Genomic DNA, 113,278 nt, shown 5'->3' with positions numbered 1-113,278 from the left:
GGTGGCCCATCGCCGACGCGCGCGGCGAGAACACCGTGAGGTCCACGCCGCGGTCGGCCATCAGCCCGAGCTGGCCCTGCACCGATTCGCGCAGCTCGTCGTCGCCGATCTCCGGGTACGCCGGGGCGGCGGTGCCCGCGTCGAACGCGGCGCGCTGCGCGTCCCGCCAGCTCGTGTGGGCCGCGGGCACGGTCGTGTAGTGGCCGTGACAGTCGATGATCACTCGGTGTCGCCTTTCGGGTCTTCTTCGGACATTCGCGTGCGGACCGCGTCGAGCAGCGGCAGCAGTCGAGACTCCAGCTCGCCGAGGTCCGCGGGCCGGTGGGCCGCCGCCCAGTCCTGGCGGCGCGCGATCGCCTTCGCCATCACGGGCTCGACGCCCGTCTCGGCCACGGTCACCGCGGCTTCCCGCAGCTCCTCTGCCCGGCGGACGCCGTGCTCCAGCGAGCGGGAGATCATGTACGCGGCGAGGCTTTCCCAGTCGTCGCTGGGCAGCAGGTTCGACAGCGACCCGAGGACGCGTCCCTCCACGCCCCACTCGCGCGCGGCGAGCAGCGACTCGGTGAGCAGGGCTTCGACGCCCTTGATCACCACGGAGCGGCAGAGCTTGGTGGCCGCGGCCCGGCCGACCACGTCGGCGTAGACCTCCAGCCCGGTGAAGCCGAGCGGGCGCGCGAACTCCGCGAACTCCGCCGCGTGCGGGCCGCCGAGCAGCGTCGGGGCCGCGAGCCGCTTGGGGTTGATCGGCGACATCACGGCGGCCTCGACGTAGCGGCCGCCGGCCTTCTCGATCACCTCGGCCGAGGCCTGCTTCTGGCCGGGTGCCGCGGAGTTGAGGTCGAGGAACCAGCAGCCGGCGGGCAGCCCGCCGGCGATCGACTGGGCCGCGGTGAGGTCGTTGGCCGCGGTCACGGCGCTGATCACCAGATCGGCTTCGCGCACGGCGTCGTGCGCGTCCACAGCGGACACCAGCCCGAACCGTTCGGCGTTGCGCGCTGCGGCGCTCGCCGGATCCGCCAGCGCCACGTCCCACGCCGCGAGCTCCACCCCGGTGAGGTCTTCCGCCAGCACGGAACCCACCTCACCGAGGCCCAGCAACGCGATCGTCGTCACGCTGTCACCGCCTTCGGCTGCGGCTGGCCCGCGGCCGCGACACCGAGGTCGACGTCCTTGGTCTCCGGGCCGATCAGCGAGCCGACGAACACGAGCGCGCCACCGAGCACCAGCAGCGCCGCGGCCGTGAAGCCCGACGGCATGATGTGCTCCAGCCAGCCCTGGTAGTAGGCGTAGAACGAGGTCAGGATCAGCGGCATGCTGTAGCCGAGACCGAACCCGCTGCCGCGCACGGCCGGAGGGAACCGCTCACACAGGTACGACGGCGTGACGGCGAACGTGCTGCCGCCCGAGAGCCGGATCACGAGCGTGAGCAGCAGCACCGCGCCGAACCCGGAGTACCAGCCGAGGCTGATCGTCGCGAACGCGCCGGCGCAGACCACGCCGATGCCGATGCCGGACCACGCGAGGAACTTGCGTCGGCCGATCTTCTCCGACAGCAGCCCGAGGAACGGGAACAGCACGGAGTGGATCGCCTGCACGATCACCAGCGCCGCCGTCACCTGCGTCGCGGACACGTGTGCCTGGTACTGCAGAGCGCTCGGCAGCAGGCCGGAGGCGAGGTTGGACGCGAACCAGATGCCGCTCATGATCACGAAGACCTGGAGGAACTGCTTGCGCGAGGATCCCACGAGCACGTCGCGGATCGGCGTGCGCGACTTCTTCGCCGACTTCCACGTCTCGGACTCCTCGACCGTGCGCGAGAAGTACACGCAGAACACCACGCACAGCAAGGCTCCCACGAGGAACGGCACCCGCCAGCCCCACTGCGAGTAGGCCGAGTTCGTGCCGCCCGAGGGCGCGATGCGCAGCATGATGAACGTCACCAGCGAGATCGCGCAGTACGAGATCGGGAAGCCCATGCCCACGAGCCCGCCGTACCAGCCGCGCTTGCCGGTGGGCGCCGCCTCCATGGCGAGCGGCGTGGCGCCGGTGTACTCGCCGCCGAGGAACACGCCGTCGATCAGCCGCAGCACCACCATCAGCACGACACCGAGCAGGCCCACGGCGTGGTAGCCGGGCAGCAGCGCGATGAGCAGCGTGCAGATGCCGCAGCCGGTGATCGACCACAGCGTCACGCGGCGGCGCCCGACCTTGTCGGCCAGGCGGCCGAAGATGAGCGAACCGAGCGGCCGGCCGATGAGGGTGGCCACGAAGATCAGCGACGTGATCACGGCCCGGCTCCCCGGGGAGACCGCGGGCGGGAGGAAGTAGTTCATCGCCGGAGTGAGCGCGACCACCGGCAGGTAGACGTCGAACATGTCGACGAAAAAACCGAAGGAAGCGCCGATCACGGCGTTGCGGGTCGAAGTCTTGGCCCCTCTGGCGGCGGGCGGTGACGTGGCCGGTCCGGTCATCGTCGAGATCATCTCCTGTCGTCCCGGACGCATCCTCGCGGCCGGCTGGGTCTGCCGGGGAACCTAACCCGGGGACCCGGATCGTCACAAGAGTCGTCTACGAACTTGTTGACAATCTCGTATGGGATGCTTAGCGTCACCATCGAGGAGAGGAGCCGGGATGACCACCACGCCGAAGGAAGGGGAGGCCGGCAAGCACGCCGCGCTCGACGCGCTGCGGGCCGCCCTGCTGGCAGGCGACGTCGTCCCGGGGCAGCGGCTGGTGGAGGCCGAGCTGGCCGAGACCTTCGGCGTCACGCGCGCGAGCATGCGCGCGGCCTTGATCGACCTGACCGCGGAAGGCCTGGTGGAGCGCATCCCGCACCGTGGGGCCCGGGTGCGGGTGGTGTCGGTCGAGGAGGCCGTGGCCATCACCGAGTGCCGCATGGTGCTCGAGGGCCTGTGCGCGGCCAAGGCGGCGGAGAAGGCGACCGACGACGAGATCGACTCGCTGCGTGAGCTGGCGGTGCGGCTCCAGTCGGCCGTCGACGACGGCGAGTCGATGAAGTACTCGGAGCTCAACCGCGAGCTGCACCGCACGGTGCGGGAGATCGCGGGCCAGTCCGTGGCGGCGGAGCTGCTGGAGCGGCTCCACGGCCAGATCGTCCGCCACCAGTTCCGGCTCGCCATGCGCGCGGGCCGGCCGCACGTGTCGCTGCCCGAGCACCTGGCGATCATCGACGCGATCGCCCGCCGCGACCCGGACGCCGCCGAGCAAGCGGCCCGAGCGCACCTGCGCAGCGTGATCACCGCGCTGCGCGAGACCGACAACTGAGCGATGGAGCAGGCTGAATGAACACAGTGGTGGTGACCGACGTCCCCCGGGCGCCCGGCGAGAAGATCGACGAGCTGGCCGGCTTCGGCGTCGCCACGGTGCACGAAGCACTGGGGCGCACGGGTTACCTCGGCGTGGAGCACCGGCCGCTGCACCGCGGTTCGCGCATCGGCGGCTCGGCCGTGACAGCGCTGTGCTGGCCGGGTGACAACATGATGATCCACGCGGCCGTGGAGCAGTGCCGGCCGGGTGACATCCTCGTCGTCACCACCACTTCCCCGTCCACCGACGGCATGTTCGGCGAGCTGCTGGCCACCTCGCTCGTGTCCCGCGGCGTGCGCGGGCTCGTGATCGACGCGGGGGTGCGCGACGTCGCGGAGCTCAAGGAAATGGGCTTCCCGGTGTGGTCGCGGGCGATCAGCGCGCAGGGCACTGTGAAGGCGACGGCCGGTTCGGTGAACGTGCCGGTGACCGTCGGCGGGCAGACGATCCGCCCGGGCGACGTGATCCTGGCCGACGACGACGGTGTGATGTGCGTGCCGCAGCGCGACGTCGACCGGGGCATCGCCGCGTCGAAGGCCCGGCTCGCCAAGGAAGAAGCGACGCGGACCGCGCTGGCCGGCGGTGAGCTGGGGCTCGACCGCTACAACCTGCGCGAGAAGCTCGAGTCGCTCGGCGTGCGCTACCTGACCGCCGAGGAGTATGAGAAGGAGCAGGCGTGACGGGCGTCCCCTGCCTGCTGATGCGCGGCGGCACGTCGAAGGGCGCATACTTCCGCGCCGAGGACCTGCCCGCCGACGCAGCGGAGCGCGACGACCTGCTGCTGCGCATCATGGGCAGCCCCGACCCGCGCCAGATCGACGGCATCGGCGGCGCCCACCCGCTCACCAGCAAGGTGGCCGTGGTGTCGCCGAGCACGACGCCCGGCGCGGACGTCGACTACCTGTTCCTGCAGCTCGGCGTGGCCGAGGCGACGGTGACCGACCGGCAGAACTGCGGCAACCTGCTCGCGGGCGTCGGCCCGTTCGCGGTGGAACGCGGCCTCGTGCCGGCCGGCGACAGCGAGACGACCGTGCGGATCCGCATGGTCAACTCGGACAGCACCGCCGTCGCCCGCTTCCCCACTCCCGGCGGGGTCGTCGAGTACGCGGGTGACACGGCGATCTCCGGCGTGCCCGGTACCGCGGCGCCGGTGGTGCTCGACTTCGCCGATACCGCCGGGTCGACGGGCCACGGCCTGCTCCCGACCGGGCACCTCGTGGACACTGTGGACGGTGTGCCGGTGACCTGTGTGGACAACGGCATGCCCGTGGTCGTCGCACGGGCCGCCGACTTCGGGCTCACCGGCTACGAAACGCCTGAGCAGCTCAAGGCCGACACCGCGCTTCGGGCGCGGATCCAGTCGCTGCGGTTGCGGGCGGCCGAGCTGATGGGCCTCGGCGACGTGCGCGACAGCTCGGTCCCGAAGACCACGCTCGTCGCGCCGCCCGTCGACGGCGGCACGATCTGCACCCGCACGTTCATCCCGCTCGAACCGCACACGTCGATCGGGGTGCTCGGGGCCGTCAGCGTGGCCACGGCGCTCCTGCTGGACGGTGCCGTCGGGCACGAACTGGCGAAGCTGCCCGGCACCTCGCGCATCGACGTCGAGCACCCGACCGGCCACCTGCAGGTCGAGGTGGAGGTGGACCCGGGCGAGACCCCGCCGCGGGTGCGCCGCAGCGGGGTCGTGCGCACGGCCCGGAAGCTGTTCGACGGCACGGTTTTCCCGCGCTGACGCCTTCCCCGGGGGTGCCGCTCAGGCGCCCCTGGGGAACGCGTGCTTGCGGCCGCCGATCACCGCGACCGCCGCGAAGACCAGCAGCACCAATGAAGCCCACGTGATCGACGCCGTGCCCAGGCTCGCGATCAGCAGCCCGCCGACGAGTCCACCGAGGGCGATCGAGCCGGAGAAGAACGAGATCACGATCGACTGCGCGACGTCGGCGGCTTCGGCCGTCGCGGTGATCGCGCCGCCGATGAACAGGCTGGGCGAGCTGCCGAACGCCAGGCCCCACGCCGCGGCGGCGAGGTAGACGAGCGCGGGCACACCCGCGAGCACCGCCAGGACCAGCACGCTCACCGCGAACAGCAGTGTGCTCGCGACGATCAGCTTGCGCGGGTGGTGGTCGATATGCGCGCCGACCACGACCACGCTCAGCACCGACGTGACACCGAAGGCGAACAACACCCACCCGGCCTGGCTCTCCATGCCCGCGAACCGCAGGAAGTCGGTCACGTAGGTGTAGAGGATGTTGTGCGCCACCATGTACGTGGTGAGCGCGAACAGGATCGTGCGCAGCCCGGGCATCGCGAGGACCTGGCGGAGCGTGAAGCGTTCGTGGCCCGCTTGGCCGGGGAAGTTCGCCAGGTTCACCACGAACCAGAGCATGTTCAGCAGGCTCAGCACCGCCGAGACCCAGAACGCCGTCTGCCAGCCGCCGAAGGTGCTCAGCCACGTGCCCACCGGCACACCGAGGGCCAGCGAGATCGGCGTGCCCGCCAGCGCGATGGCGATGGCACGGCCCTGCACGCTCGGCGGCGACAGGCGCGCGGCGTACCCGGCGAGCTGCGTCCAGACCAGCGCGGTGCCGAGGCCGGCGACGAACCGGATCACCATCGTGAGGGTGTAGTCGGTGGACAACGCGGTGAGCGCGTTGGTGATCGCGACGGTGCCCAGCGCGACCTGCAACACGGTCTTGCGCGACCACTTCGCGGTCAGGCGCGAGAGCGGGATCGCGGCGAGCGCGGTGGCGGCGGCGTAGATCGTGACGATCTGGCCGGTGGCCGCGACGCTCGTGTGCAGGGTCCGGCTGATTTCCGGCAGCAGGCCGGCGGGCAGGCACTCGGTGAGGATGCCGATGAACCCGGCGAGGAAGAGGCCGAAGAGGGCCTTGCCCGGAAGCCGGTCCCGGCCGCGCGCGGTGGCGGGCGAAGCTGTGGTGGTTTCGGTCATCTCACTGATCCCTCTCCCTGGTGCCGGGCCGCTCGGCGGGCACGGTTCACTGTGCGCCGGGCGTGAAGGGTTACCCAGGTGCCCGTTTCGCGTACGTCCCGCGTGCCTACTACTGGCAGGGACAGGCTCAGGAGCAGCGATTTCGTGGTTCGGGCGCGATACTGAGGGACATGGCCACGCACCCCCGCACCGAGCAGGCGCTGGATCCGCGCGCGGAGTTGAGCGAGTTCCTGCGCTCGCGGCGAGCCCGCCTGAAGCCGGCTGATGTGGGCCTGCCCGGGTACGGCCGGCGCCGGCGCGTGCCGGGGTTGCGGCGTGAGGAGCTGGCGCAGCTGGCCGGGGTTTCCGTCGCGTACTACACACGGCTGGAGCAGGGCAACGGCCGCAACGTCTCGCTCGAAGTGCTGAATGCGATCTCCACCGCGCTGAACCTGTCAGAGACCGAACACGCGCACCTGCTGCACTTGGCCAAGCCGCAGCAGCGCAAACGGCCGGTGCCGCGGCAACGGCAGCAGGTGCGGCCCGCGCTGCAGACGATGCTCGACGCGATCGAGAGCGTGCCCGCGTACGTGTGGGGCCGCCGCACCGACGTGCTCGCCTGGAACAGAACGGCGTCGGCGCTGTTCGGCGACTGGGCCGCGCGGGCGCCGGAAGACCGCAACTGGGCTCGCATCGTCTTCCTCGATCCGGCCGCGCACAGCCTGTACGCGGACTGGCGCACCAAGGCGGCCGACGTCGTCGGTCAGCTGCGGCTCGACGCCGGGCAGCACCCGAACGACCCGCTGCTCACCGAGCTGGTCGGGGAACTGTCGGTGAAGAGCGAGGAATTCCGCACGATGTGGGCCGCGCACGACGTGAAGCGCAAGACGCACGCGACGATGCGGTTGACGCACCCGCTCGCGGGTGAGCTGACGTTGCACTACGAGACGTTCACCCTGCCCGGGGAGCCGGATCAGGCGTTGTCGGTGTACCATACCGAGCCCGGTTCGAAGTCGCAGGAAGCGTTGCGGCTGCTGGTGAGCTGGGGCCCGGACGCGGCCGCCGCGGTCGATCACGCTCGCGCGTCGGAGGCTTCGAAGCACTAGCGTGGACCGCGTGACCTCCGCCTACACGTCCACAGTGGACATCGCCCGGCCCGCCGGCGACGAGCGCACCGCCGAGCAGTGGGCGCGAGCCGTCTGGGAAGACGCACCGGCGCCACTGCGGGCCTTCCTGCGCGTGGGCTGGCGGTGCCTCGGCCTGCGGACCCGGCCCGGGCCGGGCCGCGTGCTCGGCTGGACGGTCGTGAGCTCCGAGCCCGGCAGCGTGGTGCTCGAAGCACCGTCGAGCCTGCTGACCACGCGCAACACCGTCGACGTCGGCTCTCGGGTGCGCTGGACCACCACCGTGCGGTTCGACCGTGCGCCGGCCCGCGCGTTGTGGGCCCTCGCGGCGCCGATCCACGCGGTGGTCATCCCGTGGCGGCTGCGCGAAGCCGCCCAGCGCGGCAGCGGGTGGCACCGGCTGGTGACGACGTTCCAGCGCCGCGTCGGCAACCCAGTGCTGTCGCGGCTGCCCGGCCAGGTCCTGCTGGAGACCACGGGCCGCGCGTCGGGTCTCCAGCGCCGCACACCCGTCGGCGGCCGGCGCACCGGCGACGAGTTCTGGCTCGTGTCGGAGTTCGGCACCCGCTCGCAGTACGTCCGCAACCTGCAGGCCGACCCGCGCGTCCGCGTCCGGCTGCGCGGGCGCTGGCACCTCGGGACCGCCCATGTCCTGCCTGAGGACGACGCCGTGGCGCGGCTGAAGTCGTTGCCGCGCTTGAACAGCGTCGGGGTGCGGGCCTTGGGCAACAACCTGCTGACGGTGCGCGTCGACCTGGAGTGAGCGCTAGCGGGCCAGCCGTTCGGCGAGCCATTCGAGGGCCGGCGGGTAGCGGTAGTCGATGCCGCCGTGGCCGGCGTCGAAGAGCTCGAAGTGCAGGCGGTCCTCGGGCAGGCCGGCCTTGAGGAGCTCGTCGCGGAACGCGGCGGCGCCGAGGTCGAGGAACCACTCGTCGCGGGTGCCGGCGTCGATCCAGACCGAGTCCAGGGAGCGCAGCGTCTCGGCGTGGACGGGCGCCATGCGGACCGGGTCCCACGCGAGCCAGCGGTCCCAGACGTCCGGTTTGAGCACACCGGTCACCGCGTCGAAGGGCAGCTCGGGCGTGCCGTCCTCCCGCGCGGAGAAGCACGCGGCGACGCCGAGGGCCACGAGCAGCGACTCGTCACCCGGTTTGGTGAACGCCGGACGTGATTGGAAGTCGTCCCACCAGCGGAAGATGTCGTGGTCGTACTCGCGCAGCACGCGCACGGCCTTGCCGAACTCGGGCACGTAACTGAGCTCGTAGAGCGTGTCTCCGGCGTGCGTGGCGAGCGCGCCGAACAGGTCGGGGCGCAGCATCGGCGTGATCATCGCGCCGAAGCCGCCGGAGGACTTGCCGGTGATCGCGCGTGACTCGCGCGCGGGGATGGTGCGGTAGTGCGCGTCGACCCACGGCACGATCTCGTCGCACAGGTACGAGTGGTAGCGCCCGGTGCCGGGTGAATCGACGAACTGCGAGCCGCCGTAGGAGGTCCAGGCGTCGACGTAGACCACGACGCAGGGCGGCGCGCCGTCGGCGAACACCGCGTCGGCCGTTTCGAGGTACGGCTGACGGAACGCGGTGCGGTTGGCCCACATCGTGACCTGGCCGGTGTAGCCCTGGATCACGTAGATCACCGGGTAGCGCGCCGCGGAGCCTTCGTAGCCCGGCGGGACGTACACCCACAGAGGCCGCTCGTGCGGGTCGCCGAGCGGGTTGTCCCGCAGCAGCTCCGAGGTGATCGTGTGGCGGTCGAGCCGGCCGGCGAGCGGGGCATCCCAGGGCAGCATGGGGACAGTCAACCAGGTCCGCGCGGTGAGTGGCGGCGTTCCACAGTGGATTCGGGCCCGTTCCGGGTTCTTGACACACGCGGTTTTGCCCGACCATGCTCGCGTCCGGGCGTGGTGCCCCCTCGACGGTGGGAGGCACGGCGGGCCATGACGGTTCTCGGGTGGCTGCGAAGCCGGGACAACAACCTCTCGGCGCTGCGCCGCACTGGCCGCGCCGCGATCATCCTGCCGTCGCTGTTCGCGGTCGGGAACCTGGTGCTGGGCAGCGCGCTGATAGGCCTGTTCGCGTCCGTCGGCTCGGTGGCGCTGCTGCTGTTCGTGGACTTCGGCGGGCCGATCCGCGACCGGGTGTTCGCGCAGGGCGCGCTCGTGCTCGCCGGCGGTGTGCTCATCTCGCTGGGCACGCTCGTATCGCGGATCGTCTGGCTCGCGGCGGTGACCACCGTGGTGGTGGCGTTCGTGGTGCTGTTCGCCGCCGTGGTGAGTTCCGTGATCGCGAGTGCGACGACGTCCCTGCTCGTGTCCTTCATCCTGCCCGCGACGCTGCCCGGCTCGCTCGCCACGCTGCCCGACCGGCTGCTCGGGTGGGGCATGGCGGGGGTCGTGTCGATGGCCGCCATCGCCGTGCTGTGGCCCTCGCCGGTACGCAACCCGCTGCGGATCGCGACGGCCCGTGCGTGCGCGTTGCTGGCGCAGCGGCTGCGGACCGAGGTCGAGTGCGTGCGCTGCGGGTTCCTGCCGAACCTGGTGGCGCAGGTCGACGACGTCGTCGCGGAGTCGAGTGCCGCCGTCGCCGCGCTGCGGGACTCGTTCTTCGGGACGCCGTATCGGCCGACGGGGCTGACGACCTCGACGCGCACGCTCGTGCGGCTGATCGACGAGGTCGTGTGGCTCGAGGAGATCCTGGCGCGGATGCCCGTCGCCGAAGGTCACGGCGCCACGACGGCTGCGGTGTCGGAGGTCAAGCTGGCCGCCGCCGTGCTGCTCGACCACGGCGCGGGGCTGCTGAAGGCGGTGGCTTCGGCGCCCGACGACCTGGCGGTCGAGCTCGCGCGGCTGCGGGAGGCCCGCGGGAAGATGGAAGCGACCGCGACGTCGGCGCTGCCGGATCCGGACACGGCGGAGTTCGTGACGTCGCTCGAACCGAGCTTCCGCGCGCAGGAGATGAGCTTCGCGATCTCCGAGATCGCCCGGAACATCGAGCTGACCGTGGCGGCACGGCGGCGGACCTGGTGGGAGCACCTGATCGGGCGGCGGCCGGACGGCGCCGGTTCGGCGCTGTCGTCGGTGCAGGAACGGACGGGCGCGCACGTCGCGTGGACCTCGGTGACGCTGCACAACAGCGTGCGCGGCGGCATCGCGCTCGGGGCCGCCGTGCTGATCGCGGATCTGACCGGGGTGGAGCACTCGTTCTGGGTCGCGTTCGGCACGATGGCGGTGCTGCGGTCCAACGCGCTGAGCACCGGGCAGAGCGCGGTGCGGGCGCTGCTCGGCACGGTCGCGGGGATCGTGGTCGGCAGCGTGCTGATCCTGCTGCTCGGCCACGACACGACGGTTTTTTGGGCGCTGCTGCCGATCGCGGTGGTGTTCACCGGGCTCGCGCCCGCCGTGATCTCGTTCGCCGCCGGGCAAGCCGGGTTCACCGTCGTGCTGTTGCTGCTGTTCTCGCTCATCCAGCCCGCCGGGCTGCAGATCGGGCTGGTGCGGGTGGAGGACGTGGCGATCGGGTGCGCCGTGAGCCTCGTGGTGGGGATCGTGTTCTGGCCGCGCGGCGCCGCCGCCGAGCTGCGGCGCGCCGTGGCGGACGGGCTCGCTGAAAGCGCCCGCTACCTGCGCGGCGCCGTCGAGTACGGCGTGAGCCGCTGCGATGAGCTCGTCCCCGCCACCATCGAGCCCGGCGACGAGAACCGCCGAGCCGCCGCCGCGGCCCGCCGCCTGGACGACACGTTCCGTGTCTTCCTCACCGAGCGCGGCCCCAAACACGTGCCCCTGGCCGACGTCGCGGCGATGATCACGGCCGTCGCGGTGCTCCGCCTGACCGCGGAGGCCGTGCTGGACCTGTGGCGCCGCGAGACCGGCGGCGCCGTCGGCGACCGCACCGCCGCGCGGGCGGAGGTCCTCGCGGCGAGCGACGAACTGGCCCGCTGGTACGAAGCCACCGCCGACGCCCTCACCGGGTCCGGCATCGTCCCGCCGCTGAAGTCCCGCGACCCGGCCGCCGACGCGCGCCTCCTGACGGCCGTCCACCGCGACCTCTCCGGCGACGACCACCAGGGCACCGCGGCCGCCGTGAAGATGATCTGGACCGCCGACCACCTCGACGCGGCCCGCCGCCTGCAGCCCACGCTGGTCGGCCCGGTGACGGCGGCAGCGCGGCATTCGTCGTTGACGAGCTGAGGAGCAGCTTCTGGACGCGAAGTCGCCTTCGCGTCCAGAAGCGTGAAGCCGGTACCGAGAGCGCCGCTGCCCCGATTGGCAGGGCAGCGCACTGCGCCAGTGGCAAGCGCGTCGGGCGCCGTGAAGCCACCTTCACAGCGACAGGTGCCAAGGCAGTGCCGAGAAGCGCCGCTGCCTCGATGGCGGGCATTGCACTGCGCCACTGACAAGTGCCATGCCGCGCCGCCCAAGAGCCTTCGCGCCGAGCGTGCGCGCGTCGGGCCGCTCTCGTCATCGCCGAGTTGAGGAGCGCCGCCGACGCGAAGGCGGGCAGAGCGATGCCTGTGGCAAGTGCCCTGCCCGCCTGCCAAGTGCCTTCGCACCAGGCCCCCCTGAGCTCGTCGCGACTGAGCTGAGGAGCGCTACTCCGTCGCCTTCCCCACCAGCGTCGCGAGCCCCTTGCCCAGCGCCCCCACCGCGGCGGCGCTGGCCTCGCCCAGGTAGTGGCGCTCGGCGAGCCACGTGGCGTCGTTGTAGGTGACGTGGACGGCGCCCTGGTCGTCTTCCCAGGCGAGCGCCTTCAGCGGCAGGTCGAGGCCGCTCGTGGGGCCGTCGGCGAGTAGCGGGGTGCCGCCGCGGCCGTGCCCGAACACGAGCAGCTGCATGGGCCGCAGCTCGAGGCCCGCGGCGACCGCGTTGGCGGCGTGGTCGATGCGCGCGAACACGATCAGCCCCGCGTTCTCGGCCAGCTCCACGAGCCGATCCACGGTCTCCCCCACCGGCCGGCTGCTCGCGACCGTCACCAGGCCTTCTCCCGCCATCACCACTCCTCGTCCACGCCGGGTTCCCGCGTGGACGCTACTCCCCCGCGTTATTCCCGATCGGGCGGGAAAAGCGCGGCTTTCCCAATGGCTGGTTCCGGCTGCCGCACCCGCGGGTCCCGGCGCACACTGCGAAGGCAGGCCGAGCGGAAAGGACGCGCACATGGCAGGTGGACCCTTGCTCGCCGTCGCCCTGGAGGGGGCCGGCTGGCACCCGGCGGCGTGGCGGGAGCCGGCGGCACGGCCGGCCGAGCTGCTCACGGCCGGGTACTGGACCGGTCTGGTGCAGGAGGCCGAAGCGGCGAAGCTGGATTTCGTCACCTTCGAGGACTTCCTGTCCCTGCGCACCGACGCCCAGGGCCCGTTCGAGGACCGCACCGACGTCGTCCAGGGACGGCTCGACGCGGTGCTGATCGCCTCGCGCGTCGCGCCGGTGACCTCGCGCATCGGCCTGGTGCCGACGGCCGTGGTCACCCACACGGAGCCGTTCCACCTGTCGAAGGCCATCGCGACGCTCGACTACGTCAGCGGCGGCCGCGCGGGCGTACGCGTGCAGGTGTCACGCCACGAGGAGGAGTACCGCAACTTCGGCCGCCGCGAACCGGCCGACGCCGCGGACCTGTTCGACGAGGCCGCGGACTACGTCGAGGTGCTGCGCCGGCTCTGGGACAGCTGGGAGGACGATGCGGAGATCCGCGACATCGCCACCGGCCGGTTCGTCGACCGCGAGAAACTGCACTACATCGACTTCGAGGGCCGCTGGTTCTCGGTGAAGGGCCCGTCGATCACGCCGCGGCCGCCGCAGGGCCAGCCGCCCGTCGCCGCCTTGGCGCACAACGACCGTGCCTATCGGCTGGCCGACAACGCCGCTGACCTCGTGTACGTGACACCGCAAGACCGGGCGGACGTCGCGAAAATCCGCGCCGCCGTGGACGAGCGCCTGCGCGTGTTCGCCGACCTCGTGGTGTTCCTCGACGACAAGCCGGGCGCCGCCGCCGACCGCAAAGCGCGCCTCGACGACCTCGCCGGCGCCGAGTACACCTCCGACGCGCACGTCTTCACCGGCACGCCCGCCGAGCTCGCCGACCTGCTGCTCGACTGGCACGCCGCCGGCCTGACCGGGTTCCGGCTGCGGCCGGGCGCGCTGCCCGACGACCTCACTGCGATCACGCGCGGACTCGTGCCCGAGCTGCGCGGGCGCGGCGCCTTCCGCCACGACTACGAAGCCGCCACGCTGCGGGGGCTGCTCGGCCTGCCCCGCCCCGCGAACCGCTACGCCGCCTGAGGAGGGACCCGATGACCGAGCCGAAGCAGATCCACCTCGCGGCGCACTTCCCGGGCGTCAACAACACCACCGTGTGGAGCGACCCGGAGGCGGGCAGCCACATCGAGTTCAGCTCGTTCGTGAAGCTCGCGCAGACGGCCGAGCGCGCCAAATTCGACTTCTTCTTCCTCGCCGAAGGCCTGCGGCTGCGCGAGCAGAACGGCCTGATCTACGACCTCGACGTCGTCGGGCGCCCCGACACGTTCACGGTCCTCTCGGCGCTGGCCGCCGTCACCGAGCGGCTGGGGCTCGCGGGCACGATCAACTCGACGTTCAACGAGCCGTTCGAGGTGGCGCGCCAGTTCGCGTCGCTGGATCACCTCTCGGCCGGGCGCGCGGCCTGGAACGTCGTGACGTCGTGGGACGCCTTCACCGGCGAGAACTTCCGCCGCGGCGGCTTCCTGCCGCAGGACCAGCGGTACTCGCGCGCCGAGACGTTCCTGCGCACGGCCTGGGAGCTGTTCGACTCCTGGCGCGGCGACGAGGTCCTCGCGGACAAGGCGAGCGGCCGCTTCCTGTCCGACGCCCACGCCGGCGCGTTCTCCCACCACGACCAGCACTTCACCATCGACGGCCGCTTCCCCGTGCCGCGTGGCCCGCAAGGCCGGCCCGTCACCATCCAGGCCGGCGACTCCGACGAGGGCCGCGAGTTCGCCGCCGCCACGGCCGATGCCATCTTCAGCCGCTACGGCGCGCTCGAGACCGGCCGGCCGTTCTACCACGACGTGAAGGGCCGCCTCGCGAAGTACGGCCGCACGCCCGACCAGCTCGTGATCATGCCCGCCGCGACCTTCGTGCTCGGCGACACCGACGCCGACGCCCACGAGAAGGCCCACGTGGTGCGGCTGCAGCAGGTCAGCGAGCAGACGGCGATCAAGTTCCTCGAACAGCTCTGGAACACCGACCTGTCCGAGCACGACCCGAACGGCCCGCTGCCCGACTTCGACCCGGTCGTCGGCGAGGACCTGATCTCGAAGGGCCGCGCCAGCGTGCGGATGTACCGGGACCCGCTGGCCACGGCGAAGCAGTGGCGCCAGCTCGCGGAGGCCAAGAACCTGACCGCGCGGGAGGTCGTCATCGAGGTCACGGGGCGCCAGACGTTCATCGGCTCCCCGACGACCGTCGCGACCGCCATCAACGACCTCGTGCAGAACGACGCCGCCGACGGGTTCATCCTCGTGCCCCACGTGACGCCGGGCGGGCTCGACGAGTTCGCGGACACGGTGGTGCCGCTGCTGCAGGACCGCGGGGTGTTCCGGACGGAGTACTCCGGGACGACGCTGCGAGACCACCTGGGGCTCTCGCAGCCCTGATGCCGCAGGTGCCGCCCCTGCGGGCCGCGACCTCGCGCGCCCGGACGCGGCCGGTGTCAGGAGCGCAGCCGCGACACGATCCCCAGCCACGCCTTCGCGTCGGACAAGTCGTGGTGAACCTGCAGCACGCGGTCGAGCCCGAGCATCCGCAGGGGACGCAGCACCGCGAGCCGGCCGGTGACGATCGCGTAGGGCACCGCGGCGGCGCGGGCGGCCTCGTGGGCCCGGACGAGGGTGCTGATGCCGTCGGACGAGCAGAACGTGACCTCACGCAGGTCGATGAGCAGCACTTGGGGCCGCAGCTCGAGCTCCACGGCAAGCTGCTCGGCGAGCCGGCCGGCGATCGTCGCGTCGACGTCGCCTCGGACCACCACGGTCGTGTCCTCGGCGGTGGTGAACACGACGACGACCGGCGGGTTCGCGGGGACGTCCGGGAGGGGTTCCGCCACGGCAGGCCTCCCTCCACACATCGGCGGAGACGCCAGGTGCGCGGGCCCGGCCGGTCTCCGGAGTCCTCGGCACAGGCCGGGACGACGGCAGACGGCTTCTTGTTGAACCGCGGTCACCGGAGCCTACGCCGGTCACGACCGGGCCAGGGCGGCGGCCGAGGTTGAGCCTCGCTCGCGCCGGGGTACCCGGCCGGCATGAAAAAGACGCTGTACAAACCGTTGAACTTCGCCGTCAGCGCGCTTGGCGGTCTGGTCGCCGGCCAGGTCTTCAAGCTGCTGTGGCAGCGGATCGCCGGCGAGGACGACGCCCCGATCGCGACGGACAAGCACCGCGGCTGGCAGGAGATCCTCATCGCCGCGGCGGTGCAGGGCGCGATCTTCGGCGCGGTGAAGGCCGCCGCCGAACGCGCCGGCGCCGTCGGCTACGAGAAGGCCAGCGGCGAGTGGCCCGGCGACGACTGACCCCGGGAGCGACCGTGGACGACGAACGACCCACCCCAGAACCCGACCACTTGGCCGCGGACGAGGACTCGAGCGGCAACCGTCCGCCACCTTCGCGGCGGGCCGAAGGCGAAACGCCGCTGGAGGACGAGCATGGCCGGTCCCGCCGCGGGAGGGAGAACCTCCGCGGCGGCGACTGACCGGCCCGACCCCCAGCGCTGTCCGACGCCGGCGCCCCCGCGCTTCGCCGGTCACCGGTTCGAGGTCGGCGCGGCGCTCGGCGTGAACGCGGTTCACCGACACGCCGCACGATCCGTTCCCGAATGTCCACATCGGACTCCCGTCGGCCCGGAATCGCCGGAACCAGCTGGACTTCCGGGGTGCCGGGGGGCGTTGGGCGCCTCCGGATGATTGCGGGGCGGCGGCCACTCGGGCGCCACCGTCGGCCTGCCGCGCCGGGGGCTGACGGGTCGCCGGCCGAATGCGCAACCCCTCACCTTCCGGGTGAAGCGGAGTCGCGTTTGCTTGCCGCGGGGGCGGGTATCCGGAATCGTTGTGGGGCAAAGAGAACGGAGGCAACCATGACCATGGCCGAACAGGAGACCCGACAACAGCCGGACGCGGACGCCGGACCCACGCCGCGTGCCGCCGAACTACCCGGGCAGAATCGCCGGGAAACCGGCAACGAGATCCGGATCGCCGCGCAGCGCGCCGGACGCGAATGGCAGCAGCCGGAAACCGACTGACCTGCCGTTTCGACCCACTCCCCGTCCCCAAGCATCATTCTTCGGCGTGGCGGTGCACCGTCGGCGGACCGCCATCGACCCGTGCGCGACACGGGCGCAACGGGCCGGGGGACCGCGGCGGCCGCGCGGTGCGGGCCGTCCGGGCTCGGCACCGCTTGCCAGGACCGCCGCGGCCGACGGTGGCGGCCGCCCACGACGCGGCCGCGCCGGCTCGCCGACGTCGAGTCGATCTCGTTGCGCGAACGGCTGCCCGGCGCGGCTGGCCGCGCTGATCCCCAGCACCTGGTGGTGAAAAAGTCCTGGGGGTCGCCGGCGGCTACCTCGACGCCGGGCCGCTCTGGCAGCGCCTCGCCCGCCACGGCGTGCACCACCGTCGCGCCGCGCCCCGCCGGGCCAGCGCGGCCGACGATCTCGACGGCGCGATCGGTCCCGAGGCTCCTGATCGCCACACCCGACCAGCGGCTCGTCGACCGTCCGCTCGCCGGGCCCGGCCCTCGCCACCGCGACTCGACGGTCCTCAATGGACTGACGGGCAAATCCGCACTTCGGAGTCGAGATTTGCCTGCCCATGCCCCGCTCCGCCTGACCATGGTCGCCGGCCGGGTCACCGCCGGAGGCCGAGCGTCAGAAGGCGAACTGCTGCCCACCGTCGATGTCGTACGTGGCACCCGTCAGCGCCGTGTTGGTCATGAGGTGCACGGCGAGCGCACCGACGTCCACCGGGGTGACGATGCGGCCGATGGGCAGCGTGGCGCGCAGTTCGGCGCGGCGGTCGTCCAGGCTCTCGCCCAGCAGGGACGCCGACAACGGCGTGTCGACGAACCCCGCGGCGATCAGGTTCACTCGCACCGGCGCGATCTCGAGGGCCAGCGTCGCCGCGAACGGGGGCAGCGCGGCGGTGGCCGAGGACACGATGCCGAGCGCACGGTTCACCCGCCGGCCACCGGTGCCGCCCATCAGGACGAGCGAGCCACCCGGGGGCATCTTCGGGGCGGCGTTGCGGGCGGCTTCGAGGCCGACCACGAGGTGGTCGCTCAACGCGTCGCGGATCTCCGCCGCGGACATCGCCAGCAGCGGCCCGTAGCGCGGTGCCCCCGCGGTGATCATGACGTGGTCGACGGCGGCCAGGCCCTGGAAGAACGCGGCCATCGCCGCGGGGTCGGTCGCGTCGAAGGCCGCGGTGTCCTGCGCGCCGACGTCGGCCGCGGCCTTGTCGAGCTTCTCCGGATCGCGCCCGGTCAGCACGACCTGCGCGCCCTCGGCCCGCGCGAGCCGCGCGGTCTCCAGGCCGATCCCCGCACTGCCCCCGATGACGACGACGGTCTGGCCCGCCAGACCCCGCCCCCGCTCGACGTCCGTCATCCGTCCTCCGTGCTCGTGAACAGCCCCCTCGTGAAAGCCCTCCGCGTGAAAGCCTCAGAGCGGCAGTTCCGTGCCCGCCTGCTCCGCCACCATGTACCGGCTGTACCACTCCGGCCAGTTCGCGTCGGCCTGGCCGGTGCGTTTCTCGTGCTCGCCGTGCGCCACCTCGGCGCGGCGCATCGCGTCGGCCAGGTCGCTCACCGACGCGAACGACGTCTCCGCCGCGTCGACCCGCCCGGGCAGCCGCGTGGTGATCTCCTGCAGTTGCCACCGGTTCCCGTCGGGATCGGCGAACGTGGCCTGCGACCGGTAGCTGGTGCGGTCGGGGTCCAGCCCGGGTTCCGGCCCGTCCGGGCCGAAGTGGACGAGCTCGCTCACGGCCACACCGGCGGCGACCAGCGCGGCGCGCGTCGCCGCGATGTCGGAGACGACCACGTACCCCTTCGCCGAACCGGGTTTCGCGTCCGTGAGGTTTTCCCCGAACTGCACCGAGCACGGCGACCCGTGCGGGGTCAGCTGCACGATCCACGGCGGCGTCTCGTCCAGCCGCCAGCCGAGTCCGGTGTAGAACGCCTTGGCCCGCTCGACGTCCGCGACGGGGATCACGAGCACCTCGACCTTCATGTCGACGTTCTCGAGCCCGCTCTCCGACGTGGTCATCCCGGCCTCCCGTGGCAGCGCAGGCGCCCCAGCGTAGCCGTTGTGCCCGGAAGCGGGACCGGTGTTGAAAATCTCTCCGCCGATCGGGTCCGGGTGTGGCTCACCGGCGTCTGAGCAAGCGTGGCACGACACCCCAGAACACGACGAAGAGCAACAGCGCGAAGCCGGCCACGCCGAACATCGCCGCCGCGCCGTAGACGACCCTCGCGATGAGCGCGACCGTCACGGTGATGGCCAGCGCCAGGCAGACCAGCCCGGCGACCACCACGCGGTTGCCCACGGTGAGGATGAGCTCGCGGCTGCCCGTCCGGAACAGCAGCCGGTGCCAGGCCGCGGGTGCGGTGAGCAACGTCGTCGCCGCCACCGCGAGCACGACGGCCGCCATGTGCAGGCCCTTCTCGAATCCGCTGGCCTCGCGGAACAGAGAGGTGAAGACCACCGAAAGCAGGAACCCGAACAGGATCTGCACCCCGGCCTGGGCCACCCGCAGCTCCTGCAGGAGCTCGTTCACGTTCCGCACGAGCTTTTCATCGCGGGTCTCGCCGGAGGTCTCCATCACCCATCCGAGTGTAAGCACGACCAGCGAAGACGGCAGCGCTTCGCCCGCTGCGCCAAGGTTTCATCCCCGTGAGACGGGGTACCCGGATTTCAGGCGCGGCACGCGGTCCCAGCCAGGTCGCGCCGACCGGGCGTCGCCGGTCCACGAGGTCGGCGACGCCCTTCGGCCTGCCCGGAAACGGGGAAACCGACTGTCCTCATCGGACTGCTTCGAGATCGTCACCTCCGCGGCGGAGATTCACCCCCGGAGTGCCGGGAGCGAGCCTCCGCCACGGAAGTCACCACGCGCTGGGGAACATAGTGCTCACGCCGAGGATCAGGCGTTCCGCGTCGCGGTCAGTGCCTCCAGGTCCACTGTCACGCCGTACACGTCGAGCGCCTCCTCCACGGAGAGCAGCTCGTCACGCACGTCGCGCAGCACCGCCTCGACCGGACGGTCCACAGGGGACCCGTGCCCACCGCCGCCGGCCGTGCGGAGGGTGACCGTCGGAGCACCGGCGTCGAACGGCAGCGCCGCCAACCGGGCCGAGGTCTCGGACACCGGCACCGCGACGCCGTCGATCCGCGCCTCGGTCGGCCGCGCCGCGCGACCACCCGCCAGCCCGAACGGCGGATGACTTTGCTGGTGACAACCCGCCGCCAAGGTGAGCCCGCTCCCGGCCCGCGGCGGCCGCAGCGTCACCACCTGGCCGTGCCCACCCCGGAACCGGCCCGCGCCGGCCGTCCCCGGCGCGAGCTCCTTGCGGTCGATCCGCGCAGCGGTGGTGGTTTCGTAGATCTCGACCGGGATGCTCGACGAGCTCGTCGGGTAGCAGATCGCGTCGACCCCGTCGCCGCGGTGGCCGGCCCCGAGCCCGCCTCCGGTGAAGGCGAGCGAGCTGACGGCGACGTCGTGCGCACCGGTGCCGATGAGCCGCAGGCTGCTCTTGAACCCGCCCGCCGCCGGGATCCGCTCGGGCAGCACCCCGGCGAGGGCGCCCTGCACGAGCGGGATGACGTGCCAGCCGACCTTCGTCCGGTCGTTCACCGACGCCGGGTGCACCGGGTTGAGCACGGAGCCGGAGGGCGCCTGCACCCGCACCGGCCGGAACAGGCCCTGGTTGCTCGGGATCTGCGGGGTCAGCAGGCAGTTCAGCGCGTACGTGGTGCGCGCGGTGGTGAACGTCAGCGTCGAGTTGATCCCGCCGTGCGGGTGCTGCGGCGGCACGCGCACGTAGTCGACCAGCAGGTCGCTCCCGGACACGACCAGCTCGACACCCAGCGTCAGCTCGCCGTCCAGCTCGTCGAACGTCAGCTCGAACGGGTAGGTGCCGTCCGGAATGGACTCGACGGTCGCGCGCATCGCCTTCTCCGCGCGGGACTGCACGGCGTCGGACAGCTGCTGCAGGTCGTCGAGGCGGTACTCGTCGAGCAGGTCGACGGTGTGCAGGGCGGCCACGGAGTTCGCGGTCACGATCGCGTTGATGTCGCCGATGACCAGCTCCGGCGTGCGGACACTCCCCCGCAGCGTGGAAAACACCGCTTCGTTGCGCACGCCCGCGTCGTACAGCTTCAGGGGCGGGAAGTACACGCCCTCCTCGTACACGCTGCGGGCCTCGGACTGGTTGAGCAGGCCGCCGATGTCGCTCACGTGCGCGATGGACCCCGCGAACCCGACCACGCGTCCGTGCTTGAAGAACGGCGTCACCACGGCCACGTCCGGCAGGTGCCCGGCGCCGATCCACGGGTCGTTGGTGAACAGCACATCGCCCTCGCGCAGCGTTTCGGCGGGGAACGTGTCCAGCAGCGCCGCGGTGAGGTGCGGCAGGGTGAGGTTGAACGTCGGGTTGCTGGTCACGGCGTGGGCGACGGACCAGGCGCAGGCGTCCATGATCTCGCAGCCGAGGTCGTTGCCGGTCGACACGACGGTGCTGAACGCGGTGCGGCGCAGCACGGTCTGCATCTCGTCGGCCAGCGTCACCAGCCGCCCCCACACCACTTCCAGGGTGATCGGGTCGTCGAAGACGGATCGGTTCACAGCTGTGCCTCCGTTCGGGTGACCACCAGGTTGCGGTACTCGTCGACGACGGCCGTGCTGCCCGGCGCGACGAGCACGGTGGACTCGCGTTCCTCGACCAGCGCCGGCCCCGCGACGTTCATCCCCGGCTCCAGCTGGTAACGGTCGTACACCGGGGTGTCCACGTAGGACTCCAGCTCGATCCAGTACGCCGGCGGCGTGTGCTGCGGCACCGGGTCCCCGAAAGCACGAGCGCTCCGCCGCTCCACCGCAACCTCGGCGAGCCTTCCGCTCGCCACCACGCGCCACGTCATCACCTCTACCGGGATGTCGTCGTGCGCGTGGCCGTAGAGATCGGTGTAGGCCTTGAGGAACCGGGTGCGGACCTCGTCGCGGCACGTCGCGTCGAGCTCGCCGCCCGGCAGCGGCACGGAGATCTCGTTGATCTGCCCGGCGAAGCGCGCCGACACCTGGCGTTCGAGCGTCACGTCCGCGCGTGCCACCCCGGCCTCGGCGACCACGTCGCGGCCCTGCTCCTCCAGCTCGGTCACGAGCCGGCCGACGGCGTCCCAGTCGGTGGTGTCCAGCAGCTGCGGCTGCGAGCGCGAGAACTCGAACGACACCGGCGCGACGAGGAACCCGATCGCCGAGAGCACCCCGGCGGCCAGCGGGTAGAGGATCCGTTCGTTGCCCAGCAGCCGGGCCACCGACGCGGCGTGGATCGGGCCCGCGCCCCCGGACGCGAGCAGCGCGTAGGACCGCGGGTCACCCCCGCGTTCGACGATGTGCAGCTTCGCCGCGGCGGCCATGTTCTCCACCACGAGCTGGTGGATGCCCCACGCCGCCTCCGTGCGGGACACGCCGAGCGGCCCGGCGACGTGCTCGTCGATCGCGCGTTCGGCGGCCGCCCGGTCCAGCGTCATCTCGCCGCCGAGGAAGCTCGCGGGGTCGAGGTAGCCGAGCACGAGGGCCGCGTCGGTGACCGTCGGCAGAGTGCCGCCGAACCCGTAACACGCGGGGCCGGGCGCGGCACCCGCCGATTGGGGACCGACCTTGAGGAGGCCGAGCTCGTCGATCCACGCGACGCTGCCGCCACCGGCGCCGATCTCCAGCATCTCCACGGACGGGAACTGGATCGGCAGGCCGGAGCCCTTCTTGAACCGGTGCACCCGTGCGACTTCCAGCTGGTGCGAGATCGCGGGCCGGCCGTCCTCGATGAGGCAGATCTTCGCCGTAGTGCCGCCCATGTCGAACGCGATCAGGTCGCGCTCACCGCACAGGCCGCCGTAGTGCGCCGCGCCGATCGCGCCGCCCGCGGGGCCGGACTCGATGAGCCGCACGGGCAGCTCGGACACGGTCTCCACCGTCGCGATCCCGCCCGAGGACAGCATCAGGTACAGCCGGCCGCGGTAGCCGGTTTCGGCGAACGCGGTGGCGAGCGTGCGCAGGTACTCGCGGGTCAGCGGGCGCACGTAGGCGTTGGCCACGGTGGTGCTGGTGCGTTCGTACTCGCGGATCTCGGGCGCGACCTCGCTGGAGACGGAGATGTCGGCCGCGGGCCAGAGTTTGCGCACCAGGTCCGCCGCCGCGCGCTCGTTCTCGGGGCTGCGGTAGGAGTGGAGGAACGAGATGGCGACGCTGGAGAGCTCCGGTGCTCCCGGATCGGCACGGCGGTCCTTCGCATCCTCCTCGCGGATCCGCGCGAGGGCCGCGGCCACGTCGGCTTCGCGGACTTCGGCCACGATCTCGCCGGTGTGCTCGGTCCGTTCGCCGATCTCGCGGCGCAGGTACCGCGGCACGAGCGGCTCGGGGAAGCACAGGGCCAGGTCGTAGATGTCGTAGCGCTGCTCGGTGCGCAGCGCCAGTGTGTCGCGGAAGCCCTCGGTGGTCAGCAGTGCGACCTTGGCGCCCTTGCGTTCGATCAGCGCGTTGGTCACCAGGGTGGTCCCGTGGATCACGTTGGTCAGCGCCTCGGCGCCGACGCCCGCGCGCTCCAGCAGCGTCCGCGAGCCGTGCAGGGAAGCGCGTGACGGGTCGTCGGGTGTGGTGAGGCACTTGAAGATCTCGAGCGCGCCCGTTTCGGTGTCGAGCAGGGCGAAGTCGGTGAACGTGCCGCCGATGTCGAAGGCCAGCCGGTAGGTGGGTGCCACGGGTCAGGATTCCTTTCGCTGGCCGGCGAGGGGCCGGGCGCCGGTTTCGATGGCGAAGCCGCGGCTTTCGGGGATGCCCTTGACGAGGAACGGGAGCGCGATCACCGCGATCAGCACGCCGTAGAGGGCGGGCAGGAGCTTGCCGCCCGCGTCGAGCAGCACGGCGTCGAGCAGCGGCGCGGTGCCGGCGAACACGGCGTAGGAGAAGGTGTAGGCGATCGAGCCGGCGGAGTAGCGGACCTCGGGCGGGAAGACCTCGGCGTTGGTCACGTTGCCCGCGGCCTGGACGCCGGCGACCGGAATGACCAGCAGCGCCTGGGCCACGCAGACCAGCGGCAGGTTCCCGCCCGCGATCAGCAGGTAGGCCGGCACGGTGAGGACGGGGATCGCGACGGCCGCCGTGATCATCACCGGCTTGCGGCCCACCCGGTCGGTGAGGGCGCCGCACCCGACGCACGACACGGCGAACGTGACGAACGCGAAGAGGCTGATCCACAGGGCCGTGGTCGAGGACAGGCCCGCGACCTTGGTCATGTACGTGGGCATGTACCCGAGCAGCGTGTGGAATCCGACGCCGACGAGCGCGTAGAAGACGATCAGCACGCCGATCGTGCGGCCGTGGCGGCGCAGCGTTTGCCGGAACGAGGTGGCCGCCTTTTCCCGCGTCCGCAGGTGCACACCGGTTTCGGCCAGACGCAGCCGCAGGTAGATGCCGCCGCACGCGAGCAGCCCGCCCGCGACGAACGGCCAGCGCCAGCCGCCGGAAGCGTAGAAGTCCGCGTTGAGGCGGAACAACAGCACCACCAGCGTCGCGACCGCCGTGCCGACGCTGCCGAAGCACAGCACGATGTTCACGTACAGGCCGCGCTTTCCGGCCGGTGCGGATTCGGCGGCGTAGGTCGCGGCGCCGGTCAGCTCGCTCGCCGCCGCGAACCCCTGCACCAGACGGCAGAGCGTGAGCAGCAGCGGTGCGGCGAAGCCGATCGTCGCGTACGGCGGGATCACGCCGATGAGCGCCGTGGACAGTCCCATGAGGACCAGCGACACGGCCAGCGCGGTGCGGCGGCCGTGACGGTCGCCGACGCGGCCCATCACCACGCCGCCGATCGGGCGGGCGAAGAAGGACACGCCGTAGATCGCCAGCGTGCCGAGCAGCGCCGCCGTGGGGTTGGTGCCCGGGAAGAACTGGGTGGCGATGATCGCGGTCGAGAACCCGTAGAGCGCGAAATCGAACCACTCCACGAAGGTGCCGACCGACAACGCGAAGGTGGTCTTCGCGCTCATTCTCGCCACTCCGGCCGGCTCGGTGGCGCCGGATTCGGTGCGTGCCATCGGTTTCATGAGGACTCTCCTGCGGAGGCGGAGGTGGCCGCGCCGACGGCGGTGCGATAGCCCGCCGTGGTCGCGAGGGTCACGTACTCGTCGAGTGCGCCGGCGGCGTTGCGCGCCACGGCTTCCTCGTCCCACTGCAACCGGGCCACGCACTTCTCGCGGAAGATCGTGGCCGCGGCGGTGAGGTCTTCGAACGCGCCGACGAGCGCGTCGAGGACCACCGGTTCCATCACGTTCAGCTCGAGCTCGCCGGCGTCGGCGGCCGCGTCGACGGTCGCGGCGGCCCCGCGGACGCGGAAACCGAGCTGCAGCACCAGTTCCGGCACCACGGGGTTGACCTTGCCGGGCATGATCGACGAGCCCGCCTGCAGCTCCGGCAGCCGAACCTCGCCGAGGCCGCCGACCGGGCCGGACGACAGCAGGCGCAGGTCGCGGGCGATCTTGCCGAGCGCGCCGGACGCGCGGACGAGCGCGGCGGCGACGGCGGCGTAGGCGTCGAGGTGGGCCAGGGCGTCGAAGTAGTCCTCGGCCGGTTTCAGCGGACGTCCGGACAGCTCGGCGAGGTGGCGCACGGCCAGCTCCGCGTAGCCGGCGGGACTGCCGATGCCCGTGCCGACCGCGGTGGCGCCGAGGGGGACCTCCGCCAGGGCCGCCACGGCTTGGTTCACGACATCGCGCGTGCGGCGGATCGCGTGGGCGTGGCCGTGGTGGGTCTGGGCGACGGTGAGCACGACCGCGTCCTGCAGGCAGGTGCGGCCCAGGCGCACGAGCGCGCCCTGGTCGGCCGCGAGCGCGTCGAAGGCGTCGGCCAGGCGGCTCAGCGCTGTCGTGACGGGTTCGGCCAGCTCCGTCAGCGCGAGCGCCATCGCGGTCGGATAGGTGTCGTTGGTGGACTGCGACCGGTTGACGTGATCGTTGGGGTGCACGGAAAGCGGCTCGCCCGAGTCCCGCAGCAGCTGCTCGGCTCGGGCGGCGAGGACCTCGTTCACGTTCATGTTGGTCGAGGTCCCGCCGCCGCCCTGCACGAGCGTGAGCGGGAACTGGTCGCGGTGGTGCCCCACGCCGATTTCGTCCGCGGCGTGGGTGATGGCATCGGCGCGGACGGGGTCGAGCGCACCGAGCTCCGCGTTGGCGCGCGCGGCGGCGGCCTTGACCTGGGCGTACGCGGTGAGGAAGGCCGGCACGTCGGCCAGGCGCCGGCCGTGTGCCGGGAGGTGGGCGAGCGCCTTGCGGGTCTGCTCGCCGAACAGTGCGGCCCCGGAAGGGGCGGTGATGGACATGGCCGGGGAGTCTGCGATCCGATGCCCGGCCGAAGCCACCGGTGTTGCCACGAGAGCACTCTGAATCGTCTCAGTGTGCTCTGGTGACCACTTGTGTAGCTTCCACAGCACCACTACGGTCGAGACATGACGGAAAACTCCGACACCTCGACCGTCGGCCGCGTCGCCGCCGTACTCCGCACCCTCGGCGAGGACGAGCGCCACCCCGAGCTGTCCGGGGCCGAGATCGCCCGCCGCGTGGGCCGTGAGCGCAGCCAGATCTCGCGGATGCTCAAGGCTTTGTCCGCCCACGGGCTCGTCGAGCAGAACCCCGAGACGCGCGGGTACCGGCTCGGCTGGCAGCTGCACGTGCTCGCGGCGCGCGCCGGTGACCAGCGCCTGCTCGGCAGCGGCACGGCGGTGCTGCGCGCCGTGGTCGCCGAGACGGGCGAAAGTGCGCTGCTGTCGATCCTGCAGGGCGACCAGTCGTTCACGATCCTGCGTGAGCGCTCGCCGCACACCGTGCAGGCCGGCGGCTGGGTCGGGCGAACCTCGCCCCTGCACGTGACCGCGTCGGGCCGCGCGCTGATCCTCGACCACGAGGACGACGACATCCGGGCGCTGCTGGCCCGCACGCCGCCGGGCGAGTTCGGCCCGCGCGCGCTGCGCAGCGTGTCCGAGGTGCTCGAACGGCTGCACCACGAGCGGCAGGAGAGCTGCACCGTGGCGATCGACGAACTGGAGGGCGGGCTGCTGTCGGTCGGCGCTCCCGTGCGGGACGCGACCGGGCGGATCATCGCGTCGCTCAACGTGTCCGCGCCGACGAGCCGGGCACTGGACCGCCTGACCGAGCTCAGCGCGACGACCAAGGTCGCCGCGCGCCGGCTGAGCGCCATCATGAGCCGAGCGTCCTGATGGCGTGCTCTCAGAGCATCATCACGTGACGGCACAGCCACCACACACCTAGACTCGCCGGCGATTCCACTGTGGACCGTCGAGGAGTGCCTTGTCATGACCGAAGCAGTCGCCCTGCACCACGACGCCCTGCATCACAACGCCCTGGTCGCGGACGCGCACAACGACCTGCTCATGCTCTGCTCGCGCTACCCCGCCGCCCGGCAGGCCGGGTACTTCCGCCGCGTCTGGCTGCCGCAGCTGCGCGCCGGCGGTGTCGACCTCCAGGTGCTGCCGGTGTTCCTCGAACCCGAGTTCCGCCCCGAAGGCGCGCTGCGCCAGACGCTGCGGATGATCGAGACCGCCTAGCGCGTCGAGGCCGGCAATCGCGATGCCGTGCGGCTGTGCCTCACCGGCGACGACATCCGCGAAACCCTCGCCGACGGCCGGATCGCCCTCGTGCTGGCGCTGGAGGGCTGCGAAGCCGTGGGCCTCGACGTCGGCCTGTTCGAGACGCTGCACCGGCTCGGCGTGCGGATGGCGTCGTTCACGCACTTCGGGCGCACGATGCTCGCCGACGGCTCGGTCGAGGACGAAACGGGCGGCCGCCTCACGAGCGCGGGCGTGGACGCCGTGGCGGTGTGCGAGGAGCTCGGCATCATGCTCGACGTCTCCCACCTCGGCGCCACGTCGACCGACCACCTGCTGGAGCTCGCCACCCGGCCGCTGGTCGCGTCACACTCCTCGGCCTTCGCCGTGCGCGCCCACCACCGCAACCTCACCGACGCGCGCCTGCGCGCGATCGCCGACGCCGGCGGGGTCGTGGGGATCAACGTCCTGGCCCAGTCCGTCGACGAGCACGAGCACACCGTCGCCCGCGTCGCCGACCACATCGAGCACGCCGCGGACGTCGTCGGCGTCGCCCACGTCGGCCTCGGCCCGGACTTCATCAAGGAGGTCTCCGACAGCCTCCGCCGTGCTGACGAACGCTCGTGGGACGACCGCACCGCGCGCGAGTTCGTGCCCGGCCTCGAAGGACCCGCCGGCCTCCCCCGCATCACCGCCGAGCTTCACCGCCGCGGCTGGGCCGAGCCCGACGTGCGCCAGGTGCTCGGGCTCAGCTTCCACGACCTGTTCCTGAAAGAGCTCGGAGTTCCGGGAGCCGCCCGCTAGCCGGTCCCGGACCGTCCACTGTGGTCAGCGGCCTCAGCCGAGCAGCTTCCGCGTCTCGTCCCACAGCCGCGCCGCGAGTGCGGGGTCGATCGCGTACGGCGCGACGCCCTTGCCGTCCGGGGTCGGATTCGGCTGGACGGGCGCGAGGGCCGTGTCCTCGAAGTAGCGGCCCGTGATCCCCTCGACCAGGGGCGAACCCGCGAGCAGCACCGACGTCGACGCGCCCTGGCCCGGAGTCTTCCAGCCGGGCGGGACGGCGAGGACGTTGCCGTGGTCGTCGACGGCGCCGACGAAGCCGAGCTGCGTTTTGTCGAGGTGGCGCTGCAGGTTGGTCATGATGCCGCCCGGGTGCAGGGCGTTGACGGTGATGCCGTCGGGCGCCCAGCGTTCGGCGAGGGCGACGGTGAAGAGGATCATCGCGGTCTCCGAGCGGGCGTAGGCGGTCCACGCTTCGTAGGGCGTGCGCTCGAAGTGCGGGTCGTCGAAGTCGACGGCGGCCATGAGGTGGGCCGAGGACGCGACGTTGACCACGCGGGCGCCGCCGGCCCGAGCGAGGGCGTCGCGCAGGCCGAGGGTGAGCGCGGCCGGGCCGAGGTGGTTCACGGCGAACTGCCGCTCCCACCCGTCGGCGGTGCGCGTGAGCTCGGGCAGCGCCATGATCCCGGCGTTGTTGACCAGGATGTGCAACGGCCCGTCCCACGCGGCGGTGAAAGCCGCGACGCTCGCGCGGTCCGCCAGGTCGAGCTGCACGGCGGGCAGATCCTCGACGGCCTTCGGGTCGCGGACGGCCACGGTCACGTCGGCGCCGGCCGCCGCCAGAGTCCGGGCGGTGACGAGGCCGATGCCGGACGCGCCTCCGGTGACGATGGCACGGCGGCCGGTGAGGTCGACGCCGTCGAGCACCTCGGCGGCAGTGGACGACGCGGTGAACGGCAGTGCGGTGTCAGTCATTTTTCCAGCTCTCTTCGATCTTCTCGGCACCCGGGTACCGAAGGTTCAGCGGGGGAAATCGGTGCTGCGGGCCACGTCCTCGCCCGCGTCCAGCTCGGCGAGGCGCCCGGTCAGTGCGGCTCGGATTGCCTCGAAGGCATCACTGCCGAGGGCGAGGCGGCGCGGGGCCGGGGTGACGCCGGCGGAGTCGATCACGGCCTTCGCGACGCGGGCCGGGTCGCCGGGGGCGTCGCCGGTGAGGTTGCCGGCCCCTTCGAGGTACTGGCGCATCTGGCCGACGGGCGTGTCCGCGTAGACGTCTCGCGGTTCGGCGACGGTCATCGCCGCGCCGAAGCCGGTGCGGACGGCGCCGGGCTCCACCATCGTGATGCCGACGCCGAACGGCGCGACCTCGCCGATCACCGCCTCGAGGAAGCCCTCCACACCCCACTTCGACGCGTGGTACATGCTGCCGCCGGGGCTGGAGATGTGGGCGCCCATCGTGGACGTCTGCACGAACCGCCCGCCGCCCTGCGCGCGCATGTGCGGGAGCACGGCGCGGAAGAGCTGGATCGGCGCGGTGGTGTTGAGCGCGATCTGCCCCTCGATCGCCTCGTCCGACAGCTCTTCGGCCGCCCCGAACGTCGCGGCGCCGGCGTTGGAGAACACCACGTCGATGCGGCCGAGCTCCGCGAACGCCTTGTCGACCACGGACCGCAGCTGCGCCGTGTCGGTCACGTCCAGCTGCGCGGTCCACAGCAGGTCCGCGTGTCCCAGGTCGGCCAGCGTCTCCGGCCGGCGCGCCGTGGCGGCCACGCGGTGTCCCCGCGCCAGCAGCTGGTCGGTGACCGCCCGGCCGATGCCGGTCGACGCACCGGTGACGAACCAGGTACCCATGTCGCGCTCCCTCGATAGTTCCAACTAGTTGGTTTAATCTGTGCCGATACGAAACCAACTGGATGGTTTAAAACCTAGCCACGGCCCCCGTGGATTGTCAACCAGCCAGTTGGTTTATTAGTCTGGGGCCATGACGTACGACTCGGACGCGACCCGCGCCCGCCTGCTGGAGGCGGCCCACGACGAGTTCGTCGAGCGCGGCCTCGCCGGTGCCCGGGTCGACCGCATCGCGGCCGCGGCCTCGGCGAACAAGCAGGCCATCTACGCGTACTACGGCTCGAAGAACGCCCTGTTCGACGCCGTCCTCGACGCGCGGCTCGGCGTACTCGCCGACCTGGTCCCCTTCACGCCCGACGACCTGCCCGGCTACATCGGCGCGCTGTTCGACTACCTCGTCGCCGAGCCGACCGTGATGCGCCTCATGCAGTGGAAGGCGCTCGAGCGCCCAGAAGCGTCGGCCGCGGAGGTGCGCGCCCACCTCGACAAGGCCGCGGAGATCTCCACCGGGCACAACGTCGACGACGAGCAGGGCATCGACGTCCTCATGCTCACCCTCGCGCTGGCGCAGTCGTGGAACCTCACTCCACACGGGATCCGCTCCCCCGCCGGCCACGACCCGGCCGCCCGCCTCAAGCGCCACCGCGAGGCCGTGCGGCGCGCGACCACGGCCGTCGTGGCCGAACTCCTGGGCTCCGACGGTGCAGACTGAGCTCTGATCACCCACGAGCGGAGGGAGCCGCATGAGCCGGTACGCGCGTTTCGAGCACTTGAGGGTCGACGGGCCGGACGAGGACGGCGTGGTCGAGCTGGTGCTGGACGGGCCGAACCTCAACGCCGTGAGCGAGGCCGCGCACGGCGACCTGGCCGAGATCTGGCGCGAGTTCGACCGCGACCCCGAGGTGAACGCGGTGCTGCTGCGCGGCGAGGGCAAGGCGTTCTCCGCAGGCGGGTCGTTCGACCTGGTCGAGAAGCTGACCACCGATTTCGAGGCCCGCTCGCGCACCATGCGGGAGGCGCGGGACCTCGTCTACAACATCATCGACTGCGCCAAGCCGATCGTGTCCGCGATTCACGGCCCCGCTGTCGGCGCGGGGCTGGTGGCGGGGGTGCTCGCGGACGTGTCGGTGGTGGCGAAGACCGCGAAGATCGTCGACGGCCACACGCGGCTCGGCGTCGCGGCCGGGGACCACGCGGCGATCTGCTGGCCGCTGCTGTGCGGGATGGCGAAAGCCAAGTACTACCTGATGACCTGCCGGCCGATGACCGGCGAGGAGGCCGAGCGGATCGGCCTCGTTTCGCTGTGCGTGGACGAAGAAGCGCAGCTGCTGCCCACCGCGCGCGGCCTCGCCCGGGAGCTGGCGCTCGGCGCGCCGAACGCGATCCGGTGGACGAAGCAGAGCCTGAACGCGTGGTACCGGCAGATCGCCGGCGCGATCTTCGACTCCTCGCTGGCGCTGGAGTTCTACGGGTTCGCCGGGCCGGAAGTGCGCGAAGGCCTGGCGTCGCACCGGGAACGCCGCAAGCCCGACTTCACCGGCCGGGGCGGCGCCGATGCCTGAGGCGCTGCTCGACGGGCTGCGGGTGGTCGAGATCTCCAGCTACGTCGCCACTCCCCTGTGCGGCTTGACCCTGGCCCAGCTGGGCGCCGACGTCGTGCGCGTCGAGCCGCTGGGCGGCGCGCCCGACCGCACGCGCTGGCCATTGGCCGGCTCGGGCACGAGCCTGTACTGGACCGGGCTCAACAAAGGGAAACGCGCGATCGCGGTGGACCTCGCGTCCGAAGCGGACCGGCAACGGGTGGCGGACCTGATCGTCCACGGTGGACCTTGTGTCGTCGTCACCAACACCGATCGGCATCCCGAGCTCACGCACTCCGCACTGTCCGCGCGGCGTCCTGACGTGATCCACGTGCTACTGGAAGGCCGCTCCGACGGAGGCGCCGCAGTGGACTACACCATCCAGGCGGCCACGGGGTTCCCGCTCATCACGGGCCCGGCCGACGTGCCCGGGCCGGTCAATCACGTCCTGCCCGCGTGGGACCTCGCCGCCGGTCTGTACCTTGCCACGGGCCTGCTCGCCGCCGAGCGCCGCCGTCTGCGGACCGGCCGGGGTGCGTCGCTGCGCGTCGCGCTGGAGGACGTCGCCCTCGCCACCGCGGGCAACCTCGGTTACCTCACCGAGGCCCAGGTCACCGACCACGAACGCGCCAAGTCCGGCAACGACATCCACGGCACCTACGGCCGCGACTTCACCACGGCCGACGGCGTGCCCGTCGTGCTTGTCGTGCTGACCGAACGCCACTGGACGAAGCTGCTGGCCGCCACGGGCCTCACCGCCGCGTTCGCCGCTCTCGCCGACTCCCTCGCGATCGACTTTTCCGGCGAAGCCGCCCGCTTCGAGCACCGCGACCTCATCTCGGCGCTGCTGGCCCGCTGGTTCGCCACCACGCCGTACGCCGACGCCGCCAAGGCCCTCGACGCCCACCGCATCCTGTGGCAGCGCTACCGCACCTTCGCCGAGGTCGGCCGCGACCCCGAGCTGGCGGACCAGGACCTCTTCGCCTCCCTCGACCAGCCCTGCGTCGGCCCGCACCTGGCGCCGAAGTCGCCGCTCGTGGTCGACGGCGCGCGCCTCGACCCGAGCCCTGCGCCGTCCGTCGGAGAGCACAACGCGGAGGTCTTCGGCCCGTAGCTTTTGGGTGGTACTCGCCGTCCTACGGAGGTTCGCTCCCTGCCGCACCGTCCGCAGTGCCTGCCACCGTAATGGCAGGGAACGCGGCACCTTCCTGGACACGGCGGTCAACTACACCGATGGCTCGTCGGAAACGAGCCTCGGCGAACTGCTCGACGGGCGGCGTGACGAGTTTGTGCTGGCCACGAAGTACTCCGTCCAGCGGCGCCCCCGCGGCGCAAGGCGAAGAACTTCCGCTACGGCCCCGCCACGCTCATGCTCCACCTCGCTCTCGACGGCCCGCTCCCCTGGGCCGCCGGCGAGGACCTCGCCGAGTTCGGTTACGTCCACGCCGCGCCCTACGTCGACGACCTCGCCAAGACCTACGCCGACGCGCCGGGTGCGTAGCGCTCGAGCTTCGCGAGTACGCGTTCGGCCATCGGCTCGGCCGCTTCGGGCCGCCCGGATCGCGAAGTACGCGGTGCACACACCCCCGGACCTCGAAGCCGCCAACCCGAACCTGGTCGGCGGCGGCAGCGTCGGCGGCAGCCACCACCTGCCGCAGAACTTCGTGTTCCACCCGCTCGGCTGGGGCCACCACGGCTACCGCACAGCGGTCGACGGGCTCTACCTCACGGGCGCGGCGACCTGGCCGGGCGCCGGCACCAACGCGACGTCCGGCCGGCTCGCGGCCCAGCGCGTGCTCCGGGACGCGAAGCGCCGCCGCTGACGGCTCACGCGCGGTCCTTGTTCACCACGCGCAGCACCAGCCACTGGTCGAACCACGCACCCACGGTCGTCACCACGAGCATCACCAGGCCGAGGGTCAGGTGGGTGTAGCTGTGCAGCGGCGCGACGCTGTCGGTCAGCCGCGTGAGGCCGAGCTGCACGAGCAGCCGCGCCACGAACAGCGTCGCCACCAGGCCCAGCGCCTGCTTGCGGCGCCACACCGCGCGCAGCAGCCGGCGTCGGCGCGCCAGCATCGTGGACCACAACACCAGGTGGACCGCGAGCACGACGAGCGGGAGCAACGCCACCCACGGGTACCGGTCCTGGAACTGCACGGTGAGGTCCCCGCTCGCCGCGAGCAGCCCCACGAGCACGAAATACCACGCGGGCAGCCCGGTGATCCTGCCCTCCGGAAGCAGCTGCGCCTCGGGGATGAAGTCCGTCTTCAGCATCGGGATCTCCTTCGTGTGCCGATGCGTCGAGACTCCCGGAACCGGCGCCGGCGAAGATCGACCGCGCGGACGAACCTCGGCCGCCGTCTCATACCTCCGGACGAGACGCGCGCAGCACCTCCCCGAGGTCCCGCGCGCCGAAACCCGCCTCGCGCGCGCTGTCGAGCCGCCTCGCCGCGACCTCACCCAGCTCCGGCGCCACACCGAGATCCCGGCCCACGGACAGGGCCGGCGCCACGTCCTTGCGCATCAGGTCCGCCGGGAACGCCACCGGCTCCCCGTCCGGGTCGAGGAAGGCCGCTCGTTTGTAGTGCACGGGGGGAGCGGCCAGCGCGCCGTTCTCCTCGTGGTGCACGACGCGGACTCCGGTCGCTGGGCAGCATCGCCGCCGCGGTCCGCCAGCAACTGGCCCGATTGCCGCGCACGAGCACTGCCGGCGCTGCTGTCGCTGACGTGCGCGGGCGCGGTGAAGAACGCGGACGGGGCCGAGTTCCTGGCCACCGTCCGCGAACTCCTCCACCACCCCCGCCGGCTCATGCGGTGAGCCGGCGCTACCGGCTCCGGTTCACCGCAGGAGCCGGTAGCCCGCCGCCACGCGGTCCCACGTCCCGTCGCTCACCCCCCGGGCGCGCAGGACGGCCTTGCGCACCTTGCCGTTCTCCGTCAGCGGCAGCGAGTCCACGAGGTCGACGTACCGCGGGATCGCGAAGTACGACAGCCGCGGCTCGCACCACCGGACGAGCTCCAGCGGCGTCACCTCCGCCCGGGTGACGACCGCGGCCATCACCTCGTCCTCGGCGAGCTCCGACGGCACGGCGAACACGGCGACCGCCGCGACGGCCGGGTGCTCGCCCAGGACCTGCTCCACCTCCATCGACGAAATGTTCTCGCCCCGGCGGCGGATGCTGTCCTTCACGCGGTCGACGAACCGCAGCCACCCGGCCCCGTCGCGCACCACGCGATCACCGGTGTGGAACCACAGGTCGTGCCAGGACGCGGCCGTCGCGGCGGGGTTGCCGAAGTAGCCGGTCGCGAACGCGTACGGCAGGCGCGAGCGGCACAGCAGCTCCCCCGCTTCCCCGTCCGGGACGTCGAGCCCGGCCGCGTCGACCACGCGTGCCTCGTAGTCGGGCAGCACCACGCCCATCAAGCCCGGCCGTTGGGTCGATGCGTGAGCCCCGACCATCATGTTGGTCTCGGTCGAGGCGTACCCCTCGATCAGCCGCACGCCGAACCGCGCGTGGAACTGCTCGTGGGACATGGGCGGGGTCGCCGGCGCCAGGGCGATCCGAACCTGGTGCCGGCTGTCCACTTCGGACTCGGGCGCGGCCAGGAGCATCTGCACCATGGCGCCGAGGACGTAGGTCACCGTCGCCCCGCACGCGGCCGCCTCGGCCCAATAGCGTGACACGGAGAACTTCGCGCCGAACACGATCCGGGCGCCGGTCAGCAGAGCCTGGAAGAACGCGGTGAGCGCGTTGATGTGGAACAGCGGCAGGCAGGTGTAGAGCACGTCGTCCGCGCCGATCTCCAGGCATTCGCCGACCCCGACGCCGAACCAGAAGAACTGGGCGTGCGGGCAGCACACGCCCTTTGGCAGCCCCGTGGTGCCCGACGTGTACAGGATGGCCAGCGTGTCACCGGGTGCGGCGTCGACCGGTGGCACGGCGTCGGCGAGCACGGGGTGGTCCGGGCCGTCGAGCACCCAGACCTGCGCCAGCGTCTCCGGGACGTCAACGTGCTCCAGCGCGGTGACCAGGTGCGGCTCGGCGACGAGCACACGCGCACCGGAGTCGGCCAGCGTGTGCCGCAGTCCCGCGCCCCGCAACGCGGTGTTCAGCGGCACGGCGATCGCCCCGAGCCACGCGCAGCCGAGCATGATTTCCAGCAGTTCCAACCGGTTCCCGCACAGCAGCGCGACCCGGTCCCCGGCCACGACCCCGCGCCGTTGGAGCATCCCCGCCGCTCGCGCGGCGCGGTCCGCGGTGTCCCGGTACGTCCACGTCATCTCGCCGCAGACGACCAGCGGCCGGTCCCCGTGCCGCTCGGCCTGCCCGGTCAGCAGCTTCGGCACGGTGCACGCGTCGGGCCACAGCGCCCGCAGCGACTCCGACCGGTCCGGCAGCCGAGGGGCCGTCGGCACCCACGCCGTGCCGGGGCCCTCCGGTGCCGCGGTCACGCGGACGTCGGCCCCGGGTTCCTCGTCGCCCTCGAGCCGGCCGACGACCACGGCCCCGCTCGTGGTGCGCAGCGTCGCCACGCGGACGCCTTTCGCCTCGGTCACCTGCTCGACGCGCGCGGTCGGCGAGTCCGTCATCGTTTTCCCTCCAGAATCGCGGCGTTGGCGCAGGCGCCGTAGCGGTGCAGGACCATCCCGTAGCCGGTCACGAGCGCGTGGCGGGCGGCCACCTGCCGCTCGCCCGCGCGCCCCAGCAGCTGCCGCACGGCCTCGACGAGACCGTGCAGCCCGGCGGCGGCTCCCGCCTGGCCGGCGGAGAGCTGGCCGCCCGACGGGTTCAGCGGCCAGTGGCCGACGGCGAGCCGCTCGTGCAGCAGCCGGCCGGGGTCCGGCGCGAGGCCGAGGTCCTGCAGCTGGGCCAGGGCCATCACCGGGTAGTCGTCGTAGACGCAGGCGAGACCGACGTCGGCCGGCCCGAGCGCCGCGTCCGCCCACAGCCGGTCGGCGATCAGGTGGTGCCCGGTGTGGAGTCCGTCGCCCTGCTGCCCGTCGTGGTTGTGGCTCGCCCCGAACGCGCGAACCTCGGCCCGGGCGCCCCGCGCGGCGGCGGTGACGACCACGGCGTCCGCGCCGGTCACCACCGGCACGCAGTCGTAGCGGCGCAGCGGGACCGCGACGACGGGAGCGGCCAGATACTCGTCGAGCCCCAGCGGCGCGCGATACACGGCGCCGGGATTGCGGCCGGCCCACCACCGCTGCGCGATCGGTACCTGCGCGTAGTCCTTTTCCGTCAGCCCCGTGGCCCGCATATGCCGCTGAGTGAGCATGGCGAACAGCGCGTTCGGGCCGGAAATGCCCAGTGGCGTCAGGGTTTCCGCCGTCGCCCGGTTGTAGTTCGCGACGAGCTCGCAGAACGCCGGGCGGTCGAGGTGGTCTCCGGCGAGTAGGACCACGGTCCGGGCGTCACCGGCCTCGACCGCGCGCACCGCGTGCTGCAGGAGGTTGAGCCCGCTCGCGCCGCCGTGCGGGTCTTGCATGAGCCAGCGCAGCCGCAGCCCGAGCCGCCAGGCCAGGTCGATCGCGTGGTCGGGCGCGAGGGTGAAGCTGGCGACGCCGAGCCCGTCCACGTCGTCCGGCTGCAGGCCGGATTCGCGCAGGACCCCGTGGAACGCGGCGGTGAGCACGTGCTCTGTGGTCGTCCCGGGACCCGCGTGCCGGGTGTAGGGGTGCTCGTACGCGGCGACGAGAGCCGCGGTCATCGGGCGAGCTCGCTCGCCGGCTGCGCGGGCTCGGGTTGCCCGACGGCGTCGAGGTCGCGGGCCCGCGTTTCCGGTGCCCACGCGAGCGCGGCGACCGTGAGGAGACCCAGCAATCCGAGGTAGGCGGCGACCGGCCACCACGATCCGCTCCACGCCAGCAGCACCGTCGCGATGAGCGGGGACAGCCCACCGGCGAGGACCGACGCGAGCTCGTGGCCGAGCGCGACCCCGCTGTAGCGTACGCCGCTGCCGAACAGCTCACTGAAGAAGCTCGCCTGCACGCCGATCATCGCGCTGTGGCACGCGGCGTTGGCGACCACGACGGCCAGCCACACCAGCCAGGTCTCGCGGGTGTGCAGCAGCGCGAAGAACGGCACCGCCCACACGATCATCGCGATCGCGCCGCCGAGGTACACCGGGCGCCGGCCCACGCGGTCGGACAGCGCGCCCCACAACGGCATCGTGAAGGCTTCGAGGAGCTCGCCGAGGATCACCCCGACCAACGTCACCCACTGCGGGATGCCGATGTGGCTCGCGTAGGTGAGCACGAAGACCAGGAAGATGTAGCTGCCGCCGTTCTCGGCGAGGCGGGCGCCGAAGGACACCACCACCGCACGCGGGTGCTTGCGGATCGCGGCGAGCACGGGGAACCGCTCGGTCTCGTGACGCCGCTGCACCTGGGCGAACGACCGCGTCTCCAGCACGTTCATCCGGATCACCAGCCCGACGACCATGAGCACGACCCCCACGAGGAACGGGATCCGCCAGCCCCACGACTGGAACGCCTCCGTGCTCGTGGTCCCGCTGAGCAGCGCGAACACCGCCGCACTGAGCACGAACCCGATGCTGACGCCGCTCTGGCCCAGCGCCGTCTGCATGCCGCGCCGCTTAGGGTCGGCGTTCTCGCTGATCAGCAGCACGCCGCCGCCCCACTCGCCGCCGACCGCGATGCCCTGCACGATCCGCAGCACGGTCAGCAGAATCGGTGCCCACAGCCCGATCTGCTGGTACGTCGGCAGCACGCCGACCAGCGCCGTCGCGAGCCCCATCAGCGTCAGGGTGGTCACGAGCATCGCGCGCCGGCCGATGCGGTCACCGAAGTGGCCGAAGATGATGCCGCCGATGGGCCGAGCAGCGAAGCCGAGCGCGTAGGTGCCGAACGCGGCGATGGTGCCCGCGATCGGATCGACCGCCGGGAAGAACAGCTTGTTGAACACGATCGCGGCGGCGGTGCCGTAGAGGAAGAAGTCGTACCACTCCAGGGCATTGCCGATAAGGCTCGCCAGCACGACGCGGCGCATCGACTGCCGCGGTGGGTGAAGAGAGTCCGCCATTGGTCCTCCTCGGGTGCCGGGACGGCGCGCGTCCCGATGGGGAGCGGCCATGGTGCGACGGCGCCGCGGCACGCAGAAGGCCAACGGTCCAGTCAGCGGAACGCTTGTGCGCGAGAGCCGCGGAGGCGGCGAGTCAACGCAGTGCAGGCCAGCTGCAGCGCGGCCGAGAACCGGCCGATGTCGAGCCGGTCACCCGGCGCCACGATGCTCAGGGCCGCGACCACGGTCGCGTCGGACCAGACCGGGGCCGCGATGGCGCCGTAGCCCGGGGCCGGCTCGATGTGCGACACGGCGTAGCCGCGGCGGCGGATCTCGGCGAGCTCGGCGCGCAACCGCCGCTCGTCCAGCGGCGGCTGCGTTTCGGAACCGGTCGTGGCGCACAGCTCGTCGACACGCTCGGGCGGGCCGAACGCGAGGATCGCCTTGCCGGAAGCCGCGGAATGCGGGGGGACGCGGCCGTCGAGCTGCGTGACGACGCGGCCGCGGCCCCGGCTGCCGACGTACTTCTCGGTGAACAGCATCCCGCCCTGACCGGGCACGACCAGCAGCACGGTCTCCTGCGTGACGTGCGCCAGATCGTCGAGGAACGGCGCGGCGACCACGCGCAGCGAGCGGTGTGCGGGCGCGCGCTGGCCGAGCTCGTAGAGCCAGGTGCCGAGACGGTAGCGGTGCCCGTCGCGCTCCAGCAGCTCGCATTCGACGAGCTCCTGCACGAGCCGGTGGACCGTCGCCTTCGGCAGGCCGCTGCGGCGGGCGAGCTCGCTGATCCCGAGCACGGACGAGCTCGCGTCGAACGACCGCAGGATCGCCCGTGCGCGGCGCAGGACCGCCTTCGCGGGCGGGGTGCCGAGGGGTTCGCTGCCGGCCGCCATGCCGTCTCCCGCCTGCCGCCGTGACCGCTGATGCTAGGTCGGTTTCCCGGCCGCCGCACCCGCCGTCGCCGACCCGCGCTCAGGTGCGCGAGCCCCTCAACCACGACGTCAGCATGGCCTTCGCCGTCTCCACGCGCGAAGGCGTGGTGAGGCTCTGGGCGACGAGGTGGCCCGAGCCGCCGCCGAGCCCGGCTCCCGGGTGCGTCGACGCGCCGATGTGCCACAGCCCCGGCACCGGCGTGCGGTGGTGGGCCGCGCTGGGCAACGGGCGCCAGAGGAAGCTCTGATCGACTTCGGCGGCGCCGCCGTACGGGTCGCCGGCGACGGCGTTGACGTTCGCCGCTTCGAGGTCCGGCGGGGTGATCACGTCGACGGCCAGCACCTTGTCCCGCAGCCCGGGCGCGTGCCGCGCGATCCGGTCCAGCACGCGGTCGGCGTAGGCGGAAGCGAGCCGCGACGTCCAGCCGCCGGTGACGTCGAGCTCCCCCGCCGCGTCACCGACCGGGGCGAACGGCGTTTCCTGCAGCTGCAACCACAACGCGGCCGCACCCTCTGGGACGCGTGACGGGTCGAGCAGGTACTGCTGGCCGACGACGATCGTCGGGCGGTCCGGCAGCAGGCCGGCTTCCGCCTGGGCGCAGGCGATGCCGGTGCTCGCCGAACCGTCGGAGACATGGACGAGCGGGATTTCGCGCAGCCGCTCGTCGCGCCAGTCCAGCGGCGCGGACAGGGCGACGTGGATCTGCAGCTCCGCGCGGCCGTAACGGAAGCGCCGGGCCTCGTCGGTGACCTGCTCGGGCACGGACCCGGCCGGCAGCAGCTCGCCGTACAGGGCCGTCGGCGTCACTGAGGCGACGACGGCCCATGTGGCCCGCAAGGTTTTCCCGCCAGCCACGACACCGACTGCGCGGCCGCCCTCGACGAGGATGCGTTCGACCGGCGCGCCCGTGTGGATCTCCACGCCCCGGGCTTCGAGCAGCGACCGGAACGCCTCGACGAACCGTCCGGCCCCGCCCTCGACCACGGGCAGGCCGAACCCGTGCATGGTCGCCGCCAGCACCGGCACGAGGAACCCGCCCGAGGCCTGGTCGGGTGCCAAGCCCGCGTGCAGCAGCCACGGGATCCACAGGTGGTCGACCTCGGAGCCGGTGAACTCCCGCGCGCACCACGAACGGCCGCTGCTCACGAAGTCACGCAGCCAGCGTTCGGTCCCCGTGCGGCCGAGGCCGCGCGCGAGCCCGCCGGCGTGCTTCAGCAACAGAGGCGAGCGCAGCTCCGAACCCATCAGCCCGCCGACCGGGCCGGCGTGGTCCAGGAAGTCCTGCAACGCCTTCAGGTACCGGGTGCGGTCCTCGGCGTGCGCGAACTCCGCCGCGGTCTGCTCCGGCTCGCGGTGCGCGACCACGGCGTGCCCGTCGTCGGCGATGCTCGCGACGAGCGGCCCGTCGGCGTTGCGGTAGACGAGCCCGTGCCGGTGCAGTTCCTCCCCCAGCGCCGCGTACGCGCCGCCCGAGACGAACAGCGGATGCCAGGAGGAGAACGTGTCGTGCACGTAGCCCGGGAGCGTGCGTTCCTCGCTCGCGATGAACCCGCCGAGCCGGTCGTTGCGCTCCACGAGCGTCACCGACCAGCCCGCACCGGCCAGTTCGGCCGCCGCCACCAGGCCGTTGACGCCACTGCCGATCACGATCGCGTCCGGCATCCGCTTCCCCTTCACGCCGTCCCCATCACGACAGGTGGGCCCGCACCGCGTCCCGTTGCGGATCGGTCCAGCCCTTGCTTTCAGCGTAAACGATCATCTTCCCGAACGCTTCCGTCCACTGTGGATCGTGACCGGGTCCTTCACCCCGCAGCCACGCCACCGACAGCCACGCGTGCCCGCCGGCCGCGGTGCCGGCGCCGGCGCCGCGCAACGCCGCGTCGACGTCGGCTTCGGTCACTCCCTCGGCTCGTTCGACCGACAGTGACGTCAGCTCCTCGGCTTCGACCAGCGCCGGCCGAAGCTCCGCACCGATGACGACCTTCACGCCTTCTCCTCTCGTCCGACCTGCTGCGGCAGGTGCGTTCCGAACGCCCGGTTGTGGTAGGTCAGCGGCTCGGCCAGCCGCGGCACCGCCGACGTGGCCTGCGCGAACGCGACGACGTGGTCGCCACCGCGCACGAGATCGGCCACGGTGCAGGCCAGCCAGCCCGCACCGGGCAGCCGCGGCAGCCGGTCTTCCAGAGACCACTCGAGCTGGCGAACTTGTCGATCGCCCTTGCCCGCGAAGGCCAGGGCGAGGCCGGCGTGCTCGCGCGTCAGCACGTTGATCCCGAGCCGGCCCGAAAGCCGCACGCGGGCCGGCAGCCGCGAACCGGTGTCCAGCGCGACGCTGACCAGCGGCGGATCGGCCGACAGCGACGCGAACGCGCTGACCGTGGTGCCGTGGGCCACCCCGTCGTGCAGCGTCGTCACGATGGACACCGGCGCGCACACCCCCGCCATGGCTTCGCGGAACAGCCCGCCGTCGACGCCGGTGCTTCCCGTGGTCACGCTCATGACACTCCTCTCCGAGCGGCGTCGGCGAGTCTGCCTCACCCGCCCGCGGTGAGCCCGACGATCGTGTTGAACGCCTCTTGCCGAAGCACGCGATGGATTCGTCTTTCCTGCACGACGTCCGGCTCGGTCAGGCAGATCGCCGCGGGGGCGAGCCGTTCCCACGCCGACGGCGCTGCTGCGCGACATCCGGCTCGGCCGCGCGCACCGCGCCCTGCTCGGCGCCGACCGGACGGTGGCCGAGATCGCGTCCTCCTGCGGCTTCACGCACCTGAGCCGGTTCGCGCAGGAGTACCGCGCGCGGTTCGGCGAGCTGCCCTCCGAGACGGCCCGGCGGCGACGGCCGCTCTGACCACAGTGGACCGTCGACCTAGTCGCTGTGCGCGGGCAGCAGCCGGTTCACGACGTCGGCGACGAGCTCGTACGAATGCCGCCGGTCCGCGTGGTCGTACACGGGAGTGGTGATCATCAGCTCGTGCGGAGCCGTCCGGTCTCGCAGGCCCTGCAGCCGCTCCTGCACGGTCGAAGGCGAACCCACCACGAGGTGGCCGCACCGCGCCTCGAGCTCCGCGCGGCCGGCCTCGGTGTACGGGTGCGCGGCGGCCGTTTCCGGGTCGGGTAACAGAATCCGGCGGGCGTGGTGCCGGCTCAGGATCTTCAGTCGCTCGGGTCCCGCGAGCCACTCCGCGTGTTCGTCGGTGTCCGCCGCGATCACGGCAACGCTCAGCAGCGTCGGGCGCACGGTGATCTCCCGGTCGGACAGCAGCGCTTCGAACGCGTCGCGAGCGTTGAGGTGGTGGGCGAACGCGTAGGGCAGCCCGAGCCCGGCAGCCACCCGCGCGCCGGGCCGGGCTCGACCCCAGCACCCATACCTCCGGCGTGTTGCCGACCGCGGGCACCGGGCGGACGGACCCGTCGCGGCGAAGTAGCCCAGCAGCTCTTTCACTTGTTCCGCAAAGGTTTTCGCCGAGCGCTCCCGCTCGCCGCGCACGGCGTCCGCGGCGGCGCGAGGACCGCCGAGCGCCCGCCCGAGCCCGAGGTCGATGCGGCCCGGGTGGAACGCCGCCAGCGTGCCGAGCTGCTCGGCCACCACGATCGGCGCGTGGTTCGGCAGCAGCACCCCGCCGGCACCCACCCGGGTCCGGCTCGTCGCCGCCGCGAGCCGCCCCACGACCACCGCCGGCGCCGAGCCGGCGATCCCGCGCATTCCGTGGTGCTCGGGCACCCAGTAGCGGTGGTACCCGAGCTCGTCGGCCAGCACCGCGAGGTCCACAGTGCGGTGCAGGGCCTCGGCAGCCGTGGCCCCTCGCACGATCGGGGAGGTGTCGAGCACCGAGACGCGCACCCGTCCTGCCTACCCCGGACGCGCTCGCACCGCCGCCGCTGCTCAGCTCCCGCCGTGGATCGTCCGGCCGCCGAGGACCTTGTGCATCGGCACGAGTGCCCGCAGTTCCCCGACGGCGCGGGTCAGCGGATCTCCCGGCCACACCGTCAAATCGGCGAGCCGGCCGCCTTGAGGCTCCCGCGCAGCGCCGACTCCCCCGGCGGCGCGACCGAAGCGCGGCTGCCGGATCAGGTCGAGCAGCTCAGGGATGGTCCTCGCGAAATGCACGGGCACGTCGCGGGCGCTGAGCGCGGCGAAGACCAGGTGCGTGTCGTCGAAGTCCGACAGGACCGTGCCGGCCGGAACGTCGAGTCCCCGTGTACCGACGCCGACCAAGCCGTCGAGTCCGCCCGTCGGGCGAAGTCGCGATGATCCGGTTCACTCGCGCCACCGGCTGGTCCCGACCACAGCACGACCATCCCGCGTTCGTTCCGATCGTCACAGACACGCCACCTTCGATCGAGAGGGTGCGGCAGACGACAACGGCGGCGCACCCGCCCAGGGGTCCACCGCCGTCGTCGTGTTCGAGCGCCTCAGCCGACCTTCATCTCGCCCAGCTCCGACCAGGTGTCCTGGTCGAGAGTGGTGTTGATGATGTCCGGGGTCTTCTGCAGATACTGCGGGAAGTCGGCCTGCGCCTTCTTGAAGTGGTCCGCGTTGACATGCGCCGCGGCCGCGTCGTCGGCGAAGGCCTCCACGAGGACGTACTCGTTCGGGTTGTCGAGGCTGCGGGACCAGTCGAACCACTTGTTGCCCGGTTCGGCTCGCGTGGCCTCGGTGAACTCCCGCGAGAGCTCCGGCCACCGGTCCGCGTACTCCGGCTTGATCTGCCACTTCACGGTGATGAAGATCATCTGTTCCTCCTTCGTGCCCTCAGCAGCGTAGCGCCGCCGCGGGCGCGTCCGCTGTGGACGGCCGCGCTCACGGGACCAGGATCGCCCGCCCGCGGATGCGGCCGCCATCGAGGTCGTCGAGGGCCTGCTGGAAGTTGTCGAGCGAGTACTTCGTGGTGTGCAGCTTCACCTTGTCCTGCGCGGCCAGCACCATCAGCTCGCACAGGTCGGTGTAGGAGCCGACGAGGTTCCCGATGAAGTTGATCTCGGTGGAGATCACGTCGATCGTCGGGATGTTGATGTTCTCGCCGTAGCCCACCACGTGGTAGTCGCCCGCGCGGCGCAGCATCGCCACGCCGTCGCGCGTCGCGCCGCCCTCGCCGACGAAGTCGACCACGACCTCCGCGCCGTGGCCGCCCGTCAGCTCCTGCACGGCCGCCACGTGGCCGCCGTCGGCGACCACACCATGGTCCGCGCCGATCGACTCGGCCAGCTTCACCGCGTCGGCGTTGCGGTCGACCACGATCAGCTCCGCCGCGGTCATCGCCTTGAGCACCTGGATACCGATGTGCCCGAGCCCGCCCGCGCCGATCACCACGCACTTGTCGCCCGGGTGAAGGCGACGCGAGGCCTTGGCCGCCGCGTGGTACGCGGTGAGGCCGGCGTCGGCCAGGGCCGCGACGTCCGAAGGCTCCAGCGAGTCGTCGAGCTTGACCACGCTGCGTGCCGACGTCTTGAGCACCTGCGCGTAGCCGCCGGCGGTGTCGATGCCGGGAAACTGGCTGTTCTCGCAGTGCACGTCGTCGCCGCGCCGGCACGCGGGGCACAGCCCGCACGTGATCAGCGGGTGCACGATCACCTTGTCGCCCTCGGCCACGTTCGTGACGGCGGAGCCCACGGCCTGCACCCAGCCCGCGTTCTCGTGCCCGATCGTGTAAGGCAGCGTGACGCCGGACTTCTCCGCCCACTGCCCCTCGAGGATGTGGAGGTCGGTACGGCACACGCCCGCCCCGCCGATGCGCACGAGCACGTCGTGCGGCCCGGTCACCTCGGGTTCGGGAACGTCGGTCATGCGCAGCTTCTCGTCGTACCCGACGACCTGGACAGCCTTCACGAAGCTCGTGCCTCCTCACCGGCGACAGCCGAAACGGACGGGTCGTGCGGCCGGGTCGTCTGGTCGGTCTCCGACCCGGGGTAACGCGTGCGAAGCAGACCGCGGCAGAAGTGCGCGTTGCCGTCGATCGAGATCCGGATCGACCGGGCGAACCGCAGCCGCAGCGGCACTTCCTCACGCGGGTAGGGCTCGCCGTGCTCGTCGACGAGCACCGGTTCACCCGGTTCGACGCTCAGGCCGAGCGCCGTCCGCCGCCGCAACAGCGCGTCGGTCGTGCGGCCCGCGGGCAGGCCGCCGAGCGTGACGTCGTGCAGATCTTCTTCCTTCAGGTCCTTGTCCGCGCGCAGCAAGCCCGTCAGCGCCCGCTCCATGGCGGCCGTGTGGGCCTTGCGCCGGAAGGTGAGCCGCAGCTCGTCGAGGTCCTTCTCGGCCTCGGAGCCGAACGTGCCGAGGTACCCGGCGTCGGCGGCGAGGCCGCGGTTGATCAGGTCGGAGTCGTGGTGGTCGTCGAGCTGCACGACCACGCGCCGCTCGCCCGGCAGGGCGGTGAGCACGTCCTTCGCGTCCGAAGCCATGAGGTACGCGAAGTTGGGCGAGCAGAACGAGGTCGGCAGCCGCAGGTGCACGGTGAGCTCGTCCTCGGTCGCGGCCACGGAACGCACGAACCCCAGATCGGTGATGGGTTCGTCGAGCTCCGGGTCGTAGACCGAGTCGAGCGCACTGCGCGCCAGCTCTTCGAGATCGGGCATCAGGCAACCGCCGCCGCTTCGGCCTTCGCCTCCGCGGGCGGGTTCTTCACCTGCAGCTCCTCGGGCACCGGGATGTCGTACATAGCCGCGGCGTTGAGGCCCAGGATCTTCTTCTTGATCTCCGTGGTGAGCGGCGCGTACTCCGTCATGTCCTCGGGGATCTGGAAGTCCACGAACTTCTCGACGAGCCACTTCGGCGTCCAGATCGCGTAGTCGCTGGAGAACTGGATGCGGTTCTCGTCGAGCCAGTAGAGCAGCTCGCCGATGATCTGCGCGAAGTACCGCGGCCGTGTGTGGATGAACGGCATCGCGACCGCGAGGCCGGCGTGCACGTTCGGCTCCTGCGTGGCGATCCAGCAGAAGTCCTCGAGCCGGGGCAGGCCGCAGTGCTCGATCACGAAGTTGAGCTCGGTGAAGTCGGTGGCGACCTTGTCCACGTCGGCGACGTCGAACGCGTCGCGGTCCAGGGGCCGGATCGTCGGGCCCTTGTGGATGTGGATGTTCTTGATCCCCAGCTCCTGCGCGGCCTCCAGGTACTTGTAGCTCCACTTGTCGTCGAGCTTCCAGCCGCGCGAGTCGCCGAACCACTCGGCCGTGTACAGCTTCGCGCCCTTGAGATTGAAGCGCTTCGCGTCCTCACGCAGCTGCTTGAGGCCGTCCTCGCCGTAGCGCGGGTCCCAGCAGTGGTTGTAGGTGAGCTTGTCGGGGTGCTTCTGCGCCAGCGCGAACGCCTCGTCGGTCTGCCCGAAGTTGTTGTTGTAGAAGGCGGGCAGGGCCGCGGGCTGGAAGATGGCGTGGTCCACGTACCCGTCGGTGAACAGGTCCTTCATCAGCCGCTCGCCACCGTAGTAGAGGTAGTCCTCGTACGACCACACCTCGGACTCGGGGCTGAGGTTGCGGTGGTAGTCGTAGAAGCAGTCGATGAACTGTTTGCCGTGGATGTTGCGCTGGTTCTCCGGCCGGGCGTCCCAGAGCGCGACGTGCGCATCGAGGATGAAGTACTTCTCGCCGTCCTTGGTGTACATGGGCTTTCCTCCGCATTCGTGACCACATCGGCACGTCAAGACCGGAACTTAGGGCGATCATTGCCGGATGAGGTGGCCCTTGCTGTCTCGATTTGAGACACGAGAGTGCGGCGGCGGCTACCCTGGGTCTTCTAGCCTTGCCCAAGCCGGACGCACAGACGGCCGAGACGCAGTGTGGCGTCTTCCGGGAGGTGGCATGACACGCGGTGACGGGCTCGAGCCCCGCGGCGACACCACGCCGAGGCTTCGGGCGTCCTGGCGGCGCAGCGCGCGCTACGGGGTGCCCGACGACGAGGTGAAACCCGTGTTCACGGCCACGGTCGACACGGGCTCGCTGCTGTTCGAATGCGGCAACGAGGTGCTGCGCGGCCTGCACGCGACGCTGGCCGACGAACCCATCAGCCTGATGCTCACCGACAGCGAAGGCCTGGTGCTCAGCCGGCTGTGCGGCGACCCGGGGATGACCCGGTCGCTCGATCGGGTGCACCTCGCCCCGGGGTTCTCCTACGCGGAGAGCAACGCCGGCACCAACGGCCTCGCCCTGGCGCTCGCCGATCGCGCGCCGTCACTGGTCCGCGCGGGTGAGCACTACTGCACGAGCCTGCGCGGCTATACGTGCGCCGCCGTGCCCGTGCCCGACCCGATCACGGGCGCGCTGGCGGGCAGCGTGAACCTCACGACGTGGTCCGAGCAGTCCTCGGGCCTGCTGCTCGCGCTGGCCCAGACGGCCGCCGGCCACACCTCCTCGCTGATGCTCGCGCGCGCCTCGGGCCGCCGCCCGCGCCCCGCCCCGCGCGGCGAGGTCTTCCGCGTGTACGCCGACCGCATCGACCCGCCGGAGCTCTCGGCCGCGTGGCAGCACGCGCTGCTGGAGGCGATGGACACGATGGGCCGCGGCCGCACCGTCGCGGTGGTCGGCGAGCCGGGCGCCGGCAAGACGGCGCTGGCCGCGCTGGCCCGTCGTGAGCTGCGCCCGCGCGAGCGCGTGCTCAACGCACGACCGCCCGCGCCCGACGACGTGGACGCGTGGCTCGCGATGTGGGCCCCGGAGGTCGGCAAGGCCGACACGTGCGTGATCGTCTCCGGCGTCGACGCCCTGCCCGCCTGGGCCGCCGGCGAGCTGGCCGCCCGCTTCACCGGCCACCCGACCGGTTTCGTCCTGACCGCAACGGATTCCGCCGCCATCCCGCAGCCGCTGCTGTCCTTCGTGGACACCGTCGTCGAGCTCCCGCCCCTGCGGCTGCGACCCGACGACATCCTCCCCCTGGCCCACCACTTCGCCCACCGCGCCCGCGGCCGCGCCGTCTCCTTCACCCCCGCCGCCGCCCGCGCCCTGGCGACCCACGACTGGCCCGACAACGCCAAGCAGCTCCGGCGCGTCGTCGCCGAGGCCGCCGCCCGCGCGGACACCGTCGACACGCACCACCTGCCGCCGGAGGTGTTCACCACCACGGGCCACCGCCTCAGCCGCCTGCAGGCGATGGAACGCGACGAGATCGTCCGCTGCCTCGCCCAGCCCGGGGCCACCGTCGTCCGCGCGGCCGCCGAGCTCGGCATGGGCCGCGCGACGATCTACCGGAAGATGGCGCAGTACGGGATCAAGAACCGCCGACTGCGGTCCTGAATTGCGCTTCCGTAACATCAGGCCGTGATGGTTGACCTCGCCCCCGACGATCCCGGCCCGAACCGGTGACCGGCTCGTTCTGGTGGGACCTGCTGCTAGGGATCGCCGCCGGGGTGCTGGTGCTGTGGCTCGCCCTCGTGGCCGTGCTCGTCGTGGCCCGCCCGCGCGGCGACCTGTTGCGCGAGGCGCTGCGCCTGCTTCCCGACGTCCTGCGGCTGATCCGCCGCCTGGCCGCCGACCGGGACCTCCCCCGCGGCGTGCGGGTGCGGCTCGGTCTGCTGCTGCTCTACCTCGCGCTGCCGATCGACCTGATCCCGGACTTCATCCCGGTGCTCGGCTACGCGGACGACGCCATCGTCGTCACCCTCGTGCTGCGCAGCGTCGTGCGCCACGCCGGGATCGACGCCGTCCGGGCCCACTGGCCCGGCACCGAAGACGGGTTCGCCGGTCTGACGCGGTTGACCGGCCTCTGACCCGGACGAGGATCACCGCCGCGCCGTGTAGGGCGTTATACACCGGGTGAAGTCAACCCTTCGGGACTGTCGCCGCGGCGCTCGACACGGCAGGGTGGGGTCCGGGTGTCCGCTCGGGAGAAGGAGCGTGGGTCGAGATGCCGTGGTTCCCGGACTTCGTCAACGCGGCCGAGCTGGCGCGCAAGCAGACGCGCGTCGAAGGGCACGCGGATCCCGTCGGGCAGTTCTTCGCGGCGCTGACCGACGGCGACGCGCACACGCTCGAGACGGTCTGGCCCGGCGAGGTTGCGGTGTTCGACCCTCGGGCCGGGGAGATCCGCAGCCGCAAGGAGCTGCGGCACTTCGTCCACGTGAACCAGGTCTGGCTGGGCGAGCAGCACGCCCGCGCGGAGACGATCGCGACCACGCGCGTCGGCGGGCGGGCCGTGGTCGAGCTGCTGGCGTGGCTCGGCGGCGACGGGCAGGAGGTGGCCTGGCCGGTGGCGGTGGTCGCCGAGTCGGCCACCGAGCGGTCCGTGGTCTTCCGCACCTACTGCAGCCAGTGGCCGGTCGACGGGCGTCGGCACCTGCGGCCGCCGATCCTCGCCTCCGCCGACACCCCGCTCGGCGACGTCGTCGGGCACTACCTCGCGGCGCTGGCGGCCGGTGACACCGACGCGATCGTCGGCACCTTCGCCCCCATCGGCTACCTGCGCGAGCCCATCGGCACGCACACGCAGCACACCGGCCCCGGCGAGCTGCGCGAGTTCTTTACGAAGACGTTCACCGCCGGCGGTGTCCACCTGGAACCGTGCGTGGTCACCGACGACGGCGTGCGCTGCGTCCTCGAGTACAACTGCGTCGGCTGGGGCCGGCACGACGTGCCGCCGCAGGCCGGGGTGTGCGTCTTCGACCGCGGCCCCGACGGGCTGCTGAGCGCGGTCCGCGTGTACGACGACATCGAGGCGCCGGCCGCGTAGCCGCACCAGAACGTTCTACACAGGACCGAGCCGGCGCGAGCATCACCCGCGTACGCACGCAGTAGTACGCCGAAGTACCGCAGCTCGACGGACGACGCCCGCCCGCCTCCCCCCGACGATGGACGCACAGCACGGGCCATCGACGGAGGAGGCGGCATGGCGACCGGACAGGGGTGGCGGCTCGGCGCGCGCACCCGGAAGTGGTACCTGGTCGGGCACATCGTGTCCGGGGCGGCGTGGTTCGGCCTCGACCTCGCGCTGGGGATCCTCGCGTGCACGGCCCTGCTGACCGACGACCCGGCCGTGATCGTGACCTCGTTGCAGGCGCTGGAGTTCTTCGCCGTGTGGCCCATGTTCACCGCGAGCCTGCTCACGCTCGCCACCGGCGTCGTGCTCGGCCTGGGCAGCAAGTACGGCCTGGTCCGGTACTGGTGGGTGGCCGCGAAACTGGCGGTCAACGTGCTGATGGCGGTGCTCATCCTGGTTGCACTGCGGCCGGGGGTCGACGCGGCCGCCGGCTACGCCCGGGCGCTGATGGCCGGTGAAGCCGCCGCGCGCCCGGTGGATCTGCTGTACCCGGTGTTCGTGGCGCCGAGCCTGCTGCTGTTCTCCTATTTGATCGCGGTATTCAAACCGTGGGGTCTCCTCCGGCGTCCGGTTGGGAAAGCACTCGTCCACGACGGAGCGTGAGCGGAAAGGGCGGCAGGGGCACGAAAGCGTGCAAGATCGTTTTCAGGCGAGGCGTGGCCCGCGTTTCCTGTTAGCGTCGATCACGAAGGGCCGGACGGCCGACCGGGATCGACAGGGAGGAAATGACCATGTTTCGCCTTCGCAGGATTCTCGGTCATGTTGTGAGCGGATTCGCCACCGCCGGCTTGTGCGTGAGCGGTCTCGCTGTCGCCGAAGCCTGACCCACGCCATTCGCCACGATTCTTTGCGCGAAAAAGAATCGCATTTTTCGCCACTGCCGCGGTGACCGCGAACGCCGCCGTCGGTCGCCTGCAGTACCGTGACGGTCCGTGAGCCCCGAGAAGCCGCCGACCGCGCGCCAGGCCGCTGCCGAGCAAACCCGGCAGAAGCTGCTCGAAGCCGCGTTGGCGGAGTTCTCGCGGCGGCCCTACGCCGAGGTGACCGTGGGCGACATCGCGCGCGCCGCCGGCGTGGCGCACGGGCTGGTGTCGCACCACTTCCAAGGCAAGCAAGGCGCGTACGTCGCCGCCGTGGCCGAGGTCTACGAGCAGCTGCGCGAAGCGGAGGAAGCCGAGCAGCCGGCGGCGGTGCCCGACCGGATCCGGGCGCGGTTCCGCGGGTTCGTCACCTTCCTCGCCGCGCACCCCGACCTGGCGTTGAACCTGGTCCTCGCCGCCGGCCGGGACGAGGCGTTCGCCGGCCTGCGCGACCGGAACCTGCGGGTGCTCGCCGGACTGCTCGGTCTCGACCCGGACCGCCCCGCAGTGGCCGCGACGCTGCGTTCGTTCGCCGACGGCGCCGTACGCCTCACGGCCGACTGGCTGCGTGCCGACCGGCCGTTCGGGCTCGACGCGCTGGTGGAGGCGTTCTGCGCGCTGCTCGCCGGCGCACTGCGCGGTGCGCACGAACTGGACCCCGCCCTCGACGTGACGAAGGCACTCGCCCACCTGTAGCCCGCACGTGGTTTCGCCCTCCACCAGTCTCGGCGTACGCTGACCATTGATTGACAGTCAATGATTTGCGTTCAGCGAGGAGACTTGGATGAAGCTCGGCGTAACGCTGCCCCAGAACTGGAAGTTCGACCCCCGCACCGACCTGGTCCGCGGCGCCCGCGAGGCGGAGGAGATCGGCTACGACAGCGGTGGGTGGCCGAACGGGTGCTCTACCCGCAGGACCAGACAGGGATCCACCGGCTCAACGAGTACGGCGACGGCGCCTGGCCCGACGTCTACCGCAAGGTGCTCGACCCGCTGGTGGCGATGACGATGGCCGCGACCGTCACCTCACGAGTCCGGATCGGCGCTTCGGTGCTCCTGCCGCCGCTGCACATGCCTTACCGGCTGGCGAACTCACTGGCCGCGATCGGTGCGATCAGCGGCGGGCGGGTGATCGCGGGCCTCGGCACCGGCTGGTCCGTGGACGAGTTCGCCGCCACCGCGCCCCGGCCCATGAAAGAGCGCGGCGCCGCCCTGGACGAGTTCCTCGACGTGGCCGACGCGGTCTGGGGCCCGGACCCGGCCTCGTTCGAGAACGAGCGCTACACGTTGTGGCCGGCCGAAACCGGCCCCAAGCCGGCCGAGCGGATCCCCGTGTTCCTCGGCGGCTGGTCGGGCAAGCCGCTCGAGCGCATCGCCCGCCGCGCCGACGGCTGGCTCCCGGTCATGGTGCCGCCCGCCCAGGTCGCCTCGACGCTGACCGACCTGCGCAAGCGGGCCGAGGAGCACGGCCGGGACCCGCGGGTGATCCGCTGCATCGCGATCATCGCGCTGGGCGGCGAGTTCGTGCGCGTGGAGACGGCAGATCGCCCGCCGTACCAGGGCAGCATCGAGCAGATCCTCGGCGACCTCGCCGAACTGGGTGCCGCGGGCGCGGAGGAGTCGGTGCTGACGCTGCCGAACGTCTCGCGCGACATCGAGGAGTACAGCGACCTGCTCGCCGAGTTCCACGCGGCGTTCGGCGCGGCCGGGATCTGACCACCGGGCCTTTCGGCGTCGCCCCGGACGCCCCGGTGACCGGGGGCGTCCGGGCAAGGCGACTGCTCTTTCGTGCCGTTCCGTGGTCGAGGGTTCGCTCACGGCACAACTTCGGGACTCGGGTCCGGATCGATCTTGCGTCGGGGTGGAGGTGGGGCTCGGGGACGGTCAACAGGCGGGGATTCCTGACTGGCGTGGCGGGCGCAATCGGGTCCGTGGGCCTCGGCACAGCACAGGTCTCCCCCGAGGGCCGCCAGGTCGCCCTCGACCTCCTCGGCGTCCTGTGGCTCGTGCCGGCGCGGGGCGGGCAGGCCAAGCGCCTGACCGGCGACCTGTTCGACATCGCGATGCCGACGTGGTCGCCGGACTGTTCCGCGCTCGAAGCGCTGACCACCACGAGCATCGCCGGCGAAGCCCTGGCCGAACCGCCGGGCCGCATCGCCCGCGGCTGCTACGCCGACCTCGTCGTCCTCGGCGCCGATCCGCTGACCCGCTGACCCGCTGACCCGCCGACCGACATCACCGCCGCGGCCGACGTCCGCCGGACCCGGGTGGCCGGTCGCGTGCACACGGTGGACGCCCCGCTGGCGCCCTTCGCCTCGGCGGCACCCTCGACCACGCCCGCGGTCAACACCCGGCTCGCCCCGATCCCCGACCAACCCCGCCGACGCCGCCTTCCGGTGGCACGACCCGCATTACGTCGCCGCGGCCCGCACGTCGTGCTGCAGTGGGCACCAGGTCGCCGCCCGGCGAGCGCCGCGATCCCGAGCTCGACGAGCCCCGCCACCTTGACGACCTCGAGTCCGATGTAGACGAAGTGCGCGCGGTTGCGCCGACCCTGTTCGCCGGCCGGCGCGCGGTCCGAGCGGCGGTTCAGCACCGGCCGCACGCCGGCCGCGAGCACGCGTCACTGATCGCGACCCGACGAGGGCTGACGTCGCTGTAGCAAAAGGATCTTCGGTTGGGAAGATCTATTACTCGACCCCGATGTGTTGATACGGTCACCGCCGCCACAAGCACGCGATGTACCACGGGTCTTTCGTCCGAAGGGTCGAAGTATGTGCCAGTTGTGCGGTTCCGAAGCGCGGGAAAGCTCCGCGGTCTCGAGGCGGACGTTGTTCGCCGCGGCGGCCGGGCTGGCCGTGACGCCGATGATGCTCGGGACGCCGGCGAACGCCGCGGCCCACCCGGACGCCGGGGTCGACCTGATCCTCCACAATGGACACGTCGTCACCGCGGCGTTGCACGGGCGCACCGCGCAGGCGATCGCGATCCGCGGCGGACGCGTCGAAGCAGCGGGGACGTCGAACCAGATCCTGCGCCTGCGCGGGCGGCACACGCGCACCGTGGACCTCAAGGGCCGCGCGGTCGTGCCGGGGCTCATCGACAGCCACCTGCACCAATTCACCTCGGCGCTCGACCGGCCGAACGTGTCGCTGCTGGAAGCGCGCAGCATCGCCGACGTCGTCGCGGCGATCGGCACCAGGGTCGCCGCGAGCGCGTCCGGCGCGTGGGTGCAGGCGCGGTCGGGCTGGCACGAAAGCCTCCTGGCCGAAGGCCGGCTGCCCGCACGGGCCGAGCTCGACCCGGTGTCGCCCGAGAACCCGGTGTTCATCCCGCGTGGAGGCCACGTCGCCACGGTGAACAGCCGCGCTCTGGAACTCGCCGGCATCACGCGCAACACCCCCGATCCGACGGGCGGCGTCATCGTCCGCGACGCGAGCGGCGAGCCCACCGGCGTGCTCCTGGAACGCGCGCGCTCGCTCGTGACGCCGTTCCTGCCGGCCCCGCCGTCGGCCGACCAGCAGCGGCAGCAGCTGCGCGACCAGATGGCCGAGCACAACGCGCTGGGCATCACCGGCGTCACCGAGCCGGGGCTGGACCCGTCGCAGATCGAGATCTACACGCGCCTGTGGCACGACGGCGAGATGACCACGCGAGCACACCTGCTGTGGCGGATCGCGGCGCTCGCGGACGTCGACGCGGCCGTGGCGGCGTTCAAGCCGCGCACCGGCGACGACATGCTCCGCTTCGACGGCCTCAAGTACCTTTCCGACGGCGGCGTCGAAGGCGGCTTCCTGCGCGACCCCTACCAGCTCGTGCCCGGCGAGCAGACCAGCCCGGACTACCACGGCGTCCAGCTTCTGCCGCCCGGCGGCAAGGACGAGCTGACCGAGATGTACCGCCGCGCCGCGCGGCACGGGTTCCAGGTGCAGACCCACGTGGTCGGCGACGCGGCGATGGACTTCATCGTCGACGTCCTCGCCACCGTGCACCGCGACACGTCGCTCACGCACCTGCGCTGGGTGCTGATGCACCTGTTCCTGCCCAGCGGGCCGAACCTCGCGCACATGCGGAAGATGGGCCTGCTCGCGAGCGTGCAGGACCACCCCGTGCTGCTCGGCGCCAACCAGGTCAAGTGGTGGGGCGCCGAACGCGGCTCCCGCGCCGTGCCGATCCGCGACATCCTCGACGCCGGCCTCCTCGCCGGCGGCGGCACCGACGCCCCCGTGGTCCCGCCCAGCCCCCTGTGGTCGCTCGGCTGGATGGTCACGCGCGAAACCCTCAAGGGCGACGTCCTAGGCCCCGAACAGGCCATCACCGCCCGCGAGGCCCTGCACCTCTACACCCTCGGCAGCGCGCAGACGCAGTTCGCCGAACACACCCTCGGCACCCTCGACCCCGGCAAACTCGCCGACCTCGTCGTCCTCGACGCCAACCCCCTCACGGCCGACCCGGGCTCGATCAAGGACCTCGCCGTCGAGATGACCGTCGTCGGCGGGCGCGTGGTGCACGAGGCCTGACCGCAACGACCGAGGCCCGGCCGACCGGCCGGGCCTCGGTGGAGAACTTCAGCGCCAGCCAAGTTCCGGCGCCACGTGCGTCAGGATGCTCTCCAGCACATGGGCGTTGTACTCCACCCCGAGCTGGTTCGGGATCGTCAGCAGCAGGGTGTCCGCGGTCTCGACGGCCTCGTCCTCCTTGAGCTGGCGCACGAGCTCGTCGGGTTCCGCGGCGTAGGAACGGCCGAAGATCGCCCGGGTGTTCTCGTCGATCATGCCGACCTGGTCGCGCGAGTCGCGGTCGCGGCCGAAGTAGGCGCGGTCGAGGTCGTTGGTGAGCGCGAAGATGCTGCGGCTGACCGACACGCGCGGTTCGCGCTCGTGGCCGGCCTCCTTCCACGCCTCGCGGTAGGCCTCGATCTGCTTGCGCTGCTGGACGTGGAGGGGTTCGCCCGTTTCGTCGTCCTTGAGCGTGGAGCTCTGCAGGTTCATGCCGAGCTTCGCGGCCCATACGCCGGTCGCGTTGGAGCCGGAGCCCCACCAGATGCGCTCGCGCAGGCCGGGCGAGTGCGGTTCGACGCGCAGCAGGCCGGGCGGGTTGGCGAACATCGGCCTCGGGTTCGGCTGCGCGAAACCGTCGCCCTCGATGACCTTGAGGAACACCTCGGCGTGCTGGCGGGCCATGTCCGCGTCGGTTTCGCCGTCGGCGGGCGCGAAGCCGAAGTAACGCCAGCCGTCGATCACCTGCTCGGGGGATCCCCGGCTGATGCCGAGCTGGAGCCTGCCGCTGGAAATGAGGTCGGCCGCGCCGGCGTCCTCCGCCATGTAGAGCGGGTTCTCGTAGCGCATGTCGATCACGCCGGTGCCGATCTCGATCTTCGAGGTACGGGCACCGATGGCCGAGAGCAGCGGAAACGGGCTACCGGCCTGCCGCGCGAAGTGGTGCACGCGGAAGTAGGCGCCGTCCACGCCGAGCTCCTCGGCCGCCACCGCCAGGTCGATGGACTGGTGCAGGAAGTCCTTCGCCGACCGGGTCTCTGAGTGCGCGGTGTCCGACCAGTGGCCGAACGAGAGGAAACCAATGTTCTTCACGCCCGTGGAAGCGTACGCGGGCCTCGATTGATTCCCGACGCGGTGCGGCTCACGTCCTCGCCGCGGGTCGCCCCGGCCGGTAAACTGACGACAGAACGCACACTGGGGGTGTCGTCGTAGATCCGCTCTCCTCCGCACTGGTGGCCACGCCGGGTGCCACCTTCTCCGCGCTGTACCAGTGGGCGGTCGAGCGCGGGGCCGACAAGCTCACCGCTCAACGCCGGGCGCGAGCCCTGGGCGACCCCCACCGGCAGCTGGTCGCGGCCGAGGAGGATCTGGCCGAGCTGCGGCGGGTCGAGTTCCCGGCCGTGCCCGACGGCGACTGGCAGGCCGCGCTCGACGCGGTGGCGGTCGCTCTCGACGCCGCCGACGTGGGCCGTCTCGTCCGCACGAACCCGGCCGTGCTCGTCGACGAAGACCGCCTGCGGGCCCGCGTCCGCGCCGCCGGCGGCCACGCGCTCGACGCCGCCGCCCTGGGCTCCGACGGCACCGCGGCGTTCCACCGCCTGCTCGACGAGTGCTGCCGGCGCATCGCCCGGCGCGCCCGGGCCGTCGACGAGGTCATGCGCGCCGTGCAGGCCGGGATGGCCGGCGACGTGCTGAAGATCCGCCGCGCCGTCGTCGACCTGCAGGGCCAGGAGGACCGGCGCACGCGCGACCGCGCCGAAGCCTTCGAGCAGCACTACCTGTCCTACCTCGCCACGGACTACGCCACCTTCGAGCTGTTCCAGGTCGGCCACGGCCGCGCCCCCGTGCGCCACTCGTTCTCGCAGTACTACGCGGCGCCGTCGGTCACCCGCCAGGGCGGGACGGCCGAGGGCTCGGCGCTGACCGGCGCGGGCACCAACACCGCCCACGCGCTGGCCGCCGAGCGGCGCGTGCTGCTCGTCGGCGGCGCGGGCGCCGGGAAGACGACACTGCTGCAGTGGCTGGCCTACACGGCGGCCACCGCCGGGTTCACCGGCGACGGCGAAAGCGAAGACCCCTGGCGCGGCGTCGTGCCGTTTTTCGTGCCGCTGCGCGAGTTCGCCGACCGCGGCCTGCCTCAACCCGAAGACCTCGCGCGCGTGACAGCACCCGCGCTGGCCGGCGAGAAACCCGCGCGGTGGGTCAGCGAGCTGCTGCGCTCCGGGCGCGCGATGGTGCTCGTCGACGGCGTGGACGAGGTCCTGCAGCCGCGGCGAGAGGAAGTGCGCCGCTGGCTCGAAGGCCTGCTGCGCGGGTACCCCGGAGCGCGCTACGTCGTGAGTACCCGCCCCGCCGTCGTCGACCCCGAGTGGCCGATCGCCGGCGAGCCCTTCCCCGCGTACGAGCTCCTGCCGCTCAGCGGGCGGGGCATGCGGGAGCTCATCGGCAACTGGTTCAGCGCCGCCCGCGCGATGGAGACCGACGAGCTGCAGCGCTCCTGGCTCGCCGACTGCGAACAACGGCTCGGCGACTCGCTCGCGACGCGCCCGGACGTGCGCGGGCTGGTCTCGAGCCCGCTGCTGTGCTCCCTGCTGTGCGCGCTCTACCGGCGGGAGAACATGTACCTCCCGCAGAGCCGCAAAGACCTGCTCGACAAGGCGCTGAAGCTGCTGCTCGGCGAGTGGGACACGCGGCGCGGGGTGCAGGTCGAGGACGAGCTGAAGATGTCGGACAACGAGAAGATCATCCTCCTGGAGCGGTTCGCCGCGCCGATGGTCCGCAACGCCGAACTGCTCGTGCACCCCGAAGACGCGCGCAAGCGCTTCGGCCGTGCGATGTCCGGGCTGCGCTCGCAGGGCATCGAGCCCGACCTGGTGCTGCGGCACCTGCTCGAGCGCAGTGGCGTCCTGCGGCAGAACACCGTGGACGGGCGGATCGCGTTCGTGCACCGCACGTTCCGCGATTTCCTCGCGGCCGGCGAGTTCGTGAAGTCCGGCGAGCTCGGCTACCTCGTCGAGCACGCCCACGACGACGCGCTCAACGAGGTCGTGTTCATGGTCGCCGCCCAGGCCCGCGCACGGGAGGCCGGCGACTTGCTGGCCCGGCTACTGGAGCGGGCGCGCAAGCGCGGCAACCGCGAGGTCGCCGACCGGCTGTCGCTGCTGGCCGCGGCGGCGATGAGCTACGTCGACGTGATCGAGCCCGAGCAGGTGCGCACCGACGTGCTGGCCGCGGTCCGCGGGCTCATCCCGCCCGCCGGGTTCGACCAGGCGGAGCTGCTCGCCAAGGCCGGCTCGTTCGTGATCGACCTGCTCCCCGGGCCGGCCGAGATCACCCGGCACGCGAGCGGCGACGTGGATCTGGTGGCGGCGCGCGTGATCCGCACGCTCGCGCTGATCGGCGGCGAGGAGTCGTGGGAGAAGATCCAGGCGTTCAGCCGCACGCACCGGGGTTCGGTGATCGACGAGCTGCTGCGGGCCTGGCGCCACAACGAGTACTCCGAGGAGTACGCCGCCACCCTGCTGTCCAGTGTGGACTTCGGCGACTTCGTGCTGGAGGTGCACCGCTGGGACGTGCTGCGCCGGCTGCGCCACCTTCGCACGCTCACGGCGATCCAGCTGGTCGGCGACGTGACGCTCGACGACCCGGCCCTCGGGCTGCACCCGCTCACCCGGCTGCCCGCTTTGCGCCACCTCGAGATCAAGTCCAACGACGTCGTGCACGACCTCGAAGGGCTCGTCGCCTGCCGCGCGCTGCGTTCCCTGTGGATCACCGGCTTCGGCAGTGCGCTGACCGACCTCTCGGCACTGTCACGCATGCACCTCACCGACCTGCGGCTGCACGCCGGCACGCTCGACGCGATCCAAGCCCTGGCGTCGGTCGAGGGCATCTACCTGCCGCGGTTGTCGGTGCGCCACCGCAAGCTCGTCGACGGCCTGGACGTGCTGCCCGAGGGCCTGCGCGTGGGCGAGCTCGTGGTCGACATGGGCGCGGACCAGCGTGACCTGCGGGGCATCACCCGCCTCGCCGACGTGCACACGGTCGCCGCGGCCGGCGTTCCCTCCGTCGCGGAGGTCGACGAGCTGGCCGCGCTGCCGGCGTTGCGCGCCCTCGTCCTCACCGCCGCGGCCCCGGCGCGTGACCTCGTGCGCCTTCGTCGGCTCGGCGCGCTGCGCATCGAGCTGTCGGGCCTCACCCCGGCCGACGACCGGGCGGCGCGCGAGGCGCTGCCGGAAGCCGACCTCGTGCTGCACCTCGACGTGGCGGCGAGCATCACCGAACGCTGACCCTGCTCAAGCAGTTCCTCCGTCGAGGTCGGCTTCTGAATTCGAGCCCGCGGGCCGGCGAAGATCTGGTTCGTCGTCGAAGGTCTCCGCGGTCAGCCGCGTGCGATGGGATGCTCGATCTGCTCGCGGAGGATGTCGCCGTGGCCTGCGTGACGCGCGAAGTCCTCGATCGCGAGCAGGTAGACGAACCGCAGGCTGACGCCGCCGACCCGGGGGTGTGTCCTGATGTCGTCGAGTTCGAACCCGGCGGCGATCTCGCGGGAGCGCCGGGCGGCGCGCTGGAATTCGGAGATCACGTCGGCCAGGCTCTGGTTGTCGTCGACGAGGAAACTGGCGTCGCCCGGCGTCGTGCCGCCGTCGCATTCGCTCTCGGGCAGGCCCGCCAGGACGTGCTGGAACCAGATCCGTTCGGCGACCGCGGCGTGCTTGACCAATCCGATCGGGGTGGTGAGCGACGCAACGAAGCGGCGGCGAGCCGCTGCCTCGGACAGGCCGCGCACCGTGTTGACCAGCTCGGCCCGGTTGCGGTCGAGCATGCTCTCGAGCAAGCGGCGTTCGGTGCCGGTGGTGATCGGTGGCATGGACCAGGTCATGGTCGGCTCGATTCTGGTGGGAGTGGATCTGCCCGGTGTAGCGGTGGTTTCGGTTCTCGGCGCGCCGGTCGCCACGGACGAGGACCACGTCGCATCGTGGCGGGCGCGTGATCGAGGTTCCGGCGTCGCCGGACGAGTGGTCTGGGCGAGTCGCTCGCCGAGCGCGGTTGCCGGCTCTGAGTCGCAAGATCTGCGCGGCGGGAGAACCCGGGTCTTCACCGATCAGTGGCGTCACGCGCAGGCGTAACCCGAACTCTAGCCCCAGGCGGGTGCGAGGTCGACCTGTGTCACCATCGCGAGGTGGAAGAGCCCTCGTCCTGGTCCACAGAGGACGTCGCCGCGCCCGACGCGTTCGGGTACTGGTCCGAGGTCATCTGCGACGCCCTCGTGCAGGTCTCGGCCCGTGCGACCGGCGAGGCACCGTTCACGGGCCGGTTCGAGCACGCCGCACTCGACGGCGTCGGGCTGTCGACGGTCGCGTCCGGCCCGCAGGAAGTGGCGCGCACGACGCGGCTGATCGCGCGCGACCCGGAGGAATACCTCCTGGTCAACGTGCAAACGGGCGGGCGTTCCCTGGCGCAGCAGGACGGGCGGACGGCCACGCTGGAGCCGGGGACGATGACGGTGCTGGACAGCACGCGGCCCTATCGGCTGGAGTTCGCGGGAGCGTTCTCCCAGATCATCCTGCGGGTGCCGCGGACGCTGCTGCCCGCCCGGGCCGCGGCCGGTGTCACGGCCGTCGAGCTGGACGGGCGCGGCCCCGGCCGGCTCGTCGCCGAATTCCTCGCCGGGCTGGCCCGGCAGCAGCGCGAAGACCCGGCGGTGGCCGCCGCGCTGCTGCCGCATGCCGTCGGCCTGCTGGAAACGGCCCTCGACTGGGCCGCCCGCGGCACCACCCCGACGTCGGCCTCGCTGTCGCGGGAACGGATCCACCGGTTCGTCCGGCAGCACCTGGCCGATCCGGCGCTGGACGCCGGCGCGGTGGCCGCGGGGTGCGGGCTGTCGCGGCGGTCGATGTTCCGGGCGCTGGCCGACGACGGGGAGTCGCTCACCGCGCTGATCCGGCGCCTGCGCGTGGCCCGCGCCCGGCGGCTGCTGCGTGACCGGCCGGACCTGCCGCTGGCCGTGATCGCCGCGCAGTCCGGGTTCGGCGGCGCGGCCCAGCTGCACCGGGCGTTCCGCGCCGTCGAAGGCACGACACCGGGGACCTTCCGGGCCAACCGGCCCTGAGAGGCTCAGCCCATCAGCTCGCGCACGATCTCCAGGAACCGGGGCGGCGGCGGGGGCTGCGGGCTCTCGACGAACGCGCCGGTCGCCACGTCGTAGCGCGGGCCGGACGCCGGGTCGTACACGTGGTAGCCGTCTTCCCGCAGCTGGGTCACGTTGCGCTGCACCGCCGCCTTGGCCCACATCTCCCCCGTCATCACCGGGAAGAACGCGACGGGGTGCGTTGCGGCGAGCACGGTCGTGGCCAGCATGTTCGGCGCGGCGCCCGCCGCGACCGTGGACAGCGTGTGGGCGCTGGCCGGGAGGATCACCGTGAGGTCGTGTCCGGCGGCCAGTGTGGCGTGGTTGTCGGCCGGCCACGTCGCCGCGTCCGCGCCCGTCACCACGCGGTCGGCGAACAGGCCGACGGTGTGCGCGGGCAGGAAAGTCGCCGCGGTGTGCGTCATGAGCACGGTGATCGGGCCACGCAAGACCGTCCGCAGCGCGCCGAGGTGCATCGGCAGTGTCGCGACCGCGGCCGAGCCGGTCGCCCCGATGAGCAGGCGACCTTCGAAGGTGTTGTCCATGCGACCACGATGGCCGGTCGCGCCCGCTCAGGCGTGACCAGCTGTGCCCGGACGGGTGACGCCTTGCGCCGGCTAACCCTCTCGCGCGACGGATCCCGGCAGCGGTCTGCGCGCCGTCTCCCGCATGAAGAGGACGCAAATCCCGCCGATCACCCCGGCGATCATCAGGTAGTACGCGGGCCAGTTGAGGTCCCCCGTGCCCGAGACGAGCGCGCTCATCACCGTCGCCGTGGTCCCGCCGAACAGGGACACCGAAAGGTTGAACGCGATCGACAGCCCGCCGGCGCGGACGTTCGTGGGGAACAGCGCCGGCAGCGTCGACGGGAGGATCGCCGAGAACAGCACCAGCACGAGCCCCATCACCAGCAGGCCGAAGAACGTCGAGGTGGTGCCGCCGGCGCGGACCAGCAGAACGGCGGGCAGCGACAGCACCACGAGCCCGAGGCAGCCGGCCAGGATCACCGGCCGCCGGCCGACCTTGTCCGACAGCCGGCCGACGAACGTGATCACCACCATCAGCAGCACGAGCACCACGATCTGCAGGATCTCCGACGCCGTCTTGCCGACGCCGGTGTGCTGCTCGGGCAGCGTTTCCGTCAGGTAGGTCGGCATGTAGCTGGTGAGCATGTAGTTCGCGACGTTCCACGTCAGCACGAGCCCGGCGCACAGCAGCATCGCGGGCCAGTACTTCGTGAACACCGCGCGCACCTCGCCGCCCAGTGACCGGACGCGTTCGTCCGGCTTCTCCGTCTCCTGGAGCTGCGCGAACGCGGGCGACTCCTCCAGCCGCCGGCGCAGGTAGAGCCCGACGGCCCCGAGCGGGAGTGCGAGCAGGAACGGGATGCGCCAGCCCCACGTCAGCAGCGCCTGGTCGGACAGGACCGCGCTGAGCACGGTGGCGATCGTCGCGCCGAACGCGTAGCCGGTCAGCGTGCCGAACTCGAGCCAGCTGCCGAAGAACCCGCGCCGGCGGTCCGGCGCGTACTCGGCGATGAACGTCATGGCGTTGCCGTACTCACCGCCGGTGGAGATGCCCTGCGCCAGCCGGGCGAGCAGCACGAGCAGGGGCGCGGCGAGGCCGATGGCGCCGTAGCTCGGAATCACCCCGAGGGCGAACGTGCCCAGCGCCATGAGGATCACCGTGAGCGACAGGACCTTTTTCCGCCCGATCCGGTCACCCAGCGGCCCGAAGATCAGCCCGCCGAACGGGCGGATCAGGAACGAGACGGCGAACACCCCGAACGTCGCGATCTGCCCGGCCGAAGCCGGCAGGTCCGTGAAGAACACCTTCTGGATCGTCGTCGCCAAGTACCCGTAGACGCCGAAGTCGTACCACTCGGTGATGTTGCCGATCGCGGCCGCGCCGACCGCCCGGTTGATCACCACGGGCTCGACGACCTGGATGTCGCCGGCCTTCCCCTCCACCATGGATCCACCTTCCGGCCGCCCGCCGTTCAGCGGCCGCGTACGAGTGTCTCCCGGATCATCGGAGTCTGCCGGTTCACCGCTGCTTGCCCAGGCCCGGTGCGGGTTTCACACGATCCGGGTGGGATTCAGCGCAGCCGGTTCGCGACCGTTTTCTTCCGTTCGGGCGAAGGGCGATGCGCCTGAGCGATTCGGACGAGAGGACCGGCTTTTCGCGCGGCGCGGGCACACCGTAGCCCCGCGTGTTGCCGCGGGAGTCGTCCACGGTGAGGTGGCCGGAGCCGCCTTGTCCCCCGCCGTCGGCGACGCGGAGTCCGCGCGGCAGCAGGGTGGTGAGGGTGTCGACGATGGCGCGCGCCTCGGGATCGTCGGTGACCGCGACGAGCTTCAGGATTTCACGATTCTCCGTCCACCCCGTCGGTTGCGGTCTCCGGGCAGCTTGGGCAGAATCGAGGAAATGGAGTTGTCGTACGCCGGATTGACAAGCCGCCGCACCGGGAGCATGAACGTGGAACCGGCGGCCACCGTCCCCGAGAAATGCGCGCCGCTGACATTGGCGTCGAGACAGAAGCAAATGGATTCCTGGCTGCTGGTCCGACCACCTTGATCGACGACGCGCGGTCGTCGAACGACCCGAGCGACGCGGCCAACGTGCCGGGCCGACGGAATCGCCCGCGTAGAAGGTCTTGTCGTCGAGCGTGGCCCGGCCGTCGCCACGGAAGCCGTGCCGGCCCCCGAAACGAGCGTGTTCCCCACCGCAGCTACCGCACCCCGGCCGCCGGCGACAAACGCGCAGTCTTCTTCAGGGGACTCCTCGTGCGGATTTCATCTTTCCCCGGAAGCTGACCAGGGCCTGCGCAGTTCCACCAGGGGCCGGATGATCCCGCGATAGATCGGTCACCGGATCAAGGAACGAAAAGGTGCCGGACGGAATCAGTTTCAATCTCGTACGCTATTCCGCGGTGAAACCGCGGTATTCGTCCGCGCTCATCAGCTTCACCTCGCCGGACGCGGGTTCGGCCGAGTCCACGACGACGCTGAGCACGATCAGCCAGCCCTCCCCGTACGGTTCGTCGTTGACGAGCTCCGGGCTGTCGACGAGAAGCGGGTTCACCGCGGTGACCACCCCGGGCACCGGGGCGTAGACCTCGGACACGCTCTTGGTCGACTCGATCTCGCCGAAGGCCTCGCCGGCCACCAACTCGTCGCCCACCGCGGGCAAGGTGACGGTGATCAGGTCCCCCAGCGACTCCTGCGCGAAGTCCGTGATCCCCACGCGCGCCGAGCCACGCGGCGACAACCGCACCCACACGTGCTGCTCAGTGTATTCGACGTCGGGGTCCACTTCAGCCATCGCGGGGCACACCTCTCCGGGAACGGGTTCGACGATGCGGTGCCGGCGACTGTGCTCCGCGAACGCCCGGATCGCATCGGGGTGAACCCCAGTGCGGCACCGAGTCGGGTGACCGAATTCGGCCAAGTCTCTCGCGGCATCGCGGCAAGGGCCCCGCTCGTGCCCACCTGCACCAGGTGATCACCAAGTTGTGCATCACGTCCCGGGCCGAGCGCTACTGCTCGTTGTCCGGGAGGTAGCCGCTCGCGCGCACCGGGCGCAGCCACTCCACGTGCAGGATCCAGTGCTTTTCGGATTGGCGCAGCCAGCCGGACGCGGTCACCGGGCGCAGGATGCTGGCCCGGGTCAGCGCGGTGGGGTCCGTGGGGAACTCGAGCGCGACGCAGTCCCCCGAGCCGTCCAGGACGACGGCCAGGTCGAGCTGCCCGTCTTGCGCGGCGCGGACCTCGAGCACCCCCGTGACCACCACCCGCAGGCCGGCCCAGGAGCCGATCGTGCCGGTCACCCCTTCACTCCTCCCCGACTACTCCCCTTGCCCGCCAGAGTGCCTGGCACCGCCGCCCGTCGCATCGGGGGGAGCCCGGGCGTGGGACCCCGGTCCCGGCCGCCCCGGTGGGTCCACCCGGGGGTTCCCCGACGCGAGGCGCGGGGCCGGGGAGAAACGCTGGGCCGCATGGAACTCGGAGCAGCCGGGCACGGGAGGTGCGCCTGATGGCCTTCACCCGCAACTTCCACAGCAAGCGACGAGCCGAGGTCGACCCGGCGCGGGTGCCGCCCGGGCAGTACGTGACGCCGGGGTTCCCGGTGCTCTCCGCGGGGCCGGCGCCGAAGGTGGTCGCCGACGACTGGACGTTCACCGTCCGCGAAGTCGCGAAGCGGCCCGTCACCTGGACCTGGGACGCGCTGCGCTCGCTGCCCTCCGAGTCGATCACCGTGGACATCCACTGCGTCACCAAGTGGTCGAAGCTCGACACGACGTGGACCGGCGTCTCGCTCGACACGCTGCTCGACAGTGTGGAGACCCGGGCCGGTTACGCGCACGTGGTGCTCACGGTCGAGCGGCTCGACGACGGCGAGGTCTCGCCCTACCTCGTCGACGAGCTGCGCGTCGGCGACGAGGTGGAGCTGCGCGGCCCCGTCGGCGGGCACTTCGTGTGGGAGTCCGGGTCCGACAGTCCGGTGCTGCTCGTCGCGGGCGGCTCCGGCGTGGTGCCGTTCCGTTCCATGCTGCGCCACCACGCCGCGGCGGGCAGCACGGTGCCGATGCGGCTGCTGTATTCGGCGCGGTCGCGGGAAACCCTGATCTACGCCGACGAGTTCACCCGGATCGGGGGACGCGGCGGGATCGACATCCGCGTCACACTCACTCGCGAAAACTCGGGCACCGGGCCGGGTGAGCACGGGCGGATCGACCGGGACTTCCTCACTCGGGCCGGCCTGCCGCCCACCGAGGAGCCCCTGGTCTACGTGTGCGGGCCGACCGGATTCGTCGAGACGGTGGCGAACACACTCGTCGACCTCGGCCACCGGCCCGAGCGGATCCGGACCGAACGCTTCAGCGGAACGGGGACACCATGACGACGTTCGACGGCAACGCCATCGCCGGCACCCTCAACGCGGTGTTCGGCGGCGAGATGACCACGGTGAGCGGAACCTGCGCGTCGTGCGGCGCCACCGAACTCCTGGCGCAGCTGCGGGTCTACCGCGACGCGCCGGGTGTGGTGGCCCGCTGCAGGCACTGCGACGCGATCCTGATGGTCATCGTGGAGAAGCGCGGTATCAACTGCGTGGACGTGTCGGGCTTCGCGGCGCTGGAGGAGCCCGTTCAGCTCTGAAGCTGGCGCCGGGACGTGACGTTGAGCTTGTCGAAGATCCGCCCCAGGTGCCATTCCACCGTGCGCGGGCTAAGGAACAGCCGCGCGCCGATCTCCGCGTTGGACAGTCCCTCGCGCACCATCCGCACGATCTGGGCCTCCTGCGCGGTGAGCTCCGTGCCGGTCTCGACGGAACGCTTGCGCGCGGTGCCGCCGGTCGCCCGCAGCTCGCGGCCCGCGCGTTCGGCGAAGGCCTCCATGCCCATCTCGGTGAACATGTCGTGGGCGGCGCGCAGTTGTTCCCGCGCGTCCGCGCGACGGCGCCGGCGGCGCAGCCACTCCCCGTACAGGAGTCGTGCCCGCGCGCACTCGCCCCGGATGCGGGTGCGCGACAGGCGGTCCACGGCCTCGCGGTAAGCGCTCTCGGCGTCTTCGCCGGTGGCCAGCAACGCGCGTGAACGGGCTTCGACGCCCAGCGCCCAGTCGGTGCCGCTGGCGCGGGTGGTCTCCACGAGCCGGGCGAACGCGTCCTCGGCCGCCTCGATCCTGCCGAGCCGGGTGGCGGCTTCGATCAGCTCCACCAGCGCGAGCCACGGCTCCACGCCCATCACCGGCGGCCGCCGGCGCGCGTCTTCGCTCGACGCCAGCGCTTCCGCGTAGTGGCCGAGGCTGTTGCACAGCACCGCCCGGGCCGACCCGACGATCAGCAGCCCGAACCCTTCCCCTCGCCGCACTGCCTCCGCTTCGGTGCGCGCGATCACGTCACGTGCCTCGTCCTCGCGCCCGCGCCACGCGGCCAGCAGCAGCGTCCCGTACGTCGCCGCCGGAATCCCGGTCGCCCGCGACACCTCGGCGAGCTCGTCGCGCAGGTGCGCCGCGGTGACCAGGTCACCCGCGTAGACGTGGGCGCCGATGTGCGACGCGAGCGCGAGCGGCAGGGTGTTGAGCGCGCCCTTGTCGCGCGCGAGCTGCAGGTGCCGCGCGGTGTCGAGCGTCTGCTCGTCCCACATGTTCCCGGCCATGATGTGGGCGAGCCACAGCCAGTGCAGTTCCTTCAGCGACAAGTCGGGGGTGCGGAACGCACTCAGCGCCCGCCGCAGCATCGGCAGCGAGGGCGCGAACCCGTCGGTGAACCGGATCGCCAGGCCGTCGAGCAGCAGGTCGGCTGGGCCGGGCGGCTGCGGCGACCGCGGTGCGGCGCGCGCGGCTCGGGCAACCTCACGCAGGTCGGCGCCGGTCACGCCCGCGAACATCCCGGCCAGCAGCGCGTCGAGGTAGGTCTCGCGGGCCAGCCGCACGTCCAGCTCCTCGAGCTGACGGGCCGCGGCGAACAGCAGCGGGAGTGCCGCGGGGCCGCGGTTGACGGTCATCGAGATCCGGCCGCGCAGCAGGTCGGCCTCGGCCTTCTCGAGCCGGTCGAGCGGGCCGGCCTCGGCGATCGACAACAGCCGCAGCGCTTCCTCCGGCGCGCCCGCGACGTGCGTGACGTGGGCCGCCTCGAGGGTGCGCTTCGCCCGGGTCTTGGGGTCCGCCGTCAGCTCCGCCGCGCGCTCCAGCATCGCCGCGGCGGCCGCCATGCCGCCCCGGGACTGCGCCCGGCAGGCCGCCCGGCCGAGCTCTTCGGCGGCCTCTTCCGCGGGTGCTTCGGCGGCCTGCGCCACGTGCCAGGCGCGGCGGTCCTGGTCGGTCGCGGGGTCGGTGACCTGCGCGAGCGCCCAGTGCGCCCGGCGCCGCTCGCTCGGTGCCGCGGCCTGGTAGATCGCCGAGCGCACCAGCGGGTGGTGGAAGCGCACGTGGGTGCCGATCTCGATCAACCCGGCCGCCAGCGCCGGTTCCGCCGCTTCGGCGCCGATGTCGAGCAGGCCGGCCGCACGCCACAGCATCACCGGGTCGCCCTGCGGTTCCAGTGCGGCGATCAGCAGCAAACGCGTGGTGTCGGAGTCGAGCTGGGCCAGCCGCGCCTGGTAGCGCTGCTCGATGCGGCGCGGGATCGTGGTCGCACCGGCCAGGGAGAACCCCTCGGCCAGCTCCTTCGGGCTCAGCCCGCGCGAGAGCTCCACCAGCGCCAGCGGGTTTCCGCGGGTCTCGGCGACGATCCGGTCGCGCACGCGGTCGTCGGCGGGCAAGCGCAGCACGGAGTCGAGCAGGTCGCGGGCCGCCGCGTCGGGCAAGCCCTCGACCACGAGCTGCGCGACGCCCGTCAGCTCCGTGGCCGCGGCCGGCTCGCGCACCGCGAACACCAGCGCGACCGACTCGGCGACCAGCCGGCGGGCGACGAAGGCGAGGGCTTGCGCGGAAGCGCTGTCCAGCCACTGAGCGTCGTCGATCACGCACAGCAACGGCCGGTTTCGCGCCTCCTCGGCCAGCAGACCCAGCACGGCCAGGCCGACGAGGAACCGGTCGGGCGCGGGGCCTGGGCTCAGGCCGAACGCGGTCCGCAGCGCCACTCGCTGCGGGTCCGGCAGGGTTTCGGCGCCATCGAGCATCGGCGCGCACAGCTGGTGCAGGCCGGCGAACGCGAGCTCCATTTCGGACTGGACGCCCCCGGCGCGGGCGACGCGGAGCCCTGCGGCCTGGCGGGCCAGATGGTCGAGCAGCACGGTCTTGCCGACACCCGCCTCGCCGCGCAGCACGAGCACCTGGCTCTTGCCGGCGCGGACGGAGTCCAGCAGCCGGTCGAGGGTCTCGCGCTCCGCGCGCCGGTCCAGCACTCACCCACCTGCCCGTGTGCTCGCTCTTCCCTTCCGGTCACGGCGACCAGCGGGCGCCCGCAGGATATCCCGATCATCGGGCGGCGCCGGGTACACAGCGTTCACCGGTGTCGCCCCGTTCGCCCGGGTTCGCCCGGGTCCCGGGGTCGCGCCCGGGGCGGCCCGGGTTCGAAGCGGCCGGGGACCCGCGAGCGTCGACGCCGTGCCCGACCCGAACCCGGCCAGTGTAGTAACCGACGTCACTCTGCACGGCCGTGCCGCCGAAGTCCACCTGCTCGATCAGCACGTGCGGGACGGCCACGGCGCGCTCGTGCTGCGGGGTGCTCCTGGCGTGGGGAAAACGGCGTTGCTGCGACACGTCGTCGCGCGAACGCGCGGGTACCGGGTGGTCCATGTGCGCTCGTCCGGGACGCGGCCGTACGCGGGGCTGCGGCAGCTGTCGGCCGCGCTCGAACGGGTGTTCGGGCAGCTGATGCCGCACCATGCGCTGGCACTGCGTGCGATCACGGAGGACTCCGATCCGTTCGCGGTCGGGGTGGCAGCGACGTTCCTCCTCTCGGCCGCGGCCCCGTTGCTGTGCGTGGTCGACGACGCACACCGGCTGGACGAGCCTTCGGCGCGCGCTCTGGCTTTCGTGGCACGGCGATTGCCAGGGCGGCGGGTGGTGCTGCTCTTCGCGGAGCGCACCGGGTTCGGTGGGCTGCAGGACTTGCCGGAGCTGGTGGTGCCCGGGTTGTGCCGGGCCGGTGCTCGTGCGCTGGTCGATTCGCTGGTGCCGGGTCCGGTGGACGAGGACGTGGTCGAGCGGTTCGTCGCGGAGATCCGGGGGAATCCGCGAGCGATCCTTTCGGCCGTAACGGCCTTCGCGCCGGCCGGTGGATTCGGCCTGCCCGACGGGAACCCGGACGCCGATACCCAGGAGCGGGTGCTGCGCCTCGACCCGGGCGGCCGCACCCTGGTGCTGGCCGCCGCCGCGGATCCGACGGGCCAGGTGACTCTGCTGTGGCAAGCCGCCGCGCGGCTGGGGATCCCGGCGGTCGCGCCGGACGGGTTGCTCGCGTTCGGCGAGCGGGTCACGTTTTCCGACCCGGCCGCGCGTGGCTGGGTTTATCATCGGGCCACCCCTTCGGAGCGACGTACGGTCCATCGAGCGCTGGCCGACGCGGCAACGTCAGAAGACCGGAGGTCCTGGCACCGCGCACACTCGGTGCCAGGCCCGGATCCGGCGGCAGCCGACGGCCTGCTCGCACAGGTGCCCTCGGCACGCAAGCGTGGCGGGCAAAGCGCGGCGGCCGCGTTCGTGCGTGTCGCCGCCACACTCACCTCCGACCCCGCCCTGCGGACCGAGCGCACTCTGGCCGCGATCGCAGCGGAACTCGACGCCGGGCAGCCCGGAAACGCGCTTCAGCTGCTGGATGCGATGGTCGGCCCCCTCGAACCGGCACAGCGGGCCGAAGCCACTCGGCTGCGAGCCTGGCTCACGTTCATCTCGACCCGCACCCCCTCCGCAACGGAAGCACTGCTGCGCGCGACCCGCGACAGTTTCCCCTTCGGCCCGGCAAGCCAAGCGTGTCTCGACGCGCTCGGCGCCGCCGTCCTCACCGGCGTCGATTTCGCCCCCATGCCGCCCAGCCACGACGACGGACTCGGGGCCGGGCTGATTCTGCGCGGCACCGAAGGTTTCGACGCTGCCGTCGGGCCGCTGACCACAGCTCTCGAAACCGCTCGGCCATCGTGGCCGGCCGGGCTCGTCGCCGCTGAACTGTGGGACGACCAGGCGTGGCACCGATTGGTGAGCGAAGCGGCCGATCCCGGCGCCCTGCCGGATGTCTTGGCCGGAAAAGCACTGTTTTCGGTCCATACCGGCAATCTCACCGAGGCGGCCGCGCTGGACGACGAGGCTCGCACGATGAGCATGAAGCTGGGCCAGGCACCGCTGGAGCACGCGACTGTGCTCGTCGCGGCCTGGCGTGGTCAGGAGTTCGGCGGCCCGACCGGCCACGGACTCGCCCGCACGTGCGGCGAGCTGGCCGCCGCGGTGGCGGGCAACGCCGTCGGCGACTACTCGCGCGCGCTCGCCGCGGCACGGCGTGTCGTGGAGCGCGACGAACTGGCGACGGCCGGCTGGGCGCTGGTCGAGCTGGTCGAAGCCGCCGTGGGCGCGGGCCGGCTCGACATCGCGACGACGGCGCTCGAGGCGCTCGTCTCCCGCACCGACCGGTGCGGGACGGACTGGGCGCTCGGCGCCCAGGCCCGGTCCCGTGCGCTGTCGGCCGAAGGTCCCGAGGCCGGACGCCTGTACCTCGAAGCGATCGAACGGCTTGCCCGGACGAGGATCCGACCGCTCCTGGCCCGCACTCGGCTCGGCTACGGGGAATGGCTGCGACGGCACGGACGCGACGAGGAAGCCGGTGAGCCGTTGCGCGCCGCGTACGACGAGTTCCTCCGCATGGGGGCCACGGCCTTCGCGGACCGCGCGTTGCTCGCGATCGGCGAACCCGAGACCCCCGCAATCACCACCTCGGCGCTGACCCGGCACGAACACCGGATCGCCGCGCTCGCCCGCGGCGGCCTCACCAACTCGGAGATCGGCGCCACGCTGTCGATCAGCCCCCGCACGGTCGAGTACCACCTGCGCAAGGTTTTCGCGAAGCTGCGCATCACGTCGCGAACCGAGCTGCACCTGGCCTTCACCGAGCACCAGCACGGAATCGAGGCCGCCGCACGATGAACGCGACACTCCCCCTCGTCGGACGCGACCTCGAACGCGCCCGGCTCCGGGACCTGCTGACCCGCGGCGGCGCGGTCGTGGTCCGCGGCGCGGCGGGCCTCGGGAAAACGGCCTTGCTCACGCAGATCGCGAACGCGGCCGGCGAGCACCGGGTGCTGAACGTCCGCGGGATCGCCGCCGAAGCGGATCTGCCGTACGCCGCGCTGCACCTGCTGTGCTCGGCCCTGCCCGCCGAGCTCTCCCGGCTGCACGCGCACCGGCGCGAGGTGCTGGAACGGGCCGTCGGACTCCGCGCGGGTGCCGCGCCCGAACGGCTCCCCGTCTGCGTCGCCGTGGTGGAGCTGCTGGCGCTGGCGGCAGAAAAGCAGCCGGTGCTGTGCCTGATCGACGACGCGCAGTGGCTGGACGAGGCTTCGGCCTCCGTCCTCGCGGCCGCCACCCGGCGGCTCGGGCCGGTGCCCGTCGCGCTGGTGTTCGCCGAACGCGGAGAGCGGTTCGCCGACCTGCCGAGTCTCAGCCTCGAACCCTTGGGCCACGCCGAGTCGCGCGAGCTCCTCAGGTCCGCGCCGGCCGCGCCGCTGGACCACGCCGTGCTCGACCGCGTCGTGGCGGAGGCCCGGGGAAATCCGCGGCTGCTGCTCGACGCCGTGCGCCCGGCGGCCGGCCTCGCCGGCGGTTACGGCGTGGTTCCCTTGTCCTGTCCCGAAATCGCCGGCCCGTCGAAAACGTTGACACCGGAGAGCAGGCTCCTGCTCATCCTCGCCTCCGCCGAACCGCTCGGCGAGCCCGTCCGGCTGTGGCATGCGGCCACCGGGCTCGCGATCGGACCGGACGCGGCCGAGCCGCTCGAAACGGCGGGCCTCGTGTCCTTCGGCGCGTGGGTCACCTTCCGCGAACCCCGCCTGCGCCAGTGCGTCTACGGCCTCGCGTCCGGTGCGGAACGCCGTCTGGTCCACGGCGCCCTCGCCCTCGCGACCGATCCGCAGCGCGAACCCGACCGGCGCGCGTGGCACCTCGCCCACGCGACGGTCGAACCGGCCGAAGCCGTCGCCGATTCCCTGGCCCGCCTCGCCGACGATGCCGGACGCCGGGGCGGGCTGCCGGCCGCGGCCGCCTTCCTGGAACACGCCGCGCTGCGCACCCCCGACCCGCGGCTGCGCGCCGAGCGGGCCATCGCGGCGGCGGACGCGCACCACGCGGCCGGAGCCGTGGACGCGGCGGTCCGCCTGCTGGCTGTCGCGGAGCTGGGCTCTCCCGGCGTCGCAGCCCGGGCGCGGTCGAACCGGGTGCGCGCCCGCATGGCGTTCGACTCCGGCCGCGGCGGGCCCGCGGTCGGACGGCTGCTCACCTCGGCCCAGGACCTGGAAGTGTGCGAACCCCGCCTCGCGAGGCCCGCGTACCTCGAAGCCCTGGGCGCCGCGATCTTCACCGGCCACGTCGACATCGTCCACGCGGTGCTCGCACGCCTGGCCACCCATCGGCCGACGGGCTCGGACCGGCTACTCGAAGGCGTCGCGCAACGCTGCACCGCCGGCTACGCGGCCGCGGTCGAGCCACTCAAGCTCGCGTTGAAAACCCTCGACAACGACCACGAAGACGACGCCCGCTCCCGGCTGCTGGCCTGCCTCGTCGCACCGGACCTGTGGGACGACGACACCTGGCACGACCTCACCCGGCAGGAACTCGCCGGCGCGCGCGAGACCGGCGCCCGCACGATCCTGCCGTACGTCCTCACCCACCGCGCACTGGCCGAAGTCCACTTCGGACAATTCGCCGTCGCGGAGTCCTTGGTGGCCGAAGCGGAATCCCTCACCCGGCTCTCTGGCACCCCGTCGTTCCCGCACGCCGCCTGCGTGCTGGCCGCGTGGCGCGGGCACGAGCTGCCGACGTTCGCCGAGTCCTCTTTCGAAAACGGCGGTATGGCCCGCACCACCGCCCGCTACGCCACCGCCGTGCTCCGCAACGGCCTCACCGCGTACGCCAAAGCTGCCGAGGCGACCCGCGACGTCCTCGACCGCGACGGTATCGAGCTCCAAGGCTGGTCCCTCGTCGAGCTCGTCGAAGGCGCCGTCCGCTCCGGCGACCTGACCACCGCCGCGGCGGCGGCCGACCGCCTCTCCGAACGCGCCTGCCTCAGCGGCACCGAATGGGCCCTCGGCGTCGACGCGCGATCCCGCGCGCTGCTTCACGACGGCCAAGCAGCGGAAGACCTGTACACGGAAGCGATCGACCGCCTGGGTCGCTCCCGCATCACCCCGCACCTCGCGCGCGCCCGCCTGCTCTACGGCGAGTGGCTCCGCCGCCGCGGCCGGCGCATCGACGCACGAGGCCCCCTGCGCGCCGCCCACGAGGCGTTCCTCGCCATGCGCGCCGAAGCCTTCGCCGCCCGCGCGATGCGCGAACTCCTCGCCACCGGCGAACGTGCGCGCCGCCGGGTGCCGGAAACCAGCTCCCAGCTGACGCCGCAGGAGCGCCGCATCGCCTCGCTCGCCCGCGACGGCCGCTCCAACCCCGAGATCGCCGCCGCCCTGTCCATCAGCCCGCGCACGGTCGAGTACCACCTGCACAAGGTGTTCACCAAGCTGTCCATCACCACGCGCACCGAGCTGCACCTGGTCCTGGCCGCTTGCGCGGACGACTGAGAGCCCTATGTCAAGCGGCCTTCTCGCGGAGGGTGGTGAGGTGGCCGTGGAGGCCGGGGTTGTCGGGGATGTGGTCGTGCCGGCAGCGCCGAAGGATTCTGGTCCAGGTGTGTTGCAGCCGCGGCAGTAGGTGACGGTGTGGTGTTTGCCGGATTGGCGGGTCGAGCGCGCGACTCCGGCCGCGGCGACCAGTGCTTGGGCGTCGGGGAAGCGGGCGCGGGCAGTTGCCGATCTCGGGTCGGTCGCTCACTGAGGCGCTCCGGGGCCGCGAGGCCCGTGGCGCGCAGCCTTGTGGCCGATCTGCACGTCCCGGGCCACCAGGCCCCGCAACTCTCAGCCAGGTCATCCCCCGCAGGGTGACTCGCCCAACCCGGCAGACCCGGGGTGCAGACAAGACGCATACGCCTGCCTGCCCCCAACGTCCACCCGTGAGCTCAGCCTTTGCGCAGGTCGGGTGCCGGCGCGCCCAGCAGGCCGAGGCGCGCGCGGTCCCACGCGGCGTGCATCGCGGCCTGGACCGACTGGGAGGTGTGTCCCAGCAGCCGCGCGCCCACGCCGCACGCGGCCGGCAGCTCGGAGACGCCGGCGAGGACGTCCGGCACCCGGGCCAGGGCCTCGCGCAGCGCGATCACGAGCTCGGCCGGCGGCATCCGGTCCGACACCACGTATAGGCTCGCCACGACCTGGTACCCGCCCAGCGTCGCGGGTGAGGCGGGATCGCCGGCACCGCCCGGGCGCAGGCGCAAGGTGTCGGTCAACAGCAGCGCGCCGTCGGGGGTGCGGGCTTCCAGCTCCGCCCAGTAGAGGTCGTAGACGTGGGCCTCGCCACGCGCCACGCGGCCCGGGAGCAGAATCTCGCCGAGGATCACCGTCGCGTCGGCCGCGATGCTCACGGCCGTGCGCTGGAAGAGGCGCGAGCCGCGGAACGGGACGACCGGGTCGGGCAGGTACTCCAGCACCGCGCCGGCGCCGACGGTCAGGTTCACCAGCTGCGTCGCGTAGTTGTCACGCGCACCGAAGACCTTGGTGGACGCCTGAGTCGTGAGGTGGACGGCCGAGCCGGGGGCGCAGTCGACGTCGATGCGGTAGCGGTCCCCCTGCACGAACCCGTCGCCCTGCTGCTGCAGGAACACGAAGGCCATGTCCGGCCGCAGCGGGTCGAGGTGGATCGGGCGGTAGATGTGCAGCGGCGCGCGCTGGTACTGCCGGACGACCCGGGTGGTGCCGCCGCGCGGGGCGAGCGCGAGGTCGAGCACGCCGAGCTTGCCGGGCGCCCCGACGCCGAGGCCGTCGCGGATGGGCCCGTCGAAGCCGAGCAGCTCCTCGGGCAACCGGGCCGGCGTGCACCACGCCGGGTCGTCGCGACGGGTCATCCCACTTCGGCTGCGGGCGCGAACCGGCCGATCACGTCGCGGACACGGCGGGTGACCTCGTCGAGCCCCTCACCGGTGAAGCAGTTGGTGAACACGAACGGGCGGCCTTCGCGCACGGCGCCGGCGTCGCGATCCATCACCGCCAGGTCGGACCGGACGAGGTCCGCCAGGTCGACCTTGTTGATCACCAGCAGGTCGGAGTGGGTCACGCCCGGGCCGCGCTTGCGCGGGATCTTGTCTCCCTGCGCCACGTCGATCACGAAGACGAAGTAGTCGGCCAGCGCCGCGCTGAACGTCAGCGTCAGGTTGTCACCTCCCGACTCGACGAGGACCACGTCCGCGTCGGGGTAGCGGTCGGTGAGCTCGGTGACGGCGTCGAGGTTCATGGTCGGGTCGTCGCGCACCGCGGTGTGCGGGCACGAACCGGTCTCCACGCCGACGACCCGCTCCGGCGCGAGCACGCCGGCCAGGGTGCGCCGCACGTGCAGGGCGTCTTCGCTGGTGAAGATGTCGTTGGTGACGACCAGCGGGCGGTGGCCGGCCGCGATGAGCATCGGCACCAAAGCCTCGATGAGCGCCGTCTTGCCCGACCCGACCGGGCCGCCGATGCCGATGCGGGCGACGCCGGGCGAGCGCACGGCGGAGAACTCCGCGTGGGAGTGCGAGTGGTCGTGCGAATGCGGGTGGGGTTCCATGGTTTCCTTCCCTCAGCTGGCGAACAGCCGCAGTTGCGTTTGCTCGTGCCGCATCGCCGCCACGTCCGGCAGCGGCGTGCAGCTCGTGATGGCGTCGGGGTCCTTGTCCACGGCGCACATCGCCGCTTCGGCCGTGGCGGCCCGCACGTCGTGGAGCACGGCTTGCGCGGTGCTGTGGTCGGTGACGGCCAGCCGCACGCCCGCCGCGACCCAGGCCGCGGAGAACGCGAACAGCTCCCCCGCCACGGCCTCCAGCCGCGGCACGCCCACCGACGCGCTCAGGATTCCCAGCACCACAGCGTGGTTGCCGGGCGACCGTCCTTTCGCGACACAGTCGGCGTAGTGCCGCAACGCCTCGGTCGGGAACACCGACCGGGCGATCCGTAGCAGCGCCCGGCCCGTGCGGGTGGACGTCTCCCGCGCCTCCCGCGCCAGCTTCACCGCGGTCAGCCGTTCGTCGGCTCGGGTCACGCACTCGAGGTCGAGGGAGTCCCCCGACGCCGTGGCGCGGTGGGCGCACGCCAGCGCCACCCCGTCCGACGGGGCCACCCCGAGCAGCAGCTGGTCCCGCAGCAGCGCCGAGAGCACCCGCGGATCGGTCGGCGTCGCCAGGAAACCCGACTGCACCAGGGTTTCCAGGCCGTAGGACAGCGTGTAGCGGCCGCTCGGGAACGCCGAATCGCTCAGCTGCAGCGCGGACAGGAAGCCCGTGAGCCAGTCGGCGCCCCCGAGATACGGCGGCATCAGCGGATCCCGGTCATCGGACAGGCGCGCACATCAGACGACCTCGCACATCAGACGATCCCCGCACTTCAGACGATGTAGTACAGCTGCGACATGGACACCTCGTCGACCGCGGGCACCACGGCCGGCTCACCGTCCACAGTGACCTGGTACGTCTCGGGGTCCACCGCGATGTCGGGCGTGAGCTCGTTGCGCACCATCTGCGCCTTGCCCACCGTCCGGCACCCGCGCACGGCCTCTGTCCACCGGTCGATCCCGAGCCGCTCGAACAGCTTGCTCTCCTGCGCCGCCTGGGAGAGGAACGTGATCGACGTCCGCCCCACCGCCTTGCCGAGGCCGGCGAACATCGGCTGCAGCAGCACCGGTTCCGGCGTCGGGATGGACGCGTTGGCGTCACCCATCACCGACCACGCGACGAACCCGCCCTTGAGCACGTACTTGGGCTTGACACCGAATGTGTTCGTCGGCCACAGCACGATGTCGGCGAGCTTGCCCGGCTCCAGCGAGCCCACGACGTGGCCGATGCCGTGCGTCAGCGCCGGGTTGATCGTGAGCTTCGCCAGGTACCGCAGGATCCGCTGGTTGTCGTCGCCCGCAGCCTCCCCGGGCAGGCTGCCGGTGAGCTTCTTCATCTTGTCCGCGGTGCGCCAGCACGTCGTGACGGTGTCCCCGATGCGCCCCATGGCCTGCGCGTCCGAGGAGTACATGCTCAGCACACCCCGGTCGTGCAGCACGTCCTCGGCCGCCTCGGTCTCGGCGCGGATCCGCGACTGCGCGAACGCGACGTCCTCGGGGTTGTCGGGGTTGAGGTGGTGCGTCACGATCGTCATGTAGAACAGGTTGTCCGTCGTGTCGGTGGTGTACGGACGCGTCGGGTTGGTCGAGGACGGCAGCACGTTGGGCAGCGACGCGATCGCCATCATGTCGGGCGCGTGACCGCCGCCGGCGCCCTCGGTGTGGTAGCTGTGGATCGTCCGGCCGTCGATCGCGTCGAGCGTGTCGGCCAGGTAGCCACTTTCGTTGAGGGTGTCGGCGTGCAGCGCCACCTGCACGTCGTACTCGTCGGCGACCGACAGCGCGCAGTCCAGCGCCGCCGGGGTGGCGCCCCAGTCCTCGTGCACCTTCAGGCCGCAGGCGCCGGCCTCCACCTGCTCGCGCAGGCCTTCCGGGCGGCTGCTGTTGCCCTTGCCCATCAGGCCGATGTTGACCGGCAGCGCGGCCGTCGCCTCGAACATCCGGGCCAGGTTCCACGGACCGGGGGTGCAGGTCGTGCCCTTGGACCCGTCGGCCGGCCCGGTCCCGCCGCCCAGCAGCGTGGTGACGCCACCGGCGAGCGCGTGCGGGATCTGGGCCGGCGTCAGGAAGTGCACGTGGGTGTCGATCGCCCCGGCGGTGGCGACGAGGCCCTCGCCGGAGATCACCTCCGTGCCCGGCCCGATCACCAGCCCGGGCGATACCCCGTCCTGCACGTACGGGTTGCCGGCCTGGCCGATGCCGGCGATCAGCCCGTCCTTGACGCCGATGTCCGCCTTGAGGATGCCGAGCACGGCGTCCATCACGATCACCGAGGTGATCACGAGATCCAGGGCGCCGTCCGCGTTGCGGACGCCGGGCGCCTGCGCCATCCCGTCCCGAATGGACTTCCCACCGCCGTAGATCGCTTCCTCACCCGGGAGGATGAGACTGCGTTCCACCCGGGCGAGCAGTTCGGTGTCGGCCAGGCGGAAGCGGTCGCCCGCCGTCGGGCCGTAGAGCGACGCGTAATGCCGCCGCGAAACCGTCGTCACGCCTGCTCCCCCGTTCCCGTGAAGCCGCGCTCGGCGGCCCGAGCCTGGGCCCGGGCCGCCGCTCCGCGAACCGCGAAACCCCCGTCGAGCAGGCCGCTGAAGCCGACCACCCGCCCGGCACCGCCGAACTCCACGAGCTCGACGTCGCGTTCGTCGCCGGGCTCGAAGCGGATCGATTGCCCCGAGGGCACGTTGAGCCGCATGCCCAGCGTCGCCGGGCGGTCGAAGTCCAGCACCCGGTTCACCTCGAAGAAGTGGAAGTGCGAACCGATCTGGATCGGCCGGTCACCGGTGTTGCGCACCGGCAGGCGCGCGGTGCGCCGGCCGGCGTTGAGCTCGATCGGCTCGTCGGCCAGCAGCCATTCGCCTGGAATCATCGTGCGCTCCTACGGAATCGGGTCGGCCACGGCCACGAGCTGGGTGCCCGTGCGGAACGTGGCCTCGACCTGCACCACGTTCACCATCTCCGGCACGCCGGGCAGCACGTCCTCGCGCGTGAGCACCTGCTTGCCCAGCTCGGTCACCTCCGCCACCGACCGGCCGTCCCGGGCCGCCTCCAGCAGCGCCTCGGTGATCAGCGCGATCGACTCCGGGAAGTTGAGCTTCAGACCGCGGTCCTTGCGCCGCCGAGCCAGCTCGGCCACCTGGTAGATCACCAGCTTCTCGATTTCCCGGGGGCTGAGCATCAGCGACGACAATGTCGCCTCGATGCGCGCCTGGCCGGCCTCACCCGCCGTCACGGCTCAGAACCCGGCCAGGCCCTGCGGGCTGTTGTACGGGATCTCCGCGGCGGTGACCTCGACGAGCGAACCGTCGGACTGCACCGCGTAGCCCACGAGCTTCGAGGCGTTGGCGTAGATCTGGTACAGGTGGGTGCCGTCCGGGGCCAGCCAGTTGTCGCTCGGGCCGCTGCTGACGGTGCCGTTGAGCGCGCGGAAGGTGCCGTCGCCGGGAACCTTCGGGCAGGCGTTGTCGTGCACCAGCGAGACGACGTCGCCGTCGATGCGGAAGCAGGAGACGTTGCTGTAGCCGAAGTTCGTGGCGAAGATCCACTTGTCGTCGGGCGAAACCGCGAGCCAGCACAGCTCCGAGGGCAGGCCCGCGCTGGTGTCGATCTTCACGACCGGTCCGGTGCCGATCTGGCCGCGGTCGTCGAGCTTGGCCAGCGCGACCCCGTCGGCCACGGCGTAGCCGATCACGAAGTGGTCGGGGCGGTGGTGCAGGAACGCGGGGTAGAACGGCGAACCGCCGCCGCCGTCCTGGAACATGCCCTCGCCCAGCGAACCGTCGTGCTGCAGCGGGAAGACGATGATGCCGTCGGGGTCGGGGGCGTTGGACGCGACCGACTTCTTCGAGCCGTCCGGCTGGTCGGCCCACAGGATCGGCGAACCGTCCGGGTTGGCCGCGGCCGGCTGGTCGAACGTGGTGCCGACGACGAGGAAGCGCTCGTCCGGCGAGAGCACGACCATCGTGGACACGCGCAGCGGCTTGTCCGGCGTGTTCACGGTGTAGCCCTCGGGCCGCGCGGTGAGCCGGCCTTCGGGGTCCACGGTCATCAGCCGCACGTGGTCGGGGCCGAACGAGTGCAGCACGTACAGCGTGCTGGTGGCCGGCGAGAATGCCAGCGACTTCGCGGTGCCGCTGCGGCCGGCCACGATGTTGCCCGTGCGCTTCACGTCGAGCAGCGTCAGTTTGCCGTCGCTGCCGACGGAGAAGCTGGAGACGGAGTTGTCGCCGCCGTTGGTGGCGAACAGGAACTGCTGGTCCGCCGTGAGGATCACGCTGCCCGCCGCCTCGAAGGCGTTCGGCGCGCTCTCCTGACCGCTGATCGGCTTGTACACCCCGGACCCGCCACCCCCGGTGGGCACGCGTTCCACCTCGGTGAGGGCGCCGTCGGCCCCTCGGGCGTAGTGGATGATCGCGTTCCTGACCTCGTTGGTCTGGAGGTAGAGGTGGCCGGCGGCCTGCATACCTGGCATGTGGGTTCTCCGTTTCCGGTCGTCGCGTCAGAGCCTGCCCGCGCGGCGCCCGCGTCGCGTCCGGGTGCACCCGGGCCCGACCCCCCAGTGCGTTGTGGTGGCGGGAAAAGAAAAGCCCCAAACCATCCTTTGTGGACGATATGGGGCGTTTCTGCGTGTGGCCGCTACTTCTCGTCGCTCCGGACCACCGTGGAGATCACGTCGTTGAACGCCTCCGTCGACGAGGGGTGCGTGTAGATCGCCTCGCCCAGCTGCGCGGCCTTGATGCCGTGGCGCATCGCCTGCGCCACGGTGTTGATCAGCTCCTGTGCGTCGACACTCAGCAGCGAGGCGCCGAGGATCTCGTCGGTGTCGAGGTCGATCACGAACTTCATCACGCCGCGCGTCTCGTCGACGACGTAGGCGCGCGGCATCGCGATGATCTCCGCGACCGGCTGGCTCGAGACCTTGATCCGGTGGCCCGCGTCACGCGCCTCACGCTCGGTGAGGCCGACCATCGCCAGCGGCGGGGTCATGAACAGCGTCCGCGGCACGGCGACACGGTCGGTCGTGGTGCGCTTGCCCTCACCGCGCAGCTGATCGAGCACGATGCGGCTGTCGTCGAGGGAGACGTAGGTGAACTGCGGCCCGCCGTTGACGTCGCCGAGCGCGAAGATGTGCGGCTGGCTGGTGCGCAGGTGCTCGTCGACCTCCACCGCGCCCCGGGCGGTCACGCGGACGCCCGCCGCGGCGAGGCCGAGACCTTCGGTGGCCGGTTTGCGACCGGCGGCGGACAAGACCGCGTCCACGGCCAGGGTGCGCTCGCGGCCGTCGTGCATGTACTGCACGATCGCCTCGCCGTCGCCGTCCTCGACGCCCGTGACATTGGCGCCGGTGACGATCTCGATGCCCTCGTCGACGAGGATCTTCTCGGCCACGGCCTGCACGTCGTCGTCGAGGTGGTCGAGAATGCGCGCTGTCGACTCGAAGAGCGTGACCTCAGAGCCGAACTGGCGGTAGATGGCGGCGAACTCGATGCCGAGGTAGCCGCCGCCGACGATCGCCAGCCGCTTCGGCAGCTCGGTGCGGTGGATGAGGTCGGTGCTGGTGACCAGGTACTTGCTCTCGCGCAGGCCCGGGAGGTCGGGGATCACCGGCGTGGAGCCGGTGTTGATGAGGATGTGCTCGGCCCGGACGGTGACAGGGCCGTCGGCGGTGTCCACGAGGACGGTGTCGGGGCTGGTGAACACCGCGTGCCCGGTGAGGACCGACGCCGTCTCGAGGCCGTCCATCCCGTCGAAGTTGCCCTTGTTGAACAGCGAGGTGATGTCGTGCACCTCGCCCACGGCCCGCTCGTACCACTCCTGCGGCGAGTCGGACGGGCGGCGGTTGCGGGAGCGGTGCACCAGCGCCTTGGTGGGCACGCAGCCGACGTTCGGGCAGGTGCCGCCGTACATCTCCGGCGACTGCTCGACGACGATGACCCGCTTCCCGAGCCGGGCCATGGTACCGGCGGTGATTTTGCCGCCCTTGCCGAAGCCGACCACGAGGAGGTCGGCTTGGAGCGAATTTTCGACGGTTTCCATGATTGAAGGCCCTTTGCGCACGAGTGTGGACAACGCGGTACGGGCCGACCCTGCCCCGGTGGGCGGCGCCGTCGCATCGAGGAACACCCGAGCCGGCGACCCCAGTGGGCCGCGGTTTCACGGACCAGGCCCGGAATGGCCGGTTTTCGGCGGCCATCCCGGGCGTGGGGTCAGCTCACGTCGATGCCCGCGGGGCTGCCGAGCGCGCTGAAGTCGCTCGGCGCGTGGTCACCGTTCACGGTCTGGGGCAGGCCGCCGAACTCGCCGATCTTGGTGAGCTCGCCGTTCGCGCCGATCGACCAGGCGGCGAGCTTGCTAGAGCCTGGAAGCACGTTGTAGAGGTTCTTCCCGTCCGGGCTCACGCCCAGGTCGAGCGGGGTGCTGCCCTGGCTGTTGGCCGACTTGTCCGTGGTACCGGCCACCTCGTGCAGGAGGGTGAGGCTGCCGTCGGGGTTCACCTTCCAGCTGGAGATGGTGCCGGAGGTGTAATTGGAGCCGAAGGCGTACTTGCCGTTGTTGACGACCCAGCACGTGTCGATCTGGTGGTCGGCCACGGCCGTGCTGATCGGGGTCAAGTGCCCGTCACGCCCGATGCGGTAGCTGCCCGCCGCGCCGGTCGGGTGCCCGTCCTCCACGCCGCCGCCCACGAACTCGGCGAGGTCGACGTTGCCCTCGCGGTCGAAGGAGAACCCGAACGGGCCGCGGTTGTCGAAGTCGGTGCGAACGAAGTCCTTGCTGGGTTTGCCGGCACCGTCGACGCCGAAGGTGAGCACCCGGCCCGGCCCGGTCGGGTTGGCGCCAGGGATCACGTCGTTGGTGGGGCCGTCCTTGATGGACACCAGCAGGTGGTGCCCGTCCGGGCTGAACGCGACCTGCGTCGGGTCCTTCAGCGCGTCGGGCGCGAAGCGGTCCTGAGCGGCCTTCAGCTGCCGGGTCGAGCCGGCGATCGGAGTGAGCCGGCCGTCGAGCCCGAGCCGGAAGCCGGTGATGCTGCCCTGGCCCGAAGCGTTGAGGACGTGAACGACGTTTCCGTGCTGCGTGACACTGTTCGGGAAACGCTGCGAAGAAGAACCGTCGCCCGTCGGCACGACGTCGACCACCTGCAGGCGATCCGGCAGAATCCGCAACACGGAAAGGGTGTTGCTCCCGGCGTTGGTCACGAGCAGGAAACGGTGGTCGGCGGTGAGCCGGACCGAATTGCCCGAACCGAGGCCGTCACCCGCGAACCGCTGACCCGGACCCGACCCCTGACCACCGGTGGCGAACTTGCCGACCAGCGTCAGCTTGCCGTCGCTTGCGCGGTGGTAGTAGGCGATCTGGTTGCCCGGCTCGCTCGGATCGCTGCTGCTGTTGTGGTTGGTGCCCACGAAAACCGACCCCGGCCGGACCCAGTCCGCGGCCGGCGACGCCGCCGCGGTGCCCCCCGCGAACACCGCGGCGAACGGCACCAGCGCCGCGGCCGCCAGCGCGGTGCGAACCGCCCTGCGCGACGAAGACTTGCTCATGAATCGTTCCTCCCTTTACCCACGTCACGGGAATTTCCGACGTGGCTGAGCACGACCCTAAGGGTGATCGGAAACGTGCCGGAAGGATACGAAAGGAATGGTAATATATTAACGATCCACTACGAGTTTCCGGGGTTGTTTTGTGCGGATTTCTGATTCTTACCCACGGGGGTCAGGTTGTCATCGCCTGGTAAGAATTGTTTCCCTCAGTGCGGAAGCTGCAGCCGCCCGTCGATCCGGCGCGGCAGGGGCGCTCGGGGCTCGTCGGTGAGCTCGTCGGGCAGCAGGTGCGTCGGGGCGTTCTGCCAGGCCAGGGGCCGCAGGAACCGGCGGATCGCCGTCGCGCCGACGGAGGTGTGGAGGCTGTTGGTCGCCGGCCACGGGCCGCCGTGGTGCTGGGCCCAGCTCACCGCCACGCCGGTCGGGTAGCCGTTGAAAACCAGCCGGCCGACGCGCCGGCCGAGCTCGGTGGCCAGGTCCTTGGCGGCCTCGTCCGCGCCGAGGTGCAGCGTGGCGGTGAGCGACGCGGGCGCCTGGTCGACGACGGCGAGCAGCTCGGCTTGGCTCCGGTACCGCACGATCACAGCGGCGGGGCCGAAGTACTCCGCGAACGCCTCGGCGGGGATCCCGTCGGCGTCCACTGTGGTCAGGAGCGGAGCCACCCCGTACCCGCCGCTTGGCTTCGGTCCACTGGCTACTTCGGACACTTCCTTGGCGCGGACGAGCTCGGCGATGTCGCTGAGGTACGCCTGGTGGATTCGCTGGTTGAGCAACGGCACGACTTCCGCGTTGCTGAGAGCTTCGGCCGCAGCGGCCACCACAGCGTCGCCTTCGGCACCGGCCGGCACCAGCACGAGACCGGGTTTCGTGCACAGCTGCCCAGCCGACCCGGTGACCGACGCGGCGAGGCCCATCCCGATTTCGGCGCCCCTCTCGCGCGCCGCGGCAGCGGTGACGACCAGCGGGTTGAGGCTGGAGAGCTCACCGTAGAACGGGATCGGTTCCGCACGGCCGTGGATGAGGTCCAGCAGCGCCCGGCCGCCGGACAGCGAGCCCGTGAACCCGACCGCTTTGACCGTGGGATCGGTCACGAGGCTCTCCCCCGCCGCCCGCCCGAAGACCAGCCCGAGCGCCCCGGCCGGTGCCCCCGCCGCGACGAGCGCCTCCCGCAGTACCTCGTGGACGAGCCGCGAAGTCGCGGGGTGCGATCCGTGCGCCTTGACCACCACGGGGTTCCCCGCCGCCAGGGCCGACGCCGTGTCCCCGCCGGGCACCGAGAACGCCAGCGGGAAGTTGCTCGCCCCGAACACTGCGACAGGCCCGATCGACACCAGCATGCGCCGCAGGTCCGGCCGCGGCCCCATCGGCGTCGGCCCGGCCGGGTCGAGGGTCGCCTCCACGTAGCCGCCGTCCGCCACGACGTCGGCGAAGAACTCGAACTGGTAGCACGTACGGGTCAGCTCCCCGCCGAGCCGCGGCGCACCCAGCGCCGTCTCGGCGTCGGCGACCGAAACGATCTGCTCGCGCGCGGCTTCGAGCGCCTGCGCGAGCGCACGCAGCAGGTTTGCCCGCCCTCGCCGGCCCAGCGCCTCCAGCCCAGGCGCCGCCGCGGCCGCCTCCGCCACGATGGCGCGCACTTCCTCCGAGCTGTTCTCCACCGCGCTGGCATCCAGCGCCTCACCGGTCCACGGATCGACTCCGGCGACCGGCCGGTTTTCCAGGGTTGTCACAGTTCTCTCCGAATCAGGTTCGAGGCAGCGCGGCAACGGTTTCGGTGTCCACGCCGACCGCGCCCAGGTGGGTAGCGCCGCCGGGGGTGCCGAGCGGGGTTTCCCGGCCCGGCAGCGCTTCGGTGAAGAACCCGGCATTGTCAGCCGTGTTCCACTGCGCGTCGGTGCCGGCGAGCATCCGGTCGGCGAGCGCCGCGCCCGTCGGGCAGGCCTGTTCGCACGCGCCGCAGTCGATGCATTCCACGGGATTGATGTACATCTTGCGATCGCCCTCGTAGATGCAGTCGACCGGGCATTCCTCGGTGCACGCGCGGTCGAGGATGTCGACGCAGGCGTCGGTGATGACGTAGGCCATGGCCGGGGTCCTCTCGGGTCAGGCGGGGACTCGCAGGGGCCGGGCGGCGGGTGCCGGGCCGTCGGTGGAGTGCCCTGGGAAGGGGGAGGCGGTCGGGTCGAGGCGGACGGCCGCGTGGTTCACGGCGGTGGCCGCCTCGCCGAAACCGACCGCGATGAGCGGGACCCGGCCGTCGTAGGTGCAGATGTCGCCGGCGGCGAAGACGCCGGGCCGCGACGTGCGCATGGCGGCGTCGACCACGATCTTGCGGTCGCGCGTCGCCAGGTCCCACTGCAGCAGCGGGCCCGGGTTCGCGACGAACCCCAGTGCCGCCACGACGTGGTCGCACGGCACCTGGGTCATCTCGCCGCTCACCGTGTCGCGCAGGGTCGCGCGCGTGATCCGGGCGTCGCCGTCGAGACGTTCGACGGTCGCGTTCGTGCGTACGGTCGCCGGGCCGGCCAGCACCTGGCCCACGGTGTGCAGGTGCGCGCGGAAGGTATCGCGGCGGTGTACGAGCGTGACGTCCGCGTTGTGTTGCAACGTCTCGGCCCAGTCGAGCGCCGAATCGCCGCCGCCGACCACGAGCACGCGGCTGCCGGCGAGCTCGGCCGGATCGCGGACGAAGTAGGTGAGCCCGCGGCCCAGGAACTCCTCGCCGCACGGCAGCTTGCGCGGGGAGAATGAGCCGATCCCACCCGTGATTACGACCGCGCCGGCCTCCAGCACAGCACCGTCGTCGAAGCCCAGCCGCAGCCGCCCGTCCGCCAGGTCGTCCAGCGCCGTCGCCCGGTGCCCGAGCAGCATCCGCGGCGAGAACTGGTCGAGCTGCTCCACCAGTCCGCGGACGAGGTCGCGGCCCTTCACCGCGGGGAACCCGGCGACGTCGCGGATGAGCTTTTCCGGGTACAGCGCGGTGATCTGCCCGCCAGGCTCCGGCAGCGCGTCGACGACCGCCACCGACAGCCCGCGCATCCCCGCGTACACGGCCGCGAACAGCCCCGCGGGCCCGCCGCCGACGACCGCGACGTCGCAGCGCGTCACCGCTGCTCCGCGTCGTAGACCGCGAAGACCTTGTTGGACACGAAGATGTTCGACGCCACGAAGCTCGTCCAGCTCGGCCCGCGGCCCAGCTCCCGCATCGCGCCGAGCAGCGCCCACCAGTTCAGCAGCTCCTGCTGGCCGGCCTTCTCCGCGTCCGCGAGCGTCGTGTTCTCCCACACCGGATAGTCCGCGGCGACGAGCGCGTCGTACATCTTCTCGTCGGCCGCGGAATCGGGGAACAGCCGCATCGTCGAGTCCACGAGGAAGCTGTGCGACCAGCTGGAGCTGGCCACGAGCGCGACCCGGTACGGGCTGTCCGCACAGATCCGCGCGACCGCCGCGCCGACGTCCATGATCCGCGCCGGCGAGGGCGACGGCGGGTCGAGCTCGCGCTCCACACCCAGCGGGCTGATGTTGCCCTGGAAGCTGATCACCTTGCGGCCGTAGCAGTTCAACGGGAACGTGACCACCGGGTAGTCGAACCCCTCGCGATCGTAGTCCAGGTACAGCACCGTGTTGAGGAACGCGTGCGCGAGACCCGGGTGGTGCAGCGGCTCGTAGGAGTACGGCACGTCGATGTGGCGTGCCAGCAGACCTTCCACCAGGTGGCGGGCGAACGGCCGGTGGCCGCGGATGAGGCGCTCGGTGTTCTCGCCCTCGCCCCAGACGTTGGGCTTGCCCTTCATGTTCGACGACTCGTCGGCGTGGCGCCACGGGTGCACTGTGAGGTCGTCGTAGATCTGCACGGCGTACGGCGGCACGAGGTCCTCGCGGAAGTTCTCGTACTGGTCGTCGCCCCAGATCAGCACGACGTCCGGCTGGAACTCGTCCAGCGCGGCGCGCGTGCGGCGGAAGCCCTCCAGCAACGCCGCGCGGTGCGCCTTCCCGGCCGCGACACCTTCGTCCCCGGCCCATTCACGGCGGGCCCGCTCGGGCCACGACGCCGGGTCGCGCAGTTCGGCGGGCAGCTTCGGGTCCGCGAGCGCGCCGCGGAACACCCGCGTCAGGTTGTCGTCGGTACCGCTCAGCGGTGGGTAGTGGGTGACCCCGAGACCCAGTACTTCGGCCATGGTTCCTCCTCGTCGTCGAGTGGGTGGTGACGTCCAGTCTCGGAACCGGCGGGACCCCCGGCCACGCCTCGGACCGGCGAGTGGACCGGTGGGACTCATCGACGGCCGCCGGCCGCGACGATGAGGAAGTGACCGACACGATCGAAATCCCCGCCCTCGCGCAAGTGCTGCACCGGGCCCGCACCGAACGCACGCTTCTCGACGCGGCAACGGAAGCGACCGCGCTGTCGCTGGACAGCGCGTACGAAATCCAGGACGACCTCACGCGCCTGCGCCTCGCCGACGGACGCTGCGCCATCGGCTACAAGCTCGGCTACACCTCCGCCGCGATGCGCCGGCAGATGGGCGTCACCGCACCCAATCACGGCCCGTTGCTCGACGACATGGTGCTGCGCGACGGCGCACGAGCCACCGGTTTCCTGCACCCCCGCGTCGAGCCGGAGATCGGCGTCGTCCTGGGCCGCGACCTGACCGGCCCGGGGCTCGCGCTGCACGAGGTCGCCGACGCGATCGCCGAGGTGCGCGTGTGCCTCGAGGTCGTCGACTCGATCTGGCGTGACTACCGCTTCACCGCCGAACAGAACACCGCCGACGGCTCCTCGGCCGCGGGAGTCGTGCTGGGACCGGTGCTCGACGTCGATCCGCTGCACGCCCACCGGGTCACCGTCGAGCTGCACGAAGACAACGCCCTCGTCGCGACCGCGACCTCCGCGGCGGCCGCCGGGCATCCGCTGCACGGCGTCGCGTGGTTGGCCGCGCAGCTGGCCGCGCGCGGAAGCGGCCTGAAGAAGGACGAACTGATCATCACCGGCGGCCTCACCTCCGCCGTGCCGCTGCGAGCCGGGGGCACGATCACGGCCCGCTTCGGCGGCACCACCACCGTGAGCGTCCGCAGGCCGGCCGGCGAAACCGACGCGTGAACCCGCGGGGTCAGTGCAGCGGGTAGCCCAGGAGACGGCTGATGCTCAGGGCTGCGGTCCGCACCGCCGCCCCCAGCCGCGCCGGCTGCAGGCGGTGCGCGGGGCCCGTCACGGAAAGCCCGGCGACGGCTCGGTGGCCGTCGCGCCCGACGTAGCTCTCCACCACGATCGGCGCCGCGACGCACGCGATGCCCCGCGTGCCCTCCTCCCGGTCGTAGGCGATGCCGGAGTCGTGGATTTTCGCCAGCTCGCGCAGGAAGTGCCGCGGATCGGTGATCGTGGTCCCGGTCCGCGCCGGCATGGGCGCGGACGTCACGCGGTCGACCGCGGAGTCGTCGCTGAATGCGAGAATCGCCTTGCCCAGTCCGGTGCAGTACGCGGGCAGCCGTGTACCGACCGCCGAGGGCACCGAGGCGCTGTGCTGGCCGGTGAGCTTCTCGACGTACACGATGTCCGTGTCGTCGAGCACGCCCAGCTGCACGACCTCACCCGTCGCGGTCAGCAGGTCGGCCATGAACGGCAACGCGGTCGCCCGCAGCCGCCGCGAAGCCGGCACGTGCTGGCCCAGCTCGAACAGGTGCAGCCCGAGGCGGTAGCCGTACGCGCCGCGTTCGAGCATCCGGTGCGCCACGAGGTCCAGGGCCAGCCGGTGCACGGTCGCCTTCTTCAGCCCGGTCCGCCGCGCGAGCTCACTGAGCCCCACCTCGCCGGGCGAGGTCGCAACGGTGTCGAGGATGAGCAGCATCCGGTCCCCCACCGACCGGTGCTGCTCCGTCTCCTCGGCACTGATGCGCATCCGGCCACGATATCCGTTCTCGGCCGTCAGGCCGGATTTGTTCGGGTGGGGGTCGACGCGTGGTGGCACTCCGATTACGCAGTGCCGAAACAAACACTGCCTGTTCAAATGCTGCCGAATCAAAACACTCTCTGATCAAATGCTGCCGAGGAGATCCCGCCACCGACGCCAGAACGCACGTTGCTGCACTTCGTCGGACGCGACGAACGGTCCACCCGTGGCTTCCTTGTGGATCCCCCGCGAAATGTCCGACCACGGCGACTCGGCCGCGACGGCGAACCCCTCCTGGCAGGACTCGCACGCCTCCATGTCGTCCGGCGTCGCCAGCCCACCCGGCCCCTGGAACGTCACGTACGAGTCCAGCCGCCGCGCACGCACCGACTCCGGTTCGCCCTTCGTCGCCATCGTCCACTGCGCCACCAGCGTGCGCCCGGCCGCGGTGGGCGTGATCGTGCGGACGACGATCCCCATGATGTCGTTGATCACGAGGTTGGGGAAGATCAGCAGGTTCCGGTCGGTCGTCGCGATCCGGCGCGCGCGGTCGGCACCGAACTCTTCTTCGAGCCGCGCCCGCTGCCCCTCGACGTACTCGCGGTTCTCCTCCCCCATCGCCGGCGTCCACCGCGCGACCGGGCGGGCCCACGGACCCTCCACGGTGATCACCGCGTGCCCATTGCCGAGATCCTTCGCCTCGGTCGCCTTGCGCGGGTCGAGGTAGGAGTCCTCGGTGGACTTCAGGTAGTCGAAGTACGTGCGGTGCAAGGGGATCAGGTGGTAGCCGTCGAGGCTGTTCTCCACGAACAGCTTCCAGTTCGCCTCCATCGAGTACTCGTGCACGCCGTCGACCACCTCCATGTCCGGCGACTGGTCCGCCACCAAGTCCAGGTAGTCGCGGGCTTCGCCGAGGTACTCCGGCAACGTCACAGCGTCGGGATCGAAGCAGCAGAAGACGAACCCGCGGTACTCCTCGACGCGCGGCGGGGAGTTCAGGCTGAAGCGGGAACGGTCGAAGTCGGGGCCGTAGCCGTCGACGTCGGGCAGCGCGGTCAGCCGGCCGTCGTTGGCGTAGGTCCACGCGTGGTAGAAGCACGACATCCCGCGCGCGTTGCCTTCGGGCACCCGGCACAGCTGGGCGCCGCGGTGCCGGCACGCGTTGAGGAACACCCGCACCTCGCCGTCGCTGCCGCGCCACAGCACGAGCGGACGCCCGGCCACGGTGCGGGCGCGGAAGTCGCCCGGGTCGGGCACCTCCGAGACGTGTCCGACGTAGAGCCAGCACTTGTCGAAGATGGCGCGGCGTTCCTGTGCGAGCACGCCCTCGTCGACGAGCGCGGCCCGGTCGACGCGGAAGAGCCCGTCGGCGGCGCGGTCGTCGACCAGCGTGGTGGACGGGGGTGCGATCGGTTCGGAGGTCATCGTCTCCAGCTCCTTTGCCGGGAGTTCGGTCGGGTCAGCGCGGTGAGCAGCGCCGCGGGGTTGGTCTCGCGCACGGCCTTCGCGAACCCCGCGGGCAGCGCCGGGTCGTCGAGGAACGCGAGCGGGTCGGTGGGCATGAACGGGTGGTCCGTGCCGAGCACGATCCGGTCCGGCCCGACGGTGCCGGCGAGGTGGCGCACGAGGCCGGCGTCGAACAGCAGCGGGTCGAACCACAGACGGCGCGCGGAGTCCACAGCGGACTCGGGCATCAGCTCCCGCAGCGCGGGGGTGATCCCGCGCAGGTAGTCGATTCTCGGCAGCTCGGTGATCAGGGCGCCGCCGCCGTGGCTGGCCAGCAGGCGCAGCCCGGGCCGCGCGGCCAGCGCACCCGTGACGATCAGGCCGCCGAGCGCCGTGCCGATGCCCGCGGGGAACAGCACCCCGTTGGCGGCCATCGGGTGCGGATAGTCCGCGACCCCCGGACCCCCGGCCGCGTGCACGAACACGAGCAGCCCCAGCCGTTCGGCCTCGTCGAGGAACCCGGCCCACGCCGGCGCGTGCAGGGGCGCCGTCGGCGGGTTCGAGGGCACCTCGATGCCGAGCAGACCGGCGTCGGCGATCTCGGTCAGCAGGTCGGCGGCGGCATCGGGATCCTGCAACGGAACGACACCCAGTCCGGTGAAGAACCCGTTGTGCTGTCCCACTTCGTCCGCGAGCCAAGCGTTGAAGGCCTGCGCGTAGGCGAGTCCTTCGCCGGGCGGGGCCCACGGCGCGAGCAGCTCGGGCATGGCGGACAGCAGCTGGCCGGTGCCGCCCGCGGCTTCGGCGGCCGCGCGACGGGCGCCGAGATCCCAGGCGACGCGGTGCACCGTCCGGAACGGCTTGCCGGACACGGAGACGACCCCGGTTCCGGTGTCGAGCCGCGCCCAGCGCGGTTCGGCCGAGGTGCGGAAGGGCGTCTCCCGAGGCACCACGTGGGTGTGCAGGTCGAGCACGGTCACGCTCCCGTCACAGGATGATCGACACGGTGCCGCCCGCCTCGACGATGCCGTGGTCGAGGGTCGCGACGCGTTCGAGGACGAGGAACCCGGCGCCGTCTTCGACCAGCACGTGGCGATAGGTGCCGAGGAAGTGGTCGAGCTGACCGAGCCGCGTGCGCATCACGTGGAAGTTGGCGTGCGCCACCACCGTGTCGCCGAGAGGTTCGGCGCGGACGTTGGTGACCAGCCGGCGCGTGCGCGAATGCGGGCTTTCGGCGTGCGCGTGCTTGCTCTTCAACCGGGTCACGCGCCCGCCGAGCCGGGTGTGGTTGTCGTGGATCACCTGGAGCGTGCGGCGCGGTTCGAGGTGGTCGGAGCCCGGCGACGGAACGCGGTACTCGATCCGCGGGTGCATCAGCGCGAACCACTCGTCGAGCCGCCACTCGTCGAGCAGAGCGGCTTCCCGGTAGAGGAACTGTTCGACGCGGTGGTGCAGGTCGGGCGTGGTGGCGGCGGCGGTCATCGGACCTCCGATCTCGAAGCGAGGGTGACGAGCAGGCCGGCCAGCTCGCCGGGGGCGGACAGGAAGGGGCTGTGGGAGGTGTCGAGCCAGGTGACTTCGGCGCCGAGCCGGTCCTTCGCGGTGCGTTCGGCCCAGTCCCCGGAGACGGCGCGATCGGCGCGGCAGCCGACGTAGTGCATCGGCAGCTCGGGAAACGCCTGCAGGGGTGTGACTTCCGTGATCGGGGCCGGCGACTGGGGCCGGAGCCTGGCCGCGGCCGCGGCGGCTGTCTCGGGTGGACAGTCGTGGAAGAACAGCTCGGCCGCGACGGACGCCGGCCACACCGTTCGCCCTTGCTCGTCGCGTTCCTGCTTCGGCAGGCCGTTTTCGTGGAACCACTCGGCCATGGGGCGTCCGAGCGTCAGCTGGTCCCGCCACGACCGGCCCGGCTCGGGCAGCAACGACGCCAGGAAGACGAGCGCGGCGACCGCCGTCCGCTGCGGGACCAGCGGAATCGCCAGGCCGGCCAGCGAGTGACCGACCACGACGTCGCCAGGACCGCGCACGGCGGCGGCGATCGTGGCGGCGTACTGGCGAGTGCCCGCGCGCACGTCGTCCGACGGCAGTTCCACGGCCGTCGCCGAGTGGCCGAGCGCCTCCAGCGCGGAGACCTCGGCCTCCCAGCACCACGCGCCGTGCCAGCCGCCGTGCACCAGCACGAAGTGCGTCATGCCGGGCCCGCCGGTTTCGCGGCCTGCCGCTCGGCGAGCGTGACCCCGCCGACGAGGACCTCCGTCGCCGGCACTTCCACGACCCACACGCGCACCGACGTCTCCGGCACGGAGATCGCCTCGGCCGCCGCCGCGGACACGGCGCGGATCAGCTGGTCCTTCTGCTCGGGCGTGCGACCGGCCCCGAGGTTGATCTGGATGAACGGCATGGTGTCCCTTTCCCTTATTCCGCGCCGAGGGTGACGCTGCCGAGCCCGCTGAGCGTCGCGGTCACGGTCGAACCGGCCATCAACGGAACAGGGGCGGTGAGCCCGCCCGAGAGCACGACCCAGCCGGCCTCGAGGCGTTTCCCGGCCAGGGCGAGCTGGTTGGCCATGAACGCGACGGCGGCGGCCGGGTGGCCCATCACCGCGGCGCCGGCCGCCGACTCGACGACCTGCCCGTCGACCTCGAGCACACAGCCGGTCAACGCGAGATCTCCGTGCGGCGCGACCAGGTCGTCGCCCAGCGCGAAGGCCGCGGAGGACGCGTTGTCCGCGATCGCGTCGAGGTGGCGGAAGGAGAACCCCTCGTAACGGCTGTCGATCACGTCGAGCGCGGCGCAGAGGTACCGCGTCGCGCCGAGGACGTCGGAGACCGTGACGTCGGGGCCTTCCAGCGCCTCGCCGAGCACGAACGCGATCTCCGGCTCGACGCGCGGGTGGATCAGGTCCTTCAGCGACAGGCGCGAGCCCGAGGCGCGGCTCATGCCGCTGGTGACCAGGCCGTAGAGCGGCTTGTCCACGCCCATCGCCAGCTGCTTGGCGCGGCTGGTCAGGCCGAGCTTGCCGCCGACCAGGCGTTCGCCGCGGTCGAGCCGCAGGCGGACGAGCGCGTCCTGCACCTCGTAGGCGGTGCGGAGGTCGGCCAGGCCGTCGGTGGTGAGCGGCGCGACCGTCGCCTGCGTGGTGGCGGCGTCGTCGAGCCGGCCCGCCCAGGTGCGTGCGCCGGTCATGCGGCCACCTCCGCGGCGCGGGCGGCGCTGAAGGAAACGCCGACGTGGCCCAGGTGCTCGAAGTCCGCGCGCACGGTGTCACCGGGTTTGAGTTCGACCGCACGCGTGCAGGTGCCGGGCATGATCACGTCGCCCGCCTTGAGCACCACGCCGTCGCCGGCCACGGTGTTGGCCAGCCACGCGACGGCCTGCGCCGGGTTCCCCAGCACCGCGCCGCTCGCGCCCGTCTCGACGATCTCGCCGTTGCGCCGCAGCACCACACCGATCAGCCGCGGGTCGAGGCCCGCGATCGGGGTGCGCTTGCCGCCCAGCACCACGCGCGCCGACGACGCGTTGTCCGCCACGGTGTCGACGATCCCGATCCGCCAGTCCTGGATGCGCGAGTCGATGATCTCCAGCGCCGGCATCACGAACGCGGTCGCGGCGAGCACGTCGGCCACGGTCACGCCGGGGCCCCGCAACGGGGAGTCGAGCACGAACGCCAGCTCGGGCTCCACTCGCGGGGCGATGAGCGAGCCGACGGGCAGCGGTTCTCCTTCCGGATGGAACATCGACGCGAGCAGGTGGCCGAAGTCGGGCCGGTCCACACCGAACTGCGTTTGCATCACCCGGGCCGTGAGCCCGACCTTGTGCCCGCGCACGGAATCGCCGGCCTCGCAACGAAGCCGCACGCCCTCCAGCTGGATGCCGTACGCGTCTTCGACGTCCGCGCCGGGGAACCTGCCGGTGATGGGGGCGACCGGAGCGGCCTTGCGCTCCGCCTCCCACAGCTCGCCGGCGAGGTGCCGGACGTCCTCTTCACTGAGTGCCATGCAGGCAGCGTGCGGGCCGCCGCGCGCGAAAACACCCGGACGGTTCGGCCAGTGGACCGGTTCGTGCGCAGCCGGGTTCCGGTTCCGGGCCCGCCCAATGGACCGATCCGTGGAGCGATGTCGATCACCCCGGTTGGCTCGGCGAGCGAGAACCTTTTTTCCAGGGAGAGTGGGCAATGACGACCAGTGAATCCCTTTTCATCGGCGGCGAATGGGCGGCTTCTGCCGGTACGGAGACGATCTCCGTCTGCTCGGCCGGCACCGGAAAACCGCTCGGCACCACGGTGTCCGCGAACCGCACCGATGTGGACCGGGCGGTGGCCGCCGCGCGCGGCGCGTTCGACGATCCGGCCGGCTGGGCCACGTGGCCGGTCTCCGAACGCGCCGACGCGCTCGACCGGTTCGCCGTGGCCCTCGACCGGCGCGGTGCCGAGACGGCTCGGACGGTGAGCGAGCAAAACGGCATGCCCATCGCCGTCTCCGGGCAGATCGAAGCGCAATTCCCGTCCGCGATGCTGCGCTACTTCGCGGGACTCGTGCGCGCGCAGCCGGAGCAGACCAGCAATCCGGGGATGTTCGGCGGCATTACGCACGTCCGGCGCGAACCTGCCGGTGTGGTCGCGGCGATCGCGCCGTGGAACTTCCCGCAGGCGCTGGCCGCACAGAAGTACGCGCCCGCGCTCGCCGCCGGGTGCACGGTGATCCTCAAGCCGTCGCCGCAGACCGTGCTCGACACCCGGGCCGTCGCGGAAGCGGCGATCGAGGCCGGGTTTCCGCCGGGTGTGCTCAACGTCGTGCCCGCCGAAGCCGACGCCAGCTCCTACCTCGTAGGCCACCCCGGCGTGGACCTGGTGGCGTTCACCGGATCCACCGCGATCGGGCGGCGGATCTCCGAGATCTGCGGGACGCTGATCCGCCCGGTGATCCTCGAGCTGGGCGGGCGATCGGCGGCCGTGGTGCTCGACGACGCCGACCTCGACTTGGCACGGGTTGGCGAGGCACTGTTCGGCGCGATGCTCGTCAACAACGGGCAGACGTGTTTCCTCTCCACCCGCGTGCTCGCCCCGCGCAGCCGCTACACCGAAGTCGTGGACACGCTGGCCGCGTTCGCCGGCTCGCTGACCGTCGGCGACGCGCTCGACCCCGCCACGCAGATCGGCCCGCTGGTGTCGCAGCGCCACCGGCAGACGGTCGAGGACGCGATCGCCCGCGGCCTCGAAGACGGCGCCCGCCTGGTCGCGGGTGGCGCGCGCCCGCGCGGGCTGGACGAGGGCTGGTTCCTGCAGCCGACCGTCCTCGCCGACGTGGACAACCGCTGGCCCGTCGCGCGCGAGGACATCTTCGGCCCCGTCCTCACGGTGACGCCGTACGACACGGACGACGAAGCCGTCGCGCTGGCCAACGACTCCGACTACGGCCTCGCCGGCAGCGTCTGGACCGCCGACGTGGACCGGGGCCTCGCGCTCGCCGCCCGCGTGCGCACCGGATCCATCGGGATCAACGGGTACGTCCCCGACCTCGCCGCCCCCTTCGGCGGCGTGAAGCAGAGCGGCATCGGGCGCGAGCTCGGGCCGGACGGCCTCGCGAGCTACCAGCAGGCGAAGTCGATCTACCAGTTCTGACGCCCGTTGTGGTCCGGGTCACGGAATGCCGGACGATCTTCGGCGCTACAGAAGGGAGACACCTGTTCCGACCCGAGGGAGAGACATGACTGCTTCCACCGCGTCCGAGACGGCCGAGGCCCTGCCCGTGCCCGTGCTCGACGACTTCGACTTCGAGCTCACCGACGGCGCCTCGTGCCGCATCGACGACCCGGACTGCGAAGCCTGCCAGTGACGCACGGCCGGTGATCCGCGGGCTCGCGGGTCGCCGGCCTGGTTCGCGTCGCATCGGTGACAATGGTCGCCGTCGTGTCCACCCCGAGCCGCGGAGTCGCCCGTGCCCGAACTGCCCGAGGTCGAGTCGGCCCGATCGGTGATCGACCGGGCCGCGCTCGGCCGGTTGATCGTCGAGGTCGACGATACCGATTCCTACGTCTGCCGGCCCCACGCGCCCGGCGAGATCCGCGAGGCGCTGCTCGGGCGCCGGCTCGTGGCCGCGCACCGGCGCGGCAAGTCGCTGTGGTGCGACACCGGCGACGACGGTCCGGCGCTCGGCGTGCACCTCGGGATGTCGGGCAAGATCGTGATCGCCGACGCCGACGGCACCGAGATCGACGGCGGCGACTACTGGGAAGGCCGCCGCGTGCAGGGCGACTACCGCTGGTCGCGCTTCGCCCTCACCTTCGACGACGGCGGCCTGATGATGCTCGTCGACCCGCGCCGCCTCGGCCGCATCACCCTCGACCCGCACATCGAACTGCTCGGGCCCGACGCCGCCGCGGTCACGCCCGCCGAGTTCCGCACCGCGATCACCAAGGGCACCGCGCCCGTCAAGGCGCGCCTGCTCGACCAGCACGCCCTGGCCGGCATCGGCAACCTCCTCGCCGACGAGATCCTCTGGCGCGCCCGCGTGCACCCGGCTCACCGCGTCGACGAGCTCGACCGCCCGGCCCTCGACCGCCTCCTGCGCGCCACCCGAAGCTCCGTCACCGCCGCCCTCGACCACGGCGGCGTCCACACCCTCACCGTGATCCCCTACCGCAAACCCGGCGCGTCATGCCCGCGCGACCACGCGCCCATGGCGCGCGGCAAAGTCGGCGGCCGCACGAGCTGGTGGTGCAGCGCGGAGCAGCAGCTCCCTCACTGAGGCCGCGCCGGAACCACCGGCGAGACGCCCTGGGCGCGGCGGCGCGCGGCGCTCCGGGCTCGCTGGCGGCGAGATCGTGCGCCGAGCCTTCGGTGTGCGAGGCCGGCCCGGCCGGAAGCCGTTCCGCCGAGGCCCACCAGCGCACTCACCGACGCCGCGATCCCGGCCCGGCGGGAACTCGGCAGAATGGACGCGTGGGTGTCCTCCTGGGGTTGTTGTCCGCGCTCAGCTACGGCGCTTCCGATTTCGTCGCGGGCGTGGGCGGGCGGCGCAGCGACCCGAACGCCGTCACAGTCCTCGCGCAGCCGTGGAGCCTGCTCGCGGCCCTGATCGCCGTGCTGGTGATGGGGCCGCGCGCCCCGCACGCCGAGGAGCTCGCATGGGGCGCGGTGAGCGGGCTCGGCACGGCGGTCGGCACGTTCGCCCTGTACCGGGGCCTCTCCACGGCGCGGATGAGCGTGGTCGCGCCCGTCTCCGCGGTGCTGGCGGCGGCGCTGCCCGCGCTCGTCGGGTTCGCGACGGGCGACCGGCTGGCGTGGCTGTCGTGGGTGGGCATCGCGCTGGTGCTGCCGGCCATCGCGCTGGTCTCGCAACACCAGGGCGACGACACCGAACGCAGGCGGTCCGGCCTGGTCGAGGGCGTGATCGCCGGCGCGGGGTTCGGCGTCCTGTTCATCGGCCTCGACCGCGCGGGCACGGCGGCGGGCAGCTGGCCACTGGTCGCGGGCCAATCCGTCGGCGTGCTCCTGCTTGTGATCGCCGCGATCTGGCTGCGTCCGACGTCGTGGGCGCGCGCGTGGTGGCCGGCGACCGCCGCCGGCATCCTCGGCGGTGCGGCCAACCTGCTGTTCGTCGCGGCCACCGGGGCGAGCCAGCTGGCCGTAGTCGCGGTCATCACGTCGCTCTACCCCGCCATCACGATCGTCCTCGCGCGCGGCCTGCTGCACGAACGCTGGAGCCGCCCGCAGATCACCGGCCTCGCCATCGCCGCGGCCGGGGTCACGGCCATCACGCTCGGCCAGCCGTGACCCTGCCCGGCGCCAGGCCGGCTTGAAGTACCCGTCGCGCACGTCCCGCTCACGCACGTACTCCGGCTGGTACTTCACCGAGGTGTAGTGCGACTTCGACTCGGCCTCGGCGCACGGACGGCGAGCTCGGCGGTGTCGCCGCGGCCACGGACCTGCCGTGCGAGCTCGGTGAGCGGACCATCCACCTGGTACTCGGTGCGCTGCATCGTCGGCAACATCACCGAGGCGATGTCCTGGAGCCCGCGCCACACCGACGACCCCGGCCACCGCCGGCTGCGCGACCGCGTCGCAACGGCCGCGAAGGCCGTTCCGCGCGCCGCGTGAACCGCTCCCGGTTTTACGCGGTGACCTGCGAACCCCTACCCTCGGTGTCGCACCCGCCACGCAAACCGAGGAGGCACCCGGATGTCGCAGCACGCGGACCGATCGGCACTCGACAGCCCGCCAGGCGTCGACCCGAACCGGGCGAGCGTCGCGCGCGTGTACGACTACTTGCTGGGCGGAAACACGCACTACGAGGTGGACCGCAAGGTCGCCCGCGAGCTGGCGGAGAAGATGCCGGAGGTGCGCGACCTCGCCGTCGAGAACCGGGCGTTCCTCATCCGCGCGTGCACCTTCCTCGCGCGCAACGCCGGGATCGACCAGTACCTCGACTGCGGCTCGGGCCTGCCGACGGCCGAGAACGTGCACCAGGTCGTGCAGCGCGTCAGCCCCGAAGCAAAGGTCGTGTACACCGACTTCGACCCGGTCGTCACCGCGCACGGCCGCGCGCTGCTCGAAGAGAACGAGCGGACCCGCTACGTCGAGGGCGACATCTACCGGCCCGCCAGCATCCTCGACGACGAGGTGGTGCGCGGGCACCTGGACTGGACCAGGCCGATCGCGCTGCTGTTCGTCGCGACGCTGCACCACTGGAAAGGCGACCGCGGCCGCCCGGCCGAGGTCACGCAGGAGTTCATCGACCGGCTGCCGCCGGGTTCGTTCGTGGTGATCTCCCACATCCTCGACCCGCACGACGGCTCCGACGACGCGCAGGCGATGGAGCAGCTCATCGAGACCGTCCGCAGCGGCGCGCTCGGCGGGGCCACCATGCGCACGCGCGCGGAGATCCGGGAGCTGTTCCACGGTCTCGAGCTCGTGCCGCAGGGCCCGGGCGCCGAGCCGGAGATCGTGCCGCTGGCGGCCTGGTGGCCGGCTGGTCCCCTGTTGTCCGGGATGAACGTAGCCCAGCGCCTCATCGTCGGCGGCATCGCGCGCAAGCCGTGATCCTCGTGACCGGCGCCGGCGGCAACGTCGGCTCGGCACTGATCGCCCTGCTCGGCGCGGACGCCGCGGCGACCTACCGCTCGCGCGTTCGAGTCCGGACAACCGGCGGTGACGCTCGATCTCGCGAAGCCCGAGACGCTGCCGCCCGCGTCTGCCGCGACGGCGGTGCCGACACGGTGACCACGACCGTCGCCGCCCTCACGGACCGGCCGGCATCCGACTTCGCGGATTTTGTGGGCCGCCACCGCGCGATGTTCGGCTGAGCCTCAAGGCGGCTGCCCGGTCGGGACGAGGATGCCGTGGCGCAGGTTGACTTGCCTGCGGCACCCGCGCGCGACTTCTGGTGCTGGGCTACGAATCCCTGTACCTGTCGGACACCGAGGACCAACTGATCGTCACCCACACCGCTCCCAGAAGACGCGGACAACCCCCGGACAACCCTGCAACGACCGGGTCTCCGCAGTGCGGAGCAACCAGGCCAACGGGACCAAATCCCTGTTCTACAACATGAACGGCCCCCGACGGCGACAGCCGGGTCGACGAGTGGCACGACGAATCCGACGGCGTGAACGAGTGCTGACCGCACCCCGGGCCACCCGCGAGCGCACTCTGCGGACGGCCCGGCACCGTGGCCTAACCTTTGGCCTGCACCGGAACCGGCGCCGCTCGTCGACGTCGAAGTCACCGGAGGCCTGAGGAAAGGGGTAGCGGTGCGAAGAAGATCCTGGTTTCTGGCAACCGTCACACTGGCGGCGACGATGGCGTTGACGGCCTGCACGCAGACCATCACCGGCCAAGCGCAGCCCAGCGCGGCGGGTGAGGTCGGTCAGCTCGGCGGTTCGCCGGGCACCGGCTCCCCCGTCCCCTCCACGCAACCGTCCTACCCCTCCACCGACGGCGTCACCGCGACCGTCGCCACCATGACCGTCACCCTCCCTGCCGGCACGCAGTACGCCGTCGAGTCGCGCGACCCCGGCTACGAGGGCTGCCTGCAGTCGGCCACCTTCGCCTGCGCGGGCAAGATCCTGGATCTGCGCCAGGCCGCCGATGAGGGCATGATCAACCTTCCCAGCTCGACCCGCGCGTTCGGCTGGTACCCCGGCACGGACGTCCCCACGTGCATCGGCCCGTCCGCCGACCCCGGCGTCGCCTCCGAAGCCACCGGCGGCGCGGTCCTGGAGCACGGCTTCGCCCCGGTCGGCCCGAAGAAGGCCGAATACGCGCGCTTCCAGGAAACCTGCAAGGACCCGGCGCAGAACAACCAGGTCCGCATGTGGTGGCTGCCCACCAGCAAAATCCTCATCGTCGAACACGCCAGCACCCCCGCCCAGGACGCGGCTTTCGACGGGATGGTGGCTTCGGCCAAGTTCAGCTGATCACGCCGCGCGGCTCGCCAGATGAGCCAAGTGGTGCGACGTCGCGAAGGCGACGGGTTTGCTGGTGGAGCCGAGGCCGTGGCCTCGGCCTTCCGCGGCTTCGCGAATGGCCCGGTCGCCCCACGAGAATTCGGCACCGGCGAAGCCTTCGGACTCCACCACGTGGCGGCAGACCGCTCGGAAGGTGCGGTTCCGAGGGGGTTCCGAATGCGTCTCGCCGGTTTCCGCGTCCGGCTTGGGGATGCGCTCGCGCGAGTAGAGCCAGTGGTCCCAGCAGGTGTACCTGAGGGTGACGTGCCGCGGCGGGAACGCAGGGCCCGAACCCGGGTGCACCGCGCCGTAGTCTCCGAACCGGAGGCCCTGTGCCCCGGCTCGAACCAGCGTGTCCCACGCCGCTTCTTCGACTCGCGGAGCCTCCCAGACCTCGGTCTGCGACAACGCGGGCGGCACCGAACCGGCCAGCAGGCTCGTCGACCGGAACCCGCCGAACGACGCTGAAGTCCCCAGAACGCGCTGCGCGTGCGCGATTGCGTCGGAGGTCAGTTCCGGGAGGTACTCGAGATCGACGATCAGGTCGAGGTCCTCCGGGTCCACGCGAAGCATCTCGAGCAGGCGCCCGAGACGCCCCGCATCCGGCGTGGGTCTTCGGATTCGCAGCGCGCCGCCGGCACCCAGCTCCCGGCAGAGCCGCCCGAGCGGGGCGATCCGCGTCGCGGCGAGATCGCTGCGAACCACGGGGATGAAGGCGATCGGCTGGAAGAGATCAGCCTGGTGGGTGAGGCGGTCGGTCAGGCCGCCGAGGGCTCCGGCCGCGCCGTAGCCCGAATGTTCCGCGACGTCGGTAGCGTCGAGCATGGCCACCCGGCCGAGGTTGTGGAGGATTCGGACAGCCGTTTCGACATCGTCGAGTTGCTTCGTCGGTGTTCCGTCGGCGTCGAACTGGAGCAGCGGCTGAACCAGCCGGAGTTGATCGGCTCGGTGGAGCTCGCCAAGCGCGGTCAGCTCGCCTTCCTTCGCGCGGAGGGCCACCAACGCGGAGAAGTCACCAGGCTGGACCACAGTCACTCCCGTCACCGAGCGCACCCGACCCGCTACTCGATCGACGGTAGATCGCAGACTCCCACGTGACCATCCACCACAAGACTGAACGCGACTACCGCGCCGCCAACGTCGTGTCGAGAAACGCCTGCGTAGCCGCCGTAATCGGCCCGGACCGGTGCACCAGCCACTGCGGCAGTCGTTCAGCCGGCGAGAAGCGCACCACTTCCGCGCCGGCGCGGCGGGCCAGGTCGGTCCAGCCGTCGGGCATCAGGCCGGCGCCGATGCCGCGCAGGACCATCGGGAGGACGACGCTGCGGTCGCCCACTTCGGCGGCGATGGAGACGTCCGGGACGGTCGCGGCGATGCGGTCGAACAGCGCGCGCACGGCCGTGGCGGGTTTGGTGACGACGAAGCGCATGCCGCGCAGGTCGGACCACTCGACCGGGTCGCCCACGCCCGAGCCTGGGGGCGCGACCAGCAGGAACTCCTCGTCGCGCAGGTGGTGGGCCACCAAGCCGGGGCCGGTCGGACGCTCCGCGCTGCCGCACACCCCGGCCTCGCAGCGGCCCTGCAGGACCATCGCCACGACCTCCGCCGCCGACAGCGCCGAGGAGGTGCTCACCAGCACGCCCGGGTGACGTTCGCGCAGGTCGGCGATGATGCTGATCACCGGTTCCAGCGCGGAGGACGACGTGGCTGCCACGTCGACGCGCCCGGCGAGACCGTCGCCGACGGCCCGGGCCGCGGCGCGCAGGGCGTCGAGGTCGCGGAGAACCAACCGCGCGCGGTCGGCCATGAACTCGCCCGCGCTGGAGAGCACGGCGTTGCGGCCGACGCGGTGGAACAGTGCCACACCCAGCTCGTGCTCCAGCTTGGCGATCGCGCGCGACAGCGACGGCTGGGCCACCCGCAGCGCCCGCGCCGCGTGGGTGAAGCCGCCGTGCTCGACGATCGCGACGAAGTACTCGAGCTGCCGACGTTCCATAGCGTCAGGCTATCGCAACGGTGTCATACATGTCTTTGACGTACGCCGACGTACGCGCGACGATGCAGGGATGTTCCAGACCCGTCCCACGTTGCAGGGCACCTTCGGAATGGTGTCGTCCACCCACTGGCTCGCCTCGGCCGCCGCGATGGCCGTGCTGGAAGACGACGGCAACGCCTACGATGCCGCCGTCGCGGCCGCGTTCGTGCTCCACGTCGTCGAGCCGCACCTCAACGGCCCTGGCGGCGAGGTGCCGATGATCGTCGCCCCGGCGGACGGCACGCCGAAGGTCCTCTGTGGACAGGGCGGCGCGCCGGCCGGCGCCACGATCGAGCACTACACCTCGCTCGGCCTCGACCTCGTGCCCGGCACCGGGCCGCTCGCCGCCGCGGTGCCCGGCGCGGTCGACGCGTGGCTGCTGCTCCTGCACGACCACGGCACGAAGCCGCTGCGCGAGGTCCTCAAGTACGCGATCTCCTACGCCGAGAACGGCCACCCCGCCGTGGATCGCGTCGGCGCCACCGTGGAGACCGTGCGCGAGCTGTTCGAGACCGAGTGGACCACCTCCGCCGAGCTCTACCTCCCCGGCGGACGCTCACCGAAGCCCGGCGAGCTCTTCAAGAACCCCGCTCTCGCGAACACCTGGCGTCGCCTCATCACCGAGGCCGAAGCCGCCGGCGCGAGCCGCGAGACGCAGATCGAAGCCGCCCGAAAGGTCTGGCGCGAGGGCTTCATCGCCGAAGCCATCGCCGAGTTCGCGGCGAAGCCCACCATGGACACCTCGGGCGAACGCCACGCCGGCACCCTGACCGGCGACGACCTCGCCGCCTTTCGCGCGACCTACGAGGACCCGGTCACGTTCACCTGGAACGGCTGGACCATCGCGAAAGCCGGCCTGTGGAGCCAGGGCCCGACGCTGCTGCAGCAGCTCGCGCTCCTGCCGGACGCGGACGGCCTGGACTACGCCACGCCGGACTACTACCACACTCTCATCGAGGGCACGAAGCTCGCGATGGCCGACCGCGAAGCCTGGTACGGCGACAGCGCCGACGTCGACATCACCACGCTGCTTTCTCCCGCCTACAACGAAACCCGCCGCAAGCTGATCGGCGAACGCGCGTCGCACGAGCTGCGCCCGGGCCGCCCCGACGGCCGGGAACCACGCCTGAGCAAGCACGCCCGGTACGTGGCGAGCGGCGGCGCCGTGGCCACGGCCGCCGGCGCGGGTGAGCCGACCGTCGCCAAGGACGGGGCGACGCGCGGCGACACCTGCCACCTCGACGTGGTCGACCGGTGGGGCAACATGATCGCCGCGACGCCGAGTGGCGGCTGGCTGCAGTCCAACCCCGTCATCCCGCAGCTCGGGTTCCCGCTCGGCACCCGGCTGCAGATGGCATGGCTCGACCCCGGCCTGCCCAACTCGCTGGCCCCGGGCAAGCGCCCGCGCACCACGCTCACACCGTCGCTGGCCTCGCGCGACGGAGTGCCCGTGATGGCGTTCGGCACCCCCGGCGGCGACCAGCAGGACCAGTGGAGCGCGCATTTCTTCCTCGCCGTCGCGCTGCGCGAAAAAGTGCGCAGCGGCCTCGACCTGCAGGGCGCGATCGACGCGCCCAACTGGCACACCGACAGTTTCCCCGGCTCGTTCTATCCGCGCGCGATGGTGGCCGGCAGCGTCACCGTGGAATCGCGGATCGGCGATGACATCATCGCCGAACTGGAGCGCCGAGGCCACCTCGTGACTGTCGGAGAACCTTGGTCCGAAGGGAGGTTGTGCGCCGTCGCCCGCGATCCGGAGACCGGCGTCCTCTCGGCCGCCGCGAACCCCCGCGGAATGCAGGGGTACGCCGCCGGGCGATAATCACCGCACATCCCGCCGAAAAGCGGACCCGATTCCCGGGCCCGCTTTTCGGCATGTCCATTTTCGGCGAATAACGATTTAACACGCATTAACCAGCCAGAAATCGAGTGGGGGAAAAACCGACGTACGTTGTTCGCCATGTCTCCTCGGTCCCTGCTCCCCCTCCTGGCCGGGCTGGCGGTGCTGACACTCACGGCGTGCGTACCCGTGCAACACGCGAGCGCTCGCAGCGAGCACCGCGACGACTTCGGCACCCCTGTCGGCAACCGAACCGTCCAGCGCGGCGGCGACCTCGTCATGGGCCTGTCCAACGAGCCCGACAAACTCGACCCCACCACGTCCAGTTCGCTCTACACGCGCTACGTGATGACCACGATCTGCGAAAAGCTCTACGACATCGACGACACCAGCGCCATCGTGCCGCAGCTGGCCACCGCGTTGCCGGTCATCTCTCCCGACGGCCTCACCGTCACGATCCCCGTGCGCACCGGCATCGTCTTCGCCGACGGCACCCCGTTCGACGCGCCGGCTGTGGCGACGAGCCTGCGCCGGCACTTCGAGCTCAAAACCTCCCAGCGCAAAAGCGAAATGGGCCCGATCAGCCGCATCGACGCGCCCGACAAGAGCCACGTCGTGCTGCACTACAAGAAACCCTTCGCGCCGATCACCGCGGCGCTGGCCGACCGCGCCGGCATGATCATGTCGCCTGCCGCGCTCGCGAAAGAAGGCGACGACTTTGGCGAGAACCCCCTGTGCGTCGGCCCGTTCAAGTTCGTGAAACGCGTGCCGCAGACCGAGATCGACGTCGAGCGCGACCCGCTGTACTACGACGCCAAAGACGTCCACCTCGACAAGATCACTTACCGGATCATGACCGACGCCAACATTCGCGCGGCGAACCTGCGCTCGGGTGACATCCAGGTCGCCGACACGATCTCGCCCCAGGACGTCGACGCGCTCGCACAGGACCCGGATCTCAAGGTGCTGCAATCCCCTTCCCTGGGCTACCAGAGCGTCACCTTCAACACCGGGAACGTCGACGGCGTCGGCAAACCCACGAAGCACATCGACAAACCCATCGCGAACGATCCCCGCATCCGCCTCGCGTTCTCCCTGGCCCTGGACCGGCAGACGCTCGTCGACACCGTTTTCAACAACTGGTTCGATCCCGCCTGCTCCCCCGTCGCCCCGAAAACGCCTTACTCGTCGGCCGCCAGCAACGCCTGCCCGCCGTTCGATCCCGCCAAATCGCGGCAGCTGCTGAAAGAGGCCGGCGTGCCCGTGCCGTTCCCGATCTCGTTGCAGGTGACCAACACCCAGGACCAGCTGCGATACGCCCAGGCCCTGCAGGCCAGCGTCGCCGAGGGCGGGTTCGACGTGCAGATCGTGCCGGTCGAGTACTCCACCCTGCTGGACGTGCAGAAACGTGGCACCTTCGAGGCGCTGATGCTCGGCTGGTCCGGCCGCATCGACCCGGACGCCAACACCGCGCGCTTCCTCTCCACCGGCTCGGGCGGCAACTACGGCGGCTTCAATTCCTCCACATTGGACAACCTGCTGTCGAGCGCCGCACGCAGCATCGACACGAAGCAGCGTGCCGCGCTCTACGGGCAGGCCGTGCAGCTGATCCAGCAGCAGAACCCGATCGTCTACACCTACCGGGTCCGCAACCTCACCGTGCATTCCACCCGCGTCACCGGCATCCAGGTGTACGCCGACGGGGTGGTCCGGCTCGGCAAGGCCGCGTTCACCGACAGTCAGGAGGGCTGAGCCGTGGGACGTTACCTGCTCCACCGCCTGTGGCAGTCCGCCCTGACCCTGGTGCTCGCGTCGATCGTGGTGTTCGTCGGCGTGCGCGCGCTGCCCGGTGACCCCGCCACGGCGATGGCCGGCGAGGAAGCCGACCCCGCCGCCATCGCGGCCGTACGGGCGCAGCTCGGGCTCGACGACCCGTTGCCGGTGCAGTACTTCAAGTTCGTCGGCCACGCGCTCACCGGTGACTTCGGCAAGTCCGTGCGCACCGGGACGCCGGTGCGGGAGATGATCGGCGCGACCCTGCCGGTGACAGTGCAGCTCGCGGTGTTCGCGATGCTGGTCGCGGTCCTGATCGGCGTGCTCGCCGGCGTCGTCGCGGCAGTGTTCCGCGGTCGCTGGCCCGAATGGGGCGCCAACGGCTTCTCGCTGTTCGCGCTGTCGGTGCCGACGTTCTGGCTCGGCATCCTCGCCGTGCTCTACCTGTCCGTGCAGCTGCGGTGGTTCCCCGCGTCCGGCTACGTCTCGCCCTTCGACCAGCCGTTGCGCGGGATCTACTACCTCACGCTGCCCGCGGTGATCCTCGGCCTCACGCACGCGGCGGTGGTGCAGCGGCAAACCCGGTCCTCGATGGTCGAGACACTCACCGCCGATTTCGTGCGCACCGCGCGGGCGAAGGGACTCGGGCGCACCGCGGTGATCTTCCGCTACGGCCTGCGCAACAGCCTCATCGTGGTCACCACGATCGTCGGGCTCCAGCTCGGCGGGCTCATCGCCGGTGCCGTGGTCACCGAGCGCATCTTCAGCCTGCCGGGCATCGGCAAGCTGACGCTCGACTCGGTCTTCACCCGCGACTACCCGGTGATCCAGGCCGTGGTCCTCGTGATCACGACGGCCTACATCGTGATCAACCTGCTCGTCGACTTCCTCTACACGGTCATCGACCCACGCCTGCGAGTCTCCGGGAGGACCCGATGACGATCGCCGCCGAAACCCCCGCGCCACTGGCCCGTGTCCACGGTCGTGTGACGCGACGGCTCCTGCACAACCCGCTGGGCGTGATCGGCGGCGTGCTGCTGCTGATCGTCGTGATCGCCGGGGTGTTCGCGCCGCTGCTGGCTCCGTACGCGCCGACGGAGGTGCACTTCGAGACGCCGTTCCAGCAGCCGGGCACGGTCGGGTTCGCCCTCGGCACCGACGACCTCGGCCGCGACATCCTCTCCCGCGTCTTCTACGGCACGCGCGCGTCGCTGGAGGTCGGGGCCCTGTCGGTGCTGCTCGCCGTGCTCGTGGGCGTGCCGCTCGGGCTGCTGTCCGGGTACTGGCGGTGGCTCGACGCGCTGATCTCCCGGGTCGCGGATCTCATGCTGGCGTTCCCCTTCCTGATCGTCGCCGTCGGGCTCGCCGCGATCAACGGAGGCGGTCTCACCAACGCCGCGATCGCGCTCGGCATCGCGCAGATCCCGACGATGACCCGTGTGGTGCGCGCCGACACGTTGCGGCTCAAGGAAACCGACTTCGTCCTCGCCGCGAACACGATGCACGCCGGGCCGTGGCGGATCCTCGGGCAGCACGTGCTGCCCAACGCCGCTTCGGCGATCATCGTGCAGGCCACGGTGATCATGCCGGTCGCGGTCATCGGCGAGGCGGTGCTGTCGTTCCTGGGCCTCGGCATCCAGCCGCCCGCGCCGAGCCTCGGGATCATGCTGTCGGACGCGCAGCAGTACCTGTTCCGCACGCCCTGGCCGGGCATCTTCCCCGGGATCGCACTCGCCTTGATCTGCCTGGGGTTCAACCTGTTCGGCGACGCCCTGCGCGACGCGCTGGACCCGAAGAGCACGCGGTGAAGGGGACCACGATGACCGAACCGCTCCTGGAAGTCTGTGACCTCGAGGTGTCCTTCGGCCGCACCCCGGCCGTGCGGGGCGTGAGCCTCGAAATGGCACCGGGCGAACGCGTGGCCGTCGTCGGGCAGTCCGGCTCCGGCAAGTCCACCACCGCGCACGCGGTCATCGGCCTGCTGCCCGGCGCCGGGCGCATCACCGGCGGCGCGATCCGGTGGCGCGGCGAGGACCTCACAAACGCCGGGGAGAAACGGCTGCGCCGCCTGCGCGGACGCGAGGTCGGGCTGGTGCCGCAGGACCCGATGTCCAACCTCAACCCCGTGGCGCGGGTGGGCCGGCAGGTCGCCGAAACCCTCGTGGCGCACCGGATGTGCTCGCGCCGGGAGGCGTGGGCTCGGGCGGTGGAACTGCTCGGCGAGGCCGGGATCCCCGAACCGGCGCGGCGGGCACGGCAGTACCCGCACGAGTTTTCGGGCGGGATGCGCCAGCGCGTGCTGATCGCGATCGGCCTGGCCTGCCGGCCCGACCTGCTCATCGCGGACGAGCCGACCTCCGCGCTCGACGTGACCGTGCAGCGGCAGATCCTCGACCACCTGGAGAAGCTCACGCAGGAGCTGGGCACGGCGTTGCTGCTGGTCACGCACGACCTGGGGCTGGCGGCGGACCGGGCCGACCGGGTCGTGGTGATGTCCGAGGGCAAGATCGTCGAGGCCGGCCCGGCGCGCCGGGTGCTGACCGAGCCGCGGGAGGGCTACACGCAGCGGCTGGTGGCGGCGGCTCCGTCGTTGACCGGCCCGATGCACGAGGCCTCGGCGGCCGCCCACGTGGTGCTCGAGGTGTCGCACGTGGCGAAGGAGTACCGCGTGCGCGGCGGCGGTGGTGCGCTGCGGGCCGTGGACGACGTGTCGTTCACCGTCGGGCACGGGCGGACCACGGCGATCGTCGGGGAGTCCGGTTCGGGCAAGACCACCACCGCGCACATGGTGCTCGGCCTCGTGCCCGCGACGTCCGGCACGATCCGCCTCGACGGCGCCGAGGTCGTCGGCCTGCGCGGCGCCCGGCTGCGGGCCGCCCGGCGTGCGATGCAGCCGGTGTTCCAGGACCCGTACGCGTCGCTAGATCCGATGTGGACGGTCGAGCGGCTGATCACCGAGCCGCTGCGGACGTTCGGCGTCGGCGACCGCGCGTCGCGGCGCCGGCAGGTGGCGGAGCTGCTCGACCAGGTCGCGCTGCCCGCCGCGCTGGCCCAGCGTTATCCCCACGAGCTGTCCGGCGGCCAGCGCCAGCGCGTCGCCATCGCCCGCGCGCTGGCGGTACGTCCCCGGCTGGTCGTGTGTGACGAACCGGTGTCGGCGCTGGACGTGCTGGTGCAGGACCAGATCCTCGGCCTGCTGCGGAACCTGCAGGAGGAACTCGGGCTGAGCTACCTGTTCATCTCCCACGACCTCGCCGTGGTCCGGTCGCTGGCCCACGACGTGCTCGTGATGCAGGCCGGCCGTGTCGTCGAGCACGGGCCGGTCGGCGAGGTCCTGTCCTCGCCGGCCGACCCGTACACCCGGCAGCTGCTCGATGCCGTGCCCGGGGCCGGCACGGTCACGCTGTGACAGGCGGGGGTCCTCCGGCCTGCCGAGCCGGAGGACCCCGGTTTCAGCCGCAGTGTCCGATCAGCCGCAGTGTTCGAGGGGGCTGTCGTACTTGTCCGCGCCGATCGCGCCACCCCACTGCACGCACTTGCCCGCCGCGGCCGCGGCCACCGGGCCGGCGTAGTAGGAGAACGCGCCCGAGTCCGTTTTCCGCGTCGCGCCTTCCACCTGCAGGTAGGCCGAAGTCTGAGAAGGCGTGCCCGCACCGGTCTTCTTCATGGTGCTGACGCAGTTCTGGCCGTTCGCCGCGTTGTAGGACAGGTACGCGGAGCCCGTCGTGCCCAGCGGGGCCGAGTCGATCACGCCGTAGCCGGTGCCGCAGGCCGGGGCGCCGAGCTGGGTCTCCGACACCGTGGACCAGCGGATACCGGCGTCGGCCTGGAACTCGGGGCCGGCCTCGTACAGCAGGCCGACCGACGTCGGGCTCAGCGAGATCAGGTCGGTGTAGGACGCGTCGTGGCCCCACACGAGCAGGCTGTTCGCGTCGCTCGTCCACGTGCCGCCCTCGTCGAAGGACGAGCGCACGCGCAGCTCCTTACGACGGTCGCAAGTGGACGGTCCGGCAAACAGCAGCCGATCGTACGCGCCGCCGGCCGTGGTGGCGCTCATCTCCAGCACGGACCCCTGCACCTGCGGGGTCGTCAGACCGGTCTCCACGGCGAACTTCTTGTCGAACGTCGCCCCGCCGTCGGAGCTGATCGCGAAGGCGCGGTTGTGGATGGCGCAGGCGTCTGCGGGCTTCGAGTAGTGGTCGTTGCGCGCGGCCGCGTAGACGCGCCCGTCGGCGAGCTCGGTGACGCTGATCTCCTGCGGGTTCAGCGTGTTCGGGTCGGTGGCCTCGTCCCTCGCGCCCAGGTGCCAGGTGACGCCCTGGTCGTCGCTGTAGATGAGCGCGCCGACGTCTGCGCTCGACGTGTTCGCCTGGTAGCTCATGCCGACCACCAGCCGGCCGGCGTGCGTTCCGTGCTGCAGCACGATGCCGTGGCCGGGGCCGGTCGCGAGCCAGCCGGGCGCGGTGGTGAAGCCGAGCTGCGCGGTGAGCGCCTTGGGGGCTGTCCAGGTCGCGCCGTTGTCGTCGCTGTAACTCACGCGCGGCACCCGTCCGCACGCCGCCGACCTCACGCACTGCATCTCGGTCAGCAGCACGATCCGGCCGGTCGGCAGCACGATCGGCACTGCGTTGTCCTTGGTGTCGCCGAACCCCTGCACCGCGATGGTCGACGCGCTCCACGTCTTGCCGTTGTCCTTCGACCGCTTGAGCACCACGTCCACGTCACCGATGCCGCGCAGCCGGCCCCCGTGTGCCGTCCCTCGGCGAAGGCGAGCAGGTCGCCGTTGTGCGCCTTGACCACCGCGGGAATGCGGAAACAGTGGTACCCGCCGGTGTTCGCCTGGAACACCACCGTGCTCGCCACGTCGGCCGACGCGGGCGCGGCGGGCAGCGCCCCCAGCCCCGCCGCCGCGGCGGCGGCCGCCAGCACCCCGTCGCGAAACGTCTCAATCCCATGATCCCGGCTTCGTCCTGACTCCTCTGAAGTGCGGCCAGGATCGCGGCGGACCGTACAAGCGACGTGCAACGGCGATTGTTCTCAGCGCGCCAGAAGGTCGAAGTTTCCGGAATCGCCGATGTGGGGGCGTTCGCCCCGATAGAGTTCCCCGCTGTGACCGCGCCGCCACAGTCTCTCGCCGATGCCCTCCCGGAACCCGCGAAGAACGCCGAACCGGTCCGTGACGAGCTCGTCGAAGAGCTGCGCAAGTTGATCAAGCCCATGGCCGAGGCCATGCTCGGCTTTTTCGCCGAATCCCCGGACGTGGCCGTGGCTCACCGGGTGCGGGATGAGGGCGTTCGGGCGAAGGTCGTGCAGCAGGTCACCGGCGACTCGGACACGCTGCTCAGCGAGACCAACGAGCAGATCT

Annotated in this window: 111 protein-coding genes and 3 pseudogenes (2 of these 114 only partly in view); 52 read left to right on the top strand and 62 right to left on the bottom strand. The window is 71.8% G+C overall.

From position 1 onward, the window contains the following. The 3 genes in view from AB0383_RS09465 to AB0383_RS09455 are tightly spaced (each overlapping or abutting the next) and all read right to left on the bottom strand, a layout consistent with a single transcriptional unit that may run on beyond the window. Positions 1-223 carry the start of an amidohydrolase family protein gene (locus AB0383_RS09465; RefSeq protein ID WP_364178253.1) on the bottom strand. Its footprint begins 794 nt before the window's first position, so the window shows 223 of its 1,017 coding nt (coding positions 1-223); it begins with the start codon at positions 221-223; its stop codon lies off the left edge, out of view. Beyond that, positions 220-1,113, bottom strand: a complete 894-nt coding sequence (locus AB0383_RS09460) for a DUF1932 domain-containing protein (protein WP_366186294.1) — start codon at positions 1,111-1,113, stop codon at positions 220-222. Before AB0383_RS09460 ends, AB0383_RS09465 begins: the two co-directional genes overlap by 4 nt. Further along, on the bottom strand, positions 1,110-2,471 hold the full coding sequence (locus AB0383_RS09455; protein ID WP_366186292.1) for an MFS transporter: 1,362 nt from the start codon (positions 2,469-2,471) through the stop codon (positions 1,110-1,112). The genes AB0383_RS09460 and AB0383_RS09455 overlap by 4 nt, the downstream gene beginning before the upstream one ends. Before the next feature lie 160 nt (positions 2,472-2,631). On the opposite strand from AB0383_RS09455, the gene AB0383_RS09450 reads away from it, so the two are divergent. The 3 genes from AB0383_RS09450 to AB0383_RS09440 are packed head-to-tail and all read left to right on the top strand — an operon-like array spanning position 2,632 to position 5,062. Then, entirely contained in the window at positions 2,632-3,285 is a 654-nt protein-coding gene (locus AB0383_RS09450; protein ID WP_364178261.1) for a GntR family transcriptional regulator, read from the top strand. 17 nt (positions 3,286-3,302) lie between these two features. After that, a complete protein-coding gene (locus tag AB0383_RS09445; RefSeq protein ID WP_364178264.1) occupies positions 3,303-4,007 on the top strand; it encodes a 4-carboxy-4-hydroxy-2-oxoadipate aldolase/oxaloacetate decarboxylase in 705 nt (234 codons plus the stop codon). Continuing rightward, positions 4,004-5,062, top strand: coding sequence for a 4-oxalomesaconate tautomerase (locus AB0383_RS09440; protein ID WP_364178267.1), 1,059 nt, complete (start codon positions 4,004-4,006; stop codon positions 5,060-5,062). Before AB0383_RS09445 ends, AB0383_RS09440 begins: the two co-directional genes overlap by 4 nt. Before the next feature lie 21 nt (positions 5,063-5,083). On the opposite strand, the gene AB0383_RS09435 is transcribed toward AB0383_RS09440, so the two are convergent. Continuing rightward, entirely contained in the window at positions 5,084-6,280 is a 1,197-nt protein-coding gene (locus AB0383_RS09435) for an MFS transporter (protein WP_366186289.1), read from the bottom strand. A 170-nt stretch (positions 6,281-6,450) separates the two neighbouring features. Here AB0383_RS09435 and AB0383_RS09430 point away from each other — a divergent pair, with 170 nt between their 5' ends. After that, entirely contained in the window at positions 6,451-7,365 is a 915-nt protein-coding gene (locus AB0383_RS09430) for a helix-turn-helix domain-containing protein (RefSeq protein WP_364178273.1), read from the top strand. Positions 7,366-7,375: 10 nt separating this feature from the next. Next, a complete protein-coding gene (locus AB0383_RS09425; RefSeq protein ID WP_366186286.1) occupies positions 7,376-8,146 on the top strand; it encodes a nitroreductase/quinone reductase family protein in 771 nt (256 codons plus the stop codon). A 3-nt stretch (positions 8,147-8,149) separates the two neighbouring features. Here the strand turns inward: AB0383_RS09425 and AB0383_RS09420 are convergent, their stop codons facing one another. Continuing rightward, on the bottom strand, positions 8,150-9,172 hold the full coding sequence (locus AB0383_RS09420; RefSeq protein WP_366186284.1) for an alpha/beta hydrolase-fold protein: 1,023 nt from the start codon (positions 9,170-9,172) through the stop codon (positions 8,150-8,152). A 147-nt stretch (positions 9,173-9,319) separates the two neighbouring features. Between AB0383_RS09420 and AB0383_RS09415 the strand changes: the two genes are divergently transcribed. Beyond that, entirely contained in the window at positions 9,320-11,569 is a 2,250-nt protein-coding gene (locus AB0383_RS09415; protein ID WP_366186282.1) for an FUSC family protein, read from the top strand. A 401-nt stretch (positions 11,570-11,970) separates the two neighbouring features. On the opposite strand, the gene AB0383_RS09410 is transcribed toward AB0383_RS09415, so the two are convergent. Continuing rightward, positions 11,971-12,369, bottom strand: coding sequence for a DUF302 domain-containing protein (locus tag AB0383_RS09410; protein ID WP_366186280.1), 399 nt, complete (start codon positions 12,367-12,369; stop codon positions 11,971-11,973). A gap of 163 nt (positions 12,370-12,532) precedes the next feature. Between AB0383_RS09410 and AB0383_RS09405 the strand changes: the two genes are divergently transcribed. Both AB0383_RS09405 and AB0383_RS09400 read left to right on the top strand, forming a co-directional pair. After that, positions 12,533-13,654: an LLM class flavin-dependent oxidoreductase gene (locus AB0383_RS09405; protein ID WP_366186278.1), complete on the top strand. Its 1,122-nt coding sequence runs from the start codon at positions 12,533-12,535 to the stop codon at positions 13,652-13,654. Positions 13,655-13,665: 11 nt separating this feature from the next. Beyond that, positions 13,666-15,006 (top strand): NtaA/DmoA family FMN-dependent monooxygenase, encoded by a 1,341-nt coding sequence (locus tag AB0383_RS09400; RefSeq protein ID WP_366186276.1) that lies wholly within the window; start codon positions 13,666-13,668, stop codon positions 15,004-15,006. Positions 15,007-15,062: 56 nt separating this feature from the next. On the opposite strand, the gene AB0383_RS09395 is transcribed toward AB0383_RS09400, so the two are convergent. Further along, entirely contained in the window at positions 15,063-15,455 is a 393-nt protein-coding gene (locus AB0383_RS09395) for an STAS domain-containing protein (protein WP_366186274.1), read from the bottom strand. A gap of 195 nt (positions 15,456-15,650) precedes the next feature. Here AB0383_RS09395 and AB0383_RS09390 point away from each other — a divergent pair, with 195 nt between their 5' ends. Together AB0383_RS09390 and AB0383_RS09385 are read left to right on the top strand one after the other, a co-directional pair. Continuing rightward, positions 15,651-15,917 (top strand): DUF4235 domain-containing protein, encoded by a 267-nt coding sequence (locus AB0383_RS09390; RefSeq protein ID WP_364178295.1) that lies wholly within the window; start codon positions 15,651-15,653, stop codon positions 15,915-15,917. 560 nt (positions 15,918-16,477) lie between these two features. Further along, on the top strand, positions 16,478-16,642 hold the full coding sequence (locus AB0383_RS09385) for a hypothetical protein (protein ID WP_366186271.1): 165 nt from the start codon (positions 16,478-16,480) through the stop codon (positions 16,640-16,642). Between the two features lie 624 nt (positions 16,643-17,266). Here AB0383_RS09385 and AB0383_RS09380 read toward each other — a convergent pair. The 7 genes from AB0383_RS09380 to AB0383_RS09350 form a co-directional block, all read right to left on the bottom strand. Further along, positions 17,267-18,004: an SDR family oxidoreductase gene (locus tag AB0383_RS09380; protein ID WP_364178301.1), complete on the bottom strand. Its 738-nt coding sequence runs from the start codon at positions 18,002-18,004 to the stop codon at positions 17,267-17,269. Positions 18,005-18,058: 54 nt separating this feature from the next. Then, positions 18,059-18,664: a VOC family protein gene (locus AB0383_RS09375; RefSeq protein ID WP_366186269.1), complete on the bottom strand. Its 606-nt coding sequence runs from the start codon at positions 18,662-18,664 to the stop codon at positions 18,059-18,061. Positions 18,665-18,764: 100 nt separating this feature from the next. Beyond that, a complete protein-coding gene (locus tag AB0383_RS09370; protein WP_364178334.1) occupies positions 18,765-19,220 on the bottom strand; it encodes a DUF6328 family protein in 456 nt (151 codons plus the stop codon). A gap of 318 nt (positions 19,221-19,538) precedes the next feature. Continuing rightward, positions 19,539-21,239, bottom strand: coding sequence for a hydantoinase B/oxoprolinase family protein (locus AB0383_RS09365; protein WP_366186267.1), 1,701 nt, complete (start codon positions 21,237-21,239; stop codon positions 19,539-19,541). Further along, complete coding sequence (locus AB0383_RS09360; RefSeq protein WP_366186265.1) at positions 21,236-23,368, bottom strand: hydantoinase/oxoprolinase family protein; 2,133 nt, start codon at positions 23,366-23,368, stop codon at positions 21,236-21,238. The genes AB0383_RS09365 and AB0383_RS09360 overlap by 4 nt, the downstream gene beginning before the upstream one ends. Positions 23,369-23,371: 3 nt before the next feature. Beyond that, positions 23,372-24,709, bottom strand: a complete 1,338-nt coding sequence (locus AB0383_RS09355) for an MFS transporter (protein ID WP_366186263.1) — start codon at positions 24,707-24,709, stop codon at positions 23,372-23,374. After that, positions 24,706-25,980, bottom strand: a complete 1,275-nt coding sequence (locus tag AB0383_RS09350; RefSeq protein ID WP_364178316.1) for a lyase family protein — start codon at positions 25,978-25,980, stop codon at positions 24,706-24,708. The genes AB0383_RS09355 and AB0383_RS09350 overlap by 4 nt, the downstream gene beginning before the upstream one ends. A 126-nt stretch (positions 25,981-26,106) precedes the next feature. Between AB0383_RS09350 and AB0383_RS09345 the strand changes: the two genes are divergently transcribed. Next, a complete protein-coding gene (locus AB0383_RS09345) occupies positions 26,107-26,874 on the top strand; it encodes an IclR family transcriptional regulator (protein WP_366186261.1) in 768 nt (255 codons plus the stop codon). 96 nt (positions 26,875-26,970) lie between these two features. After that, a pseudogene (locus tag AB0383_RS09340) lies at positions 26,971-28,026 on the top strand (membrane dipeptidase). A 33-nt stretch (positions 28,027-28,059) separates the two neighbouring features. On the opposite strand, the gene AB0383_RS09335 reads toward AB0383_RS09340, so the two are convergent. Together AB0383_RS09335 and AB0383_RS09330 are read right to left on the bottom strand one after the other, a co-directional pair. Beyond that, complete coding sequence (locus tag AB0383_RS09335; protein ID WP_366186259.1) at positions 28,060-28,977, bottom strand: SDR family NAD(P)-dependent oxidoreductase; 918 nt, start codon at positions 28,975-28,977, stop codon at positions 28,060-28,062. Positions 28,978-29,022: 45 nt separating this feature from the next. Then, entirely contained in the window at positions 29,023-29,853 is an 831-nt protein-coding gene (locus AB0383_RS09330; protein ID WP_366186257.1) for an SDR family oxidoreductase, read from the bottom strand. A gap of 130 nt (positions 29,854-29,983) precedes the next feature. Here AB0383_RS09330 and AB0383_RS09325 point away from each other — a divergent pair, with 130 nt between their 5' ends. The 6 genes and pseudogenes from AB0383_RS09325 to AB0383_RS09300 all read left to right on the top strand — a co-directional run bounded on the left by AB0383_RS09325 (position 29,984) and on the right by AB0383_RS09300 (position 33,253). Continuing rightward, entirely contained in the window at positions 29,984-30,562 is a 579-nt protein-coding gene (locus AB0383_RS09325) for a TetR family transcriptional regulator (RefSeq protein ID WP_364183925.1), read from the top strand. Between the two features lie 31 nt (positions 30,563-30,593). Further along, the gene (locus tag AB0383_RS09320) at positions 30,594-31,412 is read left to right on the top strand and encodes an enoyl-CoA hydratase/isomerase family protein (RefSeq protein ID WP_366186255.1); all 819 of its coding nucleotides are present in this window, start codon (positions 30,594-30,596) and stop codon (positions 31,410-31,412) included. Beyond that, a complete protein-coding gene (locus AB0383_RS09315; RefSeq protein WP_366186253.1) occupies positions 31,405-32,544 on the top strand; it encodes a CoA transferase in 1,140 nt (379 codons plus the stop codon). Before AB0383_RS09320 ends, AB0383_RS09315 begins: the two co-directional genes overlap by 8 nt. Before the next feature lie 7 nt (positions 32,545-32,551). Further along, a pseudogene (locus AB0383_RS09310) lies at positions 32,552-32,749 on the top strand (aldo/keto reductase); the annotation flags it as partial. 50 nt (positions 32,750-32,799) lie between these two features. Beyond that, positions 32,800-32,931, top strand: a complete 132-nt coding sequence (locus AB0383_RS09305) for a hypothetical protein (RefSeq protein ID WP_364183918.1) — start codon at positions 32,800-32,802, stop codon at positions 32,929-32,931. Positions 32,932-33,004: 73 nt separating this feature from the next. After that, a complete protein-coding gene (locus tag AB0383_RS09300; protein WP_364183915.1) occupies positions 33,005-33,253 on the top strand; it encodes a hypothetical protein in 249 nt (82 codons plus the stop codon). A 4-nt stretch (positions 33,254-33,257) separates the two neighbouring features. On the opposite strand, the gene AB0383_RS09295 is transcribed toward AB0383_RS09300, so the two are convergent. Next, positions 33,258-33,704 (bottom strand): hypothetical protein, encoded by a 447-nt coding sequence (locus AB0383_RS09295; protein WP_366186251.1) that lies wholly within the window; start codon positions 33,702-33,704, stop codon positions 33,258-33,260. An 88-nt stretch (positions 33,705-33,792) separates the two neighbouring features. Further along, positions 33,793-34,059, bottom strand: coding sequence for a hypothetical protein (locus AB0383_RS09290; RefSeq protein ID WP_364183911.1), 267 nt, complete (start codon positions 34,057-34,059; stop codon positions 33,793-33,795). On the opposite strand from AB0383_RS09290, the gene AB0383_RS09285 reads away from it, so the two are divergent. Further along, on the top strand, positions 34,051-34,248 hold the full coding sequence (locus AB0383_RS09285) for a hypothetical protein (RefSeq protein WP_364183908.1): 198 nt from the start codon (positions 34,051-34,053) through the stop codon (positions 34,246-34,248). The two genes, AB0383_RS09290 and AB0383_RS09285, sit on opposite strands and share 9 nt — an antisense overlap. Before the next feature lie 21 nt (positions 34,249-34,269). On the opposite strand, the gene AB0383_RS09280 is transcribed toward AB0383_RS09285, so the two are convergent. The 7 genes from AB0383_RS09280 to AB0383_RS09250 form a co-directional block, all read right to left on the bottom strand. Continuing rightward, positions 34,270-36,021 (bottom strand): ATP-dependent acyl-CoA ligase, encoded by a 1,752-nt coding sequence (locus AB0383_RS09280; RefSeq protein WP_366186248.1) that lies wholly within the window; start codon positions 36,019-36,021, stop codon positions 34,270-34,272. Beyond that, positions 36,018-37,142: a thiolase family protein gene (locus AB0383_RS09275; RefSeq protein WP_364183902.1), complete on the bottom strand. Its 1,125-nt coding sequence runs from the start codon at positions 37,140-37,142 to the stop codon at positions 36,018-36,020. Before AB0383_RS09275 ends, AB0383_RS09280 begins: the two co-directional genes overlap by 4 nt. Further along, complete coding sequence (locus tag AB0383_RS09270) at positions 37,139-38,476, bottom strand: MFS transporter (protein WP_366186246.1); 1,338 nt, start codon at positions 38,474-38,476, stop codon at positions 37,139-37,141. The genes AB0383_RS09275 and AB0383_RS09270 overlap by 4 nt, the downstream gene beginning before the upstream one ends. A 92-nt stretch (positions 38,477-38,568) precedes the next feature. Continuing rightward, the gene (locus tag AB0383_RS09265) at positions 38,569-39,348 is read right to left on the bottom strand and encodes an IclR family transcriptional regulator (RefSeq protein ID WP_366186244.1); all 780 of its coding nucleotides are present in this window, start codon (positions 39,346-39,348) and stop codon (positions 38,569-38,571) included. A gap of 79 nt (positions 39,349-39,427) precedes the next feature. Then, the gene (locus AB0383_RS09260; RefSeq protein ID WP_364183894.1) at positions 39,428-41,050 is read right to left on the bottom strand and encodes an NAD(P)/FAD-dependent oxidoreductase; all 1,623 of its coding nucleotides are present in this window, start codon (positions 41,048-41,050) and stop codon (positions 39,428-39,430) included. Between the two features lie 25 nt (positions 41,051-41,075). Further along, positions 41,076-41,375 (bottom strand): hypothetical protein, encoded by a 300-nt coding sequence (locus AB0383_RS09255; protein ID WP_364183891.1) that lies wholly within the window; start codon positions 41,373-41,375, stop codon positions 41,076-41,078. Continuing rightward, a complete protein-coding gene (locus AB0383_RS09250; protein ID WP_366186242.1) occupies positions 41,372-41,887 on the bottom strand; it encodes a flavin reductase family protein in 516 nt (171 codons plus the stop codon). Before AB0383_RS09250 ends, AB0383_RS09255 begins: the two co-directional genes overlap by 4 nt. A gap of 172 nt (positions 41,888-42,059) precedes the next feature. Here AB0383_RS09250 and AB0383_RS09245 point away from each other — a divergent pair, with 172 nt between their 5' ends. Continuing rightward, positions 42,060-42,236, top strand: coding sequence for a helix-turn-helix domain-containing protein (locus tag AB0383_RS09245; RefSeq protein WP_364183954.1), 177 nt, complete (start codon positions 42,060-42,062; stop codon positions 42,234-42,236). A gap of 18 nt (positions 42,237-42,254) precedes the next feature. Here the strand turns inward: AB0383_RS09245 and AB0383_RS09240 are convergent, their stop codons facing one another. The 6 genes from AB0383_RS09240 to AB0383_RS09215 all read right to left on the bottom strand — a co-directional run bounded on the left by AB0383_RS09240 (position 42,255) and on the right by AB0383_RS09215 (position 46,989). After that, positions 42,255-43,229 (bottom strand): LLM class flavin-dependent oxidoreductase, encoded by a 975-nt coding sequence (locus AB0383_RS09240; protein ID WP_366186240.1) that lies wholly within the window; start codon positions 43,227-43,229, stop codon positions 42,255-42,257. 42 nt (positions 43,230-43,271) lie between these two features. After that, positions 43,272-43,604: a hypothetical protein gene (locus tag AB0383_RS09235; protein WP_366186238.1), complete on the bottom strand. Its 333-nt coding sequence runs from the start codon at positions 43,602-43,604 to the stop codon at positions 43,272-43,274. Between the two features lie 197 nt (positions 43,605-43,801). Then, positions 43,802-44,122: a putative quinol monooxygenase gene (locus tag AB0383_RS09230; RefSeq protein ID WP_220240434.1), complete on the bottom strand. Its 321-nt coding sequence runs from the start codon at positions 44,120-44,122 to the stop codon at positions 43,802-43,804. Positions 44,123-44,189: 67 nt separating this feature from the next. Further along, entirely contained in the window at positions 44,190-45,215 is a 1,026-nt protein-coding gene (locus tag AB0383_RS09225) for an NAD(P)-dependent alcohol dehydrogenase (RefSeq protein WP_364183882.1), read from the bottom strand. Beyond that, a complete protein-coding gene (locus tag AB0383_RS09220) occupies positions 45,212-45,964 on the bottom strand; it encodes an iron-sulfur cluster assembly protein (protein ID WP_366186236.1) in 753 nt (250 codons plus the stop codon). Before AB0383_RS09220 ends, AB0383_RS09225 begins: the two co-directional genes overlap by 4 nt. Next, positions 45,964-46,989, bottom strand: coding sequence for an amidohydrolase family protein (locus AB0383_RS09215; protein WP_364183877.1), 1,026 nt, complete (start codon positions 46,987-46,989; stop codon positions 45,964-45,966). The genes AB0383_RS09220 and AB0383_RS09215 overlap by 1 nt, the downstream gene beginning before the upstream one ends. A gap of 196 nt (positions 46,990-47,185) precedes the next feature. Here AB0383_RS09215 and AB0383_RS09210 point away from each other — a divergent pair, with 196 nt between their 5' ends. The 9 genes from AB0383_RS09210 (at position 47,186) to AB0383_RS09170 (ending at position 55,512) form a co-directional block, all read left to right on the top strand. Beyond that, complete coding sequence (locus AB0383_RS09210) at positions 47,186-48,613, top strand: helix-turn-helix domain-containing protein (protein WP_366186234.1); 1,428 nt, start codon at positions 47,186-47,188, stop codon at positions 48,611-48,613. A 65-nt stretch (positions 48,614-48,678) separates the two neighbouring features. Continuing rightward, positions 48,679-49,086, top strand: a complete 408-nt coding sequence (locus AB0383_RS09205) for a YkvA family protein (RefSeq protein ID WP_364183872.1) — start codon at positions 48,679-48,681, stop codon at positions 49,084-49,086. Positions 49,087-49,223: 137 nt separating this feature from the next. Next, entirely contained in the window at positions 49,224-50,045 is an 822-nt protein-coding gene (locus AB0383_RS09200) for a nuclear transport factor 2 family protein (protein WP_364183869.1), read from the top strand. 156 nt (positions 50,046-50,201) lie between these two features. Further along, positions 50,202-50,735 carry a hypothetical protein gene (locus tag AB0383_RS09195; protein WP_366186231.1) on the top strand — a complete coding sequence of 178 codons (534 nt, stop codon included), beginning with the start codon at positions 50,202-50,204 and terminating at the stop codon, positions 50,733-50,735. Between the two features lie 329 nt (positions 50,736-51,064). Then, positions 51,065-51,688, top strand: a complete 624-nt coding sequence (locus AB0383_RS09190) for a TetR/AcrR family transcriptional regulator (protein ID WP_364183863.1) — start codon at positions 51,065-51,067, stop codon at positions 51,686-51,688. 192 nt (positions 51,689-51,880) lie between these two features. After that, the gene (locus tag AB0383_RS09185) at positions 51,881-52,708 is read left to right on the top strand and encodes a TIGR03619 family F420-dependent LLM class oxidoreductase (protein WP_366186229.1); all 828 of its coding nucleotides are present in this window, start codon (positions 51,881-51,883) and stop codon (positions 52,706-52,708) included. 194 nt (positions 52,709-52,902) lie between these two features. After that, positions 52,903-53,205 carry a hypothetical protein gene (locus tag AB0383_RS09180; protein WP_366186227.1) on the top strand — a complete coding sequence of 101 codons (303 nt, stop codon included), beginning with the start codon at positions 52,903-52,905 and terminating at the stop codon, positions 53,203-53,205. A 230-nt stretch (positions 53,206-53,435) separates the two neighbouring features. Further along, positions 53,436-53,654, top strand: coding sequence for a hypothetical protein (locus AB0383_RS09175; protein WP_366186225.1), 219 nt, complete (start codon positions 53,436-53,438; stop codon positions 53,652-53,654). A 121-nt stretch (positions 53,655-53,775) separates the two neighbouring features. After that, positions 53,776-55,512: an amidohydrolase gene (locus AB0383_RS09170; protein ID WP_366186223.1), complete on the top strand. Its 1,737-nt coding sequence runs from the start codon at positions 53,776-53,778 to the stop codon at positions 55,510-55,512. Between the two features lie 48 nt (positions 55,513-55,560). Here the strand turns inward: AB0383_RS09170 and AB0383_RS09165 are convergent, their stop codons facing one another. Next, positions 55,561-56,583, bottom strand: coding sequence for an LLM class flavin-dependent oxidoreductase (locus AB0383_RS09165; protein WP_366186221.1), 1,023 nt, complete (start codon positions 56,581-56,583; stop codon positions 55,561-55,563). A gap of 140 nt (positions 56,584-56,723) precedes the next feature. On the opposite strand from AB0383_RS09165, the gene AB0383_RS09160 reads away from it, so the two are divergent. Then, a complete protein-coding gene (locus AB0383_RS09160) occupies positions 56,724-59,777 on the top strand; it encodes an NACHT domain-containing protein (protein ID WP_366186219.1) in 3,054 nt (1,017 codons plus the stop codon). A gap of 92 nt (positions 59,778-59,869) precedes the next feature. Here AB0383_RS09160 and AB0383_RS09155 read toward each other — a convergent pair whose 3' ends face one another. After that, positions 59,870-60,370 (bottom strand): DinB family protein, encoded by a 501-nt coding sequence (locus AB0383_RS09155; protein WP_366186529.1) that lies wholly within the window; start codon positions 60,368-60,370, stop codon positions 59,870-59,872. Positions 60,371-60,670: 300 nt separating this feature from the next. Between AB0383_RS09155 and AB0383_RS09150 the strand changes: the two genes are divergently transcribed. After that, a complete protein-coding gene (locus AB0383_RS09150; protein ID WP_364183842.1) occupies positions 60,671-61,600 on the top strand; it encodes an AraC family transcriptional regulator in 930 nt (309 codons plus the stop codon). Between the two features lie 5 nt (positions 61,601-61,605). Here AB0383_RS09150 and AB0383_RS09145 read toward each other — a convergent pair whose 3' ends face one another. Both AB0383_RS09145 and AB0383_RS09140 read right to left on the bottom strand, forming a co-directional pair. Beyond that, complete coding sequence (locus AB0383_RS09145; protein ID WP_364183840.1) at positions 61,606-62,163, bottom strand: flavoprotein; 558 nt, start codon at positions 62,161-62,163, stop codon at positions 61,606-61,608. Positions 62,164-62,235: 72 nt separating this feature from the next. Next, on the bottom strand, positions 62,236-63,591 hold the full coding sequence (locus tag AB0383_RS09140; protein ID WP_364183837.1) for an MFS transporter: 1,356 nt from the start codon (positions 63,589-63,591) through the stop codon (positions 62,236-62,238). A 283-nt stretch (positions 63,592-63,874) separates the two neighbouring features. On the opposite strand from AB0383_RS09140, the gene AB0383_RS09135 reads away from it, so the two are divergent. Further along, positions 63,875-64,195, top strand: a complete 321-nt coding sequence (locus AB0383_RS09135) for a hypothetical protein (RefSeq protein WP_366186216.1) — start codon at positions 63,875-63,877, stop codon at positions 64,193-64,195. 345 nt (positions 64,196-64,540) lie between these two features. On the opposite strand, the gene gcvH is transcribed toward AB0383_RS09135, so the two are convergent. Both gcvH and AB0383_RS09125 read right to left on the bottom strand, forming a co-directional pair. After that, positions 64,541-64,942 carry a glycine cleavage system protein GcvH gene (gene gcvH / locus AB0383_RS09130; protein ID WP_366186214.1) on the bottom strand — a complete coding sequence of 134 codons (402 nt, stop codon included), beginning with the start codon at positions 64,940-64,942 and terminating at the stop codon, positions 64,541-64,543. Between the two features lie 214 nt (positions 64,943-65,156). Further along, positions 65,157-65,447, bottom strand: a complete 291-nt coding sequence (locus tag AB0383_RS09125; protein ID WP_366186212.1) for a hypothetical protein — start codon at positions 65,445-65,447, stop codon at positions 65,157-65,159. Positions 65,448-65,653: 206 nt separating this feature from the next. On the opposite strand from AB0383_RS09125, the gene AB0383_RS09120 reads away from it, so the two are divergent. After that, positions 65,654-66,520, top strand: coding sequence for a molybdopterin-dependent oxidoreductase (locus tag AB0383_RS09120; RefSeq protein ID WP_366186210.1), 867 nt, complete (start codon positions 65,654-65,656; stop codon positions 66,518-66,520). Continuing rightward, positions 66,517-66,777, top strand: a complete 261-nt coding sequence (locus AB0383_RS09115) for a DUF6510 family protein (protein WP_364183822.1) — start codon at positions 66,517-66,519, stop codon at positions 66,775-66,777. Before AB0383_RS09120 ends, AB0383_RS09115 begins: the two co-directional genes overlap by 4 nt. On the opposite strand, the gene AB0383_RS09110 is transcribed toward AB0383_RS09115, so the two are convergent. Further along, entirely contained in the window at positions 66,768-69,467 is a 2,700-nt protein-coding gene (locus tag AB0383_RS09110; RefSeq protein WP_366186207.1) for an AAA family ATPase, read from the bottom strand. The genes AB0383_RS09115 and AB0383_RS09110 overlap by 10 nt on opposite strands. A 202-nt stretch (positions 69,468-69,669) precedes the next feature. On the opposite strand from AB0383_RS09110, the gene AB0383_RS09105 reads away from it, so the two are divergent. Then, positions 69,670-72,198, top strand: a complete 2,529-nt coding sequence (locus AB0383_RS09105; protein ID WP_366186205.1) for a LuxR C-terminal-related transcriptional regulator — start codon at positions 69,670-69,672, stop codon at positions 72,196-72,198. Further along, the gene (locus AB0383_RS09100; RefSeq protein WP_366186203.1) at positions 72,195-74,840 is read left to right on the top strand and encodes an AAA family ATPase; all 2,646 of its coding nucleotides are present in this window, start codon (positions 72,195-72,197) and stop codon (positions 74,838-74,840) included. The genes AB0383_RS09105 and AB0383_RS09100 overlap by 4 nt, the downstream gene beginning before the upstream one ends. Before the next feature lie 434 nt (positions 74,841-75,274). Here AB0383_RS09100 and AB0383_RS09095 read toward each other — a convergent pair whose 3' ends face one another. The 13 genes and pseudogenes from AB0383_RS09095 to AB0383_RS09035 form a co-directional block, all read right to left on the bottom strand. Then, positions 75,275-76,213 carry an urease accessory protein UreD gene (locus AB0383_RS09095; RefSeq protein WP_366186201.1) on the bottom strand — a complete coding sequence of 313 codons (939 nt, stop codon included), beginning with the start codon at positions 76,211-76,213 and terminating at the stop codon, positions 75,275-75,277. Beyond that, entirely contained in the window at positions 76,210-76,908 is a 699-nt protein-coding gene (ureG, locus tag AB0383_RS09090; protein WP_364183806.1) for an urease accessory protein UreG, read from the bottom strand. The genes AB0383_RS09095 and ureG overlap by 4 nt, the downstream gene beginning before the upstream one ends. A gap of 12 nt (positions 76,909-76,920) precedes the next feature. Further along, positions 76,921-77,652, bottom strand: coding sequence for an urease accessory UreF family protein (locus tag AB0383_RS09085; RefSeq protein WP_366186198.1), 732 nt, complete (start codon positions 77,650-77,652; stop codon positions 76,921-76,923). Between the two features lie 68 nt (positions 77,653-77,720). Continuing rightward, complete coding sequence (gene ureC, locus AB0383_RS09080; protein WP_366186196.1) at positions 77,721-79,439, bottom strand: urease subunit alpha; 1,719 nt, start codon at positions 79,437-79,439, stop codon at positions 77,721-77,723. Positions 79,440-79,519: 80 nt separating this feature from the next. Next, a pseudogene (locus AB0383_RS09075) lies at positions 79,520-79,816 on the bottom strand (urease subunit beta); the annotation flags it as partial. Between the two features lie 9 nt (positions 79,817-79,825). Next, positions 79,826-80,128, bottom strand: coding sequence for an urease subunit gamma (locus tag AB0383_RS09070; RefSeq protein ID WP_220247702.1), 303 nt, complete (start codon positions 80,126-80,128; stop codon positions 79,826-79,828). A 54-nt stretch (positions 80,129-80,182) separates the two neighbouring features. Then, positions 80,183-81,418: a beta-propeller fold lactonase family protein gene (locus tag AB0383_RS09065; protein WP_366186194.1), complete on the bottom strand. Its 1,236-nt coding sequence runs from the start codon at positions 81,416-81,418 to the stop codon at positions 80,183-80,185. A gap of 164 nt (positions 81,419-81,582) precedes the next feature. Next, the gene (locus AB0383_RS09060) at positions 81,583-82,983 is read right to left on the bottom strand and encodes an FAD-dependent oxidoreductase (protein WP_364183794.1); all 1,401 of its coding nucleotides are present in this window, start codon (positions 82,981-82,983) and stop codon (positions 81,583-81,585) included. 170 nt (positions 82,984-83,153) lie between these two features. After that, positions 83,154-84,488, bottom strand: coding sequence for a beta-propeller fold lactonase family protein (locus tag AB0383_RS09055; protein WP_366186192.1), 1,335 nt, complete (start codon positions 84,486-84,488; stop codon positions 83,154-83,156). A 206-nt stretch (positions 84,489-84,694) separates the two neighbouring features. Next, a complete protein-coding gene (locus AB0383_RS09050; RefSeq protein ID WP_364183789.1) occupies positions 84,695-86,218 on the bottom strand; it encodes an aldehyde dehydrogenase family protein in 1,524 nt (507 codons plus the stop codon). Between the two features lie 13 nt (positions 86,219-86,231). Further along, entirely contained in the window at positions 86,232-86,573 is a 342-nt protein-coding gene (fdxA, locus tag AB0383_RS09045; protein ID WP_220240399.1) for a ferredoxin, read from the bottom strand. An 18-nt stretch (positions 86,574-86,591) separates the two neighbouring features. Further along, positions 86,592-87,596, bottom strand: coding sequence for an NAD(P)/FAD-dependent oxidoreductase (locus AB0383_RS09040; RefSeq protein ID WP_366186189.1), 1,005 nt, complete (start codon positions 87,594-87,596; stop codon positions 86,592-86,594). Then, positions 87,593-88,666 (bottom strand): extradiol ring-cleavage dioxygenase, encoded by a 1,074-nt coding sequence (locus AB0383_RS09035; RefSeq protein WP_360592127.1) that lies wholly within the window; start codon positions 88,664-88,666, stop codon positions 87,593-87,595. Before AB0383_RS09035 ends, AB0383_RS09040 begins: the two co-directional genes overlap by 4 nt. A gap of 128 nt (positions 88,667-88,794) precedes the next feature. On the opposite strand from AB0383_RS09035, the gene AB0383_RS09030 reads away from it, so the two are divergent. Continuing rightward, positions 88,795-89,586 (top strand): fumarylacetoacetate hydrolase family protein, encoded by a 792-nt coding sequence (locus AB0383_RS09030; protein ID WP_364183780.1) that lies wholly within the window; start codon positions 88,795-88,797, stop codon positions 89,584-89,586. A 10-nt stretch (positions 89,587-89,596) separates the two neighbouring features. Here the strand turns inward: AB0383_RS09030 and AB0383_RS09025 are convergent, their stop codons facing one another. From AB0383_RS09025 to AB0383_RS08990, 8 genes are all read right to left on the bottom strand, one after another. Beyond that, the gene (locus AB0383_RS09025; RefSeq protein WP_364183777.1) at positions 89,597-90,382 is read right to left on the bottom strand and encodes an IclR family transcriptional regulator; all 786 of its coding nucleotides are present in this window, start codon (positions 90,380-90,382) and stop codon (positions 89,597-89,599) included. A 135-nt stretch (positions 90,383-90,517) separates the two neighbouring features. Next, positions 90,518-91,798, bottom strand: coding sequence for an aromatic ring-hydroxylating dioxygenase subunit alpha (locus tag AB0383_RS09020; RefSeq protein WP_364183774.1), 1,281 nt, complete (start codon positions 91,796-91,798; stop codon positions 90,518-90,520). Continuing rightward, the gene (locus tag AB0383_RS09015; protein WP_364183772.1) at positions 91,795-92,799 is read right to left on the bottom strand and encodes an amidohydrolase family protein; all 1,005 of its coding nucleotides are present in this window, start codon (positions 92,797-92,799) and stop codon (positions 91,795-91,797) included. The genes AB0383_RS09020 and AB0383_RS09015 overlap by 4 nt, the downstream gene beginning before the upstream one ends. 7 nt (positions 92,800-92,806) lie before the next feature. Beyond that, entirely contained in the window at positions 92,807-93,301 is a 495-nt protein-coding gene (locus AB0383_RS09010) for an aromatic-ring-hydroxylating dioxygenase subunit beta (protein WP_364183769.1), read from the bottom strand. Next, on the bottom strand, positions 93,298-94,011 hold the full coding sequence (locus tag AB0383_RS09005) for an alpha/beta fold hydrolase (RefSeq protein ID WP_364183766.1): 714 nt from the start codon (positions 94,009-94,011) through the stop codon (positions 93,298-93,300). The genes AB0383_RS09010 and AB0383_RS09005 overlap by 4 nt, the downstream gene beginning before the upstream one ends. Beyond that, positions 94,008-94,220, bottom strand: coding sequence for a tautomerase family protein (locus AB0383_RS09000; protein WP_354870316.1), 213 nt, complete (start codon positions 94,218-94,220; stop codon positions 94,008-94,010). Before AB0383_RS09000 ends, AB0383_RS09005 begins: the two co-directional genes overlap by 4 nt. A 14-nt stretch (positions 94,221-94,234) precedes the next feature. After that, complete coding sequence (locus AB0383_RS08995; protein WP_364183763.1) at positions 94,235-95,005, bottom strand: fumarylacetoacetate hydrolase family protein; 771 nt, start codon at positions 95,003-95,005, stop codon at positions 94,235-94,237. After that, positions 95,002-95,817, bottom strand: coding sequence for a fumarylacetoacetate hydrolase family protein (locus AB0383_RS08990; RefSeq protein WP_364183760.1), 816 nt, complete (start codon positions 95,815-95,817; stop codon positions 95,002-95,004). Before AB0383_RS08990 ends, AB0383_RS08995 begins: the two co-directional genes overlap by 4 nt. Before the next feature lie 176 nt (positions 95,818-95,993). Between AB0383_RS08990 and AB0383_RS08985 the strand changes: the two genes are divergently transcribed. The 8 genes from AB0383_RS08985 to AB0383_RS08950 all read left to right on the top strand — a co-directional run bounded on the left by AB0383_RS08985 (position 95,994) and on the right by AB0383_RS08950 (position 102,235). After that, positions 95,994-97,439 (top strand): aldehyde dehydrogenase, encoded by a 1,446-nt coding sequence (locus AB0383_RS08985; protein WP_364183757.1) that lies wholly within the window; start codon positions 95,994-95,996, stop codon positions 97,437-97,439. 85 nt (positions 97,440-97,524) lie between these two features. Beyond that, positions 97,525-97,653 carry a hypothetical protein gene (locus AB0383_RS08980; protein WP_354870323.1) on the top strand — a complete coding sequence of 43 codons (129 nt, stop codon included), beginning with the start codon at positions 97,525-97,527 and terminating at the stop codon, positions 97,651-97,653. A gap of 102 nt (positions 97,654-97,755) precedes the next feature. Next, positions 97,756-98,565 (top strand): DNA-formamidopyrimidine glycosylase family protein, encoded by an 810-nt coding sequence (locus AB0383_RS08975; protein ID WP_364183754.1) that lies wholly within the window; start codon positions 97,756-97,758, stop codon positions 98,563-98,565. Positions 98,566-98,759: 194 nt separating this feature from the next. Continuing rightward, a complete protein-coding gene (locus tag AB0383_RS08970; RefSeq protein ID WP_364183751.1) occupies positions 98,760-99,593 on the top strand; it encodes an EamA family transporter in 834 nt (277 codons plus the stop codon). 168 nt (positions 99,594-99,761) lie between these two features. Next, positions 99,762-99,917, top strand: a complete 156-nt coding sequence (locus tag AB0383_RS08965) for a hypothetical protein (RefSeq protein WP_364183748.1) — start codon at positions 99,762-99,764, stop codon at positions 99,915-99,917. 81 nt (positions 99,918-99,998) lie between these two features. Then, positions 99,999-100,859 carry an SAM-dependent methyltransferase gene (locus tag AB0383_RS08960; protein ID WP_364183746.1) on the top strand — a complete coding sequence of 287 codons (861 nt, stop codon included), beginning with the start codon at positions 99,999-100,001 and terminating at the stop codon, positions 100,857-100,859. Further along, positions 100,856-101,122, top strand: a complete 267-nt coding sequence (locus tag AB0383_RS08955) for a hypothetical protein (protein WP_364183743.1) — start codon at positions 100,856-100,858, stop codon at positions 101,120-101,122. The genes AB0383_RS08960 and AB0383_RS08955 overlap by 4 nt, the downstream gene beginning before the upstream one ends. A 447-nt stretch (positions 101,123-101,569) precedes the next feature. Beyond that, positions 101,570-102,235: a hypothetical protein gene (locus AB0383_RS08950; RefSeq protein WP_364183740.1), complete on the top strand. Its 666-nt coding sequence runs from the start codon at positions 101,570-101,572 to the stop codon at positions 102,233-102,235. Here AB0383_RS08950 and AB0383_RS08945 read toward each other — a convergent pair whose 3' ends face one another. Further along, the gene (locus AB0383_RS08945) at positions 102,236-103,309 is read right to left on the bottom strand and encodes a hypothetical protein (RefSeq protein ID WP_364183737.1); all 1,074 of its coding nucleotides are present in this window, start codon (positions 103,307-103,309) and stop codon (positions 102,236-102,238) included. A gap of 79 nt (positions 103,310-103,388) precedes the next feature. Continuing rightward, a complete protein-coding gene (locus AB0383_RS08940; RefSeq protein WP_364183735.1) occupies positions 103,389-104,261 on the bottom strand; it encodes a LysR family transcriptional regulator in 873 nt (290 codons plus the stop codon). 70 nt (positions 104,262-104,331) lie between these two features. On the opposite strand from AB0383_RS08940, the gene AB0383_RS08935 reads away from it, so the two are divergent. From AB0383_RS08935 to AB0383_RS08915, 5 genes are all read left to right on the top strand, one after another. Continuing rightward, positions 104,332-106,122 carry a gamma-glutamyltransferase gene (locus AB0383_RS08935; protein ID WP_364183732.1) on the top strand — a complete coding sequence of 597 codons (1,791 nt, stop codon included), beginning with the start codon at positions 104,332-104,334 and terminating at the stop codon, positions 106,120-106,122. 138 nt (positions 106,123-106,260) lie between these two features. After that, on the top strand, positions 106,261-107,892 hold the full coding sequence (locus AB0383_RS08930; protein WP_366186181.1) for an ABC transporter substrate-binding protein: 1,632 nt from the start codon (positions 106,261-106,263) through the stop codon (positions 107,890-107,892). A gap of 3 nt (positions 107,893-107,895) precedes the next feature. Beyond that, positions 107,896-108,852 (top strand): ABC transporter permease, encoded by a 957-nt coding sequence (locus AB0383_RS08925; protein WP_364183728.1) that lies wholly within the window; start codon positions 107,896-107,898, stop codon positions 108,850-108,852. Further along, positions 108,849-109,721 (top strand): ABC transporter permease, encoded by an 873-nt coding sequence (locus tag AB0383_RS08920; RefSeq protein WP_366186179.1) that lies wholly within the window; start codon positions 108,849-108,851, stop codon positions 109,719-109,721. Before AB0383_RS08925 ends, AB0383_RS08920 begins: the two co-directional genes overlap by 4 nt. 11 nt (positions 109,722-109,732) lie before the next feature. Continuing rightward, on the top strand, positions 109,733-111,322 hold the full coding sequence (locus AB0383_RS08915) for an ABC transporter ATP-binding protein (protein ID WP_366186177.1): 1,590 nt from the start codon (positions 109,733-109,735) through the stop codon (positions 111,320-111,322). Between the two features lie 60 nt (positions 111,323-111,382). Here AB0383_RS08915 and AB0383_RS08910 read toward each other — a convergent pair whose 3' ends face one another. Further along, positions 111,383-112,633 (bottom strand): sialidase family protein, encoded by a 1,251-nt coding sequence (locus AB0383_RS08910; RefSeq protein WP_366186175.1) that lies wholly within the window; start codon positions 112,631-112,633, stop codon positions 111,383-111,385. A gap of 87 nt (positions 112,634-112,720) precedes the next feature. Here AB0383_RS08910 and AB0383_RS08905 point away from each other — a divergent pair, with 87 nt between their 5' ends. Further along, positions 112,721-112,870 carry a hypothetical protein gene (locus AB0383_RS08905; protein WP_366186173.1) on the top strand — a complete coding sequence of 50 codons (150 nt, stop codon included), beginning with the start codon at positions 112,721-112,723 and terminating at the stop codon, positions 112,868-112,870. Between the two features lie 152 nt (positions 112,871-113,022). Beyond that, positions 113,023-113,278, top strand: partial view of a transcriptional regulator gene (locus AB0383_RS08900; protein WP_366186171.1) — the start only. It continues 2,531 nt past the right edge of the window; the window shows 256 of its 2,787 coding nt (coding positions 1-256); it begins with the start codon at positions 113,023-113,025; the stop codon falls past the right edge of the window.

The organism is Amycolatopsis sp. NPDC051373 (assembly GCF_040689465.1).
Classification (GTDB): Bacteria; Actinomycetota; Actinomycetes; order Mycobacteriales; family Pseudonocardiaceae; genus Amycolatopsis.
The sequence above is the reverse complement of the archived record's forward strand: the minus strand, read 5'-3'. Positions and strand labels throughout refer to the sequence as shown.

Bases quoted from the DNA above. Each gene is read 5' to 3' on its own strand.
- AB0383_RS09400 (WP_366186276.1), top strand. From the start codon at position 13,666: ATGACCGAGCCGAAGCAGATCCACCTCGCGGCGCACTTCCCGGGCGTC.
- AB0383_RS09230 (WP_220240434.1), bottom strand. From the start codon at position 44,122: ATGATCTTCATCACCGTGAAGTGGCAGATCAAGCCGGAGTACGCGGAC.
- ureG (WP_364183806.1), bottom strand. From the start codon at position 76,908: ATGGAACCCCACCCGCATTCGCACGACCACTCGCACTCCCACGCGGAG.
- AB0383_RS09200 (WP_364183869.1), top strand. From the start codon at position 49,224: ATGCCGTGGTTCCCGGACTTCGTCAACGCGGCCGAGCTGGCGCGCAAG.
- AB0383_RS09295 (WP_366186251.1), bottom strand. From the start codon at position 33,704: ATGCTGAAGACGGACTTCATCCCCGAGGCGCAGCTGCTTCCGGAGGGC.
- AB0383_RS09415 (WP_366186282.1), top strand. From the start codon at position 9,320: ATGACGGTTCTCGGGTGGCTGCGAAGCCGGGACAACAACCTCTCGGCG.
- fdxA (WP_220240399.1), bottom strand. From the start codon at position 86,573: ATGGCCTACGTCATCACCGACGCCTGCGTCGACATCCTCGACCGCGCG.
- AB0383_RS09350 (WP_364178316.1), bottom strand. From the start codon at position 25,980: ATGTCCATCACCGCCCCTTCCGGGGCCGCACTGTTCGGCGAGCAGACC.
- AB0383_RS09390 (WP_364178295.1), top strand. From the start codon at position 15,651: ATGAAAAAGACGCTGTACAAACCGTTGAACTTCGCCGTCAGCGCGCTT.
- AB0383_RS08905 (WP_366186173.1), top strand. From the start codon at position 112,721: ATGCGGAAACAGTGGTACCCGCCGGTGTTCGCCTGGAACACCACCGTG.
- AB0383_RS09025 (WP_364183777.1), bottom strand. From the start codon at position 90,382: ATGCGCATCAGTGCCGAGGAGACGGAGCAGCACCGGTCGGTGGGGGAC.
- AB0383_RS09140 (WP_364183837.1), bottom strand. From the start codon at position 63,591: ATGGTGGAGGGGAAGGCCGGCGACATCCAGGTCGTCGAGCCCGTGGTG.
- AB0383_RS08935 (WP_364183732.1), top strand. From the start codon at position 104,332: ATGTTCCAGACCCGTCCCACGTTGCAGGGCACCTTCGGAATGGTGTCG.
- AB0383_RS08995 (WP_364183763.1), bottom strand. From the start codon at position 95,005: ATGACCGGCGCACGCACCTGGGCGGGCCGGCTCGACGACGCCGCCACC.
- AB0383_RS09260 (WP_364183894.1), bottom strand. From the start codon at position 41,050: ATGCCGGACGCGATCGTGATCGGCAGTGGCGTCAACGGCCTGGTGGCG.
- AB0383_RS09435 (WP_366186289.1), bottom strand. From the start codon at position 6,280: ATGACCGAAACCACCACAGCTTCGCCCGCCACCGCGCGCGGCCGGGAC.
- AB0383_RS09155 (WP_366186529.1), bottom strand. From the start codon at position 60,370: ATGACCTGGTCCATGCCACCGATCACCACCGGCACCGAACGCCGCTTG.
- AB0383_RS09375 (WP_366186269.1), bottom strand. From the start codon at position 18,664: ATGACCACGTCGGAGAGCGGGCTCGAGAACGTCGACATGAAGGTCGAG.
- AB0383_RS08980 (WP_354870323.1), top strand. From the start codon at position 97,525: ATGACTGCTTCCACCGCGTCCGAGACGGCCGAGGCCCTGCCCGTGCCC.
- AB0383_RS09270 (WP_366186246.1), bottom strand. From the start codon at position 38,476: ATGGCGGACTCTCTTCACCCACCGCGGCAGTCGATGCGCCGCGTCGTG.
- AB0383_RS09450 (WP_364178261.1), top strand. From the start codon at position 2,632: ATGACCACCACGCCGAAGGAAGGGGAGGCCGGCAAGCACGCCGCGCTC.
- AB0383_RS09115 (WP_364183822.1), top strand. From the start codon at position 66,517: ATGACGACGTTCGACGGCAACGCCATCGCCGGCACCCTCAACGCGGTG.
- AB0383_RS09100 (WP_366186203.1), top strand. From the start codon at position 72,195: ATGAACGCGACACTCCCCCTCGTCGGACGCGACCTCGAACGCGCCCGG.
- AB0383_RS09210 (WP_366186234.1), top strand. From the start codon at position 47,186: ATGACACGCGGTGACGGGCTCGAGCCCCGCGGCGACACCACGCCGAGG.
- AB0383_RS09315 (WP_366186253.1), top strand. From the start codon at position 31,405: ATGCCTGAGGCGCTGCTCGACGGGCTGCGGGTGGTCGAGATCTCCAGC.
- AB0383_RS09280 (WP_366186248.1), bottom strand. From the start codon at position 36,021: ATGACGGACTCGCCGACCGCGCGCGTCGAGCAGGTGACCGAGGCGAAA.
- AB0383_RS08990 (WP_364183760.1), bottom strand. From the start codon at position 95,817: ATGGCACTCAGTGAAGAGGACGTCCGGCACCTCGCCGGCGAGCTGTGG.
- AB0383_RS09405 (WP_366186278.1), top strand. From the start codon at position 12,533: ATGGCAGGTGGACCCTTGCTCGCCGTCGCCCTGGAGGGGGCCGGCTGG.
- AB0383_RS09385 (WP_366186271.1), top strand. From the start codon at position 16,478: ATGACCATGGCCGAACAGGAGACCCGACAACAGCCGGACGCGGACGCC.
- AB0383_RS09055 (WP_366186192.1), bottom strand. From the start codon at position 84,488: ATGAGCAAGTCTTCGTCGCGCAGGGCGGTTCGCACCGCGCTGGCGGCC.
- AB0383_RS09325 (WP_364183925.1), top strand. From the start codon at position 29,984: ATGACGTACGACTCGGACGCGACCCGCGCCCGCCTGCTGGAGGCGGCC.
- AB0383_RS08985 (WP_364183757.1), top strand. From the start codon at position 95,994: ATGACGACCAGTGAATCCCTTTTCATCGGCGGCGAATGGGCGGCTTCT.
- AB0383_RS09095 (WP_366186201.1), bottom strand. From the start codon at position 76,213: ATGACCCGTCGCGACGACCCGGCGTGGTGCACGCCGGCCCGGTTGCCC.
- AB0383_RS09305 (WP_364183918.1), top strand. From the start codon at position 32,800: ATGCTCCACCTCGCTCTCGACGGCCCGCTCCCCTGGGCCGCCGGCGAG.
- AB0383_RS09430 (WP_364178273.1), top strand. From the start codon at position 6,451: ATGGCCACGCACCCCCGCACCGAGCAGGCGCTGGATCCGCGCGCGGAG.
- AB0383_RS09060 (WP_364183794.1), bottom strand. From the start codon at position 82,983: ATGGAAACCGTCGAAAATTCGCTCCAAGCCGACCTCCTCGTGGTCGGC.
- AB0383_RS09195 (WP_366186231.1), top strand. From the start codon at position 50,202: ATGGCGACCGGACAGGGGTGGCGGCTCGGCGCGCGCACCCGGAAGTGG.
- AB0383_RS08920 (WP_366186179.1), top strand. From the start codon at position 108,849: ATGACGATCGCCGCCGAAACCCCCGCGCCACTGGCCCGTGTCCACGGT.
- AB0383_RS08930 (WP_366186181.1), top strand. From the start codon at position 106,261: ATGTCTCCTCGGTCCCTGCTCCCCCTCCTGGCCGGGCTGGCGGTGCTG.
- AB0383_RS09120 (WP_366186210.1), top strand. From the start codon at position 65,654: ATGGCCTTCACCCGCAACTTCCACAGCAAGCGACGAGCCGAGGTCGAC.
- AB0383_RS09345 (WP_366186261.1), top strand. From the start codon at position 26,107: ATGACGGAAAACTCCGACACCTCGACCGTCGGCCGCGTCGCCGCCGTA.
- AB0383_RS09035 (WP_360592127.1), bottom strand. From the start codon at position 88,666: ATGGCCGAAGTACTGGGTCTCGGGGTCACCCACTACCCACCGCTGAGC.
- AB0383_RS09355 (WP_366186263.1), bottom strand. From the start codon at position 24,709: ATGAAACCGATGGCACGCACCGAATCCGGCGCCACCGAGCCGGCCGGA.
- AB0383_RS09335 (WP_366186259.1), bottom strand. From the start codon at position 28,977: ATGACTGACACCGCACTGCCGTTCACCGCGTCGTCCACTGCCGCCGAG.
- AB0383_RS09275 (WP_364183902.1), bottom strand. From the start codon at position 37,142: ATGACCGCGGCTCTCGTCGCCGCGTACGAGCACCCCTACACCCGGCAC.
- AB0383_RS09220 (WP_366186236.1), bottom strand. From the start codon at position 45,964: ATGCCCGATCTCGAAGAGCTGGCGCGCAGTGCGCTCGACTCGGTCTAC.
- AB0383_RS08915 (WP_366186177.1), top strand. From the start codon at position 109,733: ATGACCGAACCGCTCCTGGAAGTCTGTGACCTCGAGGTGTCCTTCGGC.
- AB0383_RS09005 (WP_364183766.1), bottom strand. From the start codon at position 94,011: ATGACGCACTTCGTGCTGGTGCACGGCGGCTGGCACGGCGCGTGGTGC.
- AB0383_RS09085 (WP_366186198.1), bottom strand. From the start codon at position 77,652: ATGCCGCCGTATCTCGGGGGCGCCGACTGGCTCACGGGCTTCCTGTCC.
- AB0383_RS09320 (WP_366186255.1), top strand. From the start codon at position 30,594: ATGAGCCGGTACGCGCGTTTCGAGCACTTGAGGGTCGACGGGCCGGAC.
- AB0383_RS09265 (WP_366186244.1), bottom strand. From the start codon at position 39,348: ATGGCGGCCGGCAGCGAACCCCTCGGCACCCCGCCCGCGAAGGCGGTC.
- AB0383_RS08940 (WP_364183735.1), bottom strand. From the start codon at position 104,261: ATGGAACGTCGGCAGCTCGAGTACTTCGTCGCGATCGTCGAGCACGGC.
- AB0383_RS09455 (WP_366186292.1), bottom strand. From the start codon at position 2,471: ATGACCGGACCGGCCACGTCACCGCCCGCCGCCAGAGGGGCCAAGACT.
- AB0383_RS09145 (WP_364183840.1), bottom strand. From the start codon at position 62,163: ATGGACAACACCTTCGAAGGTCGCCTGCTCATCGGGGCGACCGGCTCG.
- AB0383_RS09215 (WP_364183877.1), bottom strand. From the start codon at position 46,989: ATGTACACCAAGGACGGCGAGAAGTACTTCATCCTCGATGCGCACGTC.
- AB0383_RS08960 (WP_364183746.1), top strand. From the start codon at position 99,999: ATGTCGCAGCACGCGGACCGATCGGCACTCGACAGCCCGCCAGGCGTC.
- AB0383_RS09370 (WP_364178334.1), bottom strand. From the start codon at position 19,220: ATGGAGACCTCCGGCGAGACCCGCGATGAAAAGCTCGTGCGGAACGTG.
- AB0383_RS09380 (WP_364178301.1), bottom strand. From the start codon at position 18,004: ATGACGGACGTCGAGCGGGGGCGGGGTCTGGCGGGCCAGACCGTCGTC.
- AB0383_RS09330 (WP_366186257.1), bottom strand. From the start codon at position 29,853: ATGGGTACCTGGTTCGTCACCGGTGCGTCGACCGGCATCGGCCGGGCG.
- AB0383_RS09250 (WP_366186242.1), bottom strand. From the start codon at position 41,887: ATGAGCGTGACCACGGGAAGCACCGGCGTCGACGGCGGGCTGTTCCGC.
- AB0383_RS09410 (WP_366186280.1), bottom strand. From the start codon at position 12,369: ATGGCGGGAGAAGGCCTGGTGACGGTCGCGAGCAGCCGGCCGGTGGGG.
- AB0383_RS09010 (WP_364183769.1), bottom strand. From the start codon at position 93,301: ATGACCGCCGCCGCCACCACGCCCGACCTGCACCACCGCGTCGAACAG.
- AB0383_RS09000 (WP_354870316.1), bottom strand. From the start codon at position 94,220: ATGCCGTTCATCCAGATCAACCTCGGGGCCGGTCGCACGCCCGAGCAG.
- AB0383_RS09020 (WP_364183774.1), bottom strand. From the start codon at position 91,798: ATGACCTCCGAACCGATCGCACCCCCGTCCACCACGCTGGTCGACGAC.
- gcvH (WP_366186214.1), bottom strand. From the start codon at position 64,942: ATGGCTGAAGTGGACCCCGACGTCGAATACACTGAGCAGCACGTGTGG.
- AB0383_RS09065 (WP_366186194.1), bottom strand. From the start codon at position 81,418: ATGCCAGGTATGCAGGCCGCCGGCCACCTCTACCTCCAGACCAACGAG.
- AB0383_RS09420 (WP_366186284.1), bottom strand. From the start codon at position 9,172: ATGCTGCCCTGGGATGCCCCGCTCGCCGGCCGGCTCGACCGCCACACG.
- AB0383_RS09445 (WP_364178264.1), top strand. From the start codon at position 3,303: ATGAACACAGTGGTGGTGACCGACGTCCCCCGGGCGCCCGGCGAGAAG.